This window comes from Pseudomonas trutticola BRTCR10 (assembly GCF_056155105.1).
Genome location: NZ_CM149552.1, coordinates 6,530,050 through 6,625,804 on the forward strand (window position 1 = coordinate 6,530,050; position 95,755 = coordinate 6,625,804).

The following is a 95,755-nucleotide window of genomic DNA, read 5'->3' on the forward strand; positions in this document are numbered from 1 at the left end:
TGAAGTTCTCGATCATCCTCGACAAGCTGCCCAATCTTGTCGGTCTCAAGCTTGCACCCAATGGCTTTCTGCAAGGCGCGGCGCTGACCCTGTTTCTGTGCGTGTGCTCGATTGTCGCTTCGTCATTGCTGGGCTTTGTTACTGCATTGGCGCGACTGTCGAAAAGCGCGGTGGCGTTCGGCATTGCCAGTTTCTACGCCTCATTCTTTCGCGGCACGCCGCTGCTGATCCAGATCCTGCTGATCTACCTCGGCTTGCCGCAACTGGGCATCGTGCCCGGCGCCATCGTCGCCGGGATCATTGCGCTGTCGCTGAACTACGGCGCTTACCTCAGCGAGATATTCCGCGCCGGGATTCTCGGCGTTCCCTATGGCCAGCGAGAAGCGTCACTGGCGCTGGGCATGCGCGACTCCGTAATTCTCTGGCGCATCACGCTGCCCCAGGCGATGCGCACGATCATCCCGCCCACGACCAACCAATTCATTTCGATGCTCAAGGATTCGTCGCTGATTTCCGTGATGGGCGTTTGGGAGGTGATGTTTCTGGCGCAGTCGTATGGCCGTTCAAGCTATCGCTACATCGAAATGCTGACGACGGCGGCGATCATTTACTGGCTGATGTCGATCGGTCTTGAGCTGATTCAGGCGCGGATGGAACGGCATTACGGCAAGGCTTACGTGCGCCGCTCCTAAGGTGGACCGCAACGTAACAGACATCATTCTGTAAAAACCCATCGCTATACAGGACGGCCCGTCTCTAACAAAAGGCCGTCCTCTCATGCCCTTCCCGCCGCAGCGTCTGTCGCTCGCAATCGCTCTGTTGATTTCCGCCACCGCCGCCCACGGTAAAACCGTACAGATCGACACCGCCACCACCGCCGCACAAACCCTCGGTGGCAGCGACACGTTGACGATTTCGGCGCCGGGCAGCATCACCAACAGCGGCAAGACCGTGAGCCTTAAAGACAAGACCAGCGGTGCCGGCGTGGTAATCGATAACGCCGGCAAGATCATCTCCACGGGCGGTCGGGCCATCGACAGCAGCGGCGATCTGACTCAGGCGCGCAACTACGCCATCTACAATCGTAGCGGTGGGCAGATTCTCGGCGCCAACGACGCTTTACGCATCGACAGCAACTTCGTCAGCGGCAGCCTGTTGATCGACAACAGCGGCATCATTCGCTCAACCACCGGCCAAGGGCTGGATCTGGATGCGTTGCGCAGCGACGGCGTGAAGACCACGATCATCAACCGTGAGGGCGGCTTGATTCGCGGCGATGCCAGCGACGGCATGAAGACCGGCGCCAACGCGACGATTACCAACTACGGCGAGATCTCTACGGGTGACTCGCACAATGCCGACGAGAAATTCGACGGCATCGACATAGACTCCGCGAGCGGCGTCAGCGTTACCAACTACGGGGTGATTTCCGGCGGCCGCCACGGCATCACCACCGACCTCGGTGCAACGCTGGTCAACTACGGGCAGATCACCGGGCGCAATGGTTCCGGATTCGGTTCCGACGGTGACGGCACGGTGATCAACCACGGCACCATTACCGGCGCGTATTCCGGCTTGCAAGCCAACGGCGATGGCGATGGCGTAGACATCGACAAGATCGCCCACATCGAAAACTACGGGACCATTCAAGGCGTTGGCGCGGGCGGTGTCGACAAGGGTGGCTTTGCCAATGGCAGCGAAGGCATCGCCCTCGGCGGCGGCTACATTCTCAACGCCAGTGGCGCGCTGATCAGCGGCGCCAACAGCGCCATTCTGGTGGACGACGGCAGCGGTGGTTCGGGACTCGCGGCGACCACGCTGGAGAACTTCGGCACCATCCAGGGTCTCGACGGTTTTGCCGTGAAGTTCGTTGGCGAGTTTGCCGACAACGTCGTCAACGGCGGCACTTTCAGCGGCAGCAATGGCCTGGCGCTGGATCTGGGCGGCGGCAATGACAGCCTGACTTTGCGCCATGGCAGCCGCTTCGTCGGCGCCTTGGACGGCGGCAGCGGTTACGACCGGGTGGTAATGGACGACGCGGCGGGTGGCAGCTTCGGCGACAGTCGCAACTTCGAATGGCTGGAAGTCAGCCAAGGCGCGTGGACGCTGACCGGCAAGGGCGATTTCAGCGACGGCGGCGCAGTGCGCAACGGCGCGACCCTGATCAATCAGGGCAGCATTGCCGGCAACCTGAGCGTGGATGCCGGCGGTGTCTATGCAGGTGGCGGTTCGGTGGGCAGCCTCAACGTCAACGGCACATTGCGTACTGACACCGGCCTCGGTCGCGCAACGGTTGTGCATGACTTGACCATGGGCAGCGCGTCCACCCTCGCCTACGGCGTCAACGCCGACGGCAGCAGTGCGCCTGTACAGGTCGGCGGCACGGCCAATCTCAATGGCGCGACCCTGGCGGTGAACCCCGGCAGCGGCACCTATCCGTGGCAGAGCCATTACACCGTGCTGCAAGCCGCGCAGGTCAACGGCACCTTCGGCAAAGTCACCAGCGACTATGCGTTTCTCACGCCGACACTGGCCTATACGCCGACTCAAGTCGACCTGACGTACACCCGCAACGACGTCGCCTTCACTGACTTCGCCGCCACCAGCAACGGCAGCAATGCCGCCAACAGTCTGGCCTCGATGGGCAAGAACAACGCCCTCTACAACGCCCTGCTCAACACCACCCAAAGCACGGCGGGTGCAGCGATCGAGCAACTGGCCGGCGCCAGCAATGCCAACCTGAGCAGCGCCACCCTCGGCGCCAGCAGTCAGGTCGGCAGCAGCATGCTCTCGGCGATGCAGCAAATGGGCGGCAGCCCGGGCTTGATGGTCGGCCTCGATCAGCGCGAGACACCCGTGTTGGCCGCGAACGGTGTACCGTCCGCCGCACGCAATCTGAACGATCCGAACGCTCGCGGCCGACTCTGGCTGCAAGCGATCGGCGGCTACGGCAAGCTTGACGGCGAACACGGCAGCAGCGGTCTGGAACAACGCACCAAGGGCAGCGTGCTCGGCGCTGACTGGTCTCTCAATCCGCAATGGCGCCTGGGCGTACTCGGCGGTTATTCGAAAACCGACCTGGACGCTACTGGCATCGATGGCAACGTCGAGAGCTGGCACGCCGGCGTTTATGCCTTGCATCAAAACGGCCCGATGGCGTTGCGTCTCGGCGCGGCCTACAGCGGCCATCAAGGTGAAAGCAAACGCACCATCGCCTTCAATGGTTTCAGTGATCGCCCCAAAGGCGACTACGACGCCGACAGCCAGCAAGCCTTCGCCGAACTCGGTTACGCCATGGGCAGCGGCCGCCTCAGCGCTGAACCTTTCGCCAACCTCGGCTACCAGCGCTACCACCGCGACAGCTATCGGGAAAAGGGTGGCGCGGCGGCGCTGCAAGTCGACAGCCAGACCCAGGACAACTTCAGCAGCACCTTCGGCCTGCGTCTGGCGCACCTGAGCAGCCTGGACAACGGCATGAGCGTGACACCGCGAATGGCCGTTGGCTGGAAGCACACCTACGGTGATGTCAGCAGCTCAACACGTCAGGCCTTCGTGGTTGGCGGCACGGCGTTCAGTGTCGATGGCAGTTCGCTGGATCGCGACAGTCTGGTGTTGGAGGCCGGGCTGGACGTGGGAATTTCTGCGCGGCATACGCTGGGCGTGGGATACAGCGGCGAAATCGGCAGCAACAGTCGCAATCATGGGTTGATTGGGCAGTGGCAGATGAGCTTTTGAGTTTGAACAGTCGGCGAGGTCCGGGTTGGTTGTAGGAAAAGGGATCGGTGCAGCCGAGTAAAAGCACCGGTTGGTACCACCGTGGCGATTTTCTACAAAACGATCCGACGTCGCCTGCAAGGCTGCGGGAAGTAGCCGACATCGGATTTTCTGGCGCATCAATAGAGTTGGGTCTCCTGTCAAAAGAGGCCGAACTTGATGCCCGTTCAACATCGATACAAACCACAACACCTGGCTTTGGCCATTGCGCTGGCACTTGGCGGCGTAGAGCTTGCGAACGCACAGCTACCTTCGCAAATGACTGACTCACCTGTGATCATGGAAGTCCCGGAACTGCCGGAGGCCACGCCATATGAAGCGGCTCTTCAAAGGCTTAAAGATTTTTCCACCCATATAAACACCGTTCCAATCTCCTTCGACTCGCCCGAAAGTACTTTCCAGGGCACTGCTATCAACGATTTCATCGTTCTCAAAGACGGTGCCAGCTTCAGTGGTCGGCTGGACGGTGACGGGGGCGTAAACTACCTGGTACTCAACGCCACTGACGGCGGAACGATCAAAGACACCCGTAATTTCAATGGACTGCATCTCCTGCGTGGAGACTGGACACTGAGCAGCAAGGGAGACTTCACGGAAGGCGTGTTGGTAGATCGCGACGGCACACTGACCAACCTTGGCAGCATCGAGGGTGGTGCTATCAGCGTCGGCAAGTTTTTCAACAAGGGAAGCATCAAAGGCGATGTACATGTCGAGACGGGCGGCAGTTTTGCAGGTAAGGGGACGGTAAGAAACCTGCACGTTGAAGGCCTGCTCACCATCAATGGATTGCATGGCAGCCCCCGGGTCAAAGGCGATTTGAGCCTGTCCCGGACAGCCGAGCTGGCCTACGAGGTCACCCCTGAGGGCCGTGGCCAGACGATCAAAGTCGACGGCACCGCCGAGCTTGGTGGCGCCACCCTGAAAATCGTTGCGGCTCCCGGGGAATATCCAGCAACCAGCCCGTACAAAATCATCGAAGCCGCCAAGATTGAAGGTGAGTTCGGCACGATCCAGAACGATCTGGCTTTCATGACGGCCACAGCTCAATACAACAAAAAGTCTGTCGGACTGACTTACGCCCGTAACGATGTACCGCTGAAAAGCGTCGCCACTACGGACAGTGGTCGTGCGGTGGCAGAAAGTATTGTCGAGCCGATGGTGCCATCGTCTTCCACACCGTCGGCACCGCTGACGGCATCAGCTCCCCTACCAAATGCGGATACAGCGTCAGCTTCAACAGCAACGGCTCCCGCTTCCGATTCAGTGACTGCTCCTGCTGCAACCTCAGTTTCATCACCCGCTCAGGATGAATTCGTGACTGCGCCGGTCAGCGAAGCTGTCGAAGCGCCGGCCTCAGCACCGCAAAAACCCGCCAACAACGCCGTCGCCGCGATACTGGCCAGCGACAGGAAAACAGCCTCCATCGCCCTCGAACAACTCGCCGCCGGCAGCAACGCCAACCTCGCCAAAGCCACGCTGAACAGCATCACGCCCGTGAGTACCAGCATGCTGTCGGCCATGCGCCAACTGGATAACCGCTCCAACACTACGCGTGGTTCCGGCAACTCACCTCGCCATGCGGCGGGCGGTGCAGATTCCGGACGAGTCTGGGTTCAGGCCCTTGGCCATGGCGGCAAGGTCGACCGAGACTACGACAGCACCCTCAAACACGCTACCCAAGGTCTGGTCATGGGCGCTGACTGGCGGCTCAATGAGCAATGGCATGTCGGTTTGCTGGGTGGCAAATCCCAAACCAAACTCGACGCCCGCCAGTACGACGGCGACCTCGACAGTTGGCACCTCGGTGCCTACGCCGTGCGTCAGGACGGACCGTTGGCACTGCGCTTGGGCGCCACCTATGCCAGCCACGACGGCAGCAGCAAACGTCGGGTGGCGTTCAAGGGTTTCAGCGACAACCTTAAGGGCGACTACGACGCGAACACCCAGCAAGCCTTTGCCGAACTGGGCTTCAATCTCGGTCGTAACAACGTGACGCTGGAGCCCTTCGCCAGCCTCGGCTACCAGCGCTATCAACGCGACAGCTACAGTGAAAAAGGTGGGGATGCGGCGCTGAAAGTGTTCGGGCAAACCCGTGACAACCTCAGCAGCACCTTTGGCCTGCGCACGGCGCAGATCAACCGACTGGACAACGGCATGAGCCTGACACCGCGACTCAGTGCCGGCTGGAAACACACCTTCGGCGAGCTCGACATCGATACACGGCAACAGCTGGTCAAGGGTGGCAAGCGTTTCGAAGTGGCCGGTGCGGCGCTGGATCGCAACAGCCTGGGCGTCGATGCAGGACTTGACCTCGGACTGTCGGCCAATCACACCGTAGGTCTGGGCATCACTGGTGATTTCGGAACGGAAAGCCGTACTCACAGCGTGATGGGCCAATGGCGAATGGCATTCTGATGGTCTGAACGCCTTCATTGCAGGAGTGAGCCTGCTCGCGATGACTGAGTGTCAGTCGCTATAAGTGTTGGCTGATCCGCCGCTATCGCGAGCAGGCTCGCTCCCACAGGGGATTTGCGTGATTCAGAAAAATCCCGGGCGAAAAAAAGGGGAGCACCATGCTCCCCCGAGGTTTAAAGCGTTGGATCGCGGCTGTTATCTCAGCCTTCGATCTCGATCAGGATTTCGCCCGGATTCACCCGGTCGCCTTTAGCGACGTGGATCGCAGTGACCTTGCCGGCGATGGCGGCCTGGACTTCGGTTTCCATCTTCATCGCTTCGGTGATCAGTACTGCCTGGCCGGCCTTGACGGTGTCGCCTTCCTTGACCAGCACATCGACGATGTTGCCCGGCATGGTGGTGCTGACGTGACCCGGCGCGGACGCCTGTTTGCGTTTGCTGCTGCCACCGACGAACTCGTTGAGCGGTTCGAACACCACTTCTTCCGGCATGCCGTCGATGGACAGGTAGAAGTGACGTTTGCCTTCGGCCTTCACACCGACACCGGTGATGTCGACGCGGTAGGTTTCGCCGTGGACGTCGATGACGAACTCGGTCGGTACACCTTCGCCACCCGCCGACGCCACTGCACCAGCCTCGGGAATCGGCAGCAGCACTTCCGGCACGAGGGTGCCGGCGGCACGTTCTTCGAGGAACTTGCGGCCGATGTCCGGGAACATGGCGAAGGTCAGCACGTCTTCTTCCGACTTGGCCAAGGCGCCGATGTCGGCACGCAGCTTGGTCATTTCCGGCTTGAGCAGGTCGGCCGGACGCACGTCGATGACCTCTTCGCTGCCGATCGCCTGACGACGCAGTTTTTCGTTAACCACGCCCGGCGCCTTGCCGTAGCCACCTTGCAGGTAAAGCTTCACTTCGTTGGTGATGGTCTTGTAACGCTCGCCGGCCAGCACGTTGAAGAACGCCTGAGTGCCGACGATCTGCGAAGTCGGGGTCACCAGCGGCGGGAAGCCGAGGTCTTCACGCACGCGAGGGATTTCCGCCAGCACTTCGCCCATGCGGTTCAGTGCGCCCTGCTCTTTCAACTGGTTGGCGAGGTTGGAGATCATCCCGCCCGGCACCTGGTTGACCTGCACACGGGTATCGACAGCGGTGAACTCGCTTTCGAACTGGTGGTACTTCTTGCGCACAGCGTAGAAGTACAGGCCGATTTCCTGCAGCAATTCCAGATTCAGGCCGGTGTCGTACTCGGTGCCTTTGAGCGCAGCAACCATCGACTCGGTGCCCGGGTGGCTGGTGCCCGAGGCGAAGCTGGAGATCGCGGTATCGATGTGGTCGGCGCCGTTTTCGATGGCCTTCAGTTGGCACATGGTCGCCAGACCCGCGGTGTCGTGGGAGTGGATGAACACTGGCAACGACTGCTCGGCCTTCAACGCCCGGACCAGTTCGCCGGTGGCATACGGAGTCAGCAGACCGGCCATATCCTTGATCGCCACCGAGTCGCAACCCATGGCTTCCATTTGTTTGGCTTGAGCCACAAAAGCGTCGATGGTGTGCACCGGGCTGGTGGTGTAAGCGATGGTGCCTTGGGCATGTTTGCCGGCCGCTTTCACCGCTTCGATGGCCACGCGCAGGTTACGCACATCGTTCATCGCGTCGAAGATGCGGAACACGTCAATGCCGTTGACCGCAGCCTTGGCGACGAAGGCTTTGACCACGTCGTCGCTGTAGTGGCGGTAGCCCAGCAGGTTCTGCCCGCGCAGGAGCATTTGCAGGCGGGTGTTAGGCAGCGCCGCACGCAGTTGGCGCAGGCGCTCCCACGGGTCCTCTTTCAGAAAACGTACGCAGGCATCGAACGTCGCGCCGCCCCAGCATTCCAGCGACCAGTAGCCGACTTTGTCGAGCTTGTCGCAGATCGGCAGCATGTCTTCGGTGCGCATGCGGGTGGCGAGCAGCGATTGGTGAGCGTCGCGCAGGATGGTATCGGTGACAAAAATCTTCTTGGACATTGTTGTATTCCTCACAGGCCTGCGTGGGCGGCGATGGCGGCGGCGATGGCCAGGGCCAGCTCTTCGGGTTTGCGCTTGATCGAGTAGTTGGTCAGTTCAGGATGGCTTTCAACGAAGCTGGTATTGAACTGGCCGCTACGGAATTCCGGGTTGCGCAGGATTTCCTGATAGTAGGCAGCGGTGGTTTTCACGCCTTGCAGACGCATGTCGTCGAGGGCGCGCAGGCCACGGTCCATCGCCTCTTCCCAAGTCAGCGCCCAGACCACCAGCTTCAGGCACATCGAGTCGTAGAACGGCGGGATGGTGTAACCGGTGTAGATCGCCGTGTCGGTGCGCACACCCGGACCGCCGGGGGCGTAGTAACGGGTGATCTTGCCGAAGCTCGGCAGGAAGTTGTTTTTCGGGTCTTCGGCGTTGATGCGGAACTGCAACGCGAAGCCACGGTGCTGAATGTCTTCCTGCTTCACCGACAGCGGCAGGCCGGAGGCGATGCGGATCTGTTCGCGGACGATGTCGATCCCGGTGATTTCTTCGGTGATGGTGTGTTCCACCTGCACCCGGGTGTTCATCTCCATGAAGTACACCTCGCCCTCGGCGAGCAGGAACTCTACGGTGCCGGCGTTCTCGTAGCCGACAGCCTTGGCCGCACGTACCGATAGGTCGCCGATGTAGGCGCGCTGTTCCGGGGTCAGTTGCGGGCTCGGAGCGATTTCGATGAGCTTCTGGTTACGGCGCTGGATCGAGCAGTCACGCTCGAACAGGTGCACGACGTTGCCGAAGCTGTCGCCGAGGATCTGCGCTTCGATGTGCTTGGGATTGACGATGCATTTTTCCAGGAACACTTCCGCCGAACCGAAGGCCTTGGTGGCTTCGGAGATGACGCGGGGGAAATTCTGTTCGAGTTCTTCGCGGCTGTTGCAACGACGGATACCGCGACCGCCACCACCGGAAGTGGCCTTGAGCATTACCGGGTAACCGATACGGTCGCCCTCGGCCAACGCCTCTTCGATGTCCGCAACATTGCCTTCAGTGCCCGGCGTGACCGGCACACCGGCCTTGATCATGCTGCGCCGGGCTTCGGTCTTGTCGCCCATGCGGCGAATGACTTCTGCCGAAGGGCCGATGAATTTGATGCCGCGCTCGGCGCAGATGTCTGCCAGCTCGGCGTTTTCCGAAAGGAAACCGTAACCGGGGTGCAACGCATCGCAGCCGGTTTCAACCGCCAGGTTCACCAGTTTGCGCGGGTTGAGGTAACCGGCCAATGGCTCGGCACCGATGCTATGGGCCTCGTCCGCACGCTTCACATGCAACGCATGACGGTCGGCGTCGGAAAAAATCGCAACCGAGCGAATGCCCATTTCGGCGCAGGCCCGCACGATTCGTACGGCAATCTCACCACGGTTGGCGATCAGGATCTTTGTTATCACTTGGAGGTTCCCTTGAGCCGGTGGCACCACGACCTGCTAGACCCAGGTCGACGCGTGACCAAATGTTTCAATTTAGTCGCAGGTCCACACTAGCGCTCATGAGGGATTAACAAAAATGAATAAAAATTGGGTCAGGCATAAGTAAAGACTTATAGTCAGCGCATCTTTCCGCGTTCAGAGCCTGTAGAAAATGCGTAAGTCCTTGATGCGTATGACATTGCGTCAATTGCAGATCTTCAACGAAGTGTGCGATTTGCGTTCTTACAGCCGCGCGGCGGAAGAAATGTCGCTCACACAACCGGCTGTGAGCCTACAAATTCGTCAGCTGGAAGAGCTGATCGGCCAGCCATTATTCGATTACGTCGGCAAAAAACTCTACATGACCGAGGCCGCCGAAGCACTCCAACGGGCCAGTCGGGATATTTTCGGGCGCCTGGAAAATCTCGATATGCAGCTGTCGGACATGCAGGGCTCGCTGCAGGGCCAACTGAAACTCGCGGTGGAATCCAGCGCCAAATACTTCGTGCCGCACCTGTTCGCAGCGTTCAAGCGCCAGCATCCGGAAGTGAACCTGCAACTGACCGTGGTCAACCGGGGCCAGGTGATTCGCCGCCTCTCCGACAACCGCGACGACCTGGTGATCATGTCGATGGTGCCGCAAGACATGGGCCTGGAGTTTCTGCCGTTTCTCAATAATCCGATTGTTGCCGTGGCGCGTCCGGATCATCCGCTGGCACACATGGGCCCGTTGCGCTTGCAGGACCTTGAACCTTACACATTGCTGATCCGTGAGCCTGGCTCGGGTACGCGATTGGCGTGTGAGGAGTATTTCAAGGAAAAGCGCGTGCACTTCACTCAGACCCAGGAGGTCGCTTCGGCCGAAGCCCAGCGCGAATGCGTGTTGGCGGGTCTGGGCCTGGCGCTGTTGACGCGCCACGCCCTGAACCTGGAACTGGCGACCGGCGGCCTGGTGGAGCTGCCGGTCGAGGAGTTGCCGCTGTTTCGCAGTTGGTGCCTGGTGCAAGCCAAGGCCAAACGGCTGTCACCGGTGGCGCACGCCTTCCTGGCGTTTATCCGCAGCGAGCGCGTGCAGATCAGCGCGCTGGTTGAGCGTTTCGACGGGAAGCTGCGGGCGCTGCCTGCCAGTGATTGATTTCGGGAAAGTCGCCGATTTCGGCTTGAAGCTGACGAAGTTCGAAGCGATCTTCGATAGCGCGGCGAAACTCCATGCGGCGCTGGTCTTCCTGCTGACGACGGGTTTTCGCGGCGCTGTTGCGTTCTTCGTAAGGCTGAGCCATTTCGAGTCTCCCAAGGCGTTTACGGGAGTTTCACGATAGGCGTGAGGGATGACGGTTTGGCTGCCGGAGGATGACAGTCCAATGAATTTGCGTTGTTTTTTGCGGACGCCATCGCGGGCAAGCCCGCTCCCACAGAGCTTTGTGTCGAACACAATATTTGTGAACACCACCTGCCACTGTGGGAGCGGGCTTGCCCGCGATTAAGGTCGGAACGAGCTTACGATGACGTCAGTCATCAGTCATCCAGCGCTTTCACCGCTTTCGGCGACAACCGCAAGCTGCGCAGACTGCGCTTCACACTCTTCAGGTGATTGACCAGGCTCGGCCCGCGCGCCATGGCCACGCCCATCGCCAGCACGTCGATCACCACCAGGTGGGCGATACGCGAGGTCAGCGGCGTATAGATTTCGGTGTCTTCGTGCACATCGATCGCCAGGTTGACGGTGGACAGCTCCGCCAACGGCGTCTGACTCGGACACAGCGTGATCAGCGACGCACCGCTCTCGCGAACGAGGTTGGCGGTGATCAGCAGGTCTTTCGAACGCCCGGACTGGGAAATGCAGATCGCCACGTCAGTCGGCTTCAACGTCACCGCCGACATCGCCTGCATGTGCGGATCGGAATACGCCGCCGCCGTCAGCAGCAGGCGAAAGAACTTGTGCTGGGCATCCGCCGCCACCGCGCCTGAAGCACCGAAGCCGTAGAACTCGACACGCTGCGCCTGCGACATCAGCGTCACCGCGCGCTGCAACTCCACCGGATCGAGCTTCTCGCGAACCTCCATCAGCGTGTGCAGCGTGGTGTCGAAAATCTTCAGGCTGTAATCGGCAACCGAGTCATCTTCATGGATCGCGAACTGACCGAAGCTGGCACCCGCCGCCAGGCTTTGCGCAAGCTTGAGCTTCAGATCCTGAAAACCGGAACAACCGATGGCGCGACAGAAGCGCACGATGGTCGGCTCACTGATGCCGACGCTGTGGGCCAGGTCGGCCATGGAACTGTGCATCACGGCCGCAGGGTCAAGCAGCACGTGGTCGGCGACCTTGAGCTCCGACTTGCGTAACAGGTGACGTGACTGGGCGATGTGTTGCAGCAGATTCAAGGGGCTGGACTCTTCTTATGGTCGGGGATGTAGCAAGCTTGTAGTTATACTACATGAATCGGCTTTTTGCCTGCTCAATGCGTAACTCCATGTCCCCATATCAGGCGCGATGGCATCCATGTAGCCCTTAATCCGGGTTTTCCTGTTCGCGCAAAAGCCCGGCCAGCCCGGCAGCTTCCACCGGTCGGCTGATCAGATAGCCCTGCACTTCATCGCAACGTTCAGCGCGTAAAAATTCCAGCTGCTCCTGCCGCTCAACCCCTTCGGCCACCACTTTCAGTGACAAGCCATGAGCCATGGCAATGATTGCCCGAGTGATTGCCGCATCTTCACTGCCCTCGCCCAGGCCACGAATGAATGCCTGATCGATCTTCACGTAATCCACCGGAATACGCTTGAGGTAACTCAGCGACGAATAGCCGGTGCCGAAATCATCGATGGCCAGTTTCACCCCCAGATCGCGCAGTTGCTGGAACGTCGCGATGATGTGTTCAACGCTGTCGAGCAACTGGCTTTCGGTGAGTTCCAGCTCAAGGTAGTGCGGCGCCAGCCCGGTTTCTTCGAGCACCTGACGCACCAGGCTGACCAGTTTGCCCTGACGCAGTTGATGCACCGACAGATTCACCGAAACACGAATCGGCGCGAGCCCCTGTCGCTGCCATTCGCACGCCTGCCAGCAGGCCTGACGCAACACAAACTCACCGATCGGCCCGATCAGACCGGTCTCCTCGGCCAACCCGATGAAATCCCCCGGCGGCACCCGACCCATCGTCGGATGATCCCAGCGCACCAGCGCCTCCGCCGCATTCAGGCGTCCCGTCTCCAGGCATAGCTTCGGCTGGTAGAACACCTTCAGTTGCTTCTCGTCGATGGCTTTGCGCAGCTGGTTTTCCAGTTGCAAACGCTCAAGGGTGCTGGCCTGCAAGCTCTCGGTGTAGAACTGGAAGTTGTTACCGCCCAGATGCTTGGCATGTTGCATGGCCATATTCGACTGACTGACCAGCGCGGAAATCTCCCGCGCATTGTCCGGCAGCATGCTGATGCCCATCGACGCGCTGACCACCAGCTCATGCCCTTCCACAGTCAGCGGCAGACGCAGCTTGGCCGACAACCGCGTGGCGACACGGGCCAGACTCGACAGGTTGCCGTAGGCATCGAATAGCACTGCAAACTCATCACCGGACAGGCGCGCGATGGTGTCGGCTTCCGGTAAAGCATTAATCAGACGACGGGCCATTTTCTGCAGCAACTGGTCAGCGATTTCATGACCGAGGCTGTCGTTGAGCAACTTGAAGCGATCCAGATTGATGTGCAGCAGCGCCAGACTGCGCCGCCCGCCCTGCCGGACCCGCTGATGCGCTTCGTGCAGACGCTCGCGGAACAGCGAGCGGTTGGCCAGCCCGGTGAGTTCGTCGTAGTGCGTCAGGTAACGCATGCGCTCTTCGGATTCGCGGCGAGCGGAAAGATCGGCGAAGAAACCCACGATATGACTGACATTTCCCCGATGATCGCGCACCGCATTCAGTTGCAGCCACTGCGGGTACAGCTCGCCATTCTTGCGGGTCTCCACCAGTTCGCCCTGCCAACTGCCGTGCTGTTCCAGCGCGTGACGGATCGCTACGTAATGACGACGGGCATCGCGGCTGCATGGCAGCTCGACGACGTTGCGCCCGAGCATGTCGTCGATGTCATAACCGGTGACCCGACTGAAGGCCTGATTGATCGCGATCAACGCGTAGTTCGGGTCGAGAATCACGATGCCTTCGCTGGCCGCTTCGAACACCGTCGCCGCCAGCCTCTGCTGCTCTTCAAGGCTTTTGCTGGCACTGATGTCGCGACGCGTGCCGACCATCCGGATCACTTGCCCGCTGTCGCTGCGCTCCACGGCGCGACCACGGTCTTCGATCCACACCCAGTGGCCATCGCCGTGACGAACGCGATACTCGATCTGATAATCCTCGGTGCGCCCCTTCAGATGTTCGACCAGCGCATGCTTTAGCGGTGGCACGTCTTCCGGGTGCAAGCGCGGCTTGAGGTCACGCAGGATCGCCGTGACGTATTCCGGGGCGAGGCCGAACAGTTCCTGGATTTGCGTGTGATGGACTTCATCGGTTTGCAGATTCCAGTCCCACAGTCCCAGCTCACTGGCCTTCAAGGCCAGCGCCAGGCGCGCTTCGCTTTTGCTCAGGGCCTGATTGGCGGCATCCAGTTCACGGCTGCGCTGGGCGACGCGATCCTCCAGCTCGACCTGCGCTTCGCGCAACTTGCCCTCGGCACAGCGGCGATGGTCGATTTCCGTCGCCAGCTCTTGATTGAGCTGCTCGCTGCGCGACTGCGTTTGCTGCAGGTGTTCGATCAGGCGCTGATTCTGAAAGCGCCGCAGCAAGCTGCGATCAATCAGCCGATTGACCTGCCACGCCACCACGCTCAATGAGCACAGCAGGATCAGCCCGAGCCAGCCCCAGCCTCGCGCCAGTTCATCGCCGCCCCAGAACAGAAAACCAATCGCCGGCAACAGACACGGCAAGGTAAACGACAGAAACGCTGGCAGGCTCACTGCATAGGCGACGCTGGCTGACAGCGTCGCGGCGCCAATCAGGCCGAACACCCAGGCTTGCTGAATGAAGTTGTCGGCAGGCACCAAAGCGATGCCGGCACCGGCCAGGGTCAGGCCGGTCATGGTCGAACCGATCAGGAACATCCGGAACCAGATCGGCTGGGCCTGACGGTTGGGGATCGCCGAGTCGAATGCGGCAACCTGAATCACCCGCAACGCCACCAGCGACAGCAACCACACCAGCCAGACGCTGACCACGAAATAGCGCTGCGGGCTCCAGAGCAAACCGGCGCAGACCAGACCATTGATCAACATGAAAAGGGTGGGCAACAAGGAGCCCTGATACAGCAGGCGCGTGCGCTCCACCGCCATTTCAACGGCATAGTGCTTGCGGATAACCCGGGGTTCCACGGAGGGGCCCGACAGTTCGGCGCTGAGGGTCATGGGCAACGTTCTTGTTCTTATAAGGAGGGCGTGCGCCCGAAACGTGGACGGAGCATACACAAGCCGCCCCCTTTGCCAAACTGCTCCAGATCATAAATCGGGCGAAACTTTACCCGCCTCTCTCGCCGGCAAAACCCTCCAAGCGAGACGGACCAACGCCTGTAGCCGGTGACCGACCGGTCGTCATCGGCAGCACTTTCATCGGCTAATGCAAAGCTCGGTTTGCCCGGGCCTGCGGCGCACCCTAGAATGCCCCGATGCGCGATGATCTCTCCCTTCTGCTGAACTCTCTCAACGATGCCCAACGCCAGGCCGTAGCCGCCCCCGTTGGCCGTCAGTTGGTCCTGGCCGGTGCTGGCTCCGGTAAAACCCGAGTGCTGGTGCACCGTATCGCCTGGTTGATCCAGGTTGAAAACGCCTCGCCCCACTCCATTTTGTCGGTGACTTTCACCAACAAGGCCGCTGCCGAGATGCGTCATCGCATCGAGCAGTTGCTGGGTATCAACCCGGCCGGCATGTGGGTCGGCACCTTCCACGGCCTGGCGCACCGCTTGCTGCGGGCGCACTGGCAGGAGGCCGGGCTGAGCCAGACCTTCCAGATTCTCGACAGCGATGACCAGCAACGCCTGGTCAAGCGGGTGATCCGCGAGCTTGGCCTCGACGAACAACGCTGGCCGGCCCGTCAGGCCCAGTGGTTCATCAACGGGCAGAAAGACGAAGGTCTGCGTCCCAAACACATCCAAGCCAGCGGCGATTTGTATCTGGCGACCATGCGCGGCATCTATGAGGCCTACGAGGCCGCGTGTCAGCGTGCCGGCGTCATCGATTTCTCCGAACTGCTGCTGCGCGCCCTCGATCTGTGGCGCGATCACCCGGGCCTGCTGGCGCATTATCAAAAGCGTTTCCGGCACATTCTGGTGGACGAATTCCAGGACACCAACGCCGTGCAGTACGCCTGGTTGCGCCTGCTCGGCAAGGGTGGCGACAGCCTGATGGTGGTCGGCGACGACGACCAGTCGATCTACGGTTGGCGCGGCGCGAAAATCGAGAACATTCATCAGTACTCGTCCGACTTCCCGGATTCGGTGACCATTCGCCTGGAGCAGAACTACCGCTCCACCGCGGGCATTCTCAAAGCCGCCAACGCTCTGATCGCCAATAACACCGGTCGTCTCGGCAAAGAGCTGTGGACCGATGGCGGCGATGGCGAAGCGATCAATCTGTACGCCGCGTTCAACGAACACGACGAAGCACGCTACGTTGTCGAAACCATCGAAAGCGCGCTGAAAACCGGCTTGGCTCGTAGCGATATCGCGATTCTGTACCGCTCCAACGCCCAGTCGCGCGTTCTGGAAGAAGCCTTGCTGCGTGAGCGCATTCCCTACCGCATCTATGGCGGCCAGCGCTTCTTCGAACGGGCAGAAATCAAGAACGCCATGGCCTACCTGCGCCTGCTCGAAGGTCGCGGCAACGATGCCGCGCTGGAACGGGTGATCAACGTTCCGGCTCGCGGCATCGGCGAGAAAACCGTCGAAGCGATCCGCGACCACGCCCGTCACAGCGATGTGTCGATGTGGGAAGCGATGCGCCAACTGGTCGCCAATAAAGGCCTGACCGGTCGCGCCGCCGGTGCGCTGGGTGCTTTTATCGAACTGATCGAGAACCTCGCCGCCAAGTGCATGGAGATGCCGCTGCATTTGATGACCCAGACTGTCATCGAGCAGTCTGGCCTGATCGCTTATCACGAAGCGGAAAAAGGCGAGAAAGGCCAGGCCCGGGTAGAAAACCTTGAGGAACTGGTCAGCGCCGCGCGCAACTTCGAGAATACCGAAGACGACGAAGAGCTGACGCCACTGGCGGCCTTCCTCGGCCACGCTTCGCTGGAAGCCGGCGACACGCAGGCTGACGAGCATGAAGACAGCATTCAGTTGATGACGCTGCACAGCGCCAAAGGCCTGGAATTCCCTTACGTGTTCCTGGTGGGCATGGAAGAAGGCTTGTTCCCGCACAAGATGAGCCTGGAAGAACCTGGCCGTCTCGAGGAAGAGCGGCGCCTGGCCTACGTGGGCATCACCCGGGCGATGCAGAATCTGGTGATGACCTATGCTGAAACCCGACGCCTGTACGGCAGCGAAACCTACAACAAGGTCTCGCGTTTCGTACGCGAAGTGCCGAAAGGTCTGATTCAGGAAGTACGCCTGTCGAACAGCGTCAGCCGACCGTTCGGCGGCAATCAGTCGATGAGCGGCAGCAACCTGTTCAGCGGCAGCGAGATTCCGGAAACGGGGTTCAGCCTTGGGCAAACAGTTCGTCACTCGATATTCGGTGACGGCGTGATCCTCAACTTCGAAGGTGCAGGTGCACAGGCGCGGGTGCAGGTGAACTTCAGCGAAGGCAGCAAGTGGCTGATGCTGGGGTACGCGAAGCTGGAAGCGATCTAAAGGCAGCCCGTCGTTGCTCATCGTTCCCACGCTCGGCGTGGGAATGCATCCCGTGACGCTCCGCGTCACTGTGGACGCGGAGCGTCCATGGCGGCGTTACCACGCAGAGCGTGGGAACGATCGCACATGAACACTGGAGGCAACACCATGGGCTCAGGCTTCTTTTCTTCCTGGACATTCTGGGCCCTGCTCTCGGCGACTTTCGCTGCTTTGACGGCGATCTTCGGCAAAATCGGCATCGAAAACGTCAACTCTGACTTCGCCACCCTGCTACGCACCATCGTGGTACTCGTCAGCCTGGCCTTGATTCTGTATGCCACGGGCCAATATCAGTCGTTGGGATCAATATCCGCCAAGAGCTATCTGTTCCTGTTGCTGTCCGGTCTGGGCACCGGCGCGTCGTGGCTGTGCTACTTCCGCGCGTTAAAGGTGGGCCCGGCTTCACTGGTCGCTCCGGTGGACAAGCTCAGTGTGGTGTTGGTGGCGGTACTTGGCGTGATGTTGCTGGGTGAGAAACTCGATCTGCGCCAGTGGGGCGGTATCGGCTTGATCACTGCCGGTGTGGTGATGCTGGCGTTTCGTCGCTAGGCAACATTTCCTGCTGAACCTATCCCTTTTTCCTACAGACAAAAGTACAGGGTCCTATTGCCGCGACCGAGCTGAACGTAAGCTGTCAGGCAAAAGCCCGAAACACTCTCTCGCTAGCCAGTGCCACTTGAGCTGTGCAACATGGCGCGCGTGTCTCCACAAACGGGAATTCCCTTTATGAAACGTTTTCTTAGCATCGCCATGGCGTTGTGCATCGGCCTGACGATGAGCCTCGACGCCAATGCCAAGCGCTTTGGTGGTGGCAAAAGCGCCGGCGCTGCGCCGACGCACCAGACCAGCCAGATGGCTCCTTCTTCTCCAGGCATGGGCGGCGCTGCGGCGACCGCGGGTGCTGCCGGTGCCGCCGGTGCTGCTGCCAAGGCTGGCGGCGCTTCGAAATGGCTCGGCCCTCTGGCCGGCATCGCCGCCGGTGGCCTGCTCGCTTCCATGTTCATGGGTGGCGGCTTCCAGGGCATGCAGATTTTCGACATCCTGATCATGGCCCTGATCGCGTTCGTGATCTTCCGCTTCATCGCCGCTCGTCGACGCAAGCAACAGGAGCACCTGGCTCCGGCCGGCGCGCCGATGCAGCGTGAGGCATTCGAGCAGAAGCCTGCTGGCATGGGTTCGATCTTCGGTGGTTCGGCTGCTCCGGCTGCCGCCCGTCCGGTAATCAACGCGCCAGCCTGGTTCAACGAACAGAACTTCCTGGCTGCTGCGCGCAGCCACTTCCAGTCGCTGCAGCAACACTGGGACGCTAACGAAATGGACAAGATCGCCGAGTTCGTGACCCCGCAAATGCTTGAGTTCCTCAAGCGTGAGCGTGCGGATCTGGGCGACGGCTTCCAGTCGACCTACATCGACAACCTTCAGGTGCAACTGGACGGCGTGGATGACCGTGCCGACAAGACCATCGCCACCCTGACCTTCAGCGGTGTGTCGAAGACCTCGCGCTTCGACCAGGGCGAAGTCTTCAGCGAAAGCTGGAACATGGAACGTCCGCAAGGCGAAAACCAGCCTTGGCTGGTAGCCGGTATTCGCCAGAACGGTTGATCCCTTCTGCGCCAGGCAACGGTTAAAGAAAACCCCGGACTTGTCCGGGGTTTTTCTATTTCGCGGTTGCATCTATAGCGAGCTACTGTATAAACCGGCCCATATAAACCGCGCCATTCAAGCAAGAGGATCCCGGACGTGGAAGAAATCATCGAACAACTGCGCGAAGCCAACGAACCCGTACCGGTTCCATTGGAGTTGCCTGACGAAGACCAACTGGTGGAAGTCGAAGAAGAACTCTTCATCAACATTCCATTCGTCTTCAAAGAGTTTTTGCTGACCGTCAGCGACGTGGTTTACGGCAGCCTGGAGCCGGTGACTGTCACCGACCCGCAATCGCATACCTATTTGCCGGATGTGGCAGCGAATGCCTGGGACGCCGGCGTGCCGCGCGATCTGATCCCGATCTGCCAGGACGGCGACAACTATTACTGCGTCGAAGAAGACGGCACCGTGGTGCTGTGGTCCGGCGAAGAAGAGCTGATCACCGAAGAATCCTGGGAATCGGTGTGGCACTGGGCGCGGGACGTCTGGCTGGAAAGCTGATTCGCCCAACGCGCCAGGTGGTCAATGCCCCGACGACTCCTTGTGATTGTCGAGGGTTTCCAGCAAAGCCACCTGCATCCGCGTGTGCACGCGGATGAACCAGCGCCAGAGCAGCGCCGCCACGGCGGCCGCGACCACGGCGATCAGCACGAGCAACTTGTTGGTCGGCAGAATACTGGCCGACAAGGCTGCCAGCAGCAGGAAAATCACCAGCAGCGAGAGGATCGGGATCACCTCGGAGATCACCCGGCGCACTCGCTGCGTGTGCCTTCCGGCCATCTCCGGCTTCACGCCCATCTCGGCCAGCAGCATCGACAGCGCCTTGAGCTTGCGATAGGCAGCGATCAGGAACGGCAACGACACCAGCAACGCCCCGCCCCAGATCAACGCCTTCTGCCAGCTCGGATCGCTGATCCAGTCGTGCAGCGACAGCGAGATGCGTTCGGCGAAGTACGCTCCGGCGAAGAAGATCGCAACCACCAGCGCCAGATTGACCCCCACCTGCAACAGAATCCGCCGGATCATCGACGCCAGCATGGCGCCTTCGCCTTGCGGCTGGATGCTGCGCAGCCACTCGCCGTACATCCCGAACACACGCCCGAGACGCTTAGGCATTGCGGCGGACAGCTTGATCGACAGCGGGTCAGCCGCGCGAATGAGGTAAGGCGTCAGCAGCGTGGTGATGACCGACACCGCCACGGCCACCGGATAGAGGAAGTTGCTGGTGACCTGCAAAGTCATCCCGAGCGCGGCGATGATGAAGGAAAATTCGCCAATCTGTGACAGCCCCATCCCTACCCGCAGTGAGGTGCGTCCGTCATTGCCGGCGATAAACGCACCGAGCCCGCAGGACAGCATCTTGCCAAGCACCACCGCTACAGTGATGACCGCAATCGGCCACGCGTACTGGAGAAGAATCATCGGGTCGAGCATCAAGCCGATGGCGACAAAGAAAATCGCGCTGAACAGGTCACGCACCGGCTCGATCAGCCGCTCGATCTTCAGCAGTTGCCGCGACTCGGCCATGATCGCGCCGATCAGGAACGCGCCCAGCACCATGCTGTATTCGAGCTTGACCACCAGCAGGCAGAAGCCGAAACACAGGCCCAGCACGGTGATCAGCAACATCTCGTTGCTGTCGAATTTGGCGACGTAGGCCAGCAAACGTGGCACCAGCAGAATGCCGATGACCAGTGCGACGATCATGAACAGCGACAACTTGCCCACCGTGGAGAACACTTCGCCGGAACTGACGGTGCCGCTGACCGCGATGCTTGAGAGCAAAGCGATGATGCCGATGCCGAGAATGTCCTCGACGATCAGCACGCCGAAGATCAACTGCGCAAAACGCTCGTTCTTCATCTTCAGATCATTGAGCGCCTTGACGATGATGGTGGTCGAGGAGATCGCCAGAATTGCGCCGAGGAACAGCGAATCCATGGTGTTCCAGTCGAACCAGCGACCTATTTCATAGCCAATCCAGATCATCAGGACGATTTCGAGGAACGCCGCAATAAACGCCGTGGCACCGACCTTGAACAGCTTGCGCAGGCTGAACTCCAGCCCGAGACAGAACATCAGGAAGATCACTCCCAGCTCGGCGAGGGTCTTGATGGTTTCTTCATCGTGGATCAGGCCGAATGGCGGGGTGTGCGGGCCGATGATGAACCCCGCGACGATGTAGCCCAGCACCACCGGCTGCTTGAAACGGTGAAACAGGACAGTCACCACACCCGCGACCAACATGATCACTGCCAGGTCCTGAATAAAACTGATGGCATGCATGGCGTGGGCTCCTTGAATGACGAGGCTCGCAGTCAGGCGTCAGAAAGATCTGAGCGAGCAGGGTAAAAATCCGCTTTTCGTGTGGGAATTGCCCTTGGGGTGGGCTTTTGCAGGGTAACACCGCGACTTACGCCTGAAAGGCGGTGCAATATATGGAAACAGATCGATCCCGGCGTGACGGCGGCCAGTCGCCCGGCGTCCCGATAACGGTGCTTTTGAAAAGCGACCAGGCGCCCGCAGAGGCGCTTCCAGCAAACCAGCCTTGAACCGTGAGAACGTTATGGAACCCGGAAACGCCCAGCTGTCGATGACGGTACTGATAACCCCCGACATGGCCAACTTCTCTGGCAATGTCCACGGCGGCACCCTGCTCAAATACCTCGACGAAGTGGCCTACGCCTGCGCGAGCCGTTATGCCGGCCGCTACGTGGTGACGCTATCGGTGGATCAGGTGATTTTCCGCGAGCCGATTCATGTTGGCGAACTGGTGACCTTCCTCGCGTCGGTCAACTACACCGGCAATACCTCGATGGAGGTCGGCATCAAAGTGGTGACGGAAAACATCCGTGAGCGCTCGGTGCGCCACACTAATAGCTGTTTCTTCACCATGGTCGCGGTGGATGACCAGCGCAAACCGGCCGCCGTGCCGCCGCTGCAACCGCAGAACAGTGAAGACAAACGCCGCTACATGCAGGCTCAGCAGCGCCGGCAGATTCGCCAGGAGCTGGAAAAGCGCTATCAGGAGATCAAGGGCGACGCCTGAGATTGATAGCGATCTGACGAAAGCTTTCGCGAGCAGGCTCGTTCCCACATAGGATCGGTGGCGTACACAAAACCAAATGTGGGAGCCAGCCTGCTCGCGAATGGGGTAACGCAGTCTTACAGACTGATCGCGGTCGCCTCGAACTTCACCCGCGGATGCGCAATCCGATCCTGCGCCCGCACCAGTTGCAGCTCATAACTGGCGCACGCCTGAGTCTCCAGCAGCACTTCATGCACCGCCGCCGCCGTGAATTCGAACGCAGCGACCAGACTGTCGCCCAGTAAAACCCGCGCCAGGAACAATCCGGACGTCAGGTCGCCCACGCCCACCGGCTGACGCGGAAATGCCAGCAGCGGGCGACGCAGATGCCAACTGCCCTCGGCGGTTACCAACAACATCTCGAAACCATCCGCCGGCTTGCCCGGGTAATCCAGATGCTTGACCAGCACGGCTTTCGGCCCACGCGCCAGTAGCGCCCGCGCCATCGCCAGGCAATCGAACAGCGACTGCGGCTTGCGCCCGGAGAAGCTGTCCAGCTCCAGTTGATTCGGGCACATGAAGTCCGCCACGGTGGCCGCCTCGTCCAACAGAAAGTCGCTGACTTCGGCGGGCACACTGCAACCCTTCTCCGGATGCCCCATCACCGGATCGCACAGATACAAAGCCTTGGGATTGACCGCTTTGATGCGCGCCACACCACTGAGAATCGCCCGGCCCTGCGCCGCGCTGCCGAGATAGCCGGACAGCACTGCGTCGCAGTTGCCCAGCTCGCCGATGGCCGCGATGCCTTCGATCAATTCGGGAATCTGCTGCGGCGGCAGCACTTCGCCCGCCCATTGGCCGTACTGCGTGTGGTTGGAAAACTGCACGGTGTTGAGTGGCCAGACATTCACCCCGACGCGCTGCATCGGAAAAACCGCAGCGCTGTTGCCGGCGTGGCCGAACACCACGTGGGACTGGATGGCGAGCAGATGAGGCGTACGTTTCATTCGGGTTTTTCCGTAAAACGATTGAAATTCAAGCCGCGCAGTATGCGACGAAACGCAGCCTGTACGACAGACCGGCGACGCAGTTAAGCTGACGCTATCTTTTGGAGTCCCTTGTTGATGCTGACCCTCGAAAACATCTTCGTGCTGATGCTGTTCGCCGCTGCCGGCGCCTGGTTGTGGCACAACCATGGCTTGCGCGAGCGGGCGCTGGAACGGGTCAAGCAGCATTGCCTGAACGTGCGTGTCGAGCTGCTCGACGGCAACGTGGCGCTGAAGAAGATCGGTTTCATCAAGGACGCCAACGGCCGCCGACGTCTGGCGCGGGTGTACAACTTCGAGTTCACCGTAACCGGCGAGACCCGTCACAACGGCACCATCACCCAGTTTGGCGCGCACAGTGCGCAGATCGAGCTGGCGCCCTACCCGGCACCGTTCGACGATACGCCGCCAGTGGTCGAGGTGCACAAGCCACGGGCCGAGGTGATCGAGCTGAGTCAGTGGCGGCAGGAACACACCAAGTGGAAGCCGTGAATCAGCTCGGCTGAATCCGGCACTGCGCCAACCCGGCCTGCAACTCGGCGATGCTCTGTGGATCGGCGAAAATCAGTTCGATCCGTGAGTCCTTGCGCCATTCACTGGTTTGCCAAATCAGCGCTGCGTTATCCAGAGCATTGGCTGACGTCCAGCCATCGGTGCTGTGGATAACCATTTTCGCTCTGTTCCAGGTAAGACCGCTGAGCCAATCGTCGAGGCTTTGTCGATCGAATGTCTGGCTCGGATGCCAGCGCCAACCGACACTCCATCCGCCCTCCTGCGCCTGACTCAGACAAATCGGCAGCGTCGGGTCGCTCCAGAGCGCCGGCATTGGCGCGGCACCGTTTGGCATGATCAGGTTATCCACAGCTGCCACCGCTCGAATGGCCAACCCCGGCAATTCGCTCACTGACAGTTGTGCCTGCTGTGTCCAGATCTGCCTGACTGGCGGCAACTGACTGGATATCGTCTGTCGGGCGGCTTCATCCAGATTTTCAGCCTTGTTCAGCAACAGCAAACCGGCGCTGGCCAATGCTTGCTGTTGAGCTGCCGGCAACGGTTTACCCGCCTGGAGTGCTTGAGCATCCAGTACCAAAACACACGGCTGAACCGTCAGTACACCCAGCCATGGCGCCTCGCTCAGTTGCTTGAGCAATTGCGCAGGATGGCCCAGTCCGGACGGTTCTATAAACAGCCGATGCGGCCTGGCCTTGCGCAGCAACCGTCCAAGGCCGATCTGAAACGGCGCACCATTCACGCAACACAAACAGCCCCCGGCCACTTCGCCCAGTGCGATACCATCGCCGTCGCGGGTCAGCAGCGCGGCATCGAGGCCGATCTGACCGAACTCGTTGATCAGCACCGCCCAGCGCTCATCCGCCGGCCGTTGCGCCATGAGCTGGCGAATCAGGCTGGTCTTGCCAGCGCCCAGCGGGCCTGCGATGACATGGGTAGGAATGTTCTGCAACATGGCTGGCACTTGTCTGAGGAGAGTTTCTGAGGGGGTCGAAGATGCGTTTAAACGGATGGTCGTTGCTGTTGCTGCTGGTGTCGAGCGAAGTCCTGGCCCAGGCCTGCGTGGTGCATAGCCAAGGCGAACGGCTCGACGTCAAAGTCTGCCAGCAGAACCGCAACATCCCGGAACAACTGTTTAACGACGGCTTCTGTCAGCCAACGCTGGCCGGGCAAAAGGTCGACGTGCAGTACGTCGATCAATGCCCGAGCGGGGCATTTGGCGTGTGCAGCAACGCCCAAGTCGCCAATATGCCCTATCGCCAGGATATCCACTATTACGGCGTCGCCACCGATGCGGCCTACTTGAAGCCGTATTGCGAAAGTCAGAGCCAAGGCGCGTGGCTCAAGCCTTGAAGCGCTAGCCGAGCCAGTCGAGGGTCAGCATCAACCGACGCTCGCCGGGCGCCAATTGCGGCGAGCGGTGGATCAGCCCGAAACCTTCGTTGCCGTGCCATTTTTCGCCTTTCAATAGCGCCACTTCGCCACTCTTGAGTCGCTGAATCTGCCGGGACTCGTGCGGCTCGGCGTTTGCCTGGCCAAGCTGACGACGATCCATTGCCCCTTCCTTGAGCCATTCACTGCCAATGCCCGCATAGGTCGTGATCAGCCGCACCGGAACATGGTCGACGTGGAAACGCGGGCACATGGCCTTATCCAGCACGCGCAAGCGCAGGCCAATACGCCGCGCACCGAGCAGGCAGGCGAACGCGCCGACCAGCCATTTCAAGTCAGCGATAAAGCCTTCGTAACCCTCCAGATCGCGGAAGCTTGTGGCCAGCCCAGTGAGATCAGGATCGGCGTCTTCGTCATTGATCTCCAGGCACAGCGACTCGGCCAAGGGTACGTTGAGTGACAGCAGCAAACTGGCAAAGTCGGCGATGTGCAGCGGCAATTGACGCTGCCATATGGCGAGGTTTACGTCATCTTCAAGAATCCGTATCAGTGCTTTTGGCGTATTGCCTTGATGCTGATGACGCGTACGGTCGTGGAGCATTTTCAACGCGAGCATCAGGCCACCTCTGCGTGCCAAGGGCCAAACGGATCCGCCAGCAACCGCCAGCCTTCCACACCGAGCGCCATTTCCTCGTCGGTCAGCAGGCAATCATCGAGTTCGCCTGAGAGCTGAGGGAAATTGATGTTCTGGCCGATGAACACCAGCTCCTGACGACAATCTCCGACGCTCGGCGTCCAGTTTTCCATGATCGCCAGGGTGCTTTCCTGATCTTGCGGCCACTGGTCTTTTGGCACAAAACGCCACCAACGCCCGGCAAAACCATGACGCATCAAACCGCCGGCCTGCGACCAACTGCCGGCGTCATTCGGCTTGCTGGCCAGCCAGAAAAAACCTTTGGAGCGCAGCAATTTGCCGTTGAGCCACGGGCGGTCGATGAAGTTGAAGAAGCGTTGCGGGTGAAAGGGTCGGCGCGCGCGATAAGCAGTGGATGCGATGCCGTACTCGTCGGTTTCCGGGACGTGCGCACCGCGCAATTCCTTTAACCAACCCGGCGCTTGTGCGGCTTTCTCGAAGTCGAAACGGCCGGTATTGATAATGCTCTCCAGCGGTACCTCCCCCATCACCATCGGGATGATCTCGGCGTGGGCGTTGAGGCGCTTGAGAATGGCGACCAGTTCTTCACGCTCCCGCTGGCTGATCAAATCGATCTTGCTGATCAGCAGTACATCGGCGAATTCGATTTGCTCGATCAACAAGTCGGTGATGGAGCGTTCGTCCTCTTCGCCAAGAACTTCCCCGCGGGAGGCGAGACTTTCTGCGGCCTGATAGTCGAGGAGGAAATTCACCCCGTCGACTACAGTGACCATGGTGTCCAGCCGCGCGATATCGGCGAGGCTTTGGCCCTGCTCATCGCGGAAGGTGAAGGTCTCCGCGACCGGCAGAGGCTCGGAGATGCCGGTGGATTCGATCAACAAGTAATCGAATCGTCCATCGCGGGCCAGTTTGCTGACTTCTTCAAGCAAGTCTTCGCGTAACGTACAGCAGATACAGCCATTACTCATTTCTACAAGCTTTTCTTCAGCGCGGTTCAGGCTTACATCACGCTGAACTTCGCTGCCATCGATATTGATCTCGCTCATATCGTTGACGATGACTGCCACACGCAGCCCTTGCCGATTACGTAGTACGTAATTCAAAAGTGTACTTTTTCCGGCGCCCAAAAATCCGGAAAGAACGGTCACAGGCAGTGCGGCTGACATTGGGTAATCCTCTACAAGTGGCAGCCGATCTGCGCTTTTGCGTAGCGCTGGACGTTTTTTGGCTTCAGACAATGGATTCGCATGAAGCTAAACGCTTGAAATCGACCGAATCAGGCTCAGTTCAAATTGATGTTATAGTATAACAATGTGAATTAGCCAGCCCCGCCCTTGCTCTTCACGACCAAGAGTCGGAAGCTGCGATCAATACGCCGCTCAGGAAATGTCATGAAAGAAGCGCTGAAATGCTCAATATTGAGTCTGGCGTTGTTAACGGCCGCTAGCGCCTGGGGGAAAAATCCTGCGCCCGCCACCTGCACGCGTAGCGCCAATCTGCTGGCCTGCATGGATGCCGACGGCAATGCCTACAGCGTCAACACTGTTGGCAGTACGCTCTACCTGCGAGGTTTCGAGAAGAACGGCCAACGCTATTGGGCACAAACCAACAGCCGCTTCGGCCAATTGACGTTCTTCACCGGTATCGCCTCCGACGGTGAAGCCTGGGTGGGCTACACCCGACGCGTGGGTTGGACGACGATCAATCGTTTCTCCAGCTCGGGAGGCAGTAGCGCAAAATTTACCTGTAGTCGGATTAGCGGCTGCTAAACCAGGCTTTTGGGCTGCTCCTGCTGCCAGGCCAGAAAGCTGTCGATCGGCGGATTTTTCTGAAAGTAGCGCTGCAAGCCCTCGTACAACCCGTCCGCAATGGCCTGCTGATGTCTCTTGGTGACTAAACGTTGACTGTCGCGAGCATTGGAAATGAAGCCGGTTTCCACCAGGATCGATGGCACATCGGGTGACTTGAGCACTGCAAATCCTGCCTGTTCCACACGCTTCTGATGCAGTGTGGTAATCCCCGCCAGACTCTCCAGAATCTTGCTGCCAAGCTGCAAACTGGCAGCAATGGTGGCGTTCATCGACATGTCGAGGATGACACCCGCAAGCATCGGATCCTTGTCTTTGAGGTTGAGCAGACTTGTTGCGCCAAGCAAATCCGCACCGTTCTCGCGCTGCGCCATGAACCGCGCAGTCGCCGATGTCGCACCACCTTCGGAGAGGCAGTAAACCGATGCGCCTGAGGCCGTCAGTCGCGGCGCTGCGTCAGCATGCACGGAGATAAACAGGTCAGCCTTATGCTGACGGGCAATCTCCACCCGCTTGCGCAAGGGCACAAAAAAGTCGTCGTTTCGCACTAGTTTTACGTCAAAGCCCTTCTCTTTTTTCAGGCGCTTGGCGAGCATCTGAGCGATTGAAAGTACAACGTCCTTCTCACGCTCACCTTTCGCGCCAACTGCGCCGGGATCTTTGCCGCCATGGCCAGGATCGACAACCACAATGATGTCGCGCTTTCGATGGGCCTTAATCGCAGGTGTTTCACGTGGAACCATTGCGACTGTCGACTCTTGTTTTGCGCTGACCAGATCCAGAACCAGACGATGACCTTGACCATCCTGAGGGGCCAACAGGAAGCTGTTAACCCGCACTGGAATCTTCAGATCGAGAACGATACGGGTGTCGCCCAGCCCCGTTTGTCCTGATCGAATCGAACGAATCACCGTGTCGTTGAGAGCCAGTTGGCTCAAATCTCCACTGAGCGTTGCACCGCTCAAATCAATAATAAGCCGCTCTGGTGCGCTGAGGCTGAACGCATTGTATCGAACAGGTGCGCTTAAATCGAACACCAACCGAAGCTTTTTATCGGAGCGCCAGAACCTCGCTTGGCGGATTTGTGTCGCGGAGCCACTTATAGGTAAAGCGAAGGCGGCGCTGGCTAGAATCAGAGTGAGCAAATGACGTCTGTGCATATGAAAGCCTGTTCATGAAAAAGGCATCGTGATTTGAATTGTTATAATGTAACATCCAATTCAATCAACACGATGGTTCCGAACATGAATTCGCTGACACTCCCGGATATCGCCGCACAATCTGCTCGCCAAGCCTTGCCGCTCGAATGGGTGGGCATGTGCGGCATAGCGCTACCGGTCTTGTTAGATGGCCAACGCTTGACCGCGAAGGCTGATGCAGGCGTGAGCCTTGACGATGGTGAAGCGCGCGGTATTCACATGTCGCGCCTGTATCTGGCTTTGGAAGCCCTTGAGGAGGAGAACCTCCGCCCTGCTCTATTGCGCCGACTTCTCCAGTTTTTCCTCGACAGCCACCATGGTTTATCCACTAACGCCTACCTGAATATTCATACCAATTTGCTGCTGAAAAGGCCGGCGATGGTCAGCCCTCTGGCTGGGTGGAAGTCCTACCCCGCGATCATTTCAGCCAGCCTGAAAAACACAGTGTTCCACGTGGAACTCAAAATCGAGGTGCCATACTCTTCAACTTGTCCATGCTCAGCAGCCTTGGCGAGACAATTGATCCAGCAACAATTCATCAATGATTTCGCCAACAAGCCACTGCAACATGCCGAAGTTCTAACCTGGCTAGGCTCGTCCCAAGGCATTGTTGCCACGCCACACAGTCAACGCAGCACCGCCCAACTGCACGTGCACCTCGACGAATTTATAGACGAGTTGCCGCTGAGCACGATCATCAACGACGCTGAAGCAGCGCTCGGCACCGCCGTACAAACGGCGGTGAAACGTGCGGACGAACAAGCCTTCGCCTTGGCCAATGGGCAGAACCTGATGTTCTGCGAAGACGCCGCACGCCGATTGAATCTCGCGCTACGCCGCTCCCCGGGAGTCAGCGCACTCCACCTGCGAGTGATTCACGCCGAAAGCCTCCATGCCCATGACGCTGTCGCGGAAAGCACCTGGCACCGGGAGCTCGCATGATTCGCTGCCAGGACCTGAGCTGGGGCGCACCCGGCCAAGCACTCACTTCGCCTCTGACCCTTGAGCTTGAAAGCGGCAGTCTGACGGCAATCATCGGAGCCAATGGTTGTGGCAAAAGCAGCCTGCTGAAAGTCATTGCCGGACTGCAAAAACCCTTGGCAGGACAGGTCACCCTGAGTGTTCCACGTCAAAGTGGTGTGTCCTTCCTCCCACAACAACAGCATCTGGATCGTCAATTCCCGATCAGCCTCCAGGAACTGGTTGCCGCGGGATTCTGGGGTCGCAGACTTTCCACCCAATTGCGTGCCCAGCGCCTCGCCGCGGCATTGGAAGCCTGGCACCTGAATGGCCTCGACAATCGCCCGCTGATGGCGCTGTCCGGTGGTGAACTACAACGCGCGCTCCTCGCGCGATTGAGCCTGACCGACTCGCCTGTGCTGCTCCTCGACGAACCCCACGCCGCACTCGATGAACTGGGTCAACAGCTCCTGTGGCAACACATCCACGCCTGGCACGCCGAAGGACGAACGCTGGTCGTGGTCTGCCATGACCTCGCCGCCGTTCGCCAACACATCCCGAAAACGCTGCTGATCAAAAACCGAACTTGCGTTTACGGCGCGAGCGCAGAACTCATCCAGCAGTCCCCGCACATGCAGGTGGCCTGATGCTCACTGTCACCCTATGGCAACCGTTCTACGAGTTCCTCTTCATGCGTCGCGCATTGCTTGGCGGCCTGGTGTTGGCCTGCAGCACTGCGCCGCTCGGGGTGTTCTTGATCCTGCGGCGCATGAGCCTGATTGGTGACGCCGTCGCCCACGGCATCCTCCCCGGAGCAGCACTTGGCTTTTGGTTCGCCGGCCTGAGTTTGCCGGCGCTGACACTCGGCGGTCTCGGAGCAGGCCTGAGCATGGCCGGCCTCGCTGCATGGATTACCCGCCGTACCGGCCTGCGTGAAGACGCAAGCCTGGCGGCGATCTATCCCATATCGCTGGCCTGCGGTGTGTTGATTCTGGGTATGGCCGGTAAACGCCTCGACCTGCTGCACCTGTTGTTCGGCTCAGCATTGGCCGTCGATGGCCCGACCCTCACCGGCATGTTGTGGGTCTCGGCATTCAGCTTGATTGCCATGATGTTCATCTACAAGCCGCTGCTGCTCGACACCCTCGATCCATTATTCCTGCGAACCGTCAGCCGCCTCGGCCCACTCGCCCACGGCGTGTTCCTGACCCTGGTCGTACTGAATCTGGTGATCGGATTCCAGGCAATCGGCGCGCTCATGGTCGTCGGATTGATGATGCTACCCGCCGCTGCCTCACGTTTCTGGAGTCGACGCTTGCCGATCCTGATTGCCATCGCCGCCCTCCTCGGCTGCTTGTCGGTGTGGCTCGGCTTGTTGCTGTCTTTCTATTACTCGCTACCCAGCGGCCCGGCCATCGTATTGGTAGCCGGCGTCGGTTATCTGCTGTCCGTGGTGTTCGGACCGATACATGGTCTGCTGCGCCGCCCACCGTTGCTCACATCCCAATGAGGTGTTTCCCGATGCGTGTTCTACTCGTGCTGTTCAGCCTGATGCTGTCGATGTCGTTGTCGGCGGCGGAGAAATTGCCGGTGGTCACCAGCTTCAGCATCCTCGCCGATATGGTTCATCACGTCGGCGGCGAGCACCTTCAGATCACCAATCTGGTCGGCCGGGACGCTGACGCGCACATCTACGAACCGACGCCGGACGACGCCAAAGCGTTGCTCAAGGCCAAATTGATCTTCAAGAACGGTCTGGGTTTTGAACCCTGGCTTGATCGTCTGGTAACCAGCACTGAAACCAAAGCCACCATCATCAGTGCCAGCCATGGTGTGATTCCGCGTTCGTTGGATGAGGACGGCGAAACCGTTCCCGATCCACATGCCTGGCACAATCTGGCCAACGCCGAGTTGTACATCGCCAACATCACCAAGGCACTGATCGCCGCCGACCCGACGAACAAGGCGGACTACGAGCGCAACAGCCAATCCTATTTGAAGCAGATCTACGCCCTGCTCGCCGAAGCCAAGGCCAAACTCGGTTCGCTGCCGCCGGGCAATCGCAAGATCGTCACCAGCCACGATGCCTTCGGTTACCTCGGTCAGGCGTACGGCATCGACTTCATGGCACCGCAAGGATTGTCCACCGAGCGTGAACCGTCAGCGGCGGAAGTGGCGGCGCTGATTACCCAGATCCGTCAGGCCAACGTCAAAGCGGTGTTCATGGAAAACATCAAGGACGCGCGCCTGCTCAAACAGATCGCCGACGAAAGCGGCGCACACATTGGCGGCACGCTCTACTCCGATGCCCTGGCTGCCAGCGGCCCGGCCAGCACCTTCACCGGGCTGTTCGAATACAACCTCAACACCCTTTACGACGCGCTGAGCCAACCATGATCCGCAAAAATCCTTCAGGCGATCTGCCGCAAATTGCCGAGTCGGCCTACGTCGATAAAACCGCGATCATCTGCGGCAAAGTGCTGATCGGCGAAAACGTTTTCGTCGGCCCCTACGCGGTTATCCGCGCCGACGAAGTCGACGCGACTGGCGAGATGGAGCCAATCACCATCGGCGCCAATTCGAACATTCAGGACGGCGTGGTCATCCATTCCAAGTCCGGCGCGGCGGTGACCATTGGCCAATACACGTCCATCGCCCACCGCTCGATCGTGCACGGCCCCTGCGTGGTCGGCGACCGAGTATTCATCGGCTTCAACAGCGTGTTGTTCAATTGCGTAGTCGGCAATGGTTGTGTGGTACGCCACAACTCGGTGGTCGACGGGCGCGACTTGCCGGATGCGTTCTACGTACCCTCCACTACGCGCATTGGCCCGAACACCGACCTCTCGTTATTCCCGCCGGTGAGTGTCAGTGCCTCGGAGTTTTCCGAAGACGTGGCGCGAACCAATGTCGATCTGGTGCGCGGCTACAAAGCCTTGCAGAACGAGTTCTGAACCATGAGCAGTGTGCTGATCCGCAACGCACGGCTGGTCAACGAGGGACGGGAGTTCGACAGCGATCTATTGGTCAGCAACGGTCGCATCGTCAAGATTGCCCGCAGTATCGAAGGCGAAAACGCGAGCGTGGAAATCGATGCCAGCGGCCAATGGCTGCTGCCGGGCATGATCGATGACCAGGTGCATTTCCGCGAACCCGGCGCGCCGGCCAAGGGCAGCATTCATACCGAATCGCGCGCGGCAGTCGCGGGGGGTATCACCAGTTTCATGGACATGCCCAATACCCATCCGGCGACTCTCACCCTTGAAGCACTGGCCGACAAGAAGCGTCGGGCAGCGATCAATTCGGTGGCCAATTACGGCTTTCACTTCGGAGTCAGCCAGAACAACCTCGACACCGTGGCCGCGCTCAATCCTTGCGAGGTGGCCGGGGTCAAAGTGTTCATGGGCGCCTCGACCGGCAACATGCTGGTCGATGATCCGCAAATTCTTGAACGGCTGTTTGCTGAAGTACCAACGATCCTGCTGGCTCACTGCGAACACACGCCGAGCATCGACACCAATGCGGCCAGACTGCGTGAACGGTTCGGCGATCGTTTGCCGCCAGAGGCGCATTCGCTGATTCGCAATGCTGAAACCTGTTATCGCTCCTCCTCGCTGGCCGTGGACCTGGCCAAACGTCACGGCACTCGCCTGCACGTTTTGCACCTGAGCACCGCTCGCGAACTCGAACTGTTCGAGGACAAACCGCTGGCGCAAAAACGCATCACCGCAGAAGTCTGCCTGCACCATTTGTTGTTCGATGATCGCGACTATCCAAACCTCGGCAACCTGATCAAATGCAATCCGGCGATCAAGAGCCAAGCCGACCGCGATGCATTGCGACAGGCATTACTGAGCAGTCGACTGGATGTGATCGGCAGTGATCACGCGCCGCATACCTGGGCCGAAAAGCAGCGACCCTACGCCGAGGCGCCGTCGGGTTTGCCATTGGTGCAGCATGCGCTGCCGGCGTTACTGGAACTGGTGGCGGATGGCGTGGTGCCGCTGACTACGCTGGTGGCGAAGACCAGTCACCGCGTGGCGGACCTGTTTGCCATTCCGGATCGTGGTTATCTGCGCGAGGGCTATTGGGCAGATCTGGTATTGGTTCAACCGCAGATGTCGGAGGTGTGTCGACAACCGATACTGTCGCAATGCGGATGGACACCGTTTGCGGGTCGAAGCTTTCGGCATCGGGTGAGCACAACGCTGGTGTCGGGGCAGATCGCCTGGCGCGAGGGTCGCGTGAATGATGGGTGTCGGGGATTGCCGCTGCGGTTCATGCGTTGATTTTACTGACGCCTTCGCGAGCAAGCCCGCTCCCACAGGTTCAGCGTGATCCTGTGGGAGCGGGCTTGCTCGCGAAGCTTTTAAGCTCTTGGTTTGACGGCGCCGCAATCCTGACCCAACCACACCGCGCGGGTTTCCAGACTGCCCTTCTGATTGATGCCGATCGCGTTGAACGTACCGTTGGCGACCGTGGTGAACTCCCGATCACTGAGGAACGTCGCTACACCCGTACCCTGCGCTTTCGGGCAGCTGAAACGAAACTTCCATTGGTTGCCGCTGCGCTCGGTGATCTGCTGCTTGCAACCCGATTGCGGATCGGCCAGCGGAATATCGTTGGTCGCCACTTGCTCAGGTGTCAGGCAAGCGCGGATCCCCTTGCCGCCGATATTGATACCGTTCTTCTCCAGCGCCGCCCGCTGCTGCGGGGTCATCTGGCCCTGAAGCTGGCCAAGGATCGATTGCACATCCATCGGCTGATCATCGACCTTCACATTGCTTGAGGTCATTTCCCACAGACCCGGCTGCAGCATTTGCGCCTGCGCAATCACCGGCAATGCCAAACCCAGGCCCAGCGCCAAACCCAGCAGACGAACGTTCATCGAATAACTCCTGATCAGTAGTGGCCGTTAGACGTCGGCCGATTGCTTCGGTTCATGCACCAATTAAATAGCGACATTCGCCACAGAACATGGTCTGTTAAGGCATTGAATCTTGAGGAGCAAGGCTGCCCCATGGATTATTTCGGACCGCACATTTTCGGTTATTTGATCGCCCTGATACACACCCTTGGTTTGATCGCTGCGATTCACGCGGTGCTGACCGTGCGCACGGCTCAAGGCTCGATCGCCTGGGCATTGTCGCTGATCTTCATTCCTTACCTGACGCTTATTCCGTATCTGGTGTTCGGCCGCAGCACCTTCGATGGTTACATCAAGGCGCGCCGCCAGGCCAACGAACATATGCGTCAGGCCATCTCCGAACTGAACTGGCGTCCCTGGGTGGAAGAAGCCCTGACCGCTCGCGCCTCGAAAGCCTACGCATCGCTGCGTGCGATGCCGAAACTGGGGCGCATGCCATGTCTGGCCAACAACGAAGTCCAATTACTGGTAAACGGCACCGCGACGTTCGAGGCAATCTTCCACGCTATCGACCAAGCGAAGGAAGCCGTGCTGATCCAGTTTTTCATCATCCACGATGATCGACTCGGCCAACGTCTGCGCGACCTGCTGTTGAAGAAAGCCGCCGAAGGCGTGGCGATTCATTTGCTCTACGACCGCATTGGCAGTCACGCCCTGCCCCACAGTTATGTGCAGGCGTTACGCGATGGCGGCGTCGAGGTCAAAGCGTTCGCCACGCGCAGTGGCTGGCTCAACCGCTTTCAGGTCAACTTCCGTAATCACCGCAAGATTGTCGTGGTCGATGGCGTGGTCGGTTTTGTCGGCGGGCACAACGTCGGCGATGAATACATGGGCGAGAAGCCTCCACTGGCACCTTGGCGCGACACCCACGTAAAAGTGCGCGGCCCGGTAGTGGCGTGCATGCAGGAATCGTTTGCCGAAGACTGGTTCTGGGCCGCCCGTGCATTGCCACCGTTGATCCTGCCGGATGAATACCCGGATGACGGCGTGCTCTGCCAATTGCTCGCCAGTGGCCCGGCGGATGCCTACGAAACCTGTTCGCTGTTCTTCGTCGAAGCCATCCACGCGGCGACGGAACGGGTGTGGATCACCAGCCCGTACTTCATTCCCGATGAAGCCGTGTTCGCCGCTTTACGCCTGGCGGTGTTGCGCGGGGTCGATGTACGTTTGCTGCTGCCGTCGCGGCCCGATCACCGCATTGTTTATGCCGCCTCCAGCCTTTACGCCTTTGAAGCGGTTCGCGCCGGCGTGCGGGTGTTCCGCTACGAACCCGGTTTCCTGCATCAGAAAGTGGTGTTGATCGACAGCGAGATCAGCGCCATTGGCAGCGCCAATCTGGACAACCGTTCGTTCCGGTTGAATTTCGAGGTGATGCTGCTGACCGTCGACAGCGCCTTCGCCGCCAGTGTGGAACACATGCTGATCAAGGATTTCGAGCAATCCTACGAGATCGCCAAAGAAGAAAGCCGGGAGATCCACCGCCTGCAACAGGTCGGCATGCGGATCGCCCGGCTGATTTCACCGATTCTTTGAAACGCCTCTCTACCGAAAGGAAAGAGGTGACCAAGGGTCAAGGGTGATAGATGTCGTCGCGAGTCCATGGCAATTCATGGCTGCCATCGGCATGCGCCTTCACCGCAAGGATCTGGTGCAGATTGATCCAGCCACGTGCGAACGCATAGGCGCAACCGGCCAGGTACAGACGCCAGATCCGTAGCGCCTGATCGGGCACCAGTTTCCCCGCCGCTTCCAGGTTATCTTCCAGCCGCTCGCTCCAATGATCCAGCGTACGCGCGTAGTGCAGACGCAGACTTTCGACGTCGACGATCTCCAGCCCTGCTTCACTGATCTCGGCCGAGATCATCGCCAGATGCGGCAGCTCACCGTTGGGGAATACGTATTTCTCGATGAAGTCCCCGGCACCACGCCCCACCGGGCGGCCATCGGTGTGTTTGGCGGTGATGCCGTGATTCATCACCAGACCGCCCTCCTTTACCGCGCCAAACAGGGTTTTGCAGTACTCGGCGAGGTTCGCGTGACCGACGTGTTCGAACATGCCGACGCTGACCACCTTATCGAATCGACCGTCCTGCGGCAGATCGCGGTAGTCGAGCAACTGCAGTTCGACCTGATCTTCCAGGCCTTCAGCTTTGACCCGCTCGCGCGCCAGTTCCAGTTGTTCCTTGCTCAGGGTGATGCCGAACACCTTGGCGCCGAATTCCCGTGCGGCGTAACGCGCCAGTCCGCCCCAGCCGCAGCCGACATCCAGCAAATAGTCGCCGGGCTGTAAACGCAGCTTGCGACACAAATGGCGGAACTTGGCCTGCTGCGCCTGTTCGAGCGATTCACTGCCGGTCTCGAAATAGGCACAGGAATACGCCATGTCGCTGTCCAGCCAGAGCTGGTAGAACGCGTTGGACAAGTCGTAGTGATAGGAAATGGCTTTGGCGTCGGTTTCCTTGTCGTGGACCGAACGCACAGGTTGAGTGTCGTCATCTTCACCCAGCAAGGCATTACTCAGTTCGTCGCAAACCCGGATGACCTCACTGATCGAGCCCTCCAGTTCGAGCTTGCCTTCAACGAACGCCGCCCCTAATGCGTCCAGGCTCGGATGGGTGAACTGGCTGACCATCTGCGGGTCCTTGACCACGATGGTGACACTGGGCGTCGGGCCCAGATTGAACTCATGGCCGTCCCAGAGCCGCAGGCGAAGCGGAAGCTGCAGATTCTGTAAGGCCGGTGGAAGTTGCGCGAGCATGGAAAATCCCCCTTGTTTCAGACGTCAGATCTGAGGGTAGACCATCCTTGAAAAATAGCAGGCTATCGATTTGATCAGCCGAAACTATCGTTGCAGACGCTCCAGCAAACCATCCTGCACCCACTGCTTCAACCAGGTAACCGCTTGCAGTGGCGCGTCCTTACCATAAGTGACTGTTGAATTTGTGCACAGTTCGGCAAAACTCCAGCCTTCATTGAGCAAGCCATTCAGCGCCGCCGCTTCAGCCGACTCAAGACTGCGGTAGTTGCAGATCAGCTCGTGGCGCCAGATCAGGCAGATGTTGGGCGTGTCCAGCGCCGCACTGGCCGGAAAATCAGTGCCGTCCTTGACCGAGCGCCACAGCGCAAGACTATTGAAGCGGCAATCAAGCCACTGCAAAGAAGGTATCGGTTTGAACCGCAGTTCTGGCCATTCTTCCGGGGCCAGCGCCGCCATGCTTTCGATCGTCAATGGATCACCCGCCGGCGCATCAAAGGCCAGGGTGAATGCCCACTCCAGTGCGGCCATTTCGGCCAATGGCGCACTCTGCTCGGGCACCAGATACTTGCGGATAAAACCCTCAAAACCCTTGCCCAGCCAACGCAGGCTGTAGTGCGCCGACGGGGATTGGCGAATGTAGGCCGTGGCGAGCAGATCAAACTCCTCGTCGCCCAGCCACTGCCAGATCGCTTCGAAGTCGTTACGCAGCACCTCCAGCAAACGTGCCTTGTAGGCGTTGTGATAGATCGCCAGGCCAGTAGCGATATCCAGCGTCGGGCCGCCGATCAGGCTCTCGTCCAGGGTCAGATTGGCCGTCGCTGTCTCATCGAGCAGAAATGCTTCGAACGCCAATTGCCATTCTTTCAGGCGCATTGCTGCCTCCCGGCCAAGACCTTGGTGCCCAGCTCACGAGCCTTTTGCAATTCATCAAGGAGTTCTTCGAAGGGCGGGAAATGGTCGTCCCGTTCCAGCAGCGTCGCCACCGGACCGAAGTGCTCCAGCGTGCGCTGGTATAACGCCCAGACCGGATCGCTCACCGGATGGTCATGGGTGTCGATCACGTAATCGCCGTAATCGCTGTGCCCGGCCAGATGCAGTTGGCGGACTTTGTCGACAGGCAGGCTTTGAATGAAGGTCCACGGATCGAAGCCGTGGTTGCGCGAACTGACGTAGACGTTGTTCACATCCAGCAGCAACTCGCAGCCGCTGACACGGCTCAACAGGGCGAGAAACTCCCATTCGGTGAAATCGTCCGAGGCTGCACGGACGTAACTGGAGACATTCTCCAGGACCAAGGGCCGCTGCAAAATATCCTGAACCTGCATCACCCGCCCGGCGATGTATTCCAGGCTCTCTTCGGTGTAGGGCAACGGCAGCAGATCATGCAATTGATGGGCGTTACCGCGGCTCCAGCACAAGTGATCCGAGATCCACGCTGGCCTGACCCGTTCGGCCAGTTGCTTGAGCTGTTGCAGATAGTCGACGTCAAGGGCATGCGGACCGCCAATGGACAGCGACACACCATGCATCACCAACGGATAACGCTCGGCGATGGCATCGAGGTGATACAGGGCCTTGCCGCCCTGCACCATGAAATTCTCCGAGACCACTTCGAACCAGTCCACGTCGGGCGACTGTTCGAGGATCTGCTGGTAGTAAGCGCTGCGCAATCCCAGGCCGTAGCCGAGAAAAGGTACAGAGGCGGGCATGAGCAAACTCCTGATAAAAAGTGGCCGCAGTGGCGTGAGCCACTGCGGCGGCACTTGCCGGTCAGTTACTCGCCGACCTTGCCACCTGCTTTTTCGCAAGCCGCTTGAGTCATGGCTTTGAAGCCCTGACCCTTGCAGGAGCCCATGCCTTTGCACGCGTGGTCTTTGGTTTTGCAATCGTTCTGGCCTTTGCAGGCATTCACGCCGTAGCAGTGAACGTTGGCATCGGCGGCCATCGCGTTGGTTGCGACACCGGCAAACAGGGTAGCGGCGGCCAAAGCGAGGGCGGCACCGGCAGCAGCGGTCTTGATCGTCATTTTTATATCCTCGGTCATCGTCAGGGGTTGTCGGCTGGAAGGTTGTTCAGTCCCGACATGGCACTAGAGAGAGCAGCCCCGACGGCGTTACAGAGGAGCGAAAAATAATTTCAGGATTCTTCCTTGAGCTTGAGCAACGGCTCCTGAAAGCGCAGTAATCGTCCGGCATTACCCAGCACCAACAGCGTGCTGAGGTTGTGCAGCAACGCCGCAATCATCGCCCCGGCAGCCCCCAGCCAGCCGAACGCGGCGAACACCACAATGGCCAGCGTCCAGCCCAGGCCGATGATCACATTGACCTGCAATGTCCTGCGGCACTGACGACTGAGTCGTACGCAGGTGCCGAGCCGGCGCAGATCGCTGCCGATCAACACGATGTCCGCCGACGCCAGAGCAATATCCGCACCGCCCGCCCCCATCGCCACGCCCACCACACCCGCCTTGAGCGCGAGCGAGTCGTTGATGCCGTCGCCGACCACCATCGGCCGGAAGCCGTTGTCGATTTCCTTGAGCACGCGATTGAGTTTGTCCTCGGGCAAGGCTTGGGCTTCGACTTCGTGCAACCCGACCTCTCTGGCCAGAGACTGCGCCACACTGTGTCGATCGCCCGTGAGCAGCAGTTGTCGTCCGAGGCCCAGTTCACGCAATTCACCGAGGGCAAATCTTGCTTCCGGTTTGACGCTGTCAGCCAGTAACAACCACGCGAGAAATTCCCCGTTGAGCGACAGCCCGGCGATGGGGCCGTCGTGATCGGGAACCGTGGTCGTGGTGATACCGAGTTGCGCAAACAACTCGGGGCGGCCGAGGGCCGCTTCGCCCTGTCCGGTGAAGGCGACGACGCCGAGCCCCTGCCGCTCATGGATATCGCTGAGGGACAAATAGTCTTCCTGCCGCACCAATCCGGCCAGTGCGCGGCTGACCGGGTGACTGCTTGCCGCGCCGAGACTGGCCGCCAACGCCATCACCGAGGACGAATCCGCGCGAGGACTGTTGATCGACTGCAAACGCAAAGTGCCAAAAGTCAGGGTCCCGGTCTTGTCGACCACCAGCGAGGTGAGGTCGGCCAATTCTTCGAGGAAGGCCGAACTGCGGATCAGAATCCCGTGGCGCGCCGCTACCGCGACACCGGCAATCGCCGTGGCCGGAGCGGAAAGCACCAAGGCGCACGGGCACGCCGCCACCAATACCGCGAGCATCGCTTGCGCATCGTGGGTCACAAACCAGGTCACGGCTGCCAGCAGCAAAACCAGCACCATGTAACTGCCGGCATAGCGTTCGAGCAGGCGAGTGATGGGCGGTTTTGAGCGCTCGGCGTTTTGCATCAGCGCGATGACTTTGCCGAGGGTTGACTCATCGCCGGTGCGGGTCACTTCGATATGCAGCAGTCCGTCCAGATTGATCGCACCGCCAAACACCGACATGCCGATGCCTGCCTCCACCGGCACCGCCTCGCCAGTAATCGAAGCAGTATCGAGACTGGCCTGGCCAGACAGAACGCGTCCGTCCGCCGGTACACGATCACCGGCACGTACCTCGACCGTGTCGCCGGGTTTGAGGGTGCCATTGTCGACTTCGATGATTGAGCCATCGGCCTGCAGTTTGCGCGCGTGACTGCGGGTCAATTGGCCGAGGGCGTGAATCGCTTCCTGTGAACCAATGACGCTGCGCTCCTCCAGCACATGACCGAAGATCATGATGATCGGCAGCAGCGCGGCGGTCAGCAGATCACCCGTCGCCCACGCCCCGAGCATCGCCAGGGCAATCAGTTGATCGGTAATGCCATGCAGGCTCGGATAACGCAGGCTGTACCACGCCGAACGCATCACCGGCACGGCAACTAATAAAGAAGCAAAACCGAGCAGCAACTGGCTGACACCAGATTGTTCCGGCATCGCCCAGCGCCAGATCAAACCGAGGCCGAGCAGCCCGAGTGCGAGCATCGCCAACGTCAGTTGCCGGGCTGCGCGCCGTTGTTCGGCTGAGGACAACAGGCTCGGTGCAGCGGTAGTCGCGTTCATTGACTGGCTCCCTGAATGATCAGGCGGGAATCGTCTTGCGGATCGACCGTGGTCACCGATCCAGCCTGGCCGAGGATTTTCGGCATGCGCTCGCGGTACAGGCGCAGGAGCATTTGCGGGTCGGTGCCTTGTTGTCGGGCCTTGGCCAGGCTCAGCACCGTGGCGGTGTCAGCTGACGCTTTGGCCAAGCGTTCACCGGCCTGAGCGTGGGCGACTTGCAGCGTGCGGTCGGCCTGCTCGTTGGCGGACTGGGTGAGTTTCTCGGCGTCAGTGCGGGCATTGGCCACAGCTTTGTCGGCCTGCTGACTGGCGGTGAGGACGGCGTTGAATGCACTGACAGCGGGATCGGGCAGACTCGATTGCACATCGACCCGCGCCACTTCGATGCCGATGCCCTGCCCGTTCGCCTTCAGTTCAGCCAAGCGTTTATTGATGCCTTGCACCAGATCACCGCGCAAGCGTTCACGGCGTTCGGCTGCTTGATTGTCGGCGCCAATGAGTTCTGGTCGAGCGACCAGAATGGTGTCCAGATCCCGCGCGGCGGTCAGGACCACAGCGCTGCGGGTGACCAGACGATCGAGCGCCGGCAGCACATGATCGCCCTGCAGGACGAAGTCATAGGGATCGGTGACTTTGTAAAACACCCGCACATCCAGTTGCACCACACCGGCATCACCGGTCAATAAATAACCAGAACCGGCCAGTGCATCGCTGATCGGTGTCGCGAACGAGGCGACTCGGTCGGCCTTCAACGCCTCATCGCTGCGCAACAGATTCTCCACTCGCCGCTCAATCACCCGGTCCGCCGCTGGCAGCAGAACCACCTGTTCGAATGGCTGCGGCCACGCCAACAGCAAACCGGCATTCTGGATGCGATCAAGCGCGCCAAAGTGCAAGACCACGGCACGATTCTGCGGATCGATCTGCCGCACATTGGAAAACGCCCACGCCAATGCGGCCAATACGGTAACCGCGTACAAGGCGAAAAACGCCAAGCGACCGGCTTGAATCCACGGACTGTTCAGCGCATGTGTTCCACGTGGAACTTCTTCACTCATGGCTGCGTTCCGCTTTTGCTTTCGAGATTCGGCGGGCCATCGACCAGCACACGGAACGGTGCGGCATCGGTGCGTAATATCAGTTTGGTGTCTGGAGTAACGATGGTGCCGAGGGTATCCAGCGAACGCAGCAAGTTGTACAGCTGCGGCGAACCGGCATAGGCGCGCCCGTAGATCTGCGCCGCTTCGACACGGGATTGCGCTTCGATATCGGCAGCTTTCACTGTCGCGTCAGCCTGAACGATTCGCGCATCACGCTCGGCGGCAGAACGGATTTGTGCCGCTTCGCGCTTGCCGATAGCGGTGCGTTCGGTGGCGATTGTTTCACGCTCGGCACGCATCCGATCGACTGTCGCGGTGAGTGTCACCGAGGGCAACGTCAGTCGTTCGATACCAACCTGGACCACGCGTACACCATATGTGGCGAGTAATTGTTGATCGATCTGCTGGCGCAACTGCGCCTCGAAGTCGGCGATGCGTACCTGACTGGCATCGGTGTTCACCAGATTCGCCAGATCAAAACTGCTCGCGGTGGTTTCCAGGGCCGAGCCGACAAACGTGCGGATCTGCCGCGCGGCCTCGTCCGGTTGATTCTGTACCGCGCGCATGAAGCGTTGCACATTGTCCGGATCGCCTTGGACCTGCCACGCTACGTAGGCCTGAACGATGATGCGCAAACCGTCGCGGGTGCCGACATCCTGCAACCCACTGGAGGTGGTGCGCAGACGCAAATCGACTGGAATCGCTGCTTCGAACGGTGCCGGCCAGCGCCAGCTCAAACCCGGGTCGAGCAAAACCCGCGATGGGTTACCGAAACGCGTGATGACCGTGGCTTCGCCGGAGCGCACTTGCACCAGACTCGCCGCCGCGATGGCGAAAGCCACCAGCAACGCCGCCCAGCCCATGCGTCGCCACGGCAATGGCCCCGCCTCTTCCGGCGCGCCGTGATGATGCCCGTGATGATGGTGATGTCCGCCGTGGCTGTGATCGTGGCCGCCGTGGTCGTGATGATCGTGTTGATGCGACTGGCTCAATGGGCGACTCCTGGTTGAGCGGTGGTACGCGCGGGCGTCGGGTCAGCCGGCAGCGTGAACGAGCGCAGGTCGATGGTCGGGGCGTTGCTGCCGCCCAGTCGATGGTCGAGTACCAGCAATTTGGCCTTGCTCAGGCCTTGGCTGAGTTGACTGAGGTATTGCTCCAGCACAAACGCCTGGCCGGCACTGGCGTAGGCTTTTTGTTCGGCGCTGAATTTCAAATCAGCGGCCTGCGCGGCGGCGCTGATTTCGCGGGCGCTGGCGCTGGCCTGATCGCGGGCAAGGCTGGCCTGCAACTGCGCCTGATTACTCGCTTCGGCCGCTGCACCGAGTTCGCGGGCGATCAATGCCTGCGCACCGATCTGCGCTGCTTGCACGCTGTGGTAAGCGTTGGCTGCACCGGCCGGCGGATGAATCGCCTCGACGACCGTGGCGAGAATTTCCACGCCGCTGTCGAGTTTTTGCAGATCGCTTTGCACCGCGCGGCCGATGTCTTCTGCCAGCCCTGCCCGGTCCGCTCCAAGCAATCCGTCGAGGGTGCGCGAGGCGAAATCGTGGACCAGAATCCGGCTGGCGGTGCTGCGGATCAGCGTCGGCACATCGGCGCTGTTGTAGGTTGCCGCCAGCGCCGCTTGATCGCTCAGACCGATGCGATAGACAAAGCGAACGTCCATGTTGACGATCTGAAAGCTCTGCTGCTCGCCACGGCTGCTGGCGATGACCTGGGATTTGTCGTTTACATGGCTGGCGTCCCACAAACGGTTGGCTGTGTACGGAGCAGGTCCTTCGGCCGGTTCGGATTGAACAACTGCCGGCGTTTCGCCAACACTGGTCGCCAACTCATGCACCACACCGTTTTCGACGCTCAATACCCGTCCCAATGGCCACGGTAAACCCGCGTGCAAGCCGGGGCCGAACACCTGCACCGGTTTGCCGAAGCGCTCGTAGATACCACGTCCTTGCAGGGGAATTTCGTGGAGGCCGGTCAATGCCCAGCCCACCACCGCGACCAATGCCAACACCGGCAGAAACGCCTTGCGCATGTAGCTGAACGCCCAGATCTGGCGCAGATCGATGCCAAACCGGTTATGCAATTCGTGCTGCAACGCGAGCAAGGGTTGCGGCGGCCAACGCAGCAGATCGGCGACAAAACTGCGCGCCAGCAAGGTCGGTTCAAGCTGATCACGTCGAGGGCTGAACAGTGACAGAACGGCACGCAATAACCACTCGATCGCGACCAATCCCGGCAAGATTCCCAACAGCACCGCTAAGCGAACAGGCCACAACGCCTGGTCACTGGCGAACAGTAAACACAACGCTCCCAGCACCAGACTGATAATTGCCACGCGGGTCAGTTGGGCCAATGAACCGGCTTCGGGCCATTGCGCGGGGTTTTCCTGAGCCAGTTGCCGCTCCAGCACCAGCAGCCCGAACGCCAACAGCAAGGCGAGTGCCGCGCCCACCGTGGCGGACACACCTACTGCAGCGGCCGGTAAGGCGAGGTTCCACACCTGCTCGATACTGAGCACCACCAACAGCGCCCAACCACCCAGCCACAACGTCGCCGCGCCGATCAGGCCGAGCAGATGGAGGCTGCGTCGACTCAGACGATCAAGCAGCCGCTCGTACCAGCCATCCGGTGCGGGCGACTCCTCAGCCGCAAGCGGTAGCGACGCCGGCGGACTCATCACCCGGTCACGCCACTGCGTCACCCACCCGGCCGATTGCAGACCGGCGACCAACACCAGCAACGCCGCCCCCTGATTGACCAGCAGCGGCAGCCATAACGATTGCGGGGCGAACAATCCGACAAAAAACGCCAGCCCCCACCCTGCCCCGGCCAGACTGCCAAGGCCAATCGCCAGACGGCGTAATCGCCGGCCCTGTGTCGCGGCCTGCTGAAAGCGCGGCAGTCCGGTCACTTGCGTGCCCTCAACCTCCAGATCGACTTGCATATCACCCCAAAGCCATCGGCTCACTGCTCTTATCGTTACGATATAACGAAAGTCGTGAAATATTCGTACACAATTGCGCTTATCTAAAGACGCGCAACCTGTCGCTTGCCTGAAGCCTTGACCGAAATGTCTATACGCGCACATATTACGCTCGTAATTTTTATCACCGACTACTTTTAGCGATCCGCATCCCTCAACCAGGAGTAAGCGCATGAGCAACTATGACGTAGTGATTCTGGGCGGCGGCCCCGGTGGCTATAACGCGGCGATCCGCGCCGGCCAGTTGGGCCTCAAGGCTGCTTGCGTGGAGGGTCGCGCGACCCTTGGCGGCACCTGCCTGAACGTCGGTTGCATGCCGTCCAAAGCCTTGTTGCATGCCTCGGAGTTGTACGACGCGGCCATGGGCGCGGAATTCGCCAACCTCGGCATCGAAGTCAAACCGACGCTGAACCTCGCGCAAATGATGAAGCAGAAAGACGAGAGCGTGGCCGGCCTGACCAAAGGCATCGAGTTTCTGTTTCGCAAGAACAAGGTCGACTGGATCAAGGGCTGGGGACATATCGACGGGCCGGGCAAAGTCACGGTCACGGGTGATCAGGGCAGCAAGATCGAGCTGACCGCCAAGGACATCATCATCGCCACCGGCTCCGAGCCCACGCCCCTGCCGGGTGTCGAGATCGACAACAAGCGCATCCTGGATTCCACCGGTGCATTGTCCCTGAGCGAAGTGCCCAAACATCTGGTGGTGATCGGTGCCGGCGTGATCGGCCTCGAACTCGGCTCGGTGTGGCGCAGGCTTGGTGCGCAAGTCACGGTGGTCGAGTATCTCGATCGCATCTGTCCGGGTGTCGATGGCGAGGCCGGCAAAACCTTGCAGCGTGCGCTGAGCAAACAAGGCATCGCCTTCAAACTGAGTTCGAAAGTCACCAGCGCCACCACCTCGGCCAACGGTGTGCAGCTCAGCGTCGAACCGGCGGCGGGCGGCAGCGCCGAACTGCTGGAAGCTGATTATGTGCTGGTGGCCATCGGTCGCCGCCCGTATACCCAAGGCCTGGGCCTGGAAAACGTCGGTCTGAGTACCGACAAGCGCGGCATGCTCGCCAACAAACAGCACCGCACCGAAGCCCCCGGCGTCTGGGTGATTGGTGACGTGACCTCCGGGCCGATGCTCGCCCATAAGGCTGAAGATGAAGCGATGGCCTGCGTCGAGCAGATTCACGGCAAGGCGGGAGAGGTCAATTACGACCTGATCCCCAACGTGATCTACACCAAACCGGAGCTGGCCAGCGTCGGCAAGACCGAAGAGCAGCTCAAGGCTGAAGGTCGCACCTACAAGGTCGGCAAGTTTCCGTTCACCGCCAACAGCCGGGCGAAGATCAACCACGAGACCGAAGGTTTTGCCAAAGTCATCGCCGACGAGCGCACAGACGAAGTGCTCGGCGTGCACCTGGTCGGCCCGAGCGTAAGTGAAATGATCGGGGAGTTTTGTGTGGCGATGGAGTTCAGCGCTTCGGCTGAGGACATTGCTTTGACCTGCCATCCGCACCCGACACGGTCCGAGGCGCTGCGCCAGGCAGCAATGAATGTCGAGGGGATGGCGACGCAGATGTAAAGATCAAAAGATCGCAGCCTTCGGCAACTCCTACAGGAGTACGCATTGCCTGCCGAAGGCTGCGATCTCTGCTTTCAGGCAGGAAGATGCCCCAGCGGCAAGGCTCCCGGAGTCTTCACCGTGTGAATCGCAAAGTTGCTGCGGATGTCACTCACCCCCGGCAGCTTCAACAGGCAACCACTGAGAAAACGGTCATAAGCGCGCAGATCCGGCACGACAACCTGCAGCAGAAAGTCCGACTCTCCGGACACCAGAAACGCCGAAATCACTTCCGGCAACGCGGTGACCGCCCGGTAAAAGGCTTCCGCCTGTTCATCGTTATGCCGCTCGACTTTCACCCCGACAAACACCGTCAGCCCCAACCCCACTTCATCGCGATCCAGATTGGCCTGATAGCCGCGAATCACCCCGGCTTCTTCCAGCATCCGCACCCGGCGCAGGCAGGGCGAGGCAGACAGGCCGATTTCGTCCGCCAGCTCGACGTTGCTCAGGCGTCCGTCCCGTTGCAGCGCGGCGAGAATCTTGCGATCAAAAGCGTCGAGTTTCATCTTTGGCAGATCCTGATGGTGTACGCATGAAAAGAACGCAGGTTATGCCAAATCTGCAACCTTTTGAAGCTGACTACGCAAGCACCTGCCCCGCCCTTCAGCCCTAGACTGACGTCACCGAATCGACAACGAAAGGGGTATGACGTGGCGAGTCTCTGGCTGTTTTTCCTGGCATTGGCCGTGGTGTTTCTGTTGCCCGGACCGGACATGATCCTGCTGCTGCAAACCGGCGCCCGTCAGGGTCGTGGGGCAGCGCTGGCCACGGCGATGGGTCTGGCGATTGCCCGCGGTTGTCACGTGGCATTGGCGGCGTTGGGGCTGGCGGCGTTGTTCAAGGCTGCGCCGTGGACGTTCGACGTGGTGCGACTGGCCGGGGCGGCGTATCTGCTGTGGATCGGCATTCAATGCCTGCGCAGCACACTGGTACCGAACCTGAACGCCGGGGACATTGCCGACACGCGCGGGCAATGGCGCGAAGCAATCCGGCGCGGCTTGCTGACCAATCTGCTCAACCCCAAGGCGCTGCTGTTCTGCTCCGTGCTGTTGCCACAATTCATCGTCGCCGATGGCGCACCGGTGCTGAGCCAATTCACCGTCCTCGGCATGCTGCTGGTTGGCGTCGGATTGCTGTTCGACAGCGCCTACGCCCTGACCGGCGCCGCGCTGGGCCGTTGGCTGCAACACAGTCCAACGGCGCAACGGGTTCAGCAATGGCTGTTCGGCAGCCTGTTGATCGGCTTTGCGGTGCGCCTGACGTTCATCCAGCAGGCTTAGTTTTTGCGCACCTTGCGACGACGGCCGAACACCAGCAACGCGGCAACGCCAAACAGCACAACGGCACCGATCACTGGCCATTTGTAAGGCCGCAGCGCCGTGCGTACGGCATCGGTCACTTGGGTGACGTAACGTTTGTCAGCGTTGGCAAAGTCCGGCTCCTCGCACTGACGGCCGAAATTCTCCGCCCACTGCACGTACGGCCCTTCCTTCACGTAACGCTGATACAGCGCTTGCTGATCTTCCACGCTGGTGTTGAACCCGGCGGCCCTGCACAACACGGCAGCAAACGCCTGACTGGTATGCGGCAGGTTGTCGGCCGCACGATTGGCCAACTCGGACGCGACGAAACGGTAGTGGAAACGATGCTTGGTCAGCGCTTCGCTGGCCTGCTGGCGTTGCACTTCGTCTTCATTGACCAGCGGCCCGACTTGCAACGCCGGGCTGCCGAGAGAATAGAAACCGCCAAACGACACATAATCCGGCGCCATCTCGTAACCCAGAATCGAGAAGCCGTTTTCACGCGCGGCCACCGCAGCATTGAACAGCGCCGTGGCGCGTTTCGTCGGCCACCATGCATTGTCTGCCGCCAGACGCTGTTCGCCGTAGTACCTGGCCTCATCTTTCATACTGCTGCTGTCGAAATAGTCGAGCGCCTCGGCGTAATGCCCTTCACGCAACAAACGCCGGGCCAGCAGATAACGCAGATTTTCGGCTGTATGCAGTTGCTCGGCATCTCCTTGCCCATCGTCAATCGGCACTGCCGGGGCCGGGACGTTTTCATCGACATACTGCTTGAGCTCTTCGACCGTCAGCACGCGCTCGGCCACCGTCGCGGCGTCAAACCAATAGATGCTGTTGCTGCGATACAACTGCACGAAAGCTTGCAGGTATTCGCCCCGTTGCAAGGCCAGAATCGCGCTTTCGCCCTCGACCCGGCATTTCGGCTGGACGGTTTCAAACGCCCAGTCCGCCGTGCGCTGATAGCCCCAGCTTTCGCTCTGCGGGAACGCTTGTGCGGCTTTGGCGTAAGCAGCAGCAGCGGCATTTTTATCGCCATCGCGTACCGCCAGCTTCGCCCGCAACCACCAGGCCAGTCCGCCGTCACCGGCGTTTTCGAGGAAGGCCTTGGCGTTGGCGTAGTCACCCTGTTGGTAATTCATTGCCGCCAGCCGATCGGCGTTTTCGAGGCTGCCGCGGGTGCTGCTCTGCAGCAGTTTGATGAGTTTTTTCTCGTTCGGCGGCTGCTCGCCATACGACCAGTCGAGACGGCTGACCAACGATGCTGTGACCAACTGCTGCACCGCTTTGCGTTGCAGCAACTTCGCCAGATCAGCCTCGGGCAACTCGGCCAGTTCGTTCACCAATTGTTTCAGCGAGGTGTAACCCACGGCCGAGCCATGCAGATTTTGCGCTTCATACAGTTCGATGGCGCCGCTCCAGTCGCCGGCGCTACGCAAGACCCGCGCCTCCTCGCCGAGACTGGCAACGCCCAGTTCCAGCGGATCGCTGAAGCCGTCGATGCTCATCTGGCGGGCTTGGCGGAACGCCTCGCGCGATTGCTCCAGCGCAGTGACGGCGTCGTCCGCTTCACTGCTCATGGCCAACCAGGTACGGCCAAGCGAGTAGGCCGCCCAGGTGCTGCGCAACGGACGCTGCTCGGCAGGCAACGCCAGCAGTTTGTCGAAATACTCGACCGCCAGCTGATGCTCGCCGGTCGCAAACGCTACCGCGCCCGCCACGTACAGACGGATTTCCGCTGGCAGACTGGCGCCCTGCTCTTCGGCTTGACGGGCATCGGTCAGACCACGCAGTTGCATGACCAGCGCGGCCTGCTCGTTGTCGAGACCAAGCTGTTCGACTTGTTCGCGGGCCTTGGCCGGCGCCTCTTCATCGCCGTACATTTCATCGGGATTGTGCGTCGCCGCGGTGACATTCTTCAGCCCGGCGATGGTCTTGCCGAGACGACTTATTTCGAATTTGAAGCTGCCCGCCGGCAGATCGGCCAGGGTCTGCCCGCGATCATCGAGCAGCCGGTTGGGGAAATCCGGGCCGCAGGCCACAGCCGAACCCAGCGGCAGGCTGAGGCTCAGGCAGAGCAGATGGCGGGGCCAGTTACGGGTCAACATGCGAACCTCCTTGATCAATATGTGCGCAACGTGCCCAACCGATGGCGCGCTGCCCGTCCGCCGGCAAGCGGCCGTCGCGAAGGCGGGTGAAGGTAAGCAGATCCGGGCTTTGTTGCAACGAATAACCGGTGAGCGCATCGGCCCCTTCACAACCTTGGGCCTTAATGGTGATCTGCGCGGGCCATGGGCTGTCGAGGTTGCCGGGATTGTTCAGCGTGATGTCGTAGAGACCACCCTGCTCGCTAAAGCTCAGGCCGAGCTGGCTGTGCAACGCATCGCCCCGCGCTACAGCGCGCAACGTGGTCAGACTCCAGGCGCGCCGGTCATTGGCCAGCGGCAGCCGAAACCAGATCAACCCGGCCAGATGCGCAGGCGGATCTTCGCGTAATGCTTTACCGAGTTGGCTCAGTTGCAACGGGTCAGCGAGCAATTCGCGGCGCTGACCGCCGCGCTCAAGCGGTACTTCACTTTCTACCAGCGGTGCGCCGTCGCCATCCGCCAACAGCGCCACACCATAGGCCGGTAGCGCCAGGTAAAAGGGTTTAGATGTGATCTTCCCCCAGGCGTTTGCCCATCGCCGTGCCTGTTCGGGATCGAACAGACCGCGTCGCGGGTCACTGACGGCATGCACTTGCAGCACGCTGCTATCGACCGCGGCCAGCAGGGTCGGCAGCTGCGCACTGTCGAGCCACGCCGGCAACGCGGTGATGCTCAGCGGCAATGACACCGGCAACGCCGAACGCAGATGGCTGAGGAATTTTGCATAGTCCGGCAAGCGGGCGTTGCCGGCATCGTGGTCGATTTCCACACCCTGCACCGTGAGGCCTTGCGCCTGCCAGTCCTGGATCACCTGAAGGATTTGCGCCGTGACCTGTTGCTGGTCCAGCGCCTTGAGTTGGCCGTCAAGACGAATCACTGCGATCAGCGGACGGCCATCGCTTTTCAACAACGCTGCATCGATTCGCGCCCGGCTCCAGTCCGCCCCCGGAAAAGCCTGCAACGCCAACACGCGCAAGGTGGAAAAATCATTTCGGCTATCGCGCAACGCCGCCGCATGGGCGGGCGTCCACTGACGTTGCCAGACATAAAGTTGCTGGTCGAGTGGCGGTGCGTCCCGTTGTTCACACCCCGCCAGCAACATCACCGTAATCAGTATCGAATAACCCAACCGCATGAAATCGCTAATCCCTGCCGACACAAAAATGCAGGGTACACAAAACCGCCGCGAGCAGGCTCCCGGCGGTAAAACTTCAGGGCTTGCGGGCAATGATGATCTGACATCTTGGCACCACCGCATCGAGTGCCTGTTTGATCTGCAACCCGCGCGGAGTTTCCAGCAGGGCCTGCCAGGTAGCCGCCCAGTGGTTGAGCAACGGATGATCGGGGTTGCTCAGGTCAACCTTCGCTTCCCAGAACAGCAACATCCACATGGCCCAATAGAAACCGTGCTGGCTGTGGCTGATGACTTCCAGCCCCGCCTCACTGACCATCGTCTTGAACTGCTCTTCGCCGATGATCCGCACGTGGTTGGGCTTCTCGAAGTACACCGGCGCGGCGATGCCCTTTTGCAGGTGCTCGGAGCTGGGGTGCGGCACGCTCAGCAGATACAGCGCGCCCGGTTGGCCGACACGCACCAGTTCGGCGAGAAACTGCGCCGGATCGTCAACGTGCTCGATGACTTCAGTGGACACCACGCGGGTCGCGGTGCCATCGGCGATCGGCAAGGGGTTGCAGTCGGTGACGTGGCATTCGATGTCGCGCGCCGGGGTATCGCTCAGACGCTGGCGGGTGGCTTCAACCTTGGCGCCGTCGATGTCGGCGATGATGATCTTCGCCCCGCGCATGCCGCAGAAATGCACGTTGCCGCCGTCGCCGCAGCCGACGTCGAGCAGCGTGTCTTCGGCGCCCACGGGAAAGCCTGTGAACAACTCCCCGGTCTTCTGGTTGAACCAGCCGCTGAGCTCCGAATCGTGGAGGCCGAGCAGGAATGGATCGACCCTGGGCGCCGGTGGGATGACGGCTGGCGCAACGGCGGGAGCAGGCGCCGCCACTGTGCGTTTCTTCAAAAAGCTCAGCATGAGGTGGCTCCGGAGGATGGGACAGCGGATCGGGACGTACCGAGGCGCGCCACCAGGGCAGCTCCGCGGTTGCGCATGGGCATTTCAACGAAGCGGTAATTGAGTTCGCTGAGCAGCGCGATCAGGCCCAGGGCAAGCAGCGACGTCAGAATCGGATGCCCGGCAGGACTTGGCAGGCCGGCTGCCTGCAAGCGAAAGATCAATTCACGCACCAGTAGATAGGCCGGAACATGGATCAGGTAGATGCCATAGGAACGGCTGCCGATCCAGGCCATCAGTTGCTGCAATCGGCCGGTCGGCAGCAAGTAATCACGGTTGTACGACGCGATCCACACCAGCAGCGCGCTGAGCACGGTGAGCGATCCGATGCGATAGCTGGCAAACGTAAAGCGGTCGGTGGCCATGAAACACAGGAGCAATCCGATGCCCAGCAACACCGCTGTGCCGACCCCGGGCAAGCGCAGAAAGGTCGGCTCCCAGCGTCGATAGGAAGGTTGCGCGCTCCACATTGCCAACAGCACACCAACCGCCAGCGCATCGGTGCGCACAAACATCAGCAACGGCGAGCGCACGGTGAGAATCTGCACCGCGATCAGCGCCAGCAACGCCCAGACCAGGTGTTTGCGCAACAGCACAATCAGCAGCGGGAACAGCAGATAGAACTGCTCCTCCAGCGACAGGCTCCAGTACACAAAACTGCTGCCGTATTCGTAGTGGAAGAAGCTGTCGGCCAAACGGAAGTTGGCGTACTGCAGCACACCTGCCAGCGTCGCCTGCAGGTTGGCGTACAGCGAACCGAACGCCCCCGAGCGATTGAGAAAGACACACGCCAGCAGCATCAGCGCCAGCCACAACCAGGCCGCCGGCAATAACCGGAAGGCGCGGCGCAACCAGAAATTGCGCGTCTGTTGCCAATACTCCTGACGCGTGTTGCAACGGCGCAGTGCCGGGATCAGGCCGCGAGCGATGACAAACCCGGAAATCGCGAAGAACAGATCGACGCCCCACCACGATTGCGCCCACACCTGAATTTTCACCAGCAGCGGCACGGTATCGGTAAACAGACTCCCCTGCACGTGATGGAACAGCACGCCCAGCACAGCGATAGCGCGCAAGACTTCGATGTCCATGATGCGCTTGTCGCTCATGGTGCGCCTCCGCCATCCAGTGGCTTGCGCGCGATGATCACCTGACTTTTGGGCATGAACCGGTCCAGCGTCTGTTTGATCAGCAGCCCGTCAGGCTGATCGAGCAGGCTCTGCCAGGCCCTGGCCCAGTGCTCCATCATCGGCGTGAACGGCTCATGGATACGGTCACGCACGGCCCCCGTGAGTTCGCGGCCGGCCGCCCGTTCGCCGGCCCAGAAGAAGATCATGCCCATCACCCAGAAAAAACCGCTGGCCTGACGGTGCTCGATCACCAGACCGGCGTCCTCCACCAGCGCGGCGAAACGCTCCGGAGTAAAAATCTGCACATGATTGGGCGATTGGTAATAACTGGCCGGCGCGATGCCTTTTTGCAGGTGCTCACCAACCGGGGCCGGCACGCTGAGCAGATACTGCGCGCCAGGACGGCCCATGCGTACCAGTTCGGCCATGAACGCTTCAGGCTGGTCGACATGCTCGAGCACTTCCATGCACACCACTTTACTGGCGCAACCGTCCGCCAGCGGCAGCGGCAGGCTGTTACTGACCAGCCCCAGATTCAACTGGCGGCTTTGCGCGTCGACCTGCCGCGCCAGTTCGCGGACCTTGTCGTGTTCACTGTCGGTGAAGATCACTGACGCGCCCTGGCGCACGGCGAACAGTGTCGCTACGCCGTCACCGCAACCGACGTCGAGCAACGTATCGTCAGCGGTGATGGCAAAGCCCTTGAGCAACTCGCCGCTGTCACCGAGAAACCAGCCGTCGAGGACCGCGTCGCGCAACCCGACATACAGTGGCGACGCGGCATCGGGTGCGGCAGGGGCCGGCTCCACGACGGGGACCGCTGCAGGCGCCGGACGCAATCGTGCGAGCAGGCGCCGGATCATGCGACGGCGACTGGCGCTGATGAAGAGCCGGCCGCTTGCAACAACGGCTCGAGGAACGCCTGTAAACGCTGCTCGGCGCTGGCCTGACTGCAGAAGCGCTCAAGGCTGCGCACCGCTTCGGCCGACATCGCCGCATAACGCTGTTGATCAGTCTTCGCCACGTCGTAGCTGGCCCGATACGCCGCGCACAGCGAGTCCCAATTGGTCATGTAGCGCATCGTGCGATAGGCCGCTCGCGGGTCGTGGGGCCAGGCCGTCAGTTCTTCGGTGAAATCGACGATAAACGCGTTGTCGGCGTTCACGTAGTCAGCCATCGCGGTGTTCAACGGCGCAATCGCCGGTTTGCCGCAGGACATGAATTCCATCAGCGGCAGGCACTGGCCTTCACCGAAGGAACTGTTGACCACGTAGCTGGTGGCCTGCACCAGGCGTTCGTAATCGACGTCGGCCAGATAACCGTGGATCAGCACGATCCGGCATTGGTAAGACTGGTTCTTGTAGAGGTGGTGCAGCATGTCGGTCAACGCCTCGGCGATGTCGTGGTGCGTGAGTTTCAGCACCAGGGTCGCATCGGCGGTATCACGGAACGTGGTGCAAAACGCGCTGAGCATGTCCTGCCAGTTCTTGCGCCCGTCGTAGGGGTTGAACACCGAGCAATAGACCACGCCGTCAAGCTGCAGCGAGCAATCCTGCGCCGGCCCGGCGAAGGACAGCGGCGTGCCCTCGCATCGCCCGGGTGGCCCATAGGGGCGTAAATCCACCGTGCGACTGTCGATCAGCAACCCGCGCAGCGTCAGGGTGATCGGCTCGATGACCGGGCGTCGATCCAGATGTTCACCGCGCGCGGCGAAGCGATCCCACACGGGCGCAGGAATCGCGCAGATCGGGTAATCCGCGCCCATCGCATTGCGTACGGTGTCGACCGTGAAGCTCGAATGGGTGATCGCCCGGCCGCATGCCTCCAGCACCACCCGCCAATCATGGCGAGGTTCGCCCTGCCAGCTTTCGGTGGGGATGGTGCTGAACTCCCAGGCAAACACCGGGATGGTCGGGCAGGCGTAATGAATCGGCGTGCGATGCGGCGGCGAGAACGACAGAAAAACGCAGTCCTCGCCACGGCTCAGGCAGTCAAAATACAGGCGATCAACCAGTTCGTCCGGGTTGCTGACCTCGATCACCTGACCGATTCGTTCCAGCACCGGGCGGAATTCCTTGAGGACGAAGTAGTAGCTGTACTCGGGGCGGCCGAGGTTCTGCTGGATGTTGCTCTTGTTGGTTTCCGAATGAATGATGATCAGCATGCGGCAGTCCCCGCCTCGGCCATCAGCGGCGTGTTTTCGCTGTTCGCCTTCAGGTCGAAAAACGCCATCACACGCTGCTGCACCGGGGTAAACCCGCAGTAATCGCGCATGCGTTGATTGGCGGCAGCGGCCATGGCCAGATAGGCCTGCGGGTGGTTTTTGGCCATGGCATAGCTGTCCTCATAAGCGGCTCTCAATGAGCTCCAGTCCGGGCGATGGCGCACGGTGCGATAGAGGATCCGCACGTCTTCCGGCCAGATCGTCGGCTCGTGACTGGACTTGACGATGAACCCGACCTTTTCGTCGATGTAGTCGCGCATCGCCGTGTGATTCGGGGCGATCACCGGTTTGCCGCACGACATGAACTCCATCAGCGGCAAACACAAACCTTCGCAGCGGGACGCGTTGACGTAGAAACTCGCGGCACCGTACAACCGGGCGAACTCCTCGTCCTGCAAATAGCCGTGCATGACCACGACCCGACAGGCAAACGGCGAGAGTTGCGACAGCAAGGTGATCAAGTGAACGTAATAGCTCGCCAGGTCGTTCTGGGTGATTTTCAGCACCAGCGTGGCGTCTTCGTTGTCACGCATGGCCCAACAAAAAGCGGTGATCAGGTGATGCCAGTTCTTGCGACCGTCTTCAGGGTTGAACACGCTCACGTAGACCACGCCACTGACATCGATGGCCACCTGCTCGCTGGTGTCGGGCAGTACCGCTTGCGGATGTTCTGCGGGGTCCAGCGCTTCGCTGACCGTGGTGGCCACCGGCAGTGGCTGCGGTGCTGGCGTACGCAATTTCGCCAACCGCTGACGGAGGGAGTCCGGCACCAGATCGCCAACGGCTTCGCGATACCACAACAGCAGATTGTGCTTGAGCAAGAACAGCGGCGGGTGTTCGCCAGGGCTGGTCAGCGCCCGACAGGCTTCGCGCAGGTAATGCTTGGTGATGAATGCACGCCGACGCCAGGTCAGGGGCGGTGCCGCTTCGGGCTCGGGTTCCGGCTCAGGTTCAGCCAGGCCGCGAAGTTCCAGTTCCTGCTCACTGTGTATCGGCGCGATCAAGCCATCGGCGGACAGGCCCATCGCGCGACTGTCGATGATGCAGCCCTTGATCTGCAACGTCGTACCCGGGTTTACCGGGGCTCCTGGATAGTCTTGTCGGACCTGCGCAAAGCGCTCCCACAACGGTGTGGGTAGCACGAGTACAGGAAAATCTTCACCCAGGGTTTTACGGATCGCCTGCGCCGTGTGGGTGGACAGGGTAATTACCCGGCCATGACGCGCTAGGGTCTGGCTCCAGTCCTGACGGGGATCGTCGTCGCAGCACTCGGACGGGATCGAGTCATATTCCCAGGCAATCACGCAGACCATCGGGCATTGCAGATCGGTCGGGGCTTTATGCGGTGGCGAAAACGAAAGGAACAGACATTCCTCACCGGCCTGACTCAGCTGTTGATACAGCGGATCGACGTCGGCGACGGACGCCACCACATGCACGCGACCAAGGCTTTCCAGCACCGGGCGATAGGCCTTGAGCACGAAGTAGTAACTGTATTCAGGACGACCGAGACTCTGGCTGATGGAACGGTCGTTGACGTCCGAGTAAAGAATGAAATTCATGGCATCCCACGATGAAGCAGCCATTCCGGCAACCTCATGCTATGACGGCCCGGCGTCGGATCAAGCCGGTATCACCGGTGCTTGTCCTTACTCTTGAGGCCCGTCTTCGTTCTTGTTTTAGTGGTCGGTTTCACCCTGTTGCGCCAAGCCCACGGCGAACCCCGAGCATGGCGACGAGGGGCATTCTAAACACATCCGTCGAGCATTCGTGAACCGCACGGCGAGAAAAAACCTGACTACGCTAATGAGAACTGACCGGTCACGGTTTGGCCTGTTGAAATTGCCGAGCAATTGGCACAGATTGGTAACAAACAACTACAACATTTGACTTCGCCAGCCCCTCAGACGCTTTTTTCTTTCGATCTGACGGATATTTCCTTAAAGCCTGTGGGAAAGTGGCGCAAGTTCAAGACCAAGGGGTCGCTGTTTGAAAAAGCGTCTGTTCGTCACGGGTCTTAGCGGATTCGTGGGACACCATATCCAGGCACGTCTGGCAGTACCTGATTCGTCTTGGGAGTTGCTGCCTGTCGCTTCGCCCTACGACCTCACGAATGCCGACAGCCTCGTCGATCTCTGGCCGCAATTGCCCGACGCTGTCATTCATCTGGCCGGGCAGACCTTTGTCCCCGAAGCCTTTCGTGATCCGGCCCGCACCCTCGACATCAATCTGTTCGGCACTCTCAATCTGTTGCAGGCCCTCAAGGCTCGCGGCTTTACCGGCACCTTCCTGTATGTCAGCTCCGGCGACGTTTACGGCCAAGTGGCTGAGCACGATCTTCCAATCACCGAGCAACAACCGCCCTGCCCGCGCAACCCCTATGCGGTGAGCAAACTCGCGGCGGAATTTCTCAGCCTGCAATGGGGCCTGAGCGAACACTGGCCGGTGCTGGTGGCGCGCCCGTTCAACCATATCGGCGCCGGGCAGAAAGACAGCTTTGTCATCGCCAGCGCCGCCCGCCAGATCATTCGCATCAAGCAGGGCCTGCAAACGCCACAACTGGAAGTCGGTGACATCGATGTCACGCGCGACTTCCTCGATGTCGGCGATGTGGTCTCGGCCTACTTCGCGCTGCTCGAAAGAGGCCAACCGGGGCAGGTCTACAACATCTGCTCGGGACGCGAGCAAAGCATTCGCAGCCTCATTGAACAGTTGGCGGACCTGGCCGAAGTCGAGATGCAACTGGTTCAGGACCCGGCGCGCATGCGTCGCGCCGATCAACGCCGCGTTTGCGGCAGCCACGCAAAACTGGCCAACACCACCGGCTGGGCGCCAGACATCACTACACAACAATCCCTGCGGGCGATCCTGTCCGACTGGGAGACGCGAGTACGACAAGAATGACAAAAAGTGCATTGATCACAGGGATCACCGGTCAGGACGGCGCGTATCTGGCCAAATTGTTGCTCGACAAGGGCTACAAGGTTTATGGCTTCGTGGCTCGGCGCAGCAGCGATTCGCGCTGGCGTCTGCGCGAAATGGGCGTCGAGGCCGACATCGTCTATCTGGACGGTGACATGGCCGATGCCTGCTCGGTCCAACGTGCAGTCATTCAATCGACTCCGGACGAAATCTATAACCTGGCGGCGCAGAGTTTCGTCGCCGCGTCGTGGAATCAGCCGGTAACCACCGGCATTGTCGATGGCCTGGGCGTTACTCACTTGCTCGAAGCGATCCGCCAGTTCAGCCCGCATACCCGCTTCTATCAGGCGTCGACCAGTGAAATGTTCGGTCTGATTCAGGCTGAGCAGCAGGACGAAAACACGCCGTTCTACCCGCGCAGCCCGTACGGCGTGGCCAAGCTGTACGGCCACTGGATCACCGTCAACTACCGCGAAAGTTTCAACCTGCATGCCAGCAGCGGCATCCTCTTCAACCACGAATCGCCACTGCGCGGCATCGAGTTCGTCACCCGCAAAGTCACCGACGCCGCCGCCCGCATCAAGCAGGGCAAGCAGCAGGAACTGGCGTTGGGCAACATCGACGCAAAACGCGATTGGGGTTTTGCCGGCGACTACGTCGAAGCCATGTGGCTGATGCTGCAACAGGACAAGCCTGACGATTTCGTCGTCGCCACCGGCGTCACCACCACGGTGCGCGAGATGTGCCGTATCGCCTTCGATCACGTCGGCCTCAACTACCGCGATTACGTGAAGATCGACCCGGCCTTCTTCCGTCCGGCCGAAGTCGAAGTGCTGCTCGGCAATCCGGCCAAGGCTCAGCGCGTGCTGGGCTGGAAGCCGAAGACCGACCTGGATACCTTGATCCGCATGATGATGGATGCGGACATGAAACGCGTCGCCAAGGAGTAGGCCATGCTGATCCCCGTGATTCTGTCCGGCGGTGCCGGCACCCGTTTGTGGCCGGTGTCCCGCGAGGGCCATCCCAAGCCGTTCATGACCTTGCCCGATGGCCAGTCGTTGCTGGGCAAGACCTATCAGCGTGCCGCCGCATTGCTGGACGGCTGGGGCGACATCGTCACGGTGACCAACCGCGAGTATTACTTCCAGAGCAAGGATCACTATTGCGCTGCCCACGTATCGCGCCATCGCGGGCACTTCCTGCTGGAGCCGACCGGGCGCAACACCGCCCCGGCCATCGCCGCCGCCGCGCTGTCACTGCAAGCGCTGCACGGCGACGACGCGATCATGGTGGTGATGCCGGCCGACCATTTGATCGTTAATCAGAACGCACTGAAAACAGCGGTCGAGCACGCCGTCAATCTGGCGAAGGACGGTTATCTGGTGACGTTCGGCGTGCTGCCGACCGCCCCGGAAACCGGCTTCGGCTACATCGAGACCGGTGCGCCACTGGACGCCAAAGGCGCAGCGAAAGTGCAGCGCTTTGTGGAAAAACCCGACCTGGACACCGCCACACACTACCTGGAGAGCGGTAACTTCCTGTGGAACTCGGGGATGTTCTGCTTCACCACCGCCACCGTGATCGCCGAACTGCAATTGCATGCACCTGAGTTGCTGGAACAGACCCGAGCGTGCATGGCCGCCAGCGCTCCGGTGGAAACCGTCGGCTGCCTGCAACAGGAACTGTCGCCGGCGCTGTTCGCCGAGATCACTGACATCTCCATCGACTACGCGCTGATGGAGCGTTCGGAAAAAGTCGTGGTAGTGCCCGCCGGTTTCGACTGGAGCGATATCGGCTCATGGGGCGCGGTGGCCGCGCTGGTGCCGGCGGATGCCGACAACAACCGCGCCAGCGGTGAAGCGATTTTCATCGACAGCCACGACAACTTCGTCCAGAGCGAAGGCCGCCTGGTCGCCGCTGTCGGTGTCGATAACCTGATCATCGTCGACACCGCCGACGCCGTGCTGGTGGCCCACGCCGACCGCGCACAGGATGTGCGGCGGGTGGCCAAACAGCTCAAGGACAAATCCCACGAAGCCTATCGCCTGCATCGTACGGTCAGCCGTCCGTGGGGCACCTACACCGTGCTGGAGGAAGGCCCGCGCTTCAAGATCAAGCGCATCGTGGTCAAGCCCGGCGGCAAGTTGTCCCTGCAGATGCACCATCACCGCAACGAACACTGGGTGGTGGTCGAAGGCATGGCCAAGGTCACCAACAACGGCGCCGGCACGCATCTGGTGGCCAAGAACGAATCGACGTTCATTGCCGCCGGACACCGGCATCGCCTGGAAAACCCCGGCGTCATCGATCTGGTGATCATCGAAGTGCAGAGCGGCGAATACCTGGGTGAAGACGACATCGTGCGCTTCGAAGACGATTACGGCAGGACGGCCTGAATGCTGCTTTCCTTGTACCGCTCGCTGCGCAGCTACCGTGGATTCATCCTCGGTAGCGTCAAGCGGGAGTTTCAGGCGCGTTATCGCAATTCGTTGTTCGGTGCGCTGTGGACCGTGCTCAATCCGTTGTCGATGATCGTCGTGTACACGGTGATCTTTTCCCAGATCATGCGCGCACGCCTGCCAGGTGTGGATGACGGTCTGGCCTACAGCGTGTACCTGTGTGCGGGCCTGCTGACCTGGGGGCTGTTTGCGGAAATCACCTCGCGCAGCCAGAGCATGTTTCTGGAAAACGCCAACCTGCTGAAGAAAATCAGCTTCCCGCGTATCTGCCTGCCGGTGATTGCGTTGTTCAATGCCGGGATCAACTTCGCGATCATCCTCGCGCTGTTTTTCGGTTTTCTGCTGATCAGCGGGCGTATGCCCGGCATGGCGTTGCTGGCGCTGATACCACTGCTGATCGTGCAAGTGATCTTTGCCGCCGGACTGGGGATGATCCTCGGCATCCTCAACGTGTTCTTCCGCGATGTCGGGCAGATGTTCGGTATCTGCCTGCAATTCTGGTTCTGGCTGACACCGATCGTGTACCCGCTGTCGATTCTGCCGCCAGGCATCCAGCACCTGATCAGCCTCAACCCGATGACGGCGCTGATGACCAGTTACCAGAACGTGTTCCTCTATAACCAGTGGCCGAACTGGCCGTCGCTGGTGCCGCTGCTGATCATCGGCCTGCTGTTCTGCGCCATGGCGCTGCGCCTGTTCCGCCAACGTATCGGTGAAATGGTGGACGAACTCTGATGGGGAACATACGTGTCAGTGGCCTGGCCAAGGCCTACAAGCAGTACCCCAATCGCTGGAGCCGCCTGCTCGAATGGATGGTGCCGTTTTCCCGGCCCAGGCATCACTTGCACTGGGTCTTGCAGGACATCGATTTCGAGATTCAAGCGGGCGAAGCCGTGGGCATCGTCGGCGTCAACGGCGCGGGCAAAAGCACGTTGCTGAAGATGATCACCGGCACCACCCAACCGACTCGCGGCCAGATTCAACTGCAAGGTCGAGTCGCTGCCCTGCTGGAACTGGGCATGGGCTTTCATCCTGACTTTACCGGTCGCCAGAACGCGTTCATGGCCGGCCAGTTATTGGGCATGCAGGTAGAAGAGATCGAGGCGCTGATGCCGCAGATCGAAAGTTTTGCCGAGATCGGCGAGGCTATTGATCAGCCGGTGCGCACCTATTCCAGTGGCATGCAGATGCGCCTGGCGTTCAGTGTCGCCACCGCGCGCCGCCCGGATATCCTGATCGTCGACGAAGCGCTGTCGGTGGGCGACGCCTATTTCCAGCACAAAAGCTTCGAACGCATCCGCAGCTTCCGCAAGGCCGGCACCACCCTGCTGATCGTCTCCCACGACCGCTCGGCCATCCAATCGATCTGCGACACCGCGATCCTGCTGGAAAACGGGCGTCTGGCGATGCGCGGCAAACCCGAAGAGGTCATGGACTACTACAACGCCATGCTCGCCCAGCGCGAAGGCCAGATCGTGCGTCAGGAGATGCTGGCCAATGGGCAGGTACAAACCATTTCCGGCACCGGGGAAGCGGGGATCGTCAGTGTCCGCCTGCTCGATGCCCAGGGCCGCAGCCTCGAAGTCGCGGAAGTCGGCCAGCCTGTGGTGCTGGAAGTACAGACCGAAGTGCGCAAAGACATCGAACGGTTGATTCTCGGCTTCATGATCAAGGATCGTCTGGGTCAGGCGATTTACGGCATCAATACCCATCGCCTCGATAAACCGGTCATCGATCTGAGTGCCGGCGAGCGCGTGACCTTCCGCTTCGCTTTTGACATGCGCCTGGGCAAGGGCAGTTATTCGGTCGCACTGAGCCTGTCGCGTCTGGATTCGCATCTGGATCGCAACTTCGAATGGCGCGACTTCGGTTTGATCTTCCACGTCATCAACAACCGTCAGGAAGACTTTGTCGGTTGCGCTTGGCTGCAAGCGCAAACTGAAATCAGCCGTTCCGGGGAACACCTCGCGCCCCTGCCCGACAGAGAGATCTCGAAATGACGCGACTGTTGGTGGAATGCACTTACGTCTTTGAACACCCCAGCGCCAATTCGGGTATCCAGCGTGTGGTGCGCAACGTCATCCAGCAACTGCCGGCAGCCGACGAGCACCTTGAATGCATTCCGGTGGTGATGATCGATGGTGGCCTGTATCAGGTTAAGAGTCTGGCCCCGCTGAAATCGCTGAAGCTCGATCTGATCGGTCTGCGGGTGAAACTCGAACAGTGGGCCAATGCCTTCTGGTTGCGCCACCGAGCCCTGGAGCGGCGGCGCCCGTTCACTCAGTCGCACTTCGCTCGTCGCGTGTTGTACGTCGGTTGCCGGCTCACCGCCTTCGCCTGTTTCAGCCTGCCGATGCGCCTGCTCGGGCGAGCACTCAAGGGCAAACAGATCCCCGAGCGCTGCGTGCCGTTGCAGCATCGGGCCGGCGATCAACTGGTGCTGCTCGACTCGTCCTGGCACGCCAACTTTTTCCCTTTGGCCGAGCAACTCAAGCGTGAAGGGGTCGGTATCGTTTCGGTGATCTACGACTTGATCCCGCTGACCCATCCGCAGTTCTGCGATGCCGGGCTGGTCAAGGTATTCAACCACTGGTTCGACTGGATCGCCCGCACGGCCGATGGCTACGTGGCGATCTCGACCACTATCCGCGATCAGGTGCGCGAGGAAATGCTGCGGCGCATCGGCCCGCAACGGGTCGCGCAACGCTGGTTCGATCACTTCCACCTCGGTTCAGAGCTGGATCTGAGCGACCCCGACGCCGAGGTCGATCGCGGCTTGTTGCGTCTGTTCAAAACGGCGGATCCGGTATTCCTCATGGTCAGCACCATCGAGCCGCGCAAGAACCATGCTTACCTGCTGGATGCGTTCGAGCGCGCCTGGGCTGCGGGGTCGAAAGCGCGGTTATGCATCGTCGGCAAGATCGGCTGGAAGTGCGAGGCGTTGATCGAGCGCATCCGCCTGCATCCCGAACTGAACCGGCGCTTGTTCATGTACAACTCGCTGTCGGACAGAAGCCTCGAACACGCCTACTCCCACGCGACGGCGCTGGTGTTCCCGTCCCACGTCGAAGGTTTCGGCCTGCCGCTGGTGGAAGCGATGCAGCGCGGCTTGCCGGCGATGGGCAGTGACATTCCGGTGTTCCGCGAAATCGGCGGCGACTACATGGCCTACTTCGATTTGGCCAACCCGCAGAGCCTGACCGATCTGGTCACCGGCATGGAGCGCAGCGAGGTATTTCCTGCCCCTCTCAGCCTGGACCAATGGCGCTGGTTGAGCTGGCGCGAAGCGAGTGCGCAGTTGGTCGAGCGCATCGAGCGCAATGTGAACCCCGCAGCGGTCGGCCCGCAGAGTCAGCATGCGCATTGCTCTTAACGCGCGGATTCTCCAGGCGCCGCGCACTGGCATCGGCCACTATGTCGCTGAACTGGTCAACGCCCTGCACAACGAACCTGATGTTGAAGTAAATCTGTTTCACGGCTGGGGCTGGAGTTCGGCGTTGCCGGAAGCGGCCATGCCGGGTTATTCGCGTTTGACGCCACTGTTGCGGCAGATTCCCGGGGCTTACCAGGCACGCCGTTGGCTGGAACAGAAACGCTTCGATCAGGGCCGCGCGCAGGGCATCGATCTGTATCACGAGCCGAGCCTGTGGCCGCTGGCCTTTGACGGCCCGACCGTGATCACCCTGCACGATCTGACCCACCTGCATTTTCCCGAGACTCAGCCACCGGCACGGCTCAAGGAAATCGAGCGGCGATTGGCCGTCGGCGTACAGCAGGCGCGTCTGATCCTGACGGACTCGCAAGCGATTGCCGACGAAGCTCAGGCACATTTCGGGCTGCCCGCCGAGCGCTTCGTCGTGGCGCCATTGGGTGTCGCCGAGCGGTTTCGTCCGCGCGAAACCCACACCATCGATGAGGTGCTCAAGGCCCACGCAGTGACGGTGCGGGAATATTTCCTGTGTGTCGGTACGCTGGAGCCGCGCAAGAACCTGAGTCTGGCCTTGCGCGCCCATGCCTTGCTGCCGGAAGCCGTGCGCGAGCGGTTTCCGTTGCTGATCGTCGGCATGGCCGGTTGGCAGCGCGAGCAGTTCAGTGAACCGTTGCGCCAGGCACTGGCCAGCGGCCATGTGTGCCTGCTCGGTTATCTGCCCGACGAGCACGTGGCGCAATTGCTCGCTGGCGCCCGGGCACTGATTTTTCCTTCGCTGTACGAAGGCTTCGGCCTGCCGGTACTGGAGGCGATGGCCAGCGGCACCCCGGTGGTGACCACGCGTTCTTCGGCAATGCCGGAAGTGGCGGGGGCCGCCGGCAACTATATTGACCCTGACGATGCGGACGGCTTGTGCGACGTGATGACTCGCCTGATCGACGATCAAGCACACTGGCAGGCATGCCGCGAAGCCGGATTGCAGCAGGCACGATTTTTTTCCTGGAAGCGTTGTGCACAGGCCACGGCCGGTGCCTACCGACAGGCCATGGGAGGTTGAATGCGCGTTCTTCATTTTTTCAAGACGTACCTGCCTGATTCGGTCGGCGGCATCGAACAAGTGATCTTCCAACTGTGCGAAAGCGGCGCCCGGCACGGCATCGACGGTCAGGTGCTGACCCTCAGCGCCGACCCGACGCCCGCCGTGGTGCAACTGGGGCAACACGAAGTGCACCGGGCGAAACTCGACATCCAGTTCGCCTCCACCGGATTTTCCTGGAGCGTGTTCAAACAGTTTCGCGAGTTGGCCGCTGCAGCCGATGTGGTCAATTACCACTTCCCTTGGCCGTTCATGGATCTGGTGCATTTCGCCAGTGGCATGAACAAGCCAAGCGTGGTGACCTACCACTCCGACATCATTCGCCAGAAACACCTGCTCAAACTCTATCGGCCGCTGATGAATCGCTTTCTCGCCAGCGCCGACCGCATCGTCGCTGCCTCACCCAATTACCTGCACACCAGCGATGTATTGCAGCAATTCCAGAACAAGACCCGGGTCATTCCCTACGGCTTGAACAAATCAGGTTATCCACAGACGGACACCGAGCGGATGAACCGCTGGCGCCAACAGCTTGGGGATAAGTTTTTCCTGTTTGTCGGGGTGATGCGCTACTACAAAGGCCTGCACATCCTGCTCGATGCACTGAAGGATGTTGATTACCCGGTGGTCATCGTCGGCGCCGGTCCGCTTGAACAGGAACTGCATGCCCAGGCGACGGCGCTGGGTCTGCGCAACATTCATTTTCTCGGACGCCTGGGCGATGAAGACAAAGTGGCGCTGCTGCAACTGAGCTACGCCATTGTGTTCCCGTCCCACCTGCGTTCCGAAGCGTTCGGCATCTCCCTGCTCGAAGGCGCAATGTACGGCAAACCGATGATCTCCAGCGAAATCGGCACCGGCACCAGCTACATCAATATCCACAACGAAACCGGGCTGGTGGTGCCACCGAGTAATCCACAAGCGTTCCGCGAAGCCATGCGCACCTTGTGGGAAAACCCGCTGCGCGCGGCAGAGATGGGGGTGAAGGCCGAGGCGCGCTATCGGCAGTTATTCACAGCCGATGAAATGGGCCGCAAGTGGACGGAGTTGTACCAGGAGTTGCTGGAGGAAAAATCCCTCTCCTACGCCTGACGACTGTCCACCGCTGTCCCTGTGGGAGCAGGCTTGCCAGCGATTTGCAGTATGTCGGCCGAGATAGATGTTGGATTTACCGACGCCATCGCGGGCAAGCCCGCTCCCACAGGGTTTTGGTGCCGAATGGAGATCGGCAGTTTATAGGTCCAGCACCAGCGGTTGGTCGCTTTGGGCTGGCACCGCACAGCAAATCAGCACATGCCCGGCTTCCGGAATATCCGCCGGAGGCTGTGGATAATTCACCGCACCGCTGACCAGACGGGTCTTGCAGGTTCCGCAGGAACCACCCCGGCAACTGAACTCCGGGCGCAGCCCACGGCTTTCCGCCAGTTCCAGCAGGCTGCCGCCGTCCGGCTGCCAACGCGCCTCCTTCGCCGAGCGTTCGAAAACCACCGGCACAGACGTGGTGGCAGCGGGCGGCTGCTCGAGCACATTGGCGTCAGGATCGAGCCGACGCTTGAGTGTCGACGGGCCAAAAGTTTCCGCGTGGATCTGCCGATCGCTGACGTCCAGCTCGCGCAAGCTGTCGTAAAGCCCTTGGGTAAAACCGCCGGGGCCGCAGAGGACGAAATCGATCTGATCGTAATCCGCAACCTCCAGCAGATTCCTCAACAGGTCGGCGTCGATGCGCCCCTGCCGATCAAAATCCTCGCCTTGGTGTGCATCCACTTCCGGCTGACTCAGCAGACGCAAGACCCGCACGGCATCACCCGCCTCCTCCAGCAAACGATCCAGCTCTTGGCGAAACGGTTGCTCGGCGAGGCTGCGTGAACTCTGAACCAGCCACGTCGGACGAATCCGTCGAGTGCGCAGGCCTTGATACACCACCTCGCGCAACATCGACAGCAACGGTGTGATGCCGACCCCGGCGGCCAGCAGCACCAACGGCCGACGCTCCAGTGGCGCCACGGTGAAATGCCCCTGCGGCGCTCGTGCTTCGAGGACATCGCCGACACGAATCTGCTCATGCAAGTGCGTGGAAATCCGCCCTTCGCGCTTCACGCTGATGCGGTAAAAACCGTCCGACGGCGCACTCGACAGACTGTAGGTGCGAATGTGCACCTCGCCATCGAGGGTGAAGCGCAGGGGCAAGTGCTGGCCAGCCTGAAACACCGGTAAACCGGCACCGTCGTCCGGCTCCAGATAGATCGAACGGATGTGGCGACTTTCCATGTCGATCTTCGCCACCCGCAATGGCCGCCAGCGATTGCCCAACGCCTGTGCCTGCAAACGCGCGTCGGCCTCGGCCCAGTTGCCGGTCAACAGACTGGTCGGCGACATGCCGTCGAAGCGCCAGCGCAAGGCCAGTGCCGCCGGACGACGCACCAGTTTTTCCACCTCGAATGTCCACAACCGTTCCGCGCCCTGAAACGCCTCGATCTGCGGCCCTTCCAGAATAATCTCGGTACGCCCGCTGAGTTGCAGCAGATCGCCTGTGGAAAAGTCGATGAACAGCAGGCCGGCCTTGGGGTTGAGCAGCAGATTGCCGAGAGTGTTGAAGTGCAGGTTGCCGGCAAAATCCGGAATGGTCAGACGATTGCCCTCCACCCGGACAAAACCGGGCTGACCGCCCCGATGGGAAACATCCACCGAACGCTGACCTTCGACATCCACGTAACTGGCTACGAAGAACGTGTCGGCGCCGGCAATCAGGGCTGTGGCCGCGTCGTCTAGGCTGTCGAGATGCTGAGATGGACGCGTCTGCGGATCGCTGAGCGGTACCCGCTGAAACTGCCGAAGCTGAATGTACTGCGGACAGTTGCCGAACGCCTGATCGACGCTCAGGGTGAAACCGCCGCCATTCAAATCGCCGACATGCCCGTTGAGGCGATTGCGCCGACGGGTGTGCAGTTCGATGCCGAGCAGACCGATAGGCTCGCCGTTGCGCAACAGCGCCGGATCATCGGCAGTGGGGAGCGTGGCGAAGTGCAAATGCTCAGGGTCCGGTGAATGGGCAAACCCCGGCGCGCCTTCGAGCACGCTGGCCCACGGACGACCTTCAGCATCGACTGCGCCGTAGAGCATGAACGGCAATTGCTGATAGAACTCGCGGTGCTGGTCTGGCATCCAGGTGCGAATCACCTTACGACCGAATTCCTCCATGCGTTCCGCAACGCCGACATGTGCTTGCAGTTGTTGCTCGCCAGCGTGCCACGGTGAACGTTCCATCACGACCTCTCCCCTGCGCCGTCGGCACAGTGTGGATTGCGGGAATCAGACTGCGGTTTGCAAACCCGCGACGGTGCGCGGCATGCCGACAAAATTCGGCAAGGCTTCAATTCGGGCAAGCCAGGCACGCACGTTCGCGTAGTCATCCAGCGAAACGTTGCCCTCCGGCGCGTGGGCGATGTAACTGTAGGCGGAAACGTCGGCGATGGTCGGTTCGCCGCCGGCCAGATATGGGGTTTTGCCTAACTCGGCGTCCATTACCTTGAGCAGGTTGTGCGCACGAGTGATCGCCTCTTGCGCGTTCAGTTGTGCACCAAACACCGTGACCAATCGCGCAGCGGCTGGCCCGAAAGCGATCGGTCCGGCGGCGGCCGACAACCAGCGCTGTACCCGTGCGGCACCGACCGGATCAGTTGGCAGCCAACGACCGTGGCCATATTTCTGCGCCAGATACACCAGAATCGCGTTGGAGTCGGCGAGCACCACGCCATTGTCATCAATGGCTGGCACCTGGCCGAAACTGTTGATTGCGAGGTAAGCGGGCTGTTTGTGCTCGCCTTTGGCGAGATCGACGAAGATCAGCTCGGTCGGCAGTTGCAGCAGGGACAGCATCAGCTCGACACGGTGGGCGTGGCCGGACCGTGGAAAGTTGTAGAGTTTGATCGCTTGCATGGTCGACTCCGCTGAACAGGGGCGCCGCTGCGGGGATGAGAGCGCCAATGAGGGCCATCTTCCTCTGTTCGCCAAAACAACAGAATCACCATCAAGCGCAATCAATTATTTCAGTGGGTGCAATAACGAAGCATTTTTCAAAGCAGGATGTTCGCGCAACGCGTTGACCGTGAAATCGACAAAACTGCGGATTCGCGCCGGGGCCTTGCGCCCGCCCTGATAGACGACATGAATCGGCAACGGCGGCAGTTCGAATTCTGCGAGGACGATTTCCAGCTCACCGGCAGCCACCTGACTCGCCACTTGATAGGACAACACCCGGGTCAAACCCAAGCCCATGCAAGCAGCCGTGATCGCAGCCTGATTGGCGGTCACGATCAAACGCGGTTCAGGACGCACACCGAGCGGCTCGCCACCGTCGAGAAACGGCCAACTGCGTTGTTGACCAATCGCCGAAGTCGCCACCACTGGCGCTCCCGCCAACGAGAGGGGATGAACCGGCCGACCACGCTCGGCAAAGTATTTCGGCGAGCCGCAAATGACCCGGCGCACCTCACCCACACGAATCGCGTGCTGATTGCTGTCCGGCAGATCACCGATGCGCACCGCGACATCGATGCCCTCCTCGACCATGTTGACGATCCGATCCACCAGTACGGCGTTGATCGTGACATCCGGATACTGCGCGAGATAATTCGCCATCACCGGCGTCACAAACAAATCACCGAACAACACCGGCGCCGTGACCGTCAATTGTCCCCGCGGCTCGGCATGACTGCCCGCCGCCGAATCCTCGGCCTCCTGCACCTCGGCAAGAATTCGGCGACAGTCCTCCAGATAACGCTGACCGGCTTCGGTGAGGTGCACGCTGCGCGTGGTCCGCACCAGCAAATGCGTGCCGATCCGCTGCTCCAGCGCCGCCACCGCCCGAGTGACACTGGCCGCCGAAAAACCGAGGCGCCGCGCTGCTGCGGAGAAACCTTGCTCCTGAGCAACGGCGGCGAAGATCTGCATTTCCTGGAAGCGGTCCATGGAGGCCCTCGAGTCAGATACAAAAATCGCAGCCGAAGCTGCGATTATTTTGTGCGTCGATCAACTGTGGATAACTTATTCCACCGTCACCGACTTCGCCAGGTTACGCGGCTGATCCACATCCGTCCCTTTGAGCACCGCAACGTAGTACGACAGCAGTTGCAGCGGGATGGTGTAGAGAATCGGCGAGAGGATGTCGTGGATGTGCGGCATCTGCACGACGTGGGTGCCTTCGCCGTTGGTCATCCCGGCTTTCTCGTCGGCGAACACGATCAGTTCACCGCCACGGGCACGGACTTCCTGCAGGTTGGATTTGAGTTTCTCCAGCAGTTCGTTGTTCGGCGCCACCGTAACCACCGGCATGTCGTTATCCACAAGTGCCAGCGGGCCGTGTTTCAGCTCACCGGCCGGATAGGCTTCGGCGTGGATATAGGAGATTTCCTTGAGCTTCAAGGCACCTTCCATGGCCACCGGGAATTGCGCGCCACGGCCGAGGAACAGGGTGTGGTTTTTCTCGGCGAACAGCTCGGCGATTTTTTCCACCGTGCTGTCCATGGCCAGCGCTTCGCCGAGGCGGGTTGGCAGGCGACGCAGTTCTTCGACCAGAGTGGCTTCGACGCCTTTGGCCAAGGTACCGCGCACTTGTCCGAGCGACAGGGTCAGCAACAGCAAACCGACCAATTGCGTGGTGAAGGCTTTGGTCGAGGCTACACCGATTTCGCGGCCGGCCTGGGTCAACAGGGTCAGGTCGGATTCACGCACCAGCGAGCTGATGCCGACGTTGCAGATCGCCAGACTGGCGAGGAAGCCCAACTCCTTGGCGTTGCGCAGCGCTGCCAGGGTATCGGCAGTTTCACCAGACTGCGAGATGGTCACGAACAGGGTGTCCGGCTGTACTACCACTTTGCGGTAGCGGAACTCGCTGGCAACTTCGACCTGGCACGGGATGCCGGCCAGTTCTTCGAGCCAGTAACGAGCGACCATGCCGGCGTGGTAGCTGGTGCCACAGGCAACGATCTGGACGTTGCGCACTTTGGCGAACAGCTCGGCCGCTTGTGGGCCGAATGCCTGAACCAGCACTTGATCGTTACTCAGGCGACCTTCAAGGGTGCGTTGCACCACCGCTGGCTGCTCATGGATTTCCTTGAGCATGTAGTGGCGGAACTCACCTTTGTCGGCCGCTTCGGCACCATCGGTGTACTGCACGGTCTGGCGCTCGACGGCGTTGCCGTCGATATCCCAGATCTGCACGTTATCGCGGCGAATTTCGGCGATATCGCCTTCTTCGAGGTACATGAAGCGGTCAGTCACCTGACGCAGGGCCAGTTGGTCAGAGGCGAGGAAGTTTTCACCCAGACCCAGACCGATCACCAGTGGGCTGCCACTGCGCGCAGCCACTAGTCGATCAGGCTGCGCGGCATTGATCACCGCCAGACCGTAAGCGCCATGCAGTTCCTTGACGGTAGCCTTAAGGGCAACGGTCAGGTCTGGCTGGTCTTTGAGTTTGTGGCTGAGCAAGTGCGCGATGACTTCGGTATCGGTGTCCGAGGTGAACACGTAACCCAGTGCTTTCAGTTGTTCACGCAGGGCTTCATGGTTTTCGATGATGCCGTTGTGCACCACCGCGATATCGCCGGAGAAATGCGGGTGGGCGTTGCGCTCGCAGGGTGCGCCGTGGGTGGCCCAACGGGTGTGGGCAATACCGAGACGGCCGACCAGCGGGTGCTCGGCCAACGCGTTTTCCAATTCACTGACTTTGCCCGGGCGGCGCATGCGCTCGAGGGTTTCGTCGTTGGTGTAGACCGCCACACCGGCGCTGTCATAGCCGCGGTACTCAAGGCGCTTGAGGCCTTCGAGCAGGATGGCGGTGATATTACGTTCAGCAACTGCGCCGACAATTCCACACATGCTTATTTCTCCTGACTGACAGCCGCGCAAATCACGGTGATACCGCGGGCCTGAATCTGATCGCGTGCTTCTATAGACAGGCGATCATCGGTAATTAGGGTATGGACGCTGCTCCATGGCAGCTCCAGGTTGGGAATCTTGCGACCGATCTTGTCGGCCTCGACCATGACGATGACTTCACGCGCCACTTCAGCCATGACCCGGCTCAGGCCGAGCAACTCGTTGAACGTGGTGGTACCGCGCAACAGGTCGATGCCATCGGCGCCGATAAACAATTGATCGAAGTCGTAAGAGCGTAGTACTTGCTCGGCGACCTGGCCCTGAAAGGATTCCGAATGCGGATCCCAGGTGCCACCGGTCATCAACAGCACCGGCTCGTGCTCGAGTTCGCTCAAGGCGTTGGCGACGTGCAGGGAGTTGGTCATCACCACCAGACCCGGCTGCTGGCCGAGCTCGGGGATCATCGCGGCGGTGGTGCTGCCGCTGTCGATGATGATGCGCGCGTGCTCACGGATGCGCTTCACCGCTGCGCGAGCGATTGCTTGTTTGTATTTGGAAACGGTCTGGGCGGTTTCGGCGACCAGTTCCTGAGGCATGGTGATCGCCCCGCCGTAACGGCGCAGCAGCAGACCATGACTCTCAAGCGCGGCGAGATCCTTGCGAATCGTAACTTCGGAGGTTTCGAAACGCTTGGCCAATTTATCCACACTGACTTCGCCCTGCTCGTTGAGCAAGGCGAGAATGTTGTGGCGGCGCTGAGGTGTATTGCGTTTCGACATGGCGGCTTAAGTTTCGATTCGAAAGATAACGGAAGCAATCAAAACCTATCAGCAATAAATCGTCAAGCGGATGCTGGAAAAATATTCTGTGGATAAAAGCATCGCGGGCAAGCCCGCTCCCACATGGATTCGCTGTGCATTGAAGACCTTTGCTTCAACGCCAGTCCTGTGGGAGCGGGCTTGCCCGCGATAGCCATCGAACGGTCTGTGTATAACTCAGTTCTTTTTGATCTTCTCCGGCCGTTTCCAGCCATCGATGTTCTTCTGCCGTGCACGACCGACGGCCAATTGCGCGTTATCCACATTCTGCGTAATGGTCGATCCGGCAGCAGTGGTTGCACCGTCAGAGATATCCACAGGGGCTACCAACGAGTTATTGGAGCCAATGAACACGTCCGCTCCCAGCACGGTTTTCCACTTGTTGGCGCCATCGTAGTTGCAAGTGATGGTGCCGGCGCCAATGTTGGTACGTGCACCAATTTCGGCATCGCCCAAATAGGTCAGGTGACCAGCCTTCGCGCCCTCGCCCATGTGGGCGTTTTTCAGTTCAACAAAGTTACCCACATGGGCGCGCGCTTCCAGCACGGTGCCCGGACGCAGGCGAGCGAACGGACCGGCATCACTGCCCTCACCCATTACCGCGCCTTCGATGTGAGAGTTGGCCTTGATCACCACACCTTTGCGCAGTGTGCTGTCCTTGATCACGCAGTTCGGGCCAATGACCACGTCGTCTTCAATAACGACGTTGCCTTCGAGGATCACGTTGATATCGATCAGCACATCGCGACCAACAGTTACTTCGCCACGTACATCGAAACGCGCCGGGTCACGCAGGGTCACGCCCTGCGCCATCAGACGACCGCCAGCACGCAACTGGTAATGCCGCTCCAGCTCCGATAGCTGTTTGCGGTCATTGGCGCCCTGCACTTCCATCGGATCGTGCGGCTGTTCAGTGGCCACGACCAGACCATCGCTGACCGCCATCTCGATCACGTCGGTCAGGTAATACTCGCCCTGGGCATTGTTGTTCGACAAGCGGCTCATCCAGTCGGCCAGGCGATTGGCCGGCACGGCGAGGATGCCGGTGTTGCCTTCGGTGATTGCGCGCTGTGCTTCGCTGGCGTCTTTGTGCTCGACGATAGCCGCGACCTTGCCGTCGGCATCCCGCACGATTCGGCCATAGCCGGTCGGATCATCCAGCTCGACCGTCAGCAGGCCCATCTGGCCCGGGACGACATGCTTGAGCAAACGTTGCAGGGTTTCGACTTCGATCAACGGTACGTCACCGTAAAGGATCAGCACGGTGTCTGCGGTAATGAACGGCACCGCCTGGGCGGTCGCGTGACCGGTGCCCAATTGCTTGTCCTGCAGGACGAAATTCAGATCGTCTGCGGCCAGACGCTCACGCACCACATCGGCACCGTGGCCAATGACCACGTGGATGCGTTGTGGATCAAGTTGCCGGGCGCTGTGGATAACATGGCCCAACATGGAATTACCGGCAATCGGATGCAGAACCTTCGGAAGCGCCGAACGCATGCGAGTGCCTTGGCCGGCCGCGAGAATTACGATTTCGAGAGACATGACTGGCTACCAATCCTGGGTGGTCAGCAACTGCGACCGGGGTTGTAAATTCGGAAAAGAAAAAAGGGTAGCCGAGGCTACCCTTTTTTATCAATCGCACAACAAGTGGCTGACGGATTAACCGCCAAACTTCTTGCGGATCTGCTGGACGGTGCGCAGCTGAGCTGCAGCCTCGGCCAGACGTGCGGACGCAGCTCCGTAATCGAAATCTGCGCTCTTCTCATGCAGAGCAGCCTCGGCAGCCTTGAGAGCTGCTTGGGCCTGAGCTTCATCCAGGTCGGCGGCACGTTGCACGGTATCGGCAAGCACCTTGACCATGTTCGGCTGAACCTCGAGGAAACCACCGGAGATGTAGAACACCTCTGCTTCCCCGCCTTGCTTGATCAGGCGGATCGGACCTGGCTTCAGATTAGTGATCAGCGGCGCGTGACCCAGAGCGATACCAAGATCACCCAGTGCACCGTGCGCAATCACCATCTCGACCAGGCCGGAAAAGATTTCCCCTTCCGCGCTGACGATATCGCAATGGACTGTCATAGCCATCTGATTGCCTCAACCTAAATTAGCGCCCGTTGCCGGGCGCCGGGATTACAGTTTCTTGGCTTTCTCGATCGCTTCTTCGATGCCGCCAACCATGTAGAACGCTTGTTCTGGCAGGTGGTCGTAGTCACCGTTGAGGATGCCTTTGAAGCCAGCAATGGTGTCTTTCAGGGAAACGTATTTACCCGAAGCACCGGTGAAGACTTCAGCCACGAAGAACGGCTGCGACAAGAAGCGCTGGATCTTACGAGCACGGTTTACCAACTGCTTGTCGGCTTCCGACAGCTCGTCCATACCCAGGATCGCGATGATGTCCTTCAGCTCTTTGTAACGTTGCAGAACGTACTGAACGCCGCGAGCGGTGTCGTAGTGGTCCTGGCCGATTACGTTCGGATCCAGCTGGCGCGAGGTCGAATCCAGTGGATCTACTGCCGGGTAGATACCCAGGGAAGCGATGTCACGGGACAGAACGACGGTGGCGTCCAAGTGGGCGAAGGTGGTCGCTGGCGACGGGTCGGTCAAGTCATCCGCAGGTACGTATACCGCCTGGATCGAGGTGATCGAACCTTCCTTGGTCGAAGTGATACGTTCTTGCAGAACGCCCATCTCTTCAGCCAGGGTCGGCTGGTAACCTACTGCCGAAGGCATACGGCCCAGCAGTGCGGATACTTCAGTACCGGCCAGGGTGTAACGATAGATGTTGTCGACGAACAGCAGAACGTCGTTACCTTCGTCACGGAACTTCTCGGCCATGGTCAGGCCGGTCAGTGCTACGCGCAGACGGTTACCCGGCGGCTCGTTCATCTGACCGTAAACCAGTGCCACTTTGTCCAGAACGTTGGAATCCTTCATCTCGTGGTAGAAGTCGTTACCCTCACGAGTACGCTCACCCACACCGGCGAACACGGAATAACCGCTGTGCTCGATGGCGATGTTACGGATCAGTTCCATCATGTTTACGGTTTTGCCTACACCGGCACCACCGAACAGACCGACTTTACCGCCTTTGGCAAACGGGCAGACCAGGTCGATAACCTTGATGCCGGTTTCCAGCAGGTCGTTGCCGCCTGCCTGTTCAGCGAACGAAGGCGCTGGACGGTGAATGCCCCAACGCTCTTCGGTGTCGATCGGACCAGCTTCGTCGATCGGGTTACCGAGGACGTCCATGATCCGGCCCAGGGTCGCTTTACCGACCGGTACGGAGATGGCTGCGCCGGAATCGGTAACTTCCAGACCGCGCTTCAAGCCCTCGGTGGAACCCATCGCAATGGTGCGAACCACGCCGTCGCCCAGCTGTTGCTGAACTTCCAGAGTGGTTTCGGCCGCGCTCACTACTTTCAGCGCGTTGTAGATGCTCGGTACGCTGTCGCGTGGAAATTCCACGTCGATAACGGCGCCGATGATTTGAACGATACGTCCGCTACTCATAGCTGGATCCTCTGAATATTTGAACCGTTAAACCGCGGCAGCGCCGCCGACGATTTCCGAGATCTCTTGGGTGATCGCAGCCTGACGCGCCTTGTTGTAGATCAGCTGCAAATCGCTGATCAAATCACCGGCGTTGTCGGTAGCGTTCTTCATCGCGATCATCCGCGCAGCTTGTTCAGCCGCGTTGTTCTCGACCACCGCCTGGTAGACCTGCGACTCGACGTAACGGACCATCAAGCCGTCAAGCAGCTCTTTGGCATCCGGTTCGTAGAGATAGTCCCAGTGGTGCTTGAGATCCTGATCCGGGGTCGCCACCAGTGGAATCAACTGCTCCACGGTAGGCTGTTGCGTCATGGTGTTGATGAACTTGTTGGACACCACGGACAGGCGATCAATACGGCCGTCCAGGTAGGCATCCAGCATCACCTTGACGCTGCCGATCAGATCATTGATCGACGGCTCTTCACCCAGGTGGCTGATAGCTGCAACGACGTTACCGCCGAAGTTGCGGAAAAAGGCCGCACCCTTGCTACCAACGACACACAGATCAATCTCGACGCCGTTTTCGCGGTTTACCGCCATGTCCTTGACCAGGGCCTTGAACAGGTTGGTGTTCAAGCCGCCGCACAAACCACGGTCACTGCTCACGACGACATAACCGACGCGCTTGATTTCGCGGTCGATCATGAACGGGTGGCGGTATTCCGGGTTGGCGTTGGCCAGATGCCCAATTACCTGGCGGATACGCTCCGCATAAGGACGGCTAGCAGCCATGCGCATTTGTGCCTTGCGCATTTTGCTGACCGCCACTTTTTCCATGGCGCTGGTAATCTTTTGCGTGCTTTTGATGCTCGCAATCTTACTGCGAATCTCTTTTGCGCCTGCCATGTAACACCTATCAGGTTAGCAAGCGGGAGCCTCGCGGCTCCCGCTGCGGCTTACCAGGTTTGGGTGGCCTTGAACTTCTCGATACCGGCTTTCATGCCAGCGTCGATTTCGTCATTGAAGTCACCTTTAACGTTGATCTTGGCCATCAAATCGGCGTGATCGCGGTTGAAGAAAGCAATCAGCGCTTGTTCGAAGCTGCCGATCTTGGCGATTTCAATGTCAGTCAGGAACCCACGCTCAGCGGCATACAGCGACAGCGCCATGTCAGCGATCGACATTGGTGCGTATTGCTTCTGCTTCATCAGCTCGGTAACGCGCTGACCATGCTCAAGTTGCTTACGGGTCGCTTCGTCCAGGTCAGAAGCGAACTGGGCGAATGCCGCCAGTTCACGGTACTGAGCCAGGGCGGTACGGATACCACCGGACAGCTTCTTGATGATCTTGGTCTGAGCGGCACCACCCACACGGGATACCGAAACACCGGCGTTCACTGCTGGGCGGATGCCCGAGTTGAACATGGCCGATTCCAGGAAGATCTGACCGTCAGTGATGGAAATCACGTTGGTCGGAACGAACGCGGAAACGTCGCCAGCCTGGGTTTCGATGATCGGCAGTGCGGTCAGGGAACCGGTTTTGCCGGTCACTGCGCCGTTGGTGAACTTCTCTACGTATTCTTCCGAAACGCGGGATGCGCGCTCCAGCAGACGGGAGTGGAGATAGAACACGTCGCCTGGGTAAGCTTCACGGCCTGGTGGACGGCGCAGCAGCAGGGAAATCTGGCGGTAAGCCACTGCTTGCTTGGACAGATCGTCATAAACGATCAGCGCGTCTTCACCGCGGTCGCGGAAGAATTCACCCATGGTGCAACCGGAGTACGGTGCCAGGAATTGCAGCGCAGGAGATTCCGAAGCACTGGCAGCCACGATGATCGTGTTGGCCAGGGCGCCGTTTTCTTCCAGCTTGCGAACCACGTTGGCGATGGTCGATTGCTTCTGACCGATCGCTACGTAGACACAGAAAATGCCGCTGTCTTTCTGGTTGATGATCGCGTCGATCGCCAGAGCGGTTTTACCGATCTGACGGTCACCGATGATCAGCTCACGCTGGCCACGGCCGACAGGGATCATGGCATCGACAGCCTTGTAGCCAGTCTGTACAGGCTGGTCTACCGACTTACGCCAGATCACGCCCGGAGCAACTTTCTCGACCGCGTCGGTCTCGGTGTTGCCCAGTGGACCTTTGCCGTCAACAGGGTTACCCAGTGCGTCGACTACGCGACCCAGCAGTTCCTTACCAACAGGAACTTCGAGGATACGGCCGGTGCACTTGGCGCTCATGCCTTCAGCCAGAGACTGGTAGGAGCCCAATACAACGGCACCTACGGAGTCTTGCTCCAGGTTGAGGGCCATACCGTAGACGCCGCCCGGAAACTCGATCATCTCGCCGTACATGACGTCGGCCAGACCGTGAATCCGCACGATGCCGTCAGATACGCTGACGACAGTGCCTTCGTTACGGGCTTGGGAGGTCACATCGAGCTTGTCGATGCGGCCCTTGATAATTTCACTTATTTCGGAAGGATTGAGTTGCTGCATTGCTCTGCTGCCCCTTCAAACTCAAGATTTCAATGCTTCGGCAAGTTTCGCGATTTTTCCGCGAATCGAGCCATCGATAACCAGGTCGCCGGCGCGGATCACGACACCACCAATCAAGGCAGCGTCCTCCGCAACTTGCAGGCGCACTTCCCGGTTGAGTCGTGCACTGAGAACCTTGGCGAGTTTGTCTTGCTGTTCTTGGTTCAATGCAAATGCACTGGTTACTTCAACGTCTACCGATTTCTCTTGCTCGGCCTTGTACAGGTCGAACAGAGCGGCGATCTCCGGCAGAAGCGGGAGACGGTCGTTTTCGGCAACGACGTTGATGAAGTTCTGTGCCTTGGCATCAAACTTGTCGCCGCACACGTCAATGAACGTGGCGGCCTTTTCTGCGCTCGTCAGTCGCGGGGCCTTGAGCACGCGCTGCATGGTGTCGTCTTGCGACACCGCTGCTGCCAGGCCGAGCATGGCTGACCAATTGGCCAGTTGCTGGTGGGCCTGAGCGTGCTCGAAGGCCGCCTTAGCGTAAGGTCGGGCCAACGTGGTCAGTTCTGCCATGATCGCCCTCGCTTAGATTTCAGCAGCCAGTTGGTTAACCAGCTCTGCGTGCGCGTTTTGATCGATTGTGGCACCCAGGATCTTCTCGGCGCCGCCGACAGCCAGCAAGCCCACTTGGGCACGCAGCTTGTCTTTGACGCTGTTCAGTTCCTGTTCGATCTCGGCTTGAGCCTGAACCTTCACACGGTCAGCATCGACACGGGCCTTTTCAACGGCCTCTTCGACAATCTGGTTACCGCGTTTCTTGGCTTGCTCGATGATTTCAGCTGCCTGAGCTTTCGCTTCGCGCAGTTGCTGACCCGCTTTTTCTTGGGCCAACTCCAGGTCGCGAGCTGCACGGCTGGCAGCGTCCAGACCATCAGCGATCTTCTTTTGACGTTCGTGCAGAGCAGCGATGACCGGAGGCCATACATACTTCATGCAGAACAGTACAAAAATCAGGAACGCAACGGACTGGCCAATCAGGGTCGCATTAATGTTCACGCCAACACCTCGCAGTTACGTTGTCCATCACATCAAATTACTCGGAAGAATCCGGGTAATTAGCCAGCGATCTGACCAACGAACGGGTTCGCAAAGGTGAAGAACAGAGCGATACCAACACCGATCATGGTTACGGCGTCGAGCAGACCGGCAACGATGAACATTTTAACTTGCAGCATTGGAACCATTTCTGGCTGACGCGCTGCGCCTTCCAGGAACTTGCCGCCCAGCAGGCCGAAACCAATTGCGGTACCCAGTGCGCCCAGGCCGATCAACAGTGCAACAGCGATAGCGGTTAGACCAACTACAGTTTCCATCTTTCCTCCCGACTTTTACGTCGTATGGTTTAGGTTTTTTAGATTAAAGCGGTAAAACAAATCGTTTCAGGTGCCCTGTGAAGAGCCCCCTCCCGTTTGACCGGGAGGGACATCAGACTAGTCGAAACTGGTCTTAATGGTTTTCTTCGTGCGCCATCGACAGGTAGACGATGGTCAGCATCATGAAGATGAACGCCTGCAGCGTGATGATCAGGATGTGGAACACAGCCCACGCCCACTGCAGAACAACGCCCAGGCCGCTCAGCCAGAGCAGGCCGCTGCCGAACATCACAGCGATCAGGATGAACACCAGCTCGCCGGCATACATGTTGCCGAACAGACGCAGAGCCAGGGAGATCGGTTTGGCGATCAGGGTCACGAATTCCAGCAGGAAGTTCACCGGGATCAGCAGGGCTTGAACGAAGATGTTCTTGCTGCCGAACGGGTGCAGGGTCAGCTCGCCGATGAAGCCGCCGAGGCCCTTGACCTTGATGCTATAGAAAATGATCAGTGCGAAAACCGAGAACGCCATGCCCAGGGTCGCGTTCGGGTCGGTAGTCGACACGGCGCGGAACGGGATGTGGTGGTCGCCGGTGATCAGGATGGCCAACTGAGGAATCCAGTCGACCGGTACCAGGTCGACGGCGTTCATCAGGAACACCCAGACGAAGATGGTCAGTGCCAGCGGTGCAATCACCGGGCTACGGCCATGGAAGCTGTCTTTCACGCTGCCATCGACGAATTCGACCAATACTTCAACGAAGTTCTGCAAAGCACCTGGCTGACCCGAAGTCGCCTTTTTTGCCGCCATGCGGAAAAGAAGAACGAAGATCAGACCCAACGCGACCGACCAGCCGAGGGTATCGACGTGGAAAGCCCAGAAGCCCATTTCTTTGGCTTCTGCTGCGGTATGGGCAAAGCCCCAGCCGCCGTTAGGTAGCTGACCGAAGGTCAGGTTCTGCAAGTGGTGCTGGATATAGCCCGAAGCGGTTGTTTCTGCCATGGTTGCCTCAAACGCCCTAAGGTCTCGAAAGTCTTGTTCTCATCAGCAGGGGAGCGAACCAGCTGACCGACTGAGTCAGCACGAACGCGCCGAATACAGCTATCGGCGCCAGTGGCTTCACACCTGCAAACACCAGTGCGAAAAGCACTGCTGTCAAAATCAGTTTGCCTGCCTCGCCGGCATAAAAAGACCGGACGATGGACTGGGCTGCTCGGGCGCCGGAAAACCGAAATGCCTTGTGAGCGAAATAAACATTGGGCAGCAAGGCTATCAGGCCTCCGCAAAGTCCCGAGTATCCGGCAACGACTCCATGCCATTGCCAGAGCGCCAAAGCGGCAATGAGCAAAATGACAAATTGAGCCATCAACACCGGAAAAACCGCCAGGCGATGGAACGGCAGGCGGTTTGGCTTGCGGGTTTCCATCACGTTTGCTCTCCAATGGTCGGCTGCCAGAATTCAATAACTTGGCATAATTTGTGCCGACAAAATGCGCGCAGAGTATAGGGGCGGTTCTGCCCCTATTCAACTGTCAGGTAGTGATTTCCGACTGCGCGCTACATGAGGAAATGTTTCAGCGGATGTGTGCGAGCACACCCTGGAGCTCATCAAGGGAGTTGTAACCGATCACCAACTGCCCTTTTCCCTTCTTCCCGTGGCGGATCTGCACCGCAGAGCCTAGGCGCTCGGCCAGACGCTGTTCGAGACGAGCGATATCCGGATCGGGTTTTGTAGCCTCCACAGGCTCCGGTTTACCACTCAACCACTGGCGAACCAGTGCCTCGGTTTGGCGCACGGTGAGGCCGCGTGCGACAACATGTCGCGCCCCTTCCACCTGCTGATTGTCCGGCAGACCGAGCAAAGCACGCGCATGACCCATTTCCAGGTCACCGTGAGACAACATGGTCTTGATGACTTCCGGCAACGCAATAAGCCGCAACAGGTTAGCCACAGTGACACGGGACTTACCCACAGCCTCGGCGACTTGCTGCTGAGTCAGCTGGAATTCCTGCTGCAAACGCTGCAGGGCCACCGCTTCTTCAATCGGATTGAGGTCTTCGCGCTGAATGTTCTCGATCAGTGCAATGGCGATCGCGGTTTCATCCGGTACATCACGGACCATTGCCGGGATGGTTTCCTGCCCGGCTTGCTGGCTGGCGCGCCAGCGACGTTCACCGGCAATGATTTCAAAGCGCCCGCCACCGATCGGGCGAACCACGATCGGCTGCATGACGCCTTGCGCCTTGATCGACTGCGCCAGTTCTTCCAGCGCCTGCGGATCCATGTCCCGGCGTGGCTGGTACTTGCCGCGCTGGAGCAGATCCAGCGGCAAATGTTGCAGTTCACGCGTATCGGCTTGCGCGGCTTGTTCTTCCAGCGCGCTGACAGTCGGACCACTCAGCAGTGCATCCAGTCCACGTCCGAGACCTCGTTTCTTGACGGCCATGGGGATTCCTTAAGTTGCCTGAGCGGCGGCAATGCGTGAATTTTTGCGCTGACGACGAACCATTTCGCCCGCCAGGGCCAGATAGGCCAGCGCGCCGCGCGATTGCTTGTCGTACGCCAGTGCCGGCATGCCGTAGCTTGGCGCTTCGGCCAGGCGAATGTTGCGCGGGATCACTGTGTCGTAGAGCTGCTCGCCGAAGTGTTCCTTGAGCTGCGCCGAAACGTCGTTCATCAGGCTCAGGCGCGGGTCGTACATGGTCCGCAGCAAACCTTCGACTTTCAGGTTCGGGTTCAGCAGTTCGGCGATGCGCTTGATGTTATCCACAAGGTCGCTCAAACCTTCGAGCGCAAAGTACTCGCACTGCATGGGGATAATCACCCCGTCAGCGGCGACCAATGCGTTCAGCGTGAGCATCGACAGCGACGGCGGGCAGTCGATCAGAATGTAATCGTAGTTTTCGCGGATCGGCGCCAGCGCACTGCGCAGACGGCTTTCCTTCATCTGCATTTCCAGCAGAACCACTTCCGCGGCCGTCAGGTCGCGGTTGGCCGGCAGCAGTTGATAACCACCGTGCTCGGAATAGTGCATGGCCTGGGCCAGATCGCATTCGCCGATCAGCAGATCGTAGACGGAGTTTTCCAGACCGTGTTTATCCACACCGCTACCCATGGTGGCGTTGCCCTGTGGATCGAGATCGATCAACAGCACCCGGCGCTTGGTCGCGACGAGGGATGCTGCGAGGTTGATGCAGGTGGTGGTCTTGCCCACACCACCCTTTTGGTTCGCTATCGCGAATACCTTAGCCATTCTTGCTTGTGTTCCCAATCATGCCGTGCGGCGCAGTATCAGCAGATGGCGTTGGCCTTGGCAACCGGGTACGGCCAGGGCGTGTTCGCTATCGAGTTTGAAGTCTGCCGGCAATGCTACCAGCTCATCGGCCGGATGAACGCCCTTCATTGCCAGCCAGCGTGTATCGGCATCGCCGAGGTGGCGAGTCCAGTTAGTGAAGTTTTCCATGCTGCTGAACGCCCGGGAAATGATCCCGTTGAACGGCTGCGCAGGCTGGAAGGCTTCGACACGGCTGTGGATAACTTGCAGGTTATCCAGTTTGAGTTCGAGTTTGACCTGAGTCAGGAAGCGAGTTTTCTTGCCATTGCTGTCCAGACAGGTCACTTGCGAGTCTGGATACAGGATCGCCAACGGAATTCCCGGCATACCGCCGCCGCTGCCGACATCGAGCCAGCGACCGTTTTCGATGAACGACATTACGCTCAAGCTATCGAGCAAATGACGAGAAACCATTTCGTCCGGATCGCGCACAGCCGTCAGGTTGTAGGCCTGGTTCCATTTGATCAACAGGGCCAGATAACCCAACAGCAATTCGTGCTGGGTTTCACTGAGATTGACACCGAGCTCGCGGGCTCCTGTGGATAACTCTTCGGCGTGTTGCGAAGTGACCTTAGAACTCAAGCGCTTTGCTCCAACTGACGGCCCGCGCCGCGTTTTTTCAAATGAATCATCAACAGCGAAATTGCTGCCGGGGTCACACCCGGGATCCGCGAAGCCTGGCCGAGCGTCTCTGGTCGAGTCGCGCCGAGCTTGCTTTGGATCTCCTTGGAGAGACCGGAAATGTTGGTGTAATCGATATCCACAGGCAGTTTCGTGTCTTCGCTGGCGCGCAGACGGGCGATTTCGTCCTGTTGACGGTCGATGTACCCGGCGTACTTGGTCTTGATTTCAACCTGCTCGGCGACCTGTGGATCTTCGGCGCCGTTGCCAGTCACTTCGACCAGACCAGCGTAGTCGATTTCCGGACGGCTCAAGAGATTGAGCAAGTTGTATTCGTGGGTCAGCGGCGTGCCGAATTTTTCTGCAATCGCCTCGCCCTGCGGCGTGCCCGGGCGAACCCAGGTGCTTTTCAGGCGCTGTTCTTCCAGCTCGATGCTTTCGCGTTTCTTGCAGAAGGCTGCCCAACGCGCGTCATCGACCAAGCCGAGCTCGCGACCTTTTTCGGTCAAACGCAGGTCGGCGTTGTCCTCGCGCAGGATCAGGCGGTACTCGGCACGGGAAGTGAACATGCGGTACGGCTCTTGGGTGCCGAGGGTGATCAGGTCGTCGACCAACACGCCGATGTAGGCTTCATCGCGACGTGGGCACCACGCTTCTTTGCCTTTCGCACGCAGTGCAGCGTTGGCGCCAGCGAGCAAACCTTGGGCGCCCGCTTCTTCGTAACCGGTGGTGCCGTTGATTTGCCCGGCGAAGAACAGACCGCCGATGACTTTGGTTTCCAGGCTGTACTTCAGATCGCGCGGATCAAAGTAGTCGTACTCGATTGCGTAACCCGGACGCACGATGTGCGCGTTTTCCATGCCGCGAATCGACTGCACGATCTGCAATTGCACGTCGAACGGCAAGCTTGTGGATATCCCGTTCGGGTACAGCTCATGGGTGGTCAAACCTTCCGGTTCGATGAACACCTGGTGGCTTTCCTTGTCGGCGAAACGGTGAATCTTGTCTTCGATCGACGGGCAATAACGCGGGCCGATGCCTTCGATTTCACCGGCAGCGGAATACATCGGCGAACGATCGAGGTTCGCCGCGATGATTTCGTGGGTACGGGCGTTGGTGTGGGTAATCCAACAACTGACCTGGCGTGGATGCTGTTCTTTGTTGCCCATGAACGACATCACCGGGATCGGCGTATCCCCTGGCTGCTCGGTCATGACCGAGAAATCCACAGATTTGCCATCGATACGCGGTGGCGTACCGGTTTTCAGGCGACCGACACGCAATGGCAGTTCACGCAGACGGTGAGCCAGGGCGATCGACGGCGGATCTCCGGCGCGACCGCCGGAAAAATTCTGCAACCCGATGTGGATAAGTCCGCCGAGGAACGTACCGGTGGTCAACACCACGGAATCGGCGAAGAAACGCAGACCCATTTGGGTGACGACACCACGGACTTGTTCCTGCTCAACGATCAGGTCGTCAGCGGCTTGTTGAAATATCCACAGGTTCGGCTGGTTTTCCAGGATTTCACGGACAGCGGCCTTGTAAAGAATTCGGTCGGCTTGCGCACGGGTTGCTCGTACGGCCGGGCCTTTACGGCTGTTCAACACGCGAAACTGGATGCCGCCCAGATCGGTGGCGATGGCCATCGCGCCGCCGAGGGCGTCGATTTCCTTGACCAGATGGCTTTTGCCAATGCCACCAATGGCCGGGTTGCAACTCATGGCGCCGAGGGTTTCCACGTTATGCGTCAGCAACAGGGTTTTTGCCCCCATACGTGCTGAGGCCAGTGCTGCCTCGGTACCGGCATGACCGCCGCCGATGACGATCACTTCAAAACGGGAAGGGAAATCCACCACGCACCTCGTGCCTGCTTAAGTAGGTAATTCAGGAATAGTTTGAGATCAGGTTTATGGACCTGGTCGGCAAGTATAGGGACTTCGCCCTTCCTAAAGAACCCTTTGCACAAAATTTAACCAGCTGTGGAGAACTCGCGGTTAAAAGAATAAAAAAGAGAGAAATTTATAAAACCTTTGTTTTAAAGCTTATTCTTACTGAGCAAGCTTTCTGTGGATAGATTGCTACAGGCCTTTATATTCAATATGTACAGAGTTTCAAAACCCTGTGCCCATGTGGCCATGAGGGGTTTGGATAACCGGTGTAAGCCTGTGGATGAAAGGGGTGGTTATCCACAGAGGGGTTTATATCCAGTTTTCAAGCCCTGTTATCAACTGACCTCAGTGGCACTTATTCACAGGGCTTAATCCACAGAAAATCGATGAATCCACCTTTTTCGGGCACAAAAAAAACGCCACCCATTGCTGGATAGCGAACAGAAAACCCAAAACCAACCGATGGAGTGTTGTCAGAGGCCTATTGTGAGAGGACGTAACAGAGGCTAATAATAGCCATTATCATTAACTCGCCCTCTTCTCCTCATGTCCTTATCCATTCATAACGCTGCGATCGAGCAAATCTACGAGCAACACCATTCGTGGCTATATGGGTGGCTCAAGGGCAAATTGAATGACGCCTGCGATGCTGCCGATGTCGCGCACGACACGTTTGTGCGGATCCTTGCTGCGCGTAATGCCGCGCAGATTCGCGAACCTCGGGACTATCTGACCACCATTGCACGGGGCCTGGTCATTGATCGCTATAGAAGACAGGCCATCGAAGCGGCTTATCTGCAAGCCCTCGCATCTCGTCCCCAAGCCACAGCCATCAGCGAAGAAGACCGGGCGCTGATCATCGAGACGCTGGTCGCTGTGGATAAGGCCTTGACCGGCTTGGGTGCAAGAACCCGGCAGATCTTCATGCTCTCGCAGATCGATGGCCTGACTTATCAACAGATCGCCTTGCAGTTGAAAGTCTCGCTGACCACCGTGAAGAAACACATGATCCGCGCACTGACGGAATGTGCATTGATCATGGCGCAGCTGTGATGGCTATCGCCCCTGATCGCAAAGTCTTTGAAGCGGCTGCCGGTTGGTACGTGCAGTTTCAGTCACAGCCACCGACGCTTGCCGAACAACGGGCATGGCAGCTGTGGATAGATAGCGCTCCTGAACATCTGGCGGCCTGGAATCAGATGGAACGGTTGCAACGCCACCTCGGCACGCTGCCGCAGGATCTGAAGCGACGAGCGTTGAGCACCGGCCAGCAACGCCGCCAAGTGCTGAAGTTGATGGTGTTGGTGGCTGGCGCAGGTCTGGTTGGCTGGAATGTCCAGCAACACACCTCCCTGGGAAACGTCTGGGCCGACTATAAAACCCGCGTCGGTCAGAGACGTGACATCACGCTGGCCGATGGCAGTCAGATTCAACTGAATACCGATACGGCCATCGACGTGTCTTTCGATAGCAGGCAACGATTGATCCGTTTGCGCACTGGCGAAATCCTTATACAGACCGGAAAGCTCGGCGATCAGCGCCCCCTGTACGTCGAAACCCGCGATGGACGTATCCAAGCCTTGGGTACCCGGTTTTCTGTGCATCAGTTGTCGGGATCGACCCGAGTTGGCGTGCTTGAAGATCGGGTCAGCATTCAGCCTGGTGAAGAATTGGCTACCGCAAGAATATTGAAAGCCGGCGAAGGCGTGGATTTCGATCGTCAGCACATCAGCCGGATTCATTCCTTCAAGCCCGCAGAGGTGGCGTGGACCAATGGCCAACTGATCGTGCTCGATGCTCGTCTGGGCGATGTACTCGAAGAGTTGGGCCGCTATCGTCATGGCGTGTTGCAGTGCGATGAACGCGCTCGGGATTTACGCGTGTCTGGCACCTTCCGTCTCGATTCCACCGATGCGGTACTGGCAAACCTGCAGGCTTCAATGCCAATAAACGTGCGTTATTTCACCCGTTATTGGGTTTCGATCCGCCATAACGCCTGATCGAATAGACGCCTGTGGAAAAATAAATCGAAAACGGGGTTATCTTTTTTTGCCCTGACCCGGCCCTACAGGTAATCGCGATAAACGCGGCTCTTTGCCAACTTCAGGGCTTATCCACACATGCGTCTTCCCACGTTTCGTCAGCGTTTTTCCCACCACTGCATTGCCTATAGCTTACTGATGACCAGTGCCACGTCCTGCCTGGTGACCGGTAGCGCGTTCGCGGCGACGGCAACCCAGCGATACGCCATTGCCGCCGGACCGCTGGACAACGCCCTAAGCCAGTTTGCGTCGGCAGCGAACGTGATTCTGTCGTTCTCGCCGCAACAGACCAGTTACCTGCGCAGCCCTGGACTGAGTGGCAATTTCTCCGTGGAACAGGGTTTCGCCCAACTGCTGCAAGGTTCCGGTCTGCAAGCCGTGCCACAAGCAGCGGGCAGTTACATTCTGCAGGCACTGCCGACCGGCGATTCGCTGGAATTGGCGCCGACCAACATCAATGGCCAGTTGGCCAACTCGATGAATCTGGATTACTCCGCCGATGTTGGCTACAAGGCGCAGAACAGCCGGATCGGTACGAAAACCAGCACACCGTTGTCGGAAACGCCGCGTTCGGTGTCGGTGGTTACCGCGCAACGGATGAAAGATCAGAAATCTCAGACGCTGACCGAAGTACTTGGCTACGTTCCTGGGATCTTTGCCCCACCGTTTGCCGCCGGCGACAGTCTGGCCGGCGATCTGTTTTTCATTCGCGGTTTCAACGCCACCGATTACGGCTACGGCCTGCTGCGCGATGGACTACGCGTGCAGGGCAACCGCTATGACACCAGCACCGAGCCATATGGGCTGGAGCGGGTCGAGGTTTTCCGCGGCCCGTCTTCACTGCTCTACGGTGAAAACGCGCCGGGCGGTCTGGTCAATCTGGTGAGCAAGCGTCCGACAGCCGACCCTCAGGGCGAAGTGCAATTGGGGTATGGCTCGAATAATCGCCGGCAGATGGGGGTCGATGTCTCCGGACCTCTCAACGACAGCGGCAGTGTCCTTGGTCGGGTGGTGATGCTCGGGCGCAAGTCCGACACTCAGACCGATCATGTACCGGACGATCGTATCTACATTGCCCCGTCGCTGACGCTGAATTTCGACGACTTCAACACTTTGACCTTGCTGGCCAACTACCAGAAGGATCACACCAACATGGAACTCGGCCTGCCGGCCGCGGGTACTTTGTTGAGCAATCCCAACGGCAAGTTATCCAAAGACACCATGCTCGGTGATCCGGACTGGAATACCTTCGAGCGCGAAACCTGGAGCACCGGTTACGAGTTCAGCCATTCCTTCAACGACGACTGGCAGTTCCGCCAGAACTCGCGCTACATGCAGTCGCGCATCACCCGCCATGAAACCTGGCCGGGCAACCTAAACAACGCCGGGTTCGGAACGCGGTTGAACATGACCGCTTACGATCGCTTCAACAAATCCATGGTGTATTCGCTGGATAACCAGCTGGAAGGCAAATTCCAGGTCGGCGGTCTGGAGAACACTGTGCTGTTCGGTGCCAGCTATGACCGCACGTCGTTCAATCAGGACTGGAACGCCGGCATCGTCGGACCGATTGATATCTACAATCCGGTTTATCTTCGCGATCCAACCACCCCGATCGCGGTACAAAACACCCTGCTTGAGCAGCAGATGAAAGGTGTTTATGCACAGATCCAGAGCAAGTATGACCACTGGCTGTTCCTGCTCGGCGGCCGTCAGGATTGGGTCGACAGTGATTTTCGCGACAAAGTGGCCAAGGGCAGCAACATCAGCTCCGAGGACAAGAAGTTCACCTATCAGGGCGGCGTGATGTACCAGTTCGACAACGGTATGACGCCGTATGTCAGCTACTCGACCTCGTTCGTGCCGGTGCAGCAGATCTCCAATGCCGGCGCGCCGCTTGATCCCATCACCAGCAGCCAGTACGAAGTAGGCCTTAAGTACGAGCCGATCGGCTGGGATACCGCGTTCACTGCTTCGGTGTATGACCTGCGTAAAAAGGACGACACCTACTTCGACTCGACGACAGCGACCTATCGCCAGGTCGGCGAAAGCCGTTCCAAAGGTGTAGAGCTGGAACTGAACAGCAACCTGACCCAGAACCTCAATGTCACCGCTGCTTACACCTACACTGACGCGCGGATCACCAAGGATGCCGCGACGTCACTGGTCAAAGGTCGTCAAATGACCGGCGTGCCGCGTAATCAGGCTTCGGTCTGGGCCAAGTACCGCTTCCTCGATGGCGATCTGAAAGGTTTGTACGTTGGCGGTGGTGTGCGTTACTTCGACAGTGCCTTCGCTTACACCTCGCCTTCGTTATACGGAAAGCTGGATGCCGGCGACGTCACCTTGGTGGATGCGGCGATCGGTTATCAGATCGACACTCACTGGAGCGTCGACTTGAACGCGAAAAATCTTTTCGACAAGGAATATGTCTCGGGATGCAACGACGCCGGCCGCTGCTATTGGGGTGAAGACCGTACGCTGCTCGGCACGGTTTCCTACAACTGGTAAAACGAAAAAGGGTCTGTGGACAACTTATCCACAGACCCTTTGGTCATTTTCCGATGCAGAAGCTGGAAAAGATTCTTCCCAACAAGTCGTCCGAGCTAAAGGCCCCGGTGATTTCCCCCAGCGAATGCTGAGCCTGGCGCAAATCTTCGGCGAGCAATTCACCCGCGCCAGCCAAAGTCAGTTGTGCGCGGCCGTGTTCCAGCGCCGCACTGGCGTGACGCAAGGCTTCCAGGTGTCGGCGTCGAGCACTGAAACTGCTTTCCGACGTTTGCTCGTAACCCATGCAGGCTTTGAGGTGATCGCGCAGCAGTTCCAGACCATCGCCTGCCGATTTCGCGCTCAGGCTGATGGTCACATGACCGTCATCACTGACTTCCAGAGCAATTGCTTCACCGGTCAGATCGGCCTTGTTACGAATCAGAGTGACCTTCGCCGGGTCTGGGCGGATTTCGAGGAACTCCGGCCACAAGGCAAACGGGTCCAACGCTTCCGGGGCGGTGGCATCGACGACCAGCAGTACCCGATCGGCTTCACCAATGGCTTTCAATGCACGCTCGACACCGATCTTTTCCACATGATCATCGGTATCGCGCAGGCCTGCGGTATCCACAACATGCAACGGCATGCCGTCGATGTGTATATGTTCACGCAGGATATCCCGCGTGGTGCCGGCAATCTCGGTGACGATGGCGGCTTCGCGACCGGCCAACGCGTTCAGCAGACTGGACTTGCCGGCGTTCGGACGACCGGCAATCACCACGGTCATGCCGTCACGCAACAAGGCACCCTGCCCGGCTTCGCGCAGCACTGTGGATAATTCATCGCGCACCTTGTCGAGCATGCTCAATACATGGCCGTCGGCGAGGAAGTCGATTTCTTCTTCCGGAAAGTCGATGGCGGCTTCGACGTAGATGCGCAGACCAATCAGTTGCTCGGTCAAGTTATGCACACGCTGGGAGAACGCACCTTGCAAGGAACGCAGGGCATTGCGCGCCGCCTGTGCAGAACTTGCCTCGATCAAGTCGGCGATCGCCTCGGCCTGGGCCAGGTCGAGTTTGTCATTGAGGAAGGCGCGTTCGCTGAATTCCCCCGGGCGAGCCAAACGGCAGCCCAATTCCAGGCAACGCTTGAGCAACATGTCCAGAACGATCGGGCCACCGTGGCCCTGCAGTTCCAGCACGTCTTCACCAGTGAACGAGTTCGGCCCCGGGAAATACAGTGCCAGACCTTCATCCAGCACTTGCTGGTCATCACTGAAAAACGGGCCGTAATGGGCGTAACGCGGTTTCAGTTCGCGGCCGCTGATGGCTTTGGCCGCGACACTGGCCAACGGCCCGGAAATACGGACGATGCCGACACCGCCGCGACCTTGGGCGGTGGCAACAGCGGCGATGGTTTCACGAGGTGTGCTCATAAACCGGTATCCAGACAAAAGTGGCAGATAGCAAAACGCCCCACTAGGGGGCGTTTTGAGTGGTGTTATCCACAGTGCAAGTTACGCCTCGGCTTTTTTCGTCGCCGCTTCGATCTTACGCGTGATGTACCACTGTTGTGCAATCGACAGGCAGTTGTTCACAACCCAGTACAGCACCAGACCTGCCGGGAACCACAAGAAGAAGAAGGTGAAGATGATTGGCATCATTTTCATGACCTTCGCCTGCATCGGATCCGGCGGAGTCGGGTTCAGCTGCTGCTGGATGAACATGGTTGCGCCCATGATGATCGGCAGAATGAAGAACGGATCCTTGATCGACAGGTCAGTGATCCACAGCATGAACGGTGCCTGACGCATTTCCACGCTTTCCAGCAGAACCCAGTACAGCGAAAGGAAAACCGGCATCTGCACGAGGATCGGCAAGCAGCCGCCCAGCGGATTGATCTTCTCTTTCTTGTACAGTTCCATCATGGCTTGCGACATTTTCTGCCGGTCATCGCCATGTTGCTCTTTCAGCGCAGCCAGTTTCGGCGCAACGGCACGCATGCGCGCCATCGATTTGTAGCTAGCGGCCGACAGAGGGAAGAAAAGACCCTTGATCAGCATGGTCAGGAAGATGATCGACCAGCCCCAGTTACCCACAATCGCGTGGATGTGTTGCAACAGCCAGAAGATTGGCTGGGCAATGAACCACAGGATGCCGTAGTCGACGGTCAGTTCCAGACCTGGGGACAACTCTTTCAGCACAGCCTGGCTTTTCGGACCGGCGTACAGCACAGCGCTGGTTTCAACTTTGGCACCCGGAGCAGCGGTCAGTGTAGGACCGGTGTAACCGATGATGTAGTTGCCTTTACTGTCTTTACGGGTCTGGACGATGTTGTTTTCGCCCTTGGCCGGAATCCACGCAGTCACGAAGTAGTGTTGCAGCCACGCTACCCAACCACCGGTGACGGTTTCTTTCAGTTGGGCCTTGTCCATGTCCTTCATCGACACTTTCTTGTACGGCTCCGAACTTGTCCACAGGGCGGCGCCTAGGTAAGTCGCGGTACCAGTAGCGGTTGTGGACGAAGGATCAGCGCTGTTATCACGCTTCAACTGGGCGAACATCGCGCCATTCCAGGGCTGAGCGCTCTGGTTATCCACAATGTAGGAAACGGCTACGTCATACAGGCCGCGCTTCAGGGTGAAACGCTTGATGTAATTGACGCCGTCCTTGCTGAATTTCAGGTCAACGACGAGTTGATCCTGACCGTCAGCCAGTTGATAAGTCTTCTTCTCCGAAGAGTAAACCGGACGACCGGCCGGATTTGCGTCCGGGCCGTTGGTACCGATCAGACCGCTTTGTGCCAGATAAACACGCTCGCCGCCGTTATCGAACAGCTGGAACGGAACATCAGGACGATCCTGACGACGTGGATACAAAGGCAAGGTCAGTTGAGCAACATCGCCACCTTGTGGATCGATCGCGAGATCGAGCACGTCGGTTTTGATCTGGATCAGATCCTTGCTGGCGGCCACCGGAGTTTCGGCAGGTGCGCTGGTATCGCTAGCGGCGCGCGGAATATCGTCACTGGCGGCAGCATTATTGCCAGTGGCGGTGTCCGGCAAACCGGATGTAGTCGTACTGGAAGCAACATTCTGAGTCGGCAGGGCAGCCTGGCCATAGTCCTGGTTCCATTTAAGAACCATAACGTAGGACACGATTGCCAGGGCGACGATCAGGATCGTGCGTTTGATATCCATGATTACTCGGCCATCGAAGAAGAACGGGAGGTAGGGATAGGTGGAACCGGGTCATAACCACCGGGATTCCACGGATGACAGCGACCTAAACGACGAAAGGTCAGCCAGCCACCGCGCAGAAGGCCATGATTTTCGATGGCTTCATACGCGTAGCAAGAACAACTGGGGTAGAAACGACAGTGGCTGGCCATCAAAGGACTAATGGCATAGCGATAAAACTGGATCGGAACGAGTGCCAGTTTACGCATCTGGACTGTCTACCCCTACAGTTTCGGTTTTGACTGCTGGAACGGGCTTGTTACGGGCCAGTCGCTTCCAGAGTTTGCCGAAATGCTGAATCAATTCGGGGTTTTCTACATCACCCAAACCTTTGCGCGCGACGATAACGATATCCCAGCCGACCAGTGAATCCTGGTGCAGACGGAATGATTCGCGCATCAGACGTTTGAGGCGATTTCGCTCAACGGAGAGCTTGACGCTCTTTTTCCCGATAACCAGCCCGAGACGGGGGTGATCGAGATCGTTGTTGCGTGCAAGGAGCAGGAGATTTTTCCCCGGAACCTTGCCGGTAGGGGAGTCAAAGACTGCCTTGAAATGCCGGGGAGTAAGCAGACGCTTTTCCCGACTGAAGTCCTGACTCACCTCCAGTACCGGATTATCAAACTGCCAGACGCGCACGACCTTTGGCGCGACGACGCGACAGGACTGCGCGGCCGTTCTTGGTAGCCATGCGAGCACGGAAACCGTGGGTACGAGCGCGTTTGATAGTGCTTGGTTGGAAAGTACGTTTCATGTCGTGTTACCTGGTTCGTCCACAACGGGCCGGAATGGCCCCCGTTTTAAGAGACCGGGGATTCTAGAGAAAGCAAGCCTTCAGGTCAATTTCCAACCAGCGTTTCCTTATAAATAGATCTTCGGGGCTTCTTTGGCTGAAAGCCTGTTCGCCATACATAAAAATAAAGAAGGGAATTATTTAAAGCTTTTCTGTAAAGCTTATAAAAGCTAGGCACGGCATCATCTGTGGATAAGTGCCATGGGGCCTTATTTTTCGCGATGTACAGAGAATGACAACTACAGTGGAAAACCGTGTTCAGCCTGTGCTGCGCTATCGGATAACCTGTGTGTGGAATGGCCTGTTATCCACAGGCAGGTTATCCAC

84 protein-coding genes (1 of these 84 cut by a window edge) are annotated in these 95,755 nt (G+C 59.5%); 32 read left to right on the top strand and 52 right to left on the bottom strand.

Translation table 11 applies throughout. From position 1 onward, the window contains the following. The 3 genes from ACVVH8_RS29760 to ACVVH8_RS29770 form a co-directional block, all read left to right on the top strand. Nucleotides 1–692 carry the 3' portion of an amino acid ABC transporter permease gene (locus ACVVH8_RS29760; RefSeq protein ID WP_475227766.1) on the top strand. It extends 145 nt beyond the left edge of the window, so 692 of the gene's 837 nt are visible here — the last part of the coding sequence; its start codon lies off the left edge, out of view; it ends in the stop codon at nucleotides 690–692. An 85-nt stretch (nucleotides 693–777) separates the two neighbouring features. Beyond that, nucleotides 778–3,735 carry an autotransporter outer membrane beta-barrel domain-containing protein gene (locus tag ACVVH8_RS29765; RefSeq protein WP_475227770.1) on the top strand — a complete coding sequence of 986 codons (2,958 nt, stop codon included), beginning with the start codon at nucleotides 778–780 and terminating at the stop codon, nucleotides 3,733–3,735. 198 nt (nucleotides 3,736–3,933) lie between these two features. Next, nucleotides 3,934–6,189, top strand: coding sequence for an autotransporter outer membrane beta-barrel domain-containing protein (locus tag ACVVH8_RS29770; RefSeq protein WP_475227773.1), 2,256 nt, complete (start codon nucleotides 3,934–3,936; stop codon nucleotides 6,187–6,189). 200 nt (nucleotides 6,190–6,389) lie between these two features. On the opposite strand, the gene oadA is transcribed toward ACVVH8_RS29770, so the two are convergent. Both oadA and ACVVH8_RS29780 read right to left on the bottom strand, forming a co-directional pair. Then, nucleotides 6,390–8,195 (bottom strand): sodium-extruding oxaloacetate decarboxylase subunit alpha, encoded by a 1,806-nt coding sequence (gene oadA, locus ACVVH8_RS29775; RefSeq protein ID WP_475227776.1) that lies wholly within the window; start codon nucleotides 8,193–8,195, stop codon nucleotides 6,390–6,392. A gap of 11 nt (nucleotides 8,196–8,206) precedes the next feature. After that, the gene (locus ACVVH8_RS29780) at nucleotides 8,207–9,622 is read right to left on the bottom strand and encodes an acetyl-CoA carboxylase biotin carboxylase subunit (protein WP_025112637.1); all 1,416 of its coding nucleotides are present in this window, start codon (nucleotides 9,620–9,622) and stop codon (nucleotides 8,207–8,209) included. Between the two features lie 190 nt (nucleotides 9,623–9,812). On the opposite strand from ACVVH8_RS29780, the gene ACVVH8_RS29785 reads away from it, so the two are divergent. Beyond that, nucleotides 9,813–10,775: a LysR family transcriptional regulator gene (locus ACVVH8_RS29785; RefSeq protein WP_103302748.1), complete on the top strand. Its 963-nt coding sequence runs from the start codon at nucleotides 9,813–9,815 to the stop codon at nucleotides 10,773–10,775. Here the strand turns inward: ACVVH8_RS29785 and ACVVH8_RS29790 are convergent. The 3 genes from ACVVH8_RS29790 to ACVVH8_RS29800 form a co-directional block, all read right to left on the bottom strand. Further along, nucleotides 10,717–10,920: a PA3496 family putative envelope integrity protein gene (locus tag ACVVH8_RS29790; RefSeq protein ID WP_103302750.1), complete on the bottom strand. Its 204-nt coding sequence runs from the start codon at nucleotides 10,918–10,920 to the stop codon at nucleotides 10,717–10,719. The genes ACVVH8_RS29785 and ACVVH8_RS29790 overlap by 59 nt on opposite strands. 235 nt (nucleotides 10,921–11,155) lie before the next feature. Then, a complete protein-coding gene (hexR, locus tag ACVVH8_RS29795; protein WP_007962240.1) occupies nucleotides 11,156–12,022 on the bottom strand; it encodes a transcriptional regulator HexR in 867 nt (288 codons plus the stop codon). 127 nt (nucleotides 12,023–12,149) lie between these two features. Beyond that, nucleotides 12,150–15,023: a putative bifunctional diguanylate cyclase/phosphodiesterase gene (locus ACVVH8_RS29800; RefSeq protein ID WP_475227781.1), complete on the bottom strand. Its 2,874-nt coding sequence runs from the start codon at nucleotides 15,021–15,023 to the stop codon at nucleotides 12,150–12,152. Between the two features lie 257 nt (nucleotides 15,024–15,280). Here ACVVH8_RS29800 and uvrD point away from each other — a divergent pair, with 257 nt between their 5' ends. The 4 genes from uvrD to ACVVH8_RS29820 all read left to right on the top strand — a co-directional run bounded on the left by uvrD (nucleotide 15,281) and on the right by ACVVH8_RS29820 (nucleotide 19,651). Next, a complete protein-coding gene (uvrD, locus tag ACVVH8_RS29805) occupies nucleotides 15,281–17,464 on the top strand; it encodes a DNA helicase II (protein WP_201236240.1) in 2,184 nt (727 codons plus the stop codon). A 147-nt stretch (nucleotides 17,465–17,611) separates the two neighbouring features. Next, complete coding sequence (locus tag ACVVH8_RS29810) at nucleotides 17,612–18,052, top strand: EamA family transporter (RefSeq protein ID WP_103302756.1); 441 nt, start codon at nucleotides 17,612–17,614, stop codon at nucleotides 18,050–18,052. A 177-nt stretch (nucleotides 18,053–18,229) separates the two neighbouring features. Beyond that, on the top strand, nucleotides 18,230–19,105 hold the full coding sequence (locus ACVVH8_RS29815; RefSeq protein WP_103302758.1) for a Tim44 domain-containing protein: 876 nt from the start codon (nucleotides 18,230–18,232) through the stop codon (nucleotides 19,103–19,105). A 138-nt stretch (nucleotides 19,106–19,243) separates the two neighbouring features. Then, a complete protein-coding gene (locus tag ACVVH8_RS29820; protein WP_007995855.1) occupies nucleotides 19,244–19,651 on the top strand; it encodes an SMI1/KNR4 family protein in 408 nt (135 codons plus the stop codon). A gap of 21 nt (nucleotides 19,652–19,672) precedes the next feature. On the opposite strand, the gene ACVVH8_RS29825 is transcribed toward ACVVH8_RS29820, so the two are convergent. After that, on the bottom strand, nucleotides 19,673–21,436 hold the full coding sequence (locus tag ACVVH8_RS29825; RefSeq protein ID WP_475227785.1) for a cation:proton antiporter: 1,764 nt from the start codon (nucleotides 21,434–21,436) through the stop codon (nucleotides 19,673–19,675). Nucleotides 21,437–21,716: 280 nt separating this feature from the next. On the opposite strand from ACVVH8_RS29825, the gene ACVVH8_RS29830 reads away from it, so the two are divergent. Continuing rightward, a complete protein-coding gene (locus ACVVH8_RS29830) occupies nucleotides 21,717–22,199 on the top strand; it encodes an acyl-CoA thioesterase (RefSeq protein ID WP_475227787.1) in 483 nt (160 codons plus the stop codon). A gap of 116 nt (nucleotides 22,200–22,315) precedes the next feature. Here ACVVH8_RS29830 and pdxY read toward each other — a convergent pair whose 3' ends face one another. Continuing rightward, nucleotides 22,316–23,188, bottom strand: a complete 873-nt coding sequence (gene pdxY / locus ACVVH8_RS29835; RefSeq protein WP_475227789.1) for a pyridoxal kinase PdxY — start codon at nucleotides 23,186–23,188, stop codon at nucleotides 22,316–22,318. A 117-nt stretch (nucleotides 23,189–23,305) separates the two neighbouring features. Between pdxY and ACVVH8_RS29840 the strand changes: the two genes are divergently transcribed. Beyond that, nucleotides 23,306–23,719 (top strand): DUF3301 domain-containing protein, encoded by a 414-nt coding sequence (locus tag ACVVH8_RS29840; protein ID WP_064389782.1) that lies wholly within the window; start codon nucleotides 23,306–23,308, stop codon nucleotides 23,717–23,719. A gap of 1 nt (nucleotide 23,720) precedes the next feature. Here ACVVH8_RS29840 and ACVVH8_RS29845 read toward each other — a convergent pair whose 3' ends face one another. Beyond that, complete coding sequence (locus ACVVH8_RS29845; RefSeq protein WP_315444964.1) at nucleotides 23,721–24,692, bottom strand: GTP-binding protein; 972 nt, start codon at nucleotides 24,690–24,692, stop codon at nucleotides 23,721–23,723. Between the two features lie 41 nt (nucleotides 24,693–24,733). On the opposite strand from ACVVH8_RS29845, the gene ACVVH8_RS29850 reads away from it, so the two are divergent. Continuing rightward, on the top strand, nucleotides 24,734–25,090 hold the full coding sequence (locus tag ACVVH8_RS29850) for an NADH:ubiquinone oxidoreductase (RefSeq protein WP_213027031.1): 357 nt from the start codon (nucleotides 24,734–24,736) through the stop codon (nucleotides 25,088–25,090). A 4-nt stretch (nucleotides 25,091–25,094) separates the two neighbouring features. Here the strand turns inward: ACVVH8_RS29850 and ACVVH8_RS29855 are convergent, their stop codons facing one another. Both ACVVH8_RS29855 and zigA read right to left on the bottom strand, forming a co-directional pair. After that, nucleotides 25,095–25,745, bottom strand: a complete 651-nt coding sequence (locus ACVVH8_RS29855) for a DUF1826 domain-containing protein (protein WP_475227792.1) — start codon at nucleotides 25,743–25,745, stop codon at nucleotides 25,095–25,097. Further along, nucleotides 25,745–26,950: a zinc metallochaperone GTPase ZigA gene (zigA, locus tag ACVVH8_RS29860; RefSeq protein WP_475227794.1), complete on the bottom strand. Its 1,206-nt coding sequence runs from the start codon at nucleotides 26,948–26,950 to the stop codon at nucleotides 25,745–25,747. The genes ACVVH8_RS29855 and zigA overlap by 1 nt, the downstream gene beginning before the upstream one ends. A 225-nt stretch (nucleotides 26,951–27,175) precedes the next feature. Here zigA and ACVVH8_RS29865 point away from each other — a divergent pair, with 225 nt between their 5' ends. Next, entirely contained in the window at nucleotides 27,176–27,553 is a 378-nt protein-coding gene (locus ACVVH8_RS29865; protein WP_475227797.1) for a glutamine synthetase, read from the top strand. On the opposite strand, the gene ACVVH8_RS29870 is transcribed toward ACVVH8_RS29865, so the two are convergent. After that, nucleotides 27,550–28,752 carry an N-acetylmuramoyl-L-alanine amidase gene (locus ACVVH8_RS29870; RefSeq protein ID WP_475227799.1) on the bottom strand — a complete coding sequence of 401 codons (1,203 nt, stop codon included), beginning with the start codon at nucleotides 28,750–28,752 and terminating at the stop codon, nucleotides 27,550–27,552. The genes ACVVH8_RS29865 and ACVVH8_RS29870 overlap by 4 nt on opposite strands. Nucleotides 28,753–28,836: 84 nt before the next feature. Here ACVVH8_RS29870 and folE2 point away from each other — a divergent pair, with 84 nt between their 5' ends. Genes folE2 through ACVVH8_RS29900 form a run of 6 tightly spaced genes read left to right on the top strand, consistent with a single transcriptional unit; the run spans nucleotide 28,837 to nucleotide 34,040 of the window. Further along, nucleotides 28,837–29,733, top strand: a complete 897-nt coding sequence (gene folE2 / locus ACVVH8_RS29875; RefSeq protein WP_103302774.1) for a GTP cyclohydrolase FolE2 — start codon at nucleotides 28,837–28,839, stop codon at nucleotides 29,731–29,733. Continuing rightward, entirely contained in the window at nucleotides 29,730–30,398 is a 669-nt protein-coding gene (locus ACVVH8_RS29880) for a metal ABC transporter ATP-binding protein (RefSeq protein WP_475227801.1), read from the top strand. Before folE2 ends, ACVVH8_RS29880 begins: the two co-directional genes overlap by 4 nt. Continuing rightward, nucleotides 30,398–31,261 (top strand): metal ABC transporter permease, encoded by an 864-nt coding sequence (locus tag ACVVH8_RS29885; RefSeq protein ID WP_475227804.1) that lies wholly within the window; start codon nucleotides 30,398–30,400, stop codon nucleotides 31,259–31,261. The genes ACVVH8_RS29880 and ACVVH8_RS29885 overlap by 1 nt, the downstream gene beginning before the upstream one ends. An 11-nt stretch (nucleotides 31,262–31,272) precedes the next feature. Continuing rightward, the gene (locus ACVVH8_RS29890) at nucleotides 31,273–32,148 is read left to right on the top strand and encodes a metal ABC transporter substrate-binding protein (RefSeq protein WP_475227807.1); all 876 of its coding nucleotides are present in this window, start codon (nucleotides 31,273–31,275) and stop codon (nucleotides 32,146–32,148) included. Continuing rightward, nucleotides 32,145–32,705 (top strand): gamma carbonic anhydrase family protein, encoded by a 561-nt coding sequence (locus ACVVH8_RS29895; protein WP_103302781.1) that lies wholly within the window; start codon nucleotides 32,145–32,147, stop codon nucleotides 32,703–32,705. Before ACVVH8_RS29890 ends, ACVVH8_RS29895 begins: the two co-directional genes overlap by 4 nt. Nucleotides 32,706–32,708: 3 nt before the next feature. Next, nucleotides 32,709–34,040 (top strand): dihydroorotase, encoded by a 1,332-nt coding sequence (locus tag ACVVH8_RS29900; protein ID WP_475227812.1) that lies wholly within the window; start codon nucleotides 32,709–32,711, stop codon nucleotides 34,038–34,040. Nucleotides 34,041–34,120: 80 nt separating this feature from the next. Here the strand turns inward: ACVVH8_RS29900 and ACVVH8_RS29905 are convergent, their stop codons facing one another. Next, nucleotides 34,121–34,639, bottom strand: coding sequence for a DUF3617 domain-containing protein (locus ACVVH8_RS29905; RefSeq protein ID WP_315444953.1), 519 nt, complete (start codon nucleotides 34,637–34,639; stop codon nucleotides 34,121–34,123). A gap of 132 nt (nucleotides 34,640–34,771) precedes the next feature. On the opposite strand from ACVVH8_RS29905, the gene cls reads away from it, so the two are divergent. Continuing rightward, complete coding sequence (gene cls / locus ACVVH8_RS29910; RefSeq protein WP_103302786.1) at nucleotides 34,772–36,211, top strand: cardiolipin synthase; 1,440 nt, start codon at nucleotides 34,772–34,774, stop codon at nucleotides 36,209–36,211. 37 nt (nucleotides 36,212–36,248) lie between these two features. Here the strand turns inward: cls and cfaB are convergent, their stop codons facing one another. The 8 genes from cfaB to hflK (ACVVH8_RS29950) form a co-directional block, all read right to left on the bottom strand. After that, nucleotides 36,249–37,436, bottom strand: a complete 1,188-nt coding sequence (gene cfaB, locus ACVVH8_RS29915) for a C17 cyclopropane fatty acid synthase CfaB (RefSeq protein ID WP_213027043.1) — start codon at nucleotides 37,434–37,436, stop codon at nucleotides 36,249–36,251. A gap of 84 nt (nucleotides 37,437–37,520) precedes the next feature. Then, a complete protein-coding gene (locus ACVVH8_RS29920) occupies nucleotides 37,521–38,309 on the bottom strand; it encodes an HvfC/BufC family peptide modification chaperone (protein ID WP_475227815.1) in 789 nt (262 codons plus the stop codon). Beyond that, the gene (gene bufB / locus ACVVH8_RS29925; RefSeq protein WP_475227819.1) at nucleotides 38,300–39,145 is read right to left on the bottom strand and encodes an MNIO family bufferin maturase; all 846 of its coding nucleotides are present in this window, start codon (nucleotides 39,143–39,145) and stop codon (nucleotides 38,300–38,302) included. Before bufB ends, ACVVH8_RS29920 begins: the two co-directional genes overlap by 10 nt. Nucleotides 39,146–39,210: 65 nt before the next feature. Further along, entirely contained in the window at nucleotides 39,211–39,462 is a 252-nt protein-coding gene (bufA2, locus tag ACVVH8_RS29930; protein WP_103302797.1) for a BufA2 family periplasmic bufferin-type metallophore, read from the bottom strand. 110 nt (nucleotides 39,463–39,572) lie between these two features. Further along, complete coding sequence (locus tag ACVVH8_RS29935) at nucleotides 39,573–41,480, bottom strand: cation-translocating P-type ATPase (RefSeq protein ID WP_475227821.1); 1,908 nt, start codon at nucleotides 41,478–41,480, stop codon at nucleotides 39,573–39,575. Then, the gene (gene hflK, locus ACVVH8_RS29940) at nucleotides 41,477–42,538 is read right to left on the bottom strand and encodes a protease modulator HflK (protein WP_475227825.1); all 1,062 of its coding nucleotides are present in this window, start codon (nucleotides 42,536–42,538) and stop codon (nucleotides 41,477–41,479) included. The genes ACVVH8_RS29935 and hflK (ACVVH8_RS29940) overlap by 4 nt, the downstream gene beginning before the upstream one ends. Then, entirely contained in the window at nucleotides 42,535–43,572 is a 1,038-nt protein-coding gene (gene hflC / locus ACVVH8_RS29945) for a protease modulator HflC (protein WP_475227828.1), read from the bottom strand. The genes hflK (ACVVH8_RS29940) and hflC overlap by 4 nt, the downstream gene beginning before the upstream one ends. Then, nucleotides 43,569–45,527, bottom strand: coding sequence for a protease modulator HflK (gene hflK / locus ACVVH8_RS29950; RefSeq protein WP_475231250.1), 1,959 nt, complete (start codon nucleotides 45,525–45,527; stop codon nucleotides 43,569–43,571). The genes hflC and hflK (ACVVH8_RS29950) overlap by 4 nt, the downstream gene beginning before the upstream one ends. A gap of 211 nt (nucleotides 45,528–45,738) precedes the next feature. Between hflK (ACVVH8_RS29950) and lpdA the strand changes: the two genes are divergently transcribed. Next, nucleotides 45,739–47,139, top strand: a complete 1,401-nt coding sequence (lpdA, locus tag ACVVH8_RS29955; protein WP_401298957.1) for a dihydrolipoyl dehydrogenase — start codon at nucleotides 45,739–45,741, stop codon at nucleotides 47,137–47,139. 74 nt (nucleotides 47,140–47,213) lie between these two features. On the opposite strand, the gene ACVVH8_RS29960 is transcribed toward lpdA, so the two are convergent. Continuing rightward, nucleotides 47,214–47,687: an Lrp/AsnC family transcriptional regulator gene (locus ACVVH8_RS29960; RefSeq protein WP_103302808.1), complete on the bottom strand. Its 474-nt coding sequence runs from the start codon at nucleotides 47,685–47,687 to the stop codon at nucleotides 47,214–47,216. Nucleotides 47,688–47,831: 144 nt separating this feature from the next. Between ACVVH8_RS29960 and ACVVH8_RS29965 the strand changes: the two genes are divergently transcribed. Further along, nucleotides 47,832–48,461 carry a LysE family translocator gene (locus ACVVH8_RS29965; protein WP_213027051.1) on the top strand — a complete coding sequence of 210 codons (630 nt, stop codon included), beginning with the start codon at nucleotides 47,832–47,834 and terminating at the stop codon, nucleotides 48,459–48,461. Here the strand turns inward: ACVVH8_RS29965 and ACVVH8_RS29970 are convergent. The 7 genes from ACVVH8_RS29970 to ACVVH8_RS30000 all read right to left on the bottom strand — a co-directional run bounded on the left by ACVVH8_RS29970 (nucleotide 48,458) and on the right by ACVVH8_RS30000 (nucleotide 57,623). Further along, nucleotides 48,458–50,590, bottom strand: a complete 2,133-nt coding sequence (locus ACVVH8_RS29970) for a hypothetical protein (RefSeq protein ID WP_475227830.1) — start codon at nucleotides 50,588–50,590, stop codon at nucleotides 48,458–48,460. The two genes, ACVVH8_RS29965 and ACVVH8_RS29970, sit on opposite strands and share 4 nt — an antisense overlap. Continuing rightward, a complete protein-coding gene (locus tag ACVVH8_RS29975; protein WP_475227833.1) occupies nucleotides 50,577–51,764 on the bottom strand; it encodes a DUF3142 domain-containing protein in 1,188 nt (395 codons plus the stop codon). The genes ACVVH8_RS29970 and ACVVH8_RS29975 overlap by 14 nt, the downstream gene beginning before the upstream one ends. 76 nt (nucleotides 51,765–51,840) lie before the next feature. Then, nucleotides 51,841–52,668: a class I SAM-dependent methyltransferase gene (locus ACVVH8_RS29980; protein ID WP_475227835.1), complete on the bottom strand. Its 828-nt coding sequence runs from the start codon at nucleotides 52,666–52,668 to the stop codon at nucleotides 51,841–51,843. Continuing rightward, complete coding sequence (locus tag ACVVH8_RS29985) at nucleotides 52,662–53,816, bottom strand: acyltransferase family protein (RefSeq protein WP_475227837.1); 1,155 nt, start codon at nucleotides 53,814–53,816, stop codon at nucleotides 52,662–52,664. The genes ACVVH8_RS29980 and ACVVH8_RS29985 overlap by 7 nt, the downstream gene beginning before the upstream one ends. Continuing rightward, nucleotides 53,813–54,700, bottom strand: a complete 888-nt coding sequence (locus tag ACVVH8_RS29990) for a class I SAM-dependent methyltransferase (RefSeq protein WP_213027056.1) — start codon at nucleotides 54,698–54,700, stop codon at nucleotides 53,813–53,815. The genes ACVVH8_RS29985 and ACVVH8_RS29990 overlap by 4 nt, the downstream gene beginning before the upstream one ends. Then, nucleotides 54,697–56,001 carry a glycosyltransferase gene (locus ACVVH8_RS29995; RefSeq protein WP_475227840.1) on the bottom strand — a complete coding sequence of 435 codons (1,305 nt, stop codon included), beginning with the start codon at nucleotides 55,999–56,001 and terminating at the stop codon, nucleotides 54,697–54,699. Before ACVVH8_RS29995 ends, ACVVH8_RS29990 begins: the two co-directional genes overlap by 4 nt. Then, complete coding sequence (locus tag ACVVH8_RS30000) at nucleotides 55,995–57,623, bottom strand: glycosyltransferase (protein ID WP_475227842.1); 1,629 nt, start codon at nucleotides 57,621–57,623, stop codon at nucleotides 55,995–55,997. The genes ACVVH8_RS29995 and ACVVH8_RS30000 overlap by 7 nt, the downstream gene beginning before the upstream one ends. A gap of 427 nt (nucleotides 57,624–58,050) precedes the next feature. On the opposite strand from ACVVH8_RS30000, the gene ACVVH8_RS30005 reads away from it, so the two are divergent. The 8 genes from ACVVH8_RS30005 to ACVVH8_RS30040 are packed head-to-tail and all read left to right on the top strand — an operon-like array spanning nucleotide 58,051 to nucleotide 67,060. Continuing rightward, nucleotides 58,051–58,965, top strand: coding sequence for a GDP-mannose 4,6-dehydratase (locus ACVVH8_RS30005; RefSeq protein WP_103302825.1), 915 nt, complete (start codon nucleotides 58,051–58,053; stop codon nucleotides 58,963–58,965). Next, nucleotides 58,962–59,933, top strand: a complete 972-nt coding sequence (gene gmd / locus ACVVH8_RS30010; RefSeq protein ID WP_103302826.1) for a GDP-mannose 4,6-dehydratase — start codon at nucleotides 58,962–58,964, stop codon at nucleotides 59,931–59,933. Before ACVVH8_RS30005 ends, gmd begins: the two co-directional genes overlap by 4 nt. A gap of 3 nt (nucleotides 59,934–59,936) precedes the next feature. Beyond that, complete coding sequence (locus ACVVH8_RS30015) at nucleotides 59,937–61,379, top strand: mannose-1-phosphate guanylyltransferase/mannose-6-phosphate isomerase (protein ID WP_103302828.1); 1,443 nt, start codon at nucleotides 59,937–59,939, stop codon at nucleotides 61,377–61,379. Continuing rightward, nucleotides 61,380–62,177, top strand: coding sequence for an ABC transporter permease (locus tag ACVVH8_RS30020; protein WP_103302830.1), 798 nt, complete (start codon nucleotides 61,380–61,382; stop codon nucleotides 62,175–62,177). Beyond that, on the top strand, nucleotides 62,177–63,442 hold the full coding sequence (locus tag ACVVH8_RS30025; RefSeq protein ID WP_315444938.1) for a Wzt carbohydrate-binding domain-containing protein: 1,266 nt from the start codon (nucleotides 62,177–62,179) through the stop codon (nucleotides 63,440–63,442). The genes ACVVH8_RS30020 and ACVVH8_RS30025 overlap by 1 nt, the downstream gene beginning before the upstream one ends. After that, nucleotides 63,439–64,815 carry a glycosyltransferase family 4 protein gene (locus ACVVH8_RS30030; RefSeq protein WP_475227846.1) on the top strand — a complete coding sequence of 459 codons (1,377 nt, stop codon included), beginning with the start codon at nucleotides 63,439–63,441 and terminating at the stop codon, nucleotides 64,813–64,815. The genes ACVVH8_RS30025 and ACVVH8_RS30030 overlap by 4 nt, the downstream gene beginning before the upstream one ends. Beyond that, the gene (locus tag ACVVH8_RS30035; protein ID WP_475227848.1) at nucleotides 64,799–65,929 is read left to right on the top strand and encodes a glycosyltransferase family 4 protein; all 1,131 of its coding nucleotides are present in this window, start codon (nucleotides 64,799–64,801) and stop codon (nucleotides 65,927–65,929) included. The genes ACVVH8_RS30030 and ACVVH8_RS30035 overlap by 17 nt, the downstream gene beginning before the upstream one ends. Then, nucleotides 65,930–67,060 (top strand): glycosyltransferase family 4 protein, encoded by a 1,131-nt coding sequence (locus ACVVH8_RS30040; RefSeq protein ID WP_475227850.1) that lies wholly within the window; start codon nucleotides 65,930–65,932, stop codon nucleotides 67,058–67,060. Nucleotides 67,061–67,201: 141 nt separating this feature from the next. Here ACVVH8_RS30040 and ACVVH8_RS30045 read toward each other — a convergent pair whose 3' ends face one another. From ACVVH8_RS30045 to mnmG, 19 genes are all read right to left on the bottom strand, one after another. Further along, nucleotides 67,202–69,232: a 2Fe-2S iron-sulfur cluster-binding protein gene (locus tag ACVVH8_RS30045; protein WP_475227853.1), complete on the bottom strand. Its 2,031-nt coding sequence runs from the start codon at nucleotides 69,230–69,232 to the stop codon at nucleotides 67,202–67,204. Between the two features lie 45 nt (nucleotides 69,233–69,277). Further along, entirely contained in the window at nucleotides 69,278–69,904 is a 627-nt protein-coding gene (locus ACVVH8_RS30050; protein ID WP_475227855.1) for a glutathione S-transferase family protein, read from the bottom strand. 105 nt (nucleotides 69,905–70,009) lie between these two features. Continuing rightward, nucleotides 70,010–70,936, bottom strand: a complete 927-nt coding sequence (locus ACVVH8_RS30055; protein WP_475227857.1) for a LysR family transcriptional regulator — start codon at nucleotides 70,934–70,936, stop codon at nucleotides 70,010–70,012. A gap of 75 nt (nucleotides 70,937–71,011) precedes the next feature. Continuing rightward, complete coding sequence (glmS, locus tag ACVVH8_RS30060; protein WP_103302846.1) at nucleotides 71,012–72,844, bottom strand: glutamine--fructose-6-phosphate transaminase (isomerizing); 1,833 nt, start codon at nucleotides 72,842–72,844, stop codon at nucleotides 71,012–71,014. A gap of 2 nt (nucleotides 72,845–72,846) precedes the next feature. Next, complete coding sequence (locus tag ACVVH8_RS30065) at nucleotides 72,847–73,623, bottom strand: DeoR/GlpR family DNA-binding transcription regulator (RefSeq protein WP_475227860.1); 777 nt, start codon at nucleotides 73,621–73,623, stop codon at nucleotides 72,847–72,849. A gap of 216 nt (nucleotides 73,624–73,839) precedes the next feature. Continuing rightward, complete coding sequence (gene glmU / locus ACVVH8_RS30070) at nucleotides 73,840–75,207, bottom strand: bifunctional UDP-N-acetylglucosamine diphosphorylase/glucosamine-1-phosphate N-acetyltransferase GlmU (RefSeq protein WP_475227862.1); 1,368 nt, start codon at nucleotides 75,205–75,207, stop codon at nucleotides 73,840–73,842. Between the two features lie 117 nt (nucleotides 75,208–75,324). Next, nucleotides 75,325–75,750: a F0F1 ATP synthase subunit epsilon gene (locus ACVVH8_RS30075; RefSeq protein ID WP_007954164.1), complete on the bottom strand. Its 426-nt coding sequence runs from the start codon at nucleotides 75,748–75,750 to the stop codon at nucleotides 75,325–75,327. Nucleotides 75,751–75,795: 45 nt separating this feature from the next. Next, nucleotides 75,796–77,175 (bottom strand): F0F1 ATP synthase subunit beta, encoded by a 1,380-nt coding sequence (gene atpD / locus ACVVH8_RS30080; RefSeq protein WP_007911961.1) that lies wholly within the window; start codon nucleotides 77,173–77,175, stop codon nucleotides 75,796–75,798. A gap of 27 nt (nucleotides 77,176–77,202) precedes the next feature. Then, the gene (gene atpG / locus ACVVH8_RS30085) at nucleotides 77,203–78,063 is read right to left on the bottom strand and encodes a F0F1 ATP synthase subunit gamma (RefSeq protein ID WP_007911960.1); all 861 of its coding nucleotides are present in this window, start codon (nucleotides 78,061–78,063) and stop codon (nucleotides 77,203–77,205) included. 50 nt (nucleotides 78,064–78,113) lie between these two features. Continuing rightward, on the bottom strand, nucleotides 78,114–79,658 hold the full coding sequence (atpA, locus tag ACVVH8_RS30090; RefSeq protein WP_103302851.1) for a F0F1 ATP synthase subunit alpha: 1,545 nt from the start codon (nucleotides 79,656–79,658) through the stop codon (nucleotides 78,114–78,116). 21 nt (nucleotides 79,659–79,679) lie between these two features. After that, a complete protein-coding gene (locus tag ACVVH8_RS30095) occupies nucleotides 79,680–80,216 on the bottom strand; it encodes a F0F1 ATP synthase subunit delta (RefSeq protein ID WP_007911956.1) in 537 nt (178 codons plus the stop codon). Between the two features lie 12 nt (nucleotides 80,217–80,228). Further along, nucleotides 80,229–80,699, bottom strand: coding sequence for a F0F1 ATP synthase subunit B (locus ACVVH8_RS30100; protein ID WP_003229781.1), 471 nt, complete (start codon nucleotides 80,697–80,699; stop codon nucleotides 80,229–80,231). A 59-nt stretch (nucleotides 80,700–80,758) separates the two neighbouring features. Then, a complete protein-coding gene (atpE, locus tag ACVVH8_RS30105; RefSeq protein ID WP_003097235.1) occupies nucleotides 80,759–81,016 on the bottom strand; it encodes a F0F1 ATP synthase subunit C in 258 nt (85 codons plus the stop codon). A 133-nt stretch (nucleotides 81,017–81,149) separates the two neighbouring features. Beyond that, nucleotides 81,150–82,019, bottom strand: coding sequence for a F0F1 ATP synthase subunit A (gene atpB / locus ACVVH8_RS30110; protein WP_034152183.1), 870 nt, complete (start codon nucleotides 82,017–82,019; stop codon nucleotides 81,150–81,152). A gap of 16 nt (nucleotides 82,020–82,035) precedes the next feature. Beyond that, nucleotides 82,036–82,443, bottom strand: a complete 408-nt coding sequence (locus tag ACVVH8_RS30115) for a F0F1 ATP synthase subunit I (RefSeq protein WP_003229783.1) — start codon at nucleotides 82,441–82,443, stop codon at nucleotides 82,036–82,038. Nucleotides 82,444–82,591: 148 nt separating this feature from the next. After that, entirely contained in the window at nucleotides 82,592–83,464 is an 873-nt protein-coding gene (locus ACVVH8_RS30120; protein WP_042607989.1) for a ParB/RepB/Spo0J family partition protein, read from the bottom strand. Nucleotides 83,465–83,473: 9 nt separating this feature from the next. Continuing rightward, nucleotides 83,474–84,271 carry a ParA family protein gene (locus tag ACVVH8_RS30125; protein ID WP_007911909.1) on the bottom strand — a complete coding sequence of 266 codons (798 nt, stop codon included), beginning with the start codon at nucleotides 84,269–84,271 and terminating at the stop codon, nucleotides 83,474–83,476. An 18-nt stretch (nucleotides 84,272–84,289) separates the two neighbouring features. After that, the gene (gene rsmG, locus ACVVH8_RS30130; RefSeq protein WP_103302854.1) at nucleotides 84,290–84,934 is read right to left on the bottom strand and encodes a 16S rRNA (guanine(527)-N(7))-methyltransferase RsmG; all 645 of its coding nucleotides are present in this window, start codon (nucleotides 84,932–84,934) and stop codon (nucleotides 84,290–84,292) included. Beyond that, nucleotides 84,931–86,829 carry a tRNA uridine-5-carboxymethylaminomethyl(34) synthesis enzyme MnmG gene (gene mnmG / locus ACVVH8_RS30135; RefSeq protein ID WP_213027085.1) on the bottom strand — a complete coding sequence of 633 codons (1,899 nt, stop codon included), beginning with the start codon at nucleotides 86,827–86,829 and terminating at the stop codon, nucleotides 84,931–84,933. The genes rsmG and mnmG overlap by 4 nt, the downstream gene beginning before the upstream one ends. Nucleotides 86,830–87,411: 582 nt before the next feature. Between mnmG and ACVVH8_RS30140 the strand changes: the two genes are divergently transcribed. From ACVVH8_RS30140 to ACVVH8_RS30150, 3 genes are all read left to right on the top strand, one after another. Then, nucleotides 87,412–87,918, top strand: coding sequence for a sigma-70 family RNA polymerase sigma factor (locus ACVVH8_RS30140; protein WP_103302859.1), 507 nt, complete (start codon nucleotides 87,412–87,414; stop codon nucleotides 87,916–87,918). Further along, nucleotides 87,918–88,865: a FecR domain-containing protein gene (locus ACVVH8_RS30145; RefSeq protein ID WP_401304250.1), complete on the top strand. Its 948-nt coding sequence runs from the start codon at nucleotides 87,918–87,920 to the stop codon at nucleotides 88,863–88,865. Before ACVVH8_RS30140 ends, ACVVH8_RS30145 begins: the two co-directional genes overlap by 1 nt. A 120-nt stretch (nucleotides 88,866–88,985) precedes the next feature. Further along, nucleotides 88,986–91,418: a TonB-dependent siderophore receptor gene (locus ACVVH8_RS30150; protein ID WP_475227864.1), complete on the top strand. Its 2,433-nt coding sequence runs from the start codon at nucleotides 88,986–88,988 to the stop codon at nucleotides 91,416–91,418. A 43-nt stretch (nucleotides 91,419–91,461) separates the two neighbouring features. Here the strand turns inward: ACVVH8_RS30150 and mnmE are convergent, their stop codons facing one another. The 5 genes from mnmE to rpmH form a co-directional block, all read right to left on the bottom strand. Continuing rightward, a complete protein-coding gene (mnmE, locus tag ACVVH8_RS30155; protein WP_103302864.1) occupies nucleotides 91,462–92,832 on the bottom strand; it encodes a tRNA uridine-5-carboxymethylaminomethyl(34) synthesis GTPase MnmE in 1,371 nt (456 codons plus the stop codon). Between the two features lie 81 nt (nucleotides 92,833–92,913). Then, on the bottom strand, nucleotides 92,914–94,596 hold the full coding sequence (gene yidC, locus ACVVH8_RS30160; RefSeq protein ID WP_103302866.1) for a membrane protein insertase YidC: 1,683 nt from the start codon (nucleotides 94,594–94,596) through the stop codon (nucleotides 92,914–92,916). A 2-nt stretch (nucleotides 94,597–94,598) separates the two neighbouring features. Next, a complete protein-coding gene (gene yidD / locus ACVVH8_RS30165) occupies nucleotides 94,599–94,844 on the bottom strand; it encodes a membrane protein insertion efficiency factor YidD (protein WP_010465488.1) in 246 nt (81 codons plus the stop codon). Further along, nucleotides 94,837–95,238 (bottom strand): ribonuclease P protein component, encoded by a 402-nt coding sequence (rnpA, locus tag ACVVH8_RS30170; RefSeq protein WP_011336726.1) that lies wholly within the window; start codon nucleotides 95,236–95,238, stop codon nucleotides 94,837–94,839. The genes yidD and rnpA overlap by 8 nt, the downstream gene beginning before the upstream one ends. A gap of 16 nt (nucleotides 95,239–95,254) precedes the next feature. Next, nucleotides 95,255–95,389 carry a 50S ribosomal protein L34 gene (rpmH, locus tag ACVVH8_RS30175; RefSeq protein ID WP_003213577.1) on the bottom strand — a complete coding sequence of 45 codons (135 nt, stop codon included), beginning with the start codon at nucleotides 95,387–95,389 and terminating at the stop codon, nucleotides 95,255–95,257. Nucleotides 95,390–95,755 lie beyond the last annotated feature (366 nt).

Coding starts and splice junctions, on each gene's coding strand:
- ACVVH8_RS29765 (WP_475227770.1), top strand. CDS start 778: ATGCCCTTCCCGCCGCAGCGTCTGTCGCTCGCAATCGCTCTGTTGATT.
- ACVVH8_RS29770 (WP_475227773.1), top strand. CDS start 3,934: ATGCCCGTTCAACATCGATACAAACCACAACACCTGGCTTTGGCCATT.
- oadA (WP_475227776.1), bottom strand. CDS start 8,195: ATGTCCAAGAAGATTTTTGTCACCGATACCATCCTGCGCGACGCTCAC.
- ACVVH8_RS29785 (WP_103302748.1), top strand. CDS start 9,813: ATGCGTAAGTCCTTGATGCGTATGACATTGCGTCAATTGCAGATCTTC.
- ACVVH8_RS29790 (WP_103302750.1), bottom strand. CDS start 10,920: ATGGCTCAGCCTTACGAAGAACGCAACAGCGCCGCGAAAACCCGTCGT.
- ACVVH8_RS29800 (WP_475227781.1), bottom strand. CDS start 15,023: ATGACCCTCAGCGCCGAACTGTCGGGCCCCTCCGTGGAACCCCGGGTT.
- uvrD (WP_201236240.1), top strand. CDS start 15,281: ATGCGCGATGATCTCTCCCTTCTGCTGAACTCTCTCAACGATGCCCAA.
- ACVVH8_RS29810 (WP_103302756.1), top strand. CDS start 17,612: ATGGGCTCAGGCTTCTTTTCTTCCTGGACATTCTGGGCCCTGCTCTCG.
- ACVVH8_RS29815 (WP_103302758.1), top strand. CDS start 18,230: ATGAAACGTTTTCTTAGCATCGCCATGGCGTTGTGCATCGGCCTGACG.
- ACVVH8_RS29825 (WP_475227785.1), bottom strand. CDS start 21,436: ATGCATGCCATCAGTTTTATTCAGGACCTGGCAGTGATCATGTTGGTC.
- ACVVH8_RS29830 (WP_475227787.1), top strand. CDS start 21,717: ATGGAACCCGGAAACGCCCAGCTGTCGATGACGGTACTGATAACCCCC.
- pdxY (WP_475227789.1), bottom strand. CDS start 23,188: ATGAAACGTACGCCTCATCTGCTCGCCATCCAGTCCCACGTGGTGTTC.
- ACVVH8_RS29840 (WP_064389782.1), top strand. CDS start 23,306: ATGCTGACCCTCGAAAACATCTTCGTGCTGATGCTGTTCGCCGCTGCC.
- ACVVH8_RS29845 (WP_315444964.1), bottom strand. CDS start 24,692: ATGTTGCAGAACATTCCTACCCATGTCATCGCAGGCCCGCTGGGCGCT.
- ACVVH8_RS29850 (WP_213027031.1), top strand. CDS start 24,734: ATGCGTTTAAACGGATGGTCGTTGCTGTTGCTGCTGGTGTCGAGCGAA.
- ACVVH8_RS29855 (WP_475227792.1), bottom strand. CDS start 25,745: ATGCTCGCGTTGAAAATGCTCCACGACCGTACGCGTCATCAGCATCAA.
- zigA (WP_475227794.1), bottom strand. CDS start 26,950: ATGTCAGCCGCACTGCCTGTGACCGTTCTTTCCGGATTTTTGGGCGCC.
- ACVVH8_RS29865 (WP_475227797.1), top strand. CDS start 27,176: ATGAAAGAAGCGCTGAAATGCTCAATATTGAGTCTGGCGTTGTTAACG.
- ACVVH8_RS29870 (WP_475227799.1), bottom strand. CDS start 28,752: ATGCACAGACGTCATTTGCTCACTCTGATTCTAGCCAGCGCCGCCTTC.
- folE2 (WP_103302774.1), top strand. CDS start 28,837: ATGAATTCGCTGACACTCCCGGATATCGCCGCACAATCTGCTCGCCAA.
- ACVVH8_RS29880 (WP_475227801.1), top strand. CDS start 29,730: ATGATTCGCTGCCAGGACCTGAGCTGGGGCGCACCCGGCCAAGCACTC.
- ACVVH8_RS29885 (WP_475227804.1), top strand. CDS start 30,398: ATGCTCACTGTCACCCTATGGCAACCGTTCTACGAGTTCCTCTTCATG.
- ACVVH8_RS29890 (WP_475227807.1), top strand. CDS start 31,273: ATGCGTGTTCTACTCGTGCTGTTCAGCCTGATGCTGTCGATGTCGTTG.
- ACVVH8_RS29895 (WP_103302781.1), top strand. CDS start 32,145: ATGATCCGCAAAAATCCTTCAGGCGATCTGCCGCAAATTGCCGAGTCG.
- ACVVH8_RS29900 (WP_475227812.1), top strand. CDS start 32,709: ATGAGCAGTGTGCTGATCCGCAACGCACGGCTGGTCAACGAGGGACGG.
- ACVVH8_RS29905 (WP_315444953.1), bottom strand. CDS start 34,639: ATGAACGTTCGTCTGCTGGGTTTGGCGCTGGGCCTGGGTTTGGCATTG.
- cls (WP_103302786.1), top strand. CDS start 34,772: ATGGATTATTTCGGACCGCACATTTTCGGTTATTTGATCGCCCTGATA.
- cfaB (WP_213027043.1), bottom strand. CDS start 37,436: ATGCTCGCGCAACTTCCACCGGCCTTACAGAATCTGCAGCTTCCGCTT.
- ACVVH8_RS29920 (WP_475227815.1), bottom strand. CDS start 38,309: ATGCGCCTGAAAGAATGGCAATTGGCGTTCGAAGCATTTCTGCTCGAT.
- bufB (WP_475227819.1), bottom strand. CDS start 39,145: ATGCCCGCCTCTGTACCTTTTCTCGGCTACGGCCTGGGATTGCGCAGC.
- bufA2 (WP_103302797.1), bottom strand. CDS start 39,462: ATGACGATCAAGACCGCTGCTGCCGGTGCCGCCCTCGCTTTGGCCGCC.
- ACVVH8_RS29935 (WP_475227821.1), bottom strand. CDS start 41,480: ATGAACGCGACTACCGCTGCACCGAGCCTGTTGTCCTCAGCCGAACAA.
- hflK (WP_475227825.1), bottom strand. CDS start 42,538: ATGAGTGAAGAAGTTCCACGTGGAACACATGCGCTGAACAGTCCGTGG.
- hflK (WP_475231250.1), bottom strand. CDS start 45,527: ATGCAAGTCGATCTGGAGGTTGAGGGCACGCAAGTGACCGGACTGCCG.
- lpdA (WP_401298957.1), top strand. CDS start 45,739: ATGAGCAACTATGACGTAGTGATTCTGGGCGGCGGCCCCGGTGGCTAT.
- ACVVH8_RS29960 (WP_103302808.1), bottom strand. CDS start 47,687: ATGAAACTCGACGCTTTTGATCGCAAGATTCTCGCCGCGCTGCAACGG.
- ACVVH8_RS29970 (WP_475227830.1), bottom strand. CDS start 50,590: ATGTTGACCCGTAACTGGCCCCGCCATCTGCTCTGCCTGAGCCTCAGC.
- ACVVH8_RS29975 (WP_475227833.1), bottom strand. CDS start 51,764: ATGCGGTTGGGTTATTCGATACTGATTACGGTGATGTTGCTGGCGGGG.
- ACVVH8_RS29980 (WP_475227835.1), bottom strand. CDS start 52,668: ATGCTGAGCTTTTTGAAGAAACGCACAGTGGCGGCGCCTGCTCCCGCC.
- ACVVH8_RS29985 (WP_475227837.1), bottom strand. CDS start 53,816: ATGAGCGACAAGCGCATCATGGACATCGAAGTCTTGCGCGCTATCGCT.
- ACVVH8_RS29990 (WP_213027056.1), bottom strand. CDS start 54,700: ATGATCCGGCGCCTGCTCGCACGATTGCGTCCGGCGCCTGCAGCGGTC.
- ACVVH8_RS29995 (WP_475227840.1), bottom strand. CDS start 56,001: ATGCTGATCATCATTCATTCGGAAACCAACAAGAGCAACATCCAGCAG.
- ACVVH8_RS30000 (WP_475227842.1), bottom strand. CDS start 57,623: ATGAATTTCATTCTTTACTCGGACGTCAACGACCGTTCCATCAGCCAG.
- gmd (WP_103302826.1), top strand. CDS start 58,962: ATGACAAAAAGTGCATTGATCACAGGGATCACCGGTCAGGACGGCGCG.
- ACVVH8_RS30015 (WP_103302828.1), top strand. CDS start 59,937: ATGCTGATCCCCGTGATTCTGTCCGGCGGTGCCGGCACCCGTTTGTGG.
- ACVVH8_RS30020 (WP_103302830.1), top strand. CDS start 61,380: ATGCTGCTTTCCTTGTACCGCTCGCTGCGCAGCTACCGTGGATTCATC.
- ACVVH8_RS30025 (WP_315444938.1), top strand. CDS start 62,177: ATGGGGAACATACGTGTCAGTGGCCTGGCCAAGGCCTACAAGCAGTAC.
- ACVVH8_RS30030 (WP_475227846.1), top strand. CDS start 63,439: ATGACGCGACTGTTGGTGGAATGCACTTACGTCTTTGAACACCCCAGC.
- ACVVH8_RS30035 (WP_475227848.1), top strand. CDS start 64,799: ATGCGCATTGCTCTTAACGCGCGGATTCTCCAGGCGCCGCGCACTGGC.
- ACVVH8_RS30040 (WP_475227850.1), top strand. CDS start 65,930: ATGCGCGTTCTTCATTTTTTCAAGACGTACCTGCCTGATTCGGTCGGC.
- ACVVH8_RS30045 (WP_475227853.1), bottom strand. CDS start 69,232: ATGGAACGTTCACCGTGGCACGCTGGCGAGCAACAACTGCAAGCACAT.
- ACVVH8_RS30050 (WP_475227855.1), bottom strand. CDS start 69,904: ATGCAAGCGATCAAACTCTACAACTTTCCACGGTCCGGCCACGCCCAC.
- ACVVH8_RS30055 (WP_475227857.1), bottom strand. CDS start 70,936: ATGGACCGCTTCCAGGAAATGCAGATCTTCGCCGCCGTTGCTCAGGAG.
- glmS (WP_103302846.1), bottom strand. CDS start 72,844: ATGTGTGGAATTGTCGGCGCAGTTGCTGAACGTAATATCACCGCCATC.
- ACVVH8_RS30065 (WP_475227860.1), bottom strand. CDS start 73,623: ATGTCGAAACGCAATACACCTCAGCGCCGCCACAACATTCTCGCCTTG.
- glmU (WP_475227862.1), bottom strand. CDS start 75,207: ATGTCTCTCGAAATCGTAATTCTCGCGGCCGGCCAAGGCACTCGCATG.
- ACVVH8_RS30075 (WP_007954164.1), bottom strand. CDS start 75,750: ATGGCTATGACAGTCCATTGCGATATCGTCAGCGCGGAAGGGGAAATC.
- atpD (WP_007911961.1), bottom strand. CDS start 77,175: ATGAGTAGCGGACGTATCGTTCAAATCATCGGCGCCGTTATCGACGTG.
- atpG (WP_007911960.1), bottom strand. CDS start 78,063: ATGGCAGGCGCAAAAGAGATTCGCAGTAAGATTGCGAGCATCAAAAGC.
- atpA (WP_103302851.1), bottom strand. CDS start 79,658: ATGCAGCAACTCAATCCTTCCGAAATAAGTGAAATTATCAAGGGCCGC.
- ACVVH8_RS30095 (WP_007911956.1), bottom strand. CDS start 80,216: ATGGCAGAACTGACCACGTTGGCCCGACCTTACGCTAAGGCGGCCTTC.
- atpE (WP_003097235.1), bottom strand. CDS start 81,016: ATGGAAACTGTAGTTGGTCTAACCGCTATCGCTGTTGCACTGTTGATC.
- atpB (WP_034152183.1), bottom strand. CDS start 82,019: ATGGCAGAAACAACCGCTTCGGGCTATATCCAGCACCACTTGCAGAAC.
- ACVVH8_RS30115 (WP_003229783.1), bottom strand. CDS start 82,443: ATGGAAACCCGCAAGCCAAACCGCCTGCCGTTCCATCGCCTGGCGGTT.
- ACVVH8_RS30120 (WP_042607989.1), bottom strand. CDS start 83,464: ATGGCCGTCAAGAAACGAGGTCTCGGACGTGGACTGGATGCACTGCTG.
- ACVVH8_RS30125 (WP_007911909.1), bottom strand. CDS start 84,271: ATGGCTAAGGTATTCGCGATAGCGAACCAAAAGGGTGGTGTGGGCAAG.
- ACVVH8_RS30140 (WP_103302859.1), top strand. CDS start 87,412: ATGTCCTTATCCATTCATAACGCTGCGATCGAGCAAATCTACGAGCAA.
- ACVVH8_RS30145 (WP_401304250.1), top strand. CDS start 87,918: ATGGCTATCGCCCCTGATCGCAAAGTCTTTGAAGCGGCTGCCGGTTGG.
- ACVVH8_RS30150 (WP_475227864.1), top strand. CDS start 88,986: ATGCGTCTTCCCACGTTTCGTCAGCGTTTTTCCCACCACTGCATTGCC.
- mnmE (WP_103302864.1), bottom strand. CDS start 92,832: ATGAGCACACCTCGTGAAACCATCGCCGCTGTTGCCACCGCCCAAGGT.
- yidC (WP_103302866.1), bottom strand. CDS start 94,596: ATGGATATCAAACGCACGATCCTGATCGTCGCCCTGGCAATCGTGTCC.
- yidD (WP_010465488.1), bottom strand. CDS start 94,844: ATGCGTAAACTGGCACTCGTTCCGATCCAGTTTTATCGCTATGCCATT.
- rpmH (WP_003213577.1), bottom strand. CDS start 95,389: ATGAAACGTACTTTCCAACCAAGCACTATCAAACGCGCTCGTACCCAC.